This window comes from Mesorhizobium sp. RCAM 05104 (assembly GCF_059683645.1).
In genome coordinates, this window is the sequence record NZ_CM185033.1 from 5,670,513 (window position 1) to 5,781,734 (window position 111,222).

Annotated in this window: 114 protein-coding genes and 5 pseudogenes (2 of these 119 running past the window's edge); 75 read left to right on the forward strand and 44 right to left on the reverse strand. The window is 63.8% G+C overall.

Features of this window, described 5'->3' with window-relative positions; all coding sequences use genetic code 11:
• From hutC to AC56QP_RS27800, 16 genes and pseudogenes are all read left to right on the forward strand, one after another.
• Positions 1-293, forward strand: the end of a protein-coding gene (gene hutC, locus AC56QP_RS27725) for a histidine utilization transcriptional repressor HutC (protein ID WP_489862583.1). 439 nt of this gene lie to the left of the window's left edge; only the last 293 of its 732 coding nucleotides appear in the window; its start codon lies beyond the left edge, outside the window; the stop codon is at positions 291-293.
• Positions 294-401: 108 nt separating this feature from the next.
• On the forward strand, positions 402-1,694 hold the full coding sequence (locus tag AC56QP_RS27730; protein ID WP_489862582.1) for a hypothetical protein: 1,293 nt from the start codon (positions 402-404) through the stop codon (positions 1,692-1,694).
• A 250-nt stretch (positions 1,695-1,944) separates the two neighbouring features.
• Positions 1,945-2,952 carry an ABC transporter substrate-binding protein gene (locus AC56QP_RS27735; RefSeq protein WP_489863505.1) on the forward strand — a complete coding sequence of 336 codons (1,008 nt, stop codon included), beginning with the start codon at positions 1,945-1,947 and terminating at the stop codon, positions 2,950-2,952.
• A gap of 124 nt (positions 2,953-3,076) precedes the next feature.
• Positions 3,077-3,844, forward strand: a complete 768-nt coding sequence (locus tag AC56QP_RS27740) for an ABC transporter permease (RefSeq protein ID WP_489862581.1) — start codon at positions 3,077-3,079, stop codon at positions 3,842-3,844.
• 10 nt (positions 3,845-3,854) lie between these two features.
• Positions 3,855-4,646, forward strand: a complete 792-nt coding sequence (locus AC56QP_RS27745) for an ABC transporter ATP-binding protein (protein ID WP_091581990.1) — start codon at positions 3,855-3,857, stop codon at positions 4,644-4,646.
• Positions 4,647-4,755: 109 nt separating this feature from the next.
• On the forward strand, positions 4,756-5,358 hold the full coding sequence (locus tag AC56QP_RS27750) for an ANTAR domain-containing response regulator (protein ID WP_489862580.1): 603 nt from the start codon (positions 4,756-4,758) through the stop codon (positions 5,356-5,358).
• Positions 5,359-5,360: 2 nt separating this feature from the next.
• Positions 5,361-6,599, forward strand: coding sequence for a CmpA/NrtA family ABC transporter substrate-binding protein (locus AC56QP_RS27755; RefSeq protein WP_489863504.1), 1,239 nt, complete (start codon positions 5,361-5,363; stop codon positions 6,597-6,599).
• A gap of 338 nt (positions 6,600-6,937) precedes the next feature.
• Complete coding sequence (locus AC56QP_RS27760) at positions 6,938-8,254, forward strand: CmpA/NrtA family ABC transporter substrate-binding protein (RefSeq protein ID WP_489863503.1); 1,317 nt, start codon at positions 6,938-6,940, stop codon at positions 8,252-8,254.
• A 70-nt stretch (positions 8,255-8,324) separates the two neighbouring features.
• Positions 8,325-9,221 carry a nitrate ABC transporter permease gene (gene ntrB, locus AC56QP_RS27765; protein ID WP_489862579.1) on the forward strand — a complete coding sequence of 299 codons (897 nt, stop codon included), beginning with the start codon at positions 8,325-8,327 and terminating at the stop codon, positions 9,219-9,221.
• 10 nt (positions 9,222-9,231) lie between these two features.
• On the forward strand, positions 9,232-10,029 hold the full coding sequence (locus tag AC56QP_RS27770; RefSeq protein WP_489862578.1) for an ABC transporter ATP-binding protein: 798 nt from the start codon (positions 9,232-9,234) through the stop codon (positions 10,027-10,029).
• Positions 10,030-10,033: 4 nt separating this feature from the next.
• Positions 10,034-12,483: pseudogene (gene nirB / locus AC56QP_RS27775) on the forward strand (nitrite reductase large subunit NirB).
• Between the two features lie 5 nt (positions 12,484-12,488).
• The gene (gene nirD / locus AC56QP_RS27780) at positions 12,489-12,818 is read left to right on the forward strand and encodes a nitrite reductase small subunit NirD (protein WP_489862576.1); all 330 of its coding nucleotides are present in this window, start codon (positions 12,489-12,491) and stop codon (positions 12,816-12,818) included.
• Positions 12,819-12,822: 4 nt separating this feature from the next.
• Positions 12,823-15,687, forward strand: a pseudogene (locus tag AC56QP_RS27785) (nitrate reductase).
• A 130-nt stretch (positions 15,688-15,817) separates the two neighbouring features.
• Positions 15,818-16,840 (forward strand): LLM class flavin-dependent oxidoreductase, encoded by a 1,023-nt coding sequence (locus AC56QP_RS27790; RefSeq protein ID WP_489862575.1) that lies wholly within the window; start codon positions 15,818-15,820, stop codon positions 16,838-16,840.
• Positions 16,841-16,885: 45 nt separating this feature from the next.
• Positions 16,886-17,533 carry a ThuA domain-containing protein gene (locus AC56QP_RS27795; RefSeq protein WP_489862574.1) on the forward strand — a complete coding sequence of 216 codons (648 nt, stop codon included), beginning with the start codon at positions 16,886-16,888 and terminating at the stop codon, positions 17,531-17,533.
• A 125-nt stretch (positions 17,534-17,658) separates the two neighbouring features.
• Complete coding sequence (locus AC56QP_RS27800; protein WP_489862573.1) at positions 17,659-18,069, forward strand: hypothetical protein; 411 nt, start codon at positions 17,659-17,661, stop codon at positions 18,067-18,069.
• A 10-nt stretch (positions 18,070-18,079) separates the two neighbouring features.
• On the opposite strand, the gene AC56QP_RS27805 is transcribed toward AC56QP_RS27800, so the two are convergent.
• Positions 18,080-20,107, reverse strand: coding sequence for an amidase (locus AC56QP_RS27805; protein WP_497100968.1), 2,028 nt, complete (start codon positions 20,105-20,107; stop codon positions 18,080-18,082).
• Between the two features lie 213 nt (positions 20,108-20,320).
• Between AC56QP_RS27805 and AC56QP_RS27810 the strand changes: the two genes are divergently transcribed.
• Positions 20,321-20,596 (forward strand): hypothetical protein, encoded by a 276-nt coding sequence (locus tag AC56QP_RS27810; RefSeq protein ID WP_489862571.1) that lies wholly within the window; start codon positions 20,321-20,323, stop codon positions 20,594-20,596.
• A gap of 43 nt (positions 20,597-20,639) precedes the next feature.
• Here AC56QP_RS27810 and AC56QP_RS27815 read toward each other — a convergent pair whose 3' ends face one another.
• The 4 genes from AC56QP_RS27815 to AC56QP_RS27830 all read right to left on the reverse strand — a co-directional run bounded on the left by AC56QP_RS27815 (position 20,640) and on the right by AC56QP_RS27830 (position 24,550).
• A complete protein-coding gene (locus tag AC56QP_RS27815) occupies positions 20,640-21,725 on the reverse strand; it encodes a Gfo/Idh/MocA family protein (RefSeq protein ID WP_489862570.1) in 1,086 nt (361 codons plus the stop codon).
• A gap of 73 nt (positions 21,726-21,798) precedes the next feature.
• Entirely contained in the window at positions 21,799-22,551 is a 753-nt protein-coding gene (locus AC56QP_RS27820; RefSeq protein ID WP_256752211.1) for an ATP-binding cassette domain-containing protein, read from the reverse strand.
• Complete coding sequence (locus AC56QP_RS27825) at positions 22,548-23,549, reverse strand: ABC transporter permease (protein WP_489862569.1); 1,002 nt, start codon at positions 23,547-23,549, stop codon at positions 22,548-22,550. The genes AC56QP_RS27820 and AC56QP_RS27825 overlap by 4 nt, the downstream gene beginning before the upstream one ends.
• Positions 23,546-24,550: a sugar ABC transporter substrate-binding protein gene (locus tag AC56QP_RS27830; RefSeq protein WP_489862568.1), complete on the reverse strand. Its 1,005-nt coding sequence runs from the start codon at positions 24,548-24,550 to the stop codon at positions 23,546-23,548. Before AC56QP_RS27830 ends, AC56QP_RS27825 begins: the two co-directional genes overlap by 4 nt.
• Positions 24,551-24,650: 100 nt before the next feature.
• On the opposite strand from AC56QP_RS27830, the gene AC56QP_RS27835 reads away from it, so the two are divergent.
• Both AC56QP_RS27835 and AC56QP_RS27840 read left to right on the forward strand, forming a co-directional pair.
• Positions 24,651-24,938 carry a hypothetical protein gene (locus tag AC56QP_RS27835; RefSeq protein ID WP_489862567.1) on the forward strand — a complete coding sequence of 96 codons (288 nt, stop codon included), beginning with the start codon at positions 24,651-24,653 and terminating at the stop codon, positions 24,936-24,938.
• A 73-nt stretch (positions 24,939-25,011) separates the two neighbouring features.
• Positions 25,012-25,209 (forward strand): hypothetical protein, encoded by a 198-nt coding sequence (locus tag AC56QP_RS27840; RefSeq protein ID WP_489862566.1) that lies wholly within the window; start codon positions 25,012-25,014, stop codon positions 25,207-25,209.
• Between the two features lie 160 nt (positions 25,210-25,369).
• Here the strand turns inward: AC56QP_RS27840 and AC56QP_RS27845 are convergent, their stop codons facing one another.
• Entirely contained in the window at positions 25,370-26,518 is a 1,149-nt protein-coding gene (locus tag AC56QP_RS27845; RefSeq protein WP_489862565.1) for an amidohydrolase, read from the reverse strand.
• Between the two features lie 625 nt (positions 26,519-27,143).
• Between AC56QP_RS27845 and AC56QP_RS27850 the strand changes: the two genes are divergently transcribed.
• The gene (locus tag AC56QP_RS27850) at positions 27,144-30,518 is read left to right on the forward strand and encodes an autotransporter outer membrane beta-barrel domain-containing protein (protein ID WP_489862564.1); all 3,375 of its coding nucleotides are present in this window, start codon (positions 27,144-27,146) and stop codon (positions 30,516-30,518) included.
• A gap of 225 nt (positions 30,519-30,743) precedes the next feature.
• On the opposite strand, the gene AC56QP_RS27855 is transcribed toward AC56QP_RS27850, so the two are convergent.
• Positions 30,744-31,187: an SRPBCC family protein gene (locus AC56QP_RS27855; protein WP_489862563.1), complete on the reverse strand. Its 444-nt coding sequence runs from the start codon at positions 31,185-31,187 to the stop codon at positions 30,744-30,746.
• Between the two features lie 247 nt (positions 31,188-31,434).
• Here AC56QP_RS27855 and AC56QP_RS27860 point away from each other — a divergent pair, with 247 nt between their 5' ends.
• From AC56QP_RS27860 to greA, 17 genes are all read left to right on the forward strand, one after another.
• Complete coding sequence (locus AC56QP_RS27860; protein WP_489862562.1) at positions 31,435-32,295, forward strand: FAD binding domain-containing protein; 861 nt, start codon at positions 31,435-31,437, stop codon at positions 32,293-32,295.
• Positions 32,295-32,771, forward strand: a complete 477-nt coding sequence (locus AC56QP_RS27865) for a (2Fe-2S)-binding protein (protein WP_489862561.1) — start codon at positions 32,295-32,297, stop codon at positions 32,769-32,771. Before AC56QP_RS27860 ends, AC56QP_RS27865 begins: the two co-directional genes overlap by 1 nt.
• Position 32,772: 1 nt before the next feature.
• On the forward strand, positions 32,773-35,037 hold the full coding sequence (locus tag AC56QP_RS27870) for a xanthine dehydrogenase family protein molybdopterin-binding subunit (protein WP_489862560.1): 2,265 nt from the start codon (positions 32,773-32,775) through the stop codon (positions 35,035-35,037).
• Between the two features lie 14 nt (positions 35,038-35,051).
• Positions 35,052-35,297, forward strand: coding sequence for a MoaD/ThiS family protein (locus AC56QP_RS27875; RefSeq protein ID WP_489862559.1), 246 nt, complete (start codon positions 35,052-35,054; stop codon positions 35,295-35,297).
• A gap of 506 nt (positions 35,298-35,803) precedes the next feature.
• Positions 35,804-36,175, forward strand: coding sequence for a helix-turn-helix domain-containing protein (locus AC56QP_RS27880; protein WP_489862558.1), 372 nt, complete (start codon positions 35,804-35,806; stop codon positions 36,173-36,175).
• Entirely contained in the window at positions 36,168-37,193 is a 1,026-nt protein-coding gene (locus tag AC56QP_RS27885; protein WP_489862557.1) for an ImmA/IrrE family metallo-endopeptidase, read from the forward strand. Before AC56QP_RS27880 ends, AC56QP_RS27885 begins: the two co-directional genes overlap by 8 nt.
• Entirely contained in the window at positions 37,193-37,864 is a 672-nt protein-coding gene (locus tag AC56QP_RS27890; RefSeq protein WP_489862556.1) for a C1 family peptidase, read from the forward strand. Before AC56QP_RS27885 ends, AC56QP_RS27890 begins: the two co-directional genes overlap by 1 nt.
• The gene (locus AC56QP_RS27895) at positions 37,857-38,675 is read left to right on the forward strand and encodes a hypothetical protein (protein ID WP_489862555.1); all 819 of its coding nucleotides are present in this window, start codon (positions 37,857-37,859) and stop codon (positions 38,673-38,675) included. The genes AC56QP_RS27890 and AC56QP_RS27895 overlap by 8 nt, the downstream gene beginning before the upstream one ends.
• Positions 38,676-38,729: 54 nt before the next feature.
• Positions 38,730-38,999, forward strand: coding sequence for a cell division protein ZapA (zapA, locus tag AC56QP_RS27900; protein ID WP_489862554.1), 270 nt, complete (start codon positions 38,730-38,732; stop codon positions 38,997-38,999).
• Positions 38,980-39,516 (forward strand): hypothetical protein, encoded by a 537-nt coding sequence (locus AC56QP_RS27905; protein ID WP_489862553.1) that lies wholly within the window; start codon positions 38,980-38,982, stop codon positions 39,514-39,516. The genes zapA and AC56QP_RS27905 overlap by 20 nt, the downstream gene beginning before the upstream one ends.
• Positions 39,517-40,182 carry a dCTP deaminase gene (locus AC56QP_RS27910; protein ID WP_489862552.1) on the forward strand — a complete coding sequence of 222 codons (666 nt, stop codon included), beginning with the start codon at positions 39,517-39,519 and terminating at the stop codon, positions 40,180-40,182.
• Entirely contained in the window at positions 40,183-40,599 is a 417-nt protein-coding gene (locus AC56QP_RS27915) for a hypothetical protein (RefSeq protein WP_489862551.1), read from the forward strand.
• 3 nt (positions 40,600-40,602) lie between these two features.
• A complete protein-coding gene (locus tag AC56QP_RS27920; RefSeq protein ID WP_489862550.1) occupies positions 40,603-41,193 on the forward strand; it encodes an Nmad2 family putative nucleotide modification protein in 591 nt (196 codons plus the stop codon).
• Positions 41,194-41,356: 163 nt separating this feature from the next.
• Complete coding sequence (locus tag AC56QP_RS27925; protein ID WP_352887484.1) at positions 41,357-42,505, forward strand: nucleoside triphosphate pyrophosphohydrolase family protein; 1,149 nt, start codon at positions 41,357-41,359, stop codon at positions 42,503-42,505.
• Entirely contained in the window at positions 42,502-43,170 is a 669-nt protein-coding gene (locus AC56QP_RS27930) for a uracil-DNA glycosylase (protein WP_497103738.1), read from the forward strand. The genes AC56QP_RS27925 and AC56QP_RS27930 overlap by 4 nt, the downstream gene beginning before the upstream one ends.
• A gap of 377 nt (positions 43,171-43,547) precedes the next feature.
• Positions 43,548-43,946 (forward strand): hypothetical protein, encoded by a 399-nt coding sequence (locus AC56QP_RS27935; protein WP_489862549.1) that lies wholly within the window; start codon positions 43,548-43,550, stop codon positions 43,944-43,946.
• A gap of 336 nt (positions 43,947-44,282) precedes the next feature.
• A complete protein-coding gene (greA, locus tag AC56QP_RS27940; RefSeq protein ID WP_489862548.1) occupies positions 44,283-44,765 on the forward strand; it encodes a transcription elongation factor GreA in 483 nt (160 codons plus the stop codon).
• A 95-nt stretch (positions 44,766-44,860) separates the two neighbouring features.
• Here greA and AC56QP_RS27945 read toward each other — a convergent pair whose 3' ends face one another.
• On the reverse strand, positions 44,861-46,033 hold the full coding sequence (locus AC56QP_RS27945) for an NAD(P)/FAD-dependent oxidoreductase (protein ID WP_497103740.1): 1,173 nt from the start codon (positions 46,031-46,033) through the stop codon (positions 44,861-44,863).
• A complete protein-coding gene (locus AC56QP_RS27950; protein ID WP_489862546.1) occupies positions 46,030-46,734 on the reverse strand; it encodes a class I SAM-dependent methyltransferase in 705 nt (234 codons plus the stop codon). The genes AC56QP_RS27945 and AC56QP_RS27950 overlap by 4 nt, the downstream gene beginning before the upstream one ends.
• A gap of 289 nt (positions 46,735-47,023) precedes the next feature.
• Between AC56QP_RS27950 and AC56QP_RS27955 the strand changes: the two genes are divergently transcribed.
• The 6 genes from AC56QP_RS27955 to AC56QP_RS27980 all read left to right on the forward strand — a co-directional run bounded on the left by AC56QP_RS27955 (position 47,024) and on the right by AC56QP_RS27980 (position 52,396).
• Positions 47,024-48,094, forward strand: a complete 1,071-nt coding sequence (locus AC56QP_RS27955) for a type III polyketide synthase (protein ID WP_489862545.1) — start codon at positions 47,024-47,026, stop codon at positions 48,092-48,094.
• A 58-nt stretch (positions 48,095-48,152) separates the two neighbouring features.
• A complete protein-coding gene (locus tag AC56QP_RS27960) occupies positions 48,153-49,373 on the forward strand; it encodes a sulfotransferase family protein (protein ID WP_497101028.1) in 1,221 nt (406 codons plus the stop codon).
• 72 nt (positions 49,374-49,445) lie between these two features.
• Positions 49,446-49,997 (forward strand): Tgt2/MlaC family protein, encoded by a 552-nt coding sequence (locus tag AC56QP_RS27965; protein ID WP_497100965.1) that lies wholly within the window; start codon positions 49,446-49,448, stop codon positions 49,995-49,997.
• 88 nt (positions 49,998-50,085) lie between these two features.
• Positions 50,086-50,727 carry an ABC transporter ATP-binding protein gene (locus AC56QP_RS27970; RefSeq protein WP_489862542.1) on the forward strand — a complete coding sequence of 214 codons (642 nt, stop codon included), beginning with the start codon at positions 50,086-50,088 and terminating at the stop codon, positions 50,725-50,727.
• A gap of 3 nt (positions 50,728-50,730) precedes the next feature.
• Positions 50,731-51,852, forward strand: a complete 1,122-nt coding sequence (locus tag AC56QP_RS27975; protein WP_489862541.1) for an ABC transporter permease — start codon at positions 50,731-50,733, stop codon at positions 51,850-51,852.
• A 130-nt stretch (positions 51,853-51,982) separates the two neighbouring features.
• Complete coding sequence (locus AC56QP_RS27980; protein ID WP_489862540.1) at positions 51,983-52,396, forward strand: DOPA 4,5-dioxygenase family protein; 414 nt, start codon at positions 51,983-51,985, stop codon at positions 52,394-52,396.
• A gap of 197 nt (positions 52,397-52,593) precedes the next feature.
• Here the strand turns inward: AC56QP_RS27980 and AC56QP_RS27985 are convergent, their stop codons facing one another.
• Positions 52,594-53,418, reverse strand: coding sequence for a DUF1236 domain-containing protein (locus AC56QP_RS27985; RefSeq protein ID WP_489863500.1), 825 nt, complete (start codon positions 53,416-53,418; stop codon positions 52,594-52,596).
• A 204-nt stretch (positions 53,419-53,622) separates the two neighbouring features.
• Here AC56QP_RS27985 and AC56QP_RS27990 point away from each other — a divergent pair, with 204 nt between their 5' ends.
• A complete protein-coding gene (locus AC56QP_RS27990; RefSeq protein WP_489863499.1) occupies positions 53,623-53,922 on the forward strand; it encodes a DUF1236 domain-containing protein in 300 nt (99 codons plus the stop codon).
• Positions 53,923-54,055: 133 nt separating this feature from the next.
• On the opposite strand, the gene AC56QP_RS27995 is transcribed toward AC56QP_RS27990, so the two are convergent.
• The 3 genes from AC56QP_RS27995 to AC56QP_RS28005 form a co-directional block, all read right to left on the reverse strand.
• Positions 54,056-54,286: a hypothetical protein gene (locus AC56QP_RS27995; protein ID WP_489862539.1), complete on the reverse strand. Its 231-nt coding sequence runs from the start codon at positions 54,284-54,286 to the stop codon at positions 54,056-54,058.
• A gap of 341 nt (positions 54,287-54,627) precedes the next feature.
• Positions 54,628-54,996, reverse strand: coding sequence for a response regulator (locus AC56QP_RS28000; RefSeq protein ID WP_489862538.1), 369 nt, complete (start codon positions 54,994-54,996; stop codon positions 54,628-54,630).
• 16 nt (positions 54,997-55,012) lie between these two features.
• On the reverse strand, positions 55,013-57,286 hold the full coding sequence (locus tag AC56QP_RS28005; protein ID WP_489862537.1) for a PAS domain-containing sensor histidine kinase: 2,274 nt from the start codon (positions 57,284-57,286) through the stop codon (positions 55,013-55,015).
• 378 nt (positions 57,287-57,664) lie between these two features.
• On the opposite strand from AC56QP_RS28005, the gene AC56QP_RS28010 reads away from it, so the two are divergent.
• Positions 57,665-57,808 (forward strand): hypothetical protein, encoded by a 144-nt coding sequence (locus AC56QP_RS28010; protein WP_489862536.1) that lies wholly within the window; start codon positions 57,665-57,667, stop codon positions 57,806-57,808.
• Between the two features lie 48 nt (positions 57,809-57,856).
• Here the strand turns inward: AC56QP_RS28010 and AC56QP_RS28015 are convergent, their stop codons facing one another.
• The 3 genes from AC56QP_RS28015 to AC56QP_RS28025 all read right to left on the reverse strand — a co-directional run bounded on the left by AC56QP_RS28015 (position 57,857) and on the right by AC56QP_RS28025 (position 62,249).
• Positions 57,857-60,064, reverse strand: a complete 2,208-nt coding sequence (locus tag AC56QP_RS28015) for a cation:proton antiporter domain-containing protein (protein WP_489863498.1) — start codon at positions 60,062-60,064, stop codon at positions 57,857-57,859.
• A gap of 203 nt (positions 60,065-60,267) precedes the next feature.
• Positions 60,268-60,960 (reverse strand): DUF2270 domain-containing protein, encoded by a 693-nt coding sequence (locus AC56QP_RS28020; RefSeq protein ID WP_489862535.1) that lies wholly within the window; start codon positions 60,958-60,960, stop codon positions 60,268-60,270.
• 71 nt (positions 60,961-61,031) lie between these two features.
• A complete protein-coding gene (locus AC56QP_RS28025; protein WP_489862534.1) occupies positions 61,032-62,249 on the reverse strand; it encodes an MFS transporter in 1,218 nt (405 codons plus the stop codon).
• A 98-nt stretch (positions 62,250-62,347) separates the two neighbouring features.
• Between AC56QP_RS28025 and AC56QP_RS28030 the strand changes: the two genes are divergently transcribed.
• Positions 62,348-63,256, forward strand: a complete 909-nt coding sequence (locus AC56QP_RS28030) for a LysR family transcriptional regulator (RefSeq protein WP_489862533.1) — start codon at positions 62,348-62,350, stop codon at positions 63,254-63,256.
• A gap of 225 nt (positions 63,257-63,481) precedes the next feature.
• Here AC56QP_RS28030 and AC56QP_RS28035 read toward each other — a convergent pair whose 3' ends face one another.
• Positions 63,482-63,706 carry a hypothetical protein gene (locus AC56QP_RS28035; protein WP_489862532.1) on the reverse strand — a complete coding sequence of 75 codons (225 nt, stop codon included), beginning with the start codon at positions 63,704-63,706 and terminating at the stop codon, positions 63,482-63,484.
• Between AC56QP_RS28035 and AC56QP_RS28040 the strand changes: the two genes are divergently transcribed.
• From AC56QP_RS28040 to AC56QP_RS28050, 3 genes are all read left to right on the forward strand, one after another.
• Positions 63,699-64,217, forward strand: coding sequence for an Hsp20/alpha crystallin family protein (locus AC56QP_RS28040; RefSeq protein WP_489862531.1), 519 nt, complete (start codon positions 63,699-63,701; stop codon positions 64,215-64,217). The genes AC56QP_RS28035 and AC56QP_RS28040 overlap by 8 nt on opposite strands.
• Positions 64,218-64,344: 127 nt before the next feature.
• Positions 64,345-65,073, forward strand: a complete 729-nt coding sequence (locus AC56QP_RS28045) for a gamma-glutamylcyclotransferase (protein ID WP_489862530.1) — start codon at positions 64,345-64,347, stop codon at positions 65,071-65,073.
• Positions 65,074-65,420: 347 nt separating this feature from the next.
• Positions 65,421-66,497, forward strand: a complete 1,077-nt coding sequence (locus tag AC56QP_RS28050; protein WP_489862529.1) for a diguanylate cyclase domain-containing protein — start codon at positions 65,421-65,423, stop codon at positions 66,495-66,497.
• A 193-nt stretch (positions 66,498-66,690) separates the two neighbouring features.
• Here AC56QP_RS28050 and AC56QP_RS28055 read toward each other — a convergent pair whose 3' ends face one another.
• Positions 66,691-67,041, reverse strand: a complete 351-nt coding sequence (locus AC56QP_RS28055; protein ID WP_489862528.1) for a hypothetical protein — start codon at positions 67,039-67,041, stop codon at positions 66,691-66,693.
• 234 nt (positions 67,042-67,275) lie between these two features.
• On the opposite strand from AC56QP_RS28055, the gene AC56QP_RS28060 reads away from it, so the two are divergent.
• The 3 genes from AC56QP_RS28060 (at position 67,276) to AC56QP_RS28070 (ending at position 67,971) form a co-directional block, all read left to right on the forward strand.
• A complete protein-coding gene (locus AC56QP_RS28060; RefSeq protein ID WP_489862527.1) occupies positions 67,276-67,482 on the forward strand; it encodes a hypothetical protein in 207 nt (68 codons plus the stop codon).
• Between the two features lie 11 nt (positions 67,483-67,493).
• Complete coding sequence (locus tag AC56QP_RS28065; protein ID WP_256752256.1) at positions 67,494-67,685, forward strand: hypothetical protein; 192 nt, start codon at positions 67,494-67,496, stop codon at positions 67,683-67,685.
• A 64-nt stretch (positions 67,686-67,749) separates the two neighbouring features.
• The gene (locus AC56QP_RS28070) at positions 67,750-67,971 is read left to right on the forward strand and encodes a DUF6500 family protein (protein ID WP_489862526.1); all 222 of its coding nucleotides are present in this window, start codon (positions 67,750-67,752) and stop codon (positions 67,969-67,971) included.
• Between the two features lie 211 nt (positions 67,972-68,182).
• On the opposite strand, the gene AC56QP_RS28075 is transcribed toward AC56QP_RS28070, so the two are convergent.
• Both AC56QP_RS28075 and AC56QP_RS28080 read right to left on the reverse strand, forming a co-directional pair.
• Positions 68,183-68,449, reverse strand: coding sequence for a DUF1488 family protein (locus AC56QP_RS28075; protein ID WP_172349346.1), 267 nt, complete (start codon positions 68,447-68,449; stop codon positions 68,183-68,185).
• Positions 68,446-68,700, reverse strand: coding sequence for a hypothetical protein (locus AC56QP_RS28080; RefSeq protein ID WP_269907048.1), 255 nt, complete (start codon positions 68,698-68,700; stop codon positions 68,446-68,448). Before AC56QP_RS28080 ends, AC56QP_RS28075 begins: the two co-directional genes overlap by 4 nt.
• A 247-nt stretch (positions 68,701-68,947) precedes the next feature.
• Between AC56QP_RS28080 and AC56QP_RS28085 the strand changes: the two genes are divergently transcribed.
• The 3 genes from AC56QP_RS28085 to AC56QP_RS28095 all read left to right on the forward strand — a co-directional run bounded on the left by AC56QP_RS28085 (position 68,948) and on the right by AC56QP_RS28095 (position 71,281).
• Positions 68,948-69,262 carry a co-chaperone GroES gene (locus tag AC56QP_RS28085; RefSeq protein WP_091584984.1) on the forward strand — a complete coding sequence of 105 codons (315 nt, stop codon included), beginning with the start codon at positions 68,948-68,950 and terminating at the stop codon, positions 69,260-69,262.
• Positions 69,263-69,293: 31 nt separating this feature from the next.
• Positions 69,294-70,925, forward strand: a complete 1,632-nt coding sequence (groL, locus tag AC56QP_RS28090; protein WP_489862525.1) for a chaperonin GroEL — start codon at positions 69,294-69,296, stop codon at positions 70,923-70,925.
• A gap of 197 nt (positions 70,926-71,122) precedes the next feature.
• Positions 71,123-71,281: a hypothetical protein gene (locus tag AC56QP_RS28095; protein WP_167365270.1), complete on the forward strand. Its 159-nt coding sequence runs from the start codon at positions 71,123-71,125 to the stop codon at positions 71,279-71,281.
• Between the two features lie 8 nt (positions 71,282-71,289).
• Here AC56QP_RS28095 and AC56QP_RS28100 read toward each other — a convergent pair whose 3' ends face one another.
• Positions 71,290-71,718, reverse strand: coding sequence for an NUDIX hydrolase (locus AC56QP_RS28100; RefSeq protein WP_489862524.1), 429 nt, complete (start codon positions 71,716-71,718; stop codon positions 71,290-71,292).
• A gap of 90 nt (positions 71,719-71,808) precedes the next feature.
• Here AC56QP_RS28100 and AC56QP_RS28105 point away from each other — a divergent pair, with 90 nt between their 5' ends.
• Entirely contained in the window at positions 71,809-72,306 is a 498-nt protein-coding gene (locus AC56QP_RS28105) for a GAF domain-containing protein (protein WP_489862523.1), read from the forward strand.
• Positions 72,307-72,334: 28 nt separating this feature from the next.
• On the opposite strand, the gene AC56QP_RS28110 is transcribed toward AC56QP_RS28105, so the two are convergent.
• The 6 genes and pseudogenes from AC56QP_RS28110 to AC56QP_RS28135 all read right to left on the reverse strand — a co-directional run bounded on the left by AC56QP_RS28110 (position 72,335) and on the right by AC56QP_RS28135 (position 77,742).
• On the reverse strand, positions 72,335-73,384 hold the full coding sequence (locus AC56QP_RS28110; RefSeq protein WP_489862522.1) for an alpha/beta hydrolase family protein: 1,050 nt from the start codon (positions 73,382-73,384) through the stop codon (positions 72,335-72,337).
• Positions 73,385-73,585: 201 nt separating this feature from the next.
• Entirely contained in the window at positions 73,586-74,635 is a 1,050-nt protein-coding gene (locus AC56QP_RS28115) for a helix-turn-helix domain-containing protein (RefSeq protein ID WP_489862521.1), read from the reverse strand.
• Between the two features lie 85 nt (positions 74,636-74,720).
• Positions 74,721-75,794 carry a YeiH family protein gene (locus AC56QP_RS28120; RefSeq protein ID WP_489862520.1) on the reverse strand — a complete coding sequence of 358 codons (1,074 nt, stop codon included), beginning with the start codon at positions 75,792-75,794 and terminating at the stop codon, positions 74,721-74,723.
• A gap of 576 nt (positions 75,795-76,370) precedes the next feature.
• Positions 76,371-76,757, reverse strand: a complete 387-nt coding sequence (locus AC56QP_RS28125; protein WP_489862519.1) for an ester cyclase — start codon at positions 76,755-76,757, stop codon at positions 76,371-76,373.
• A 178-nt stretch (positions 76,758-76,935) separates the two neighbouring features.
• Positions 76,936-77,139, reverse strand: a pseudogene (locus AC56QP_RS28130) (LysR substrate-binding domain-containing protein); the annotation flags it as partial.
• Between the two features lie 12 nt (positions 77,140-77,151).
• Positions 77,152-77,742 (reverse strand): cation efflux transmembrane domain-containing protein, encoded by a 591-nt coding sequence (locus tag AC56QP_RS28135; protein ID WP_489862518.1) that lies wholly within the window; start codon positions 77,740-77,742, stop codon positions 77,152-77,154.
• Positions 77,743-78,072: 330 nt separating this feature from the next.
• Here AC56QP_RS28135 and AC56QP_RS28140 point away from each other — a divergent pair, with 330 nt between their 5' ends.
• The 13 genes from AC56QP_RS28140 to arsK all read left to right on the forward strand — a co-directional run bounded on the left by AC56QP_RS28140 (position 78,073) and on the right by arsK (position 89,184).
• Positions 78,073-78,540 (forward strand): GNAT family N-acetyltransferase, encoded by a 468-nt coding sequence (locus AC56QP_RS28140; RefSeq protein ID WP_489862517.1) that lies wholly within the window; start codon positions 78,073-78,075, stop codon positions 78,538-78,540.
• Positions 78,541-78,568: 28 nt separating this feature from the next.
• Positions 78,569-78,952 (forward strand): ACT domain-containing protein, encoded by a 384-nt coding sequence (locus AC56QP_RS28145; protein WP_489862516.1) that lies wholly within the window; start codon positions 78,569-78,571, stop codon positions 78,950-78,952.
• Positions 78,953-79,110: 158 nt separating this feature from the next.
• A complete protein-coding gene (locus tag AC56QP_RS28150; protein ID WP_489862515.1) occupies positions 79,111-80,544 on the forward strand; it encodes an aldehyde dehydrogenase family protein in 1,434 nt (477 codons plus the stop codon).
• 176 nt (positions 80,545-80,720) lie between these two features.
• Complete coding sequence (locus tag AC56QP_RS28155; RefSeq protein ID WP_489862514.1) at positions 80,721-81,797, forward strand: DUF4238 domain-containing protein; 1,077 nt, start codon at positions 80,721-80,723, stop codon at positions 81,795-81,797.
• A 704-nt stretch (positions 81,798-82,501) separates the two neighbouring features.
• On the forward strand, positions 82,502-82,912 hold the full coding sequence (locus AC56QP_RS28160) for an antitoxin Xre-like helix-turn-helix domain-containing protein (RefSeq protein WP_489862513.1): 411 nt from the start codon (positions 82,502-82,504) through the stop codon (positions 82,910-82,912).
• Entirely contained in the window at positions 82,906-83,604 is a 699-nt protein-coding gene (locus tag AC56QP_RS28165; RefSeq protein WP_489862512.1) for an RES family NAD+ phosphorylase, read from the forward strand. The genes AC56QP_RS28160 and AC56QP_RS28165 overlap by 7 nt, the downstream gene beginning before the upstream one ends.
• 88 nt (positions 83,605-83,692) lie before the next feature.
• Complete coding sequence (locus AC56QP_RS28170; protein ID WP_489862511.1) at positions 83,693-84,025, forward strand: ArsR/SmtB family transcription factor; 333 nt, start codon at positions 83,693-83,695, stop codon at positions 84,023-84,025.
• Between the two features lie 22 nt (positions 84,026-84,047).
• Positions 84,048-84,557 carry an arsenate reductase ArsC gene (locus AC56QP_RS28175; RefSeq protein ID WP_489862510.1) on the forward strand — a complete coding sequence of 170 codons (510 nt, stop codon included), beginning with the start codon at positions 84,048-84,050 and terminating at the stop codon, positions 84,555-84,557.
• A 17-nt stretch (positions 84,558-84,574) separates the two neighbouring features.
• A complete protein-coding gene (arsB, locus tag AC56QP_RS28180; RefSeq protein WP_489862509.1) occupies positions 84,575-85,684 on the forward strand; it encodes an ACR3 family arsenite efflux transporter in 1,110 nt (369 codons plus the stop codon).
• Complete coding sequence (gene arsC, locus AC56QP_RS28185) at positions 85,681-86,097, forward strand: arsenate reductase (glutaredoxin) (protein ID WP_489862508.1); 417 nt, start codon at positions 85,681-85,683, stop codon at positions 86,095-86,097. Before arsB ends, arsC begins: the two co-directional genes overlap by 4 nt.
• A gap of 63 nt (positions 86,098-86,160) precedes the next feature.
• Positions 86,161-86,481 (forward strand): ArsR/SmtB family transcription factor, encoded by a 321-nt coding sequence (locus AC56QP_RS28190; protein WP_256752284.1) that lies wholly within the window; start codon positions 86,161-86,163, stop codon positions 86,479-86,481.
• A gap of 44 nt (positions 86,482-86,525) precedes the next feature.
• Entirely contained in the window at positions 86,526-87,944 is a 1,419-nt protein-coding gene (locus tag AC56QP_RS28195; protein WP_489862507.1) for an NAD(P)-binding domain-containing protein, read from the forward strand.
• Entirely contained in the window at positions 87,937-89,184 is a 1,248-nt protein-coding gene (gene arsK / locus AC56QP_RS28200; RefSeq protein WP_489862506.1) for an arsenite efflux MFS transporter ArsK, read from the forward strand. The genes AC56QP_RS28195 and arsK overlap by 8 nt, the downstream gene beginning before the upstream one ends.
• 22 nt (positions 89,185-89,206) lie before the next feature.
• On the opposite strand, the pseudogene AC56QP_RS28205 reads toward arsK, so the two are convergent.
• Positions 89,207-89,299 (reverse strand): annotated as a pseudogene (locus tag AC56QP_RS28205) (polar amino acid ABC transporter ATP-binding protein); the annotation flags it as partial.
• A 77-nt stretch (positions 89,300-89,376) separates the two neighbouring features.
• Between AC56QP_RS28205 and AC56QP_RS28210 the strand changes: the two are divergent.
• Both AC56QP_RS28210 and AC56QP_RS28215 read left to right on the forward strand, forming a co-directional pair.
• The gene (locus AC56QP_RS28210) at positions 89,377-89,667 is read left to right on the forward strand and encodes an ArsR/SmtB family transcription factor (RefSeq protein WP_489863497.1); all 291 of its coding nucleotides are present in this window, start codon (positions 89,377-89,379) and stop codon (positions 89,665-89,667) included.
• Between the two features lie 38 nt (positions 89,668-89,705).
• On the forward strand, positions 89,706-90,821 hold the full coding sequence (locus tag AC56QP_RS28215) for an alkene reductase (protein ID WP_489862505.1): 1,116 nt from the start codon (positions 89,706-89,708) through the stop codon (positions 90,819-90,821).
• A gap of 202 nt (positions 90,822-91,023) precedes the next feature.
• Here AC56QP_RS28215 and AC56QP_RS28220 read toward each other — a convergent pair whose 3' ends face one another.
• The 7 genes from AC56QP_RS28220 to AC56QP_RS28250 form a co-directional block, all read right to left on the reverse strand.
• The gene (locus tag AC56QP_RS28220; RefSeq protein WP_489862504.1) at positions 91,024-91,767 is read right to left on the reverse strand and encodes an amino acid ABC transporter ATP-binding protein; all 744 of its coding nucleotides are present in this window, start codon (positions 91,765-91,767) and stop codon (positions 91,024-91,026) included.
• A 26-nt stretch (positions 91,768-91,793) separates the two neighbouring features.
• Complete coding sequence (locus AC56QP_RS28225; protein ID WP_019859628.1) at positions 91,794-92,468, reverse strand: amino acid ABC transporter permease; 675 nt, start codon at positions 92,466-92,468, stop codon at positions 91,794-91,796.
• The gene (locus tag AC56QP_RS28230) at positions 92,465-93,136 is read right to left on the reverse strand and encodes an amino acid ABC transporter permease (RefSeq protein ID WP_489862503.1); all 672 of its coding nucleotides are present in this window, start codon (positions 93,134-93,136) and stop codon (positions 92,465-92,467) included. The genes AC56QP_RS28225 and AC56QP_RS28230 overlap by 4 nt, the downstream gene beginning before the upstream one ends.
• 103 nt (positions 93,137-93,239) lie before the next feature.
• Positions 93,240-94,028, reverse strand: coding sequence for an ABC transporter substrate-binding protein (locus tag AC56QP_RS28235; RefSeq protein WP_256752291.1), 789 nt, complete (start codon positions 94,026-94,028; stop codon positions 93,240-93,242).
• Positions 94,029-94,140: 112 nt separating this feature from the next.
• The gene (locus AC56QP_RS28240) at positions 94,141-95,301 is read right to left on the reverse strand and encodes a saccharopine dehydrogenase family protein (protein ID WP_489862502.1); all 1,161 of its coding nucleotides are present in this window, start codon (positions 95,299-95,301) and stop codon (positions 94,141-94,143) included.
• Positions 95,298-95,798, reverse strand: coding sequence for an Lrp/AsnC family transcriptional regulator (locus AC56QP_RS28245; RefSeq protein WP_013530560.1), 501 nt, complete (start codon positions 95,796-95,798; stop codon positions 95,298-95,300). Before AC56QP_RS28245 ends, AC56QP_RS28240 begins: the two co-directional genes overlap by 4 nt.
• 155 nt (positions 95,799-95,953) lie before the next feature.
• Positions 95,954-96,829: a LysR substrate-binding domain-containing protein gene (locus tag AC56QP_RS28250; protein ID WP_489862501.1), complete on the reverse strand. Its 876-nt coding sequence runs from the start codon at positions 96,827-96,829 to the stop codon at positions 95,954-95,956.
• 339 nt (positions 96,830-97,168) lie between these two features.
• Here AC56QP_RS28250 and AC56QP_RS28255 point away from each other — a divergent pair, with 339 nt between their 5' ends.
• Positions 97,169-97,918: a sulfite exporter TauE/SafE family protein gene (locus tag AC56QP_RS28255; protein WP_489862500.1), complete on the forward strand. Its 750-nt coding sequence runs from the start codon at positions 97,169-97,171 to the stop codon at positions 97,916-97,918.
• Positions 97,919-97,946: 28 nt separating this feature from the next.
• Positions 97,947-98,528 (forward strand): histidine phosphatase family protein, encoded by a 582-nt coding sequence (locus AC56QP_RS28260; protein WP_489862499.1) that lies wholly within the window; start codon positions 97,947-97,949, stop codon positions 98,526-98,528.
• Positions 98,529-98,561: 33 nt separating this feature from the next.
• Here AC56QP_RS28260 and AC56QP_RS28265 read toward each other — a convergent pair whose 3' ends face one another.
• Both AC56QP_RS28265 and AC56QP_RS28270 read right to left on the reverse strand, forming a co-directional pair.
• Positions 98,562-98,963, reverse strand: a complete 402-nt coding sequence (locus AC56QP_RS28265; RefSeq protein WP_489862498.1) for a VOC family protein — start codon at positions 98,961-98,963, stop codon at positions 98,562-98,564.
• Positions 98,964-99,068: 105 nt separating this feature from the next.
• Positions 99,069-99,848: a pseudouridine synthase gene (locus tag AC56QP_RS28270; protein WP_489862497.1), complete on the reverse strand. Its 780-nt coding sequence runs from the start codon at positions 99,846-99,848 to the stop codon at positions 99,069-99,071.
• Positions 99,849-100,252: 404 nt separating this feature from the next.
• On the opposite strand from AC56QP_RS28270, the pseudogene AC56QP_RS28275 reads away from it, so the two are divergent.
• A pseudogene (locus AC56QP_RS28275) lies at positions 100,253-102,815 on the forward strand (cation-translocating P-type ATPase).
• Between the two features lie 7 nt (positions 102,816-102,822).
• Here the strand turns inward: AC56QP_RS28275 and AC56QP_RS28280 are convergent.
• From AC56QP_RS28280 to AC56QP_RS28290, 3 genes are all read right to left on the reverse strand, one after another.
• Positions 102,823-103,518, reverse strand: coding sequence for a VIT1/CCC1 transporter family protein (locus tag AC56QP_RS28280; RefSeq protein ID WP_489862495.1), 696 nt, complete (start codon positions 103,516-103,518; stop codon positions 102,823-102,825).
• Complete coding sequence (locus AC56QP_RS28285; RefSeq protein ID WP_489862494.1) at positions 103,515-103,919, reverse strand: OsmC family protein; 405 nt, start codon at positions 103,917-103,919, stop codon at positions 103,515-103,517. Before AC56QP_RS28285 ends, AC56QP_RS28280 begins: the two co-directional genes overlap by 4 nt.
• Positions 103,920-104,163: 244 nt before the next feature.
• Complete coding sequence (locus AC56QP_RS28290; protein WP_489862493.1) at positions 104,164-104,787, reverse strand: cytochrome b/b6 domain-containing protein; 624 nt, start codon at positions 104,785-104,787, stop codon at positions 104,164-104,166.
• A 324-nt stretch (positions 104,788-105,111) separates the two neighbouring features.
• Here AC56QP_RS28290 and AC56QP_RS28295 point away from each other — a divergent pair, with 324 nt between their 5' ends.
• Positions 105,112-105,543 carry a hypothetical protein gene (locus AC56QP_RS28295; RefSeq protein WP_489862492.1) on the forward strand — a complete coding sequence of 144 codons (432 nt, stop codon included), beginning with the start codon at positions 105,112-105,114 and terminating at the stop codon, positions 105,541-105,543.
• A gap of 38 nt (positions 105,544-105,581) precedes the next feature.
• Here AC56QP_RS28295 and AC56QP_RS28300 read toward each other — a convergent pair whose 3' ends face one another.
• From AC56QP_RS28300 to AC56QP_RS28315, 4 genes are all read right to left on the reverse strand, one after another.
• On the reverse strand, positions 105,582-106,769 hold the full coding sequence (locus AC56QP_RS28300; protein WP_489862491.1) for an efflux RND transporter periplasmic adaptor subunit: 1,188 nt from the start codon (positions 106,767-106,769) through the stop codon (positions 105,582-105,584).
• A gap of 2 nt (positions 106,770-106,771) precedes the next feature.
• Positions 106,772-109,114, reverse strand: a complete 2,343-nt coding sequence (locus tag AC56QP_RS28305; protein WP_489862490.1) for an ABC transporter permease — start codon at positions 109,112-109,114, stop codon at positions 106,772-106,774.
• 17 nt (positions 109,115-109,131) lie between these two features.
• On the reverse strand, positions 109,132-109,845 hold the full coding sequence (locus tag AC56QP_RS28310) for an ABC transporter ATP-binding protein (protein ID WP_489862489.1): 714 nt from the start codon (positions 109,843-109,845) through the stop codon (positions 109,132-109,134).
• 235 nt (positions 109,846-110,080) lie between these two features.
• Positions 110,081-111,222 carry the final stretch of an efflux RND transporter permease subunit gene (locus AC56QP_RS28315; protein WP_489862488.1) on the reverse strand. The gene runs 2,056 nt beyond the window's last position, so only the last 1,142 of its 3,198 coding nucleotides appear in the window; its start codon lies beyond the right edge, outside the window; the stop codon is at positions 110,081-110,083.

A 111,222-nucleotide genomic window follows, 5' to 3' on the forward strand; every position in this document is an offset into this window, starting at 1 on the left:
GCTTCGTCAATCCGAGCCTGATCCCCGACTATGACAAGCAGGACTTCACCAAGACGGCGACCTATGACTACCTGATGCAGAAAACCCCGGTGACCGAGGTCGAGCATATCATCTCGGCCATCCCGGCCGACAAGGAGACGGCGCGGCATCTGGGCATCGAGGTCGGCAGTTGCTGCCTGCTTCTGCACCGCCGGACGTGGACGGGCGCTGTCGTCGCCACGATCAGCAAGCTGACCTATGCCGGCAGCCGCTACTCGCTCGGCAGCCGCTATTCCCCCTCCAGGACCAACTGACGGCGTGGCGCGAATGCAAGCCGAGGAGGTTTTGTCAGAGATGTATATACACGTACTGATGAGAACGGACGCACCCTCGGCCGACGGAATGGCCAGAAGGAACGACAGATGACGCCGACACCGAGCCGCACGGCGCGGATCCGGGCCCTCGCGCAGCATGACGTCGCCGAGGCGCAGGGCGCACTGTCGGCATTGCTGGGCGACCTGTTTGAGATGAGCCCCTCCGATGTCCGCATCAATTTCGACAAATACAGTCTCAATTCGCTGAACGGTTTCTTCGAGGATGACGGCAAGGCCTACTTCTTCAAGTTCCATCAGGAGGAACGGGAAGAGGCGATGACGGGCGAGTACTATCGGGCCGAGATCCTGTCGCGTGCCGGCTTGCCGGTCGACCAACCCGTGCACATGTCCGCCCAGCCCGGCGAGCAGATCCTCGTCTATCGCCGCCGCACGGATCCGAGATTTTCGGATGTGCTGTTCGCACTGGATGCGCAGGACGATGCCGGCAAACGGCGCGAGGCCGTTCTTGCCGAGCGCGACCTGTCAGCCAGGCTGCTCGAGGTCTATCTCGAGACATTGCATCCCGTCACCGTCGCGCAGGTGGAGGCGGAGCCGATCCACCGGCTCTTCCACGAGCGGCTGGTCGATGCCGATACACGCTCGTCGCCGGGCGGCCGGCTGGCCGATTTCTATGTGGGCAAATCGTTTGTCTTTCCCGGCGTGGAACTGGACTGGGATCGGTTCTCCCGGCTGAATTTCGTCATCAACGGCCAGCGCTATGTCAACAGTGTCGGCGAGCTTTTCGATGCCGCGGCAGTGCGCCTGCAGCCGGACAGGCTTGCCGATGCCGGCGGCGTGGTCGCGCATGGCGACGCCCACAACGCCAATGTCTGGTACACGGCGAAGGCGGGGAGGGCGGAGCTGTCCTTCTTCGATCCCGCCTTTGCCGGCTCGCATATCCCCACGCTGCTGGCGGAGGTCAAGGCGACGTTCCACAACATCTTCGCCCATCCGTTCTGGCTCTACGATCCGGCCATCGCGACCGAGGCTTTTCGCGCGCGGGCGCGGCTGGACGGAGACCTGCTTCATGTCGACACGAACTGGGACCTGAGCCCGGTCCGTCGCGACCTGCTGGAGGTCAAGGCGACGGCGCTGTGGCGGCCATTGCTACTGGAACTCAAGCGGCGCGGGATACTTCCGGCGGATTGGCGCGCGGTGCTGCGCGCAGGGCTCTTCCTGTCGCCAACGCTGGTCATGAACCTGCGCGCCGGCGCGCGCAGCCATACCCCGGTCTCCTCGCTCATTGCCTTTTCAGTCGCGGTCATGGTCGGCAGCGAGCCCGATGCCGGGGCCGATCGGGTGACCGATTTCCTCGACCGGATCGATCCTGAAAGAGCATGAATGATCGTCGCGGAAAGGCAGGCGGACGGGCCCGATCGTGGCCGAAAATTGAGTCAATCCAACTTGTATATGCATGTATGTATTTTAGCCTTGACATCCGCTCCCGCTGACGCTGAAATATCCTCGCACTTCACCATGAAGTGGCAGGTATGACGCCGAGGCACAGTGCCGCAAGAGCAGAAACCCGCAGTCTCACCAGACCGGATGCTTGGTTGAAAAAAGCGGTCTGATCATCAAGGGGAACAAGATGATGCGTAACCTAACAGGACAATTTCGCGCGCTCGTGATGGCTGCGGCCATCGGGCTCGCCGCCGCCCCGGCAGCCCATGCCGCCGACGCGGCCATCCCCACCACGCCCGAAGCCGGAGCGTTCAAGATCGGCATCGAGCCCTGGCTTGGATATGGCCAGTGGCATGTCGCCGACGCCAAGGCGCTTTTCAAGGCAAATGGGCTGACGGACGTTCAGATCGTCAACTTCGCCGAGGACAAGGACATCAACGCGGCGCTGGCCAGCGGCCAGCTCGACGCCGCCAACATCGCCACCCATACGGCGATGGGCATGGTCGCGGCCGGCCTGCCGGTGAAGATCGTGCTGCTGCTCGACGTCTCAATGACAGCCGACGCCATGATCGCCGGCAAGGACATCACCTCGATCAAGGACCTCAAGGGCAAGGAGGTCGCCTTCGAGGAAGGCACGACGAGCGACATCCTGCTCAAATACGCGCTCGCCAAGAACGGCATGTCGATCGACGATGTGAAGCCGGTTCCGATGCCGGCCGCCGATGCCGGCGGCGCCTTGATCGCCGGCCGCGTGCCTGTCGCGGTCACCTACGAACCGTACCTCACCGTCGCCATGGCGCAGAACAAGGACGTCAAGCTGCTGTTCACCGCCGGCGAGGATCCCGGCCTGATCAGCGACGTGCTGGTGGTGCGCGACGAGGTGATCGAGTCGCGGCCCGGCCAGGTGCTGGCCATGATCAAGAGCTGGGACGCGGCGCTCAAGGATTACAAGGCAGACACGCCCGGTGGCCGCGCCATCATCGCCAAGGCCGTCGGTTCGGACGTCAAGGACCTCAACACCGCTTTCGACGGCGTGCGCTACTACTCTCTCGCCGAAAACAAGACGGCGCTCACCGGCGATTTCACCACCAAGACATTCGCCGATGTCGAAGCGGCCGCCAAGAACGCCAAGCTGCTGCAGGCCGACGTGACGCCGGAGCAGATGATCGACCCGTCCTTCGTCAAGGCGGCGGAATGACGAAGGCCTGATCGCGGTGGTAACCCAAATGTCCGGGGAGCCCCCGGCGAAAACGGTCCCGGCTCGTTCCGCACCGGGGCCGGCCACCAAACAGGCGAGACGCCGCCGATCCTCCGGGATCGGCGTGCCGATCGCCAGGTCGCGTTTCCTGATGATCGCGGTGGCTGTCTTTGTCGGGCTTGGCCTGGCCTGGTGGGCGGCGACCGGACTGGAATGGGTGAAACCCATCTTCCTGCCGTCGCCGGGCAGCGTCGCGACCCAGATCGCCAAGCTCGCTGCTGACGGCACGCTGTGGCTGGACCTCAAGGCCTCGATGTACCGGATTTCCATCGGCTTCCTCATCGCCTCGGCACTGTCCATACCGATCGGCGTGCTGATCGGCAGCTTCCGGTCCTGGGAAGCAGGTATCGAGCCGCTGGTGGATTTCATCCGCTACATGCCGGTGGTCGCCTTCGTGCCGCTCTCCATCTTGTGGGCGGGTACCGGCGATACGCAGAAGTTCCTGATCATCTTCATCGGCACCTTCTTCCAGCAGGTGCTGATGATCATGGACAATGTGAAGCGGGTTCCCACCGATTTCATCGGCCTTGGGCGCACGCTCGGCCTGTCGGATCGCAAGATCCTGACGCGCATCGTCGTTCCCAGTGCCTTGCCGGGTATCTGGGATACGCTGCGCATCAGCCTCGGCTGGGCGTGGACCTGGCTGGTGCTGGCCGAACTGGTCGCGGCGACATCGGGGCTCGGCTATCGCATCACCGTGTCGCAGCGTTATTTCCAGACAAACACCATCATCGGCTACATCCTGCTCCTGGGCGTGCTTGGTCTCATCACAGACCAGGTCATGAAGGCGCTGGAAAAGGTGCTGTTCCGGCAGGATGGCCACTCGCAATGAGGTATGGCCGATGAATCCCCCCAAATTACGGATCGCGGGTCTCCACAAGAGCTTCGGCACGGGCGAGCGGCGCACGGAAGTGCTGCGGGACATCAACCTCGATCTTGCCGACAATGAGTTCGTCTCACTCGTCGGCACGTCGGGTTGCGGCAAGAGCACGCTGCTGTCGATCGTGGCCGGACTGCAGGACTTCGACGCCGGCGATCTCAGCATCGACGGCGCGCCGATCCTGCAGCCGGGTCTCGACCGTGGCGTCGTCTTCCAGTCCTACACGCTGCTTCCCTGGCTGACGGCGCGGCAGAACATCGAGTTTGCCCTCAAGGCCGCGGGTTACGATCGCGCGACCTGCCGCAGGATCGCGCTCGAGCATCTCGACCTTGTCAAGCTGTCGCACAGCGCCGACCGCTACCCCTCCGAACTCTCGGGCGGCATGAAGCAGCGCGTGGCCATCGCGCGTGCGCTTTCCTATCGGCCCAAGATGCTGTTGATGGACGAGCCCTTTGGCGCGCTCGATGCCTTGACCCGGCATCAGATGCAGGAGCTCCTGACCCAGATCTGGGAGGAACACCGGCTCACCGTGCTGTTCGTCACGCATGACGTCGAGGAGGCCGTCTACCTGTCGGACCGCATCGTCGTCATGGGAATCGGCCCGGGACGCATCACGCAGACCTTCAACGTCGACATCGAGCGGCCGCGCCGGGAAGAGGTGATGGAAAGCCCGGCTTTCATGGACCTGCAGCGCGGCGTGCACAAGGCCATCCGCGAGGGGTCAAAACGCCCCGAAATGGCGCTGGCGGGGTGATGCATTTGGCGTCGGGCCCTGGCGCCATGTCGTCATCCAAATCACCATCCATTGCGATCAGCAGGTCATGCCGCATTGCACAAATTCTTCGCATGGGCACAATGCAAGAATGGTTCGCAGTTCACTCGCCGTCCTGGTCATCGACGAAAACCGCATCCGCGCTTCGATCATCGAGGCGGGACTGCGCGAGGCGGGCCATGAGCGGGTCACCGTCATCCACGACGTGACCGGCATCGCGCGGCGGATCGTCGAGATCCAGCCCGACGTCATCGTCATCGATCTCGAAAACCCCAACCGTGACATGCTGGAGAACATGTTCCAGCTGTCGCGCGCGGTGAAGCGGCCGATCGCCATGTTCGTCGACCGCTCCGACCAGGCCTCGATCGAGGCGGCGGTCGATGCCGGCGTTTCGGCCTATGTCGTCGACGGCCTGCGGCAGGAGCGCGTCAAGCCGATCCTCGACATGGCGGTCAGCCGCTTCAACGCCTTCTCGCGCATGGCGCGCGAACTGGAAGAGGCGCGCAGCGAGCTCGAGAGCCGCAAGGTGATCGATCGCGCCAAGGGCATCCTGATGAAGTCGCGCGGCCTCTCCGAAGAGGCTGCCTACACGCTGCTGCGCAAGACGGCGATGAACCAGAACCGCAAGATCAGCGATATCGCCCAGAGCCTGGTGACCGCCGCAGGGCTGCTGGGACCGGCGGAGGACGAATGAGCATGGGCGCCGAGCACCAGATCACCGCCGGCTTCATGCCGCTTTTCGACAGTGCCGTGCTGGTCGCCGCAAGCGAGTTGGGCTTTGCTGCGCGCGAAGGCATCGATCTCACGCTGCACCGCGAGACGTCGTGGGCCAACATCCGCGATCGCATCGCCATCGGCCACTTCCATCTCGCGCATATGCTCGGGCCGATGCCGCTGGCCTGCAATCTCGGGCTGACGCCGCTCGCCTCCGAGACCATCGTGCCGTTCTCGCTCGGGCTCGGCGGCAATTGCGTCACCATCTCCAACGCCGTCTGGGCCGGCATGACGGCGCATGGCGCCCAACCCGATCTCGATCCGGCACGCGCTGGTGCAGCACTTGGCGCGCTCATTCGCGACCGCGCTGCCGCCGGCCATGATCCGTTGCGCTTCGCCGTCGTGCACCCGCATTCCGGGCACAATTACGAACTGCGCTACTGGCTTGCCGCCTGCGGCATCGATCCGACGCGCGAGATCGAGATCGTCATCGTGCCGCCGCCCTTCATGGCCGACGCGCTGGCCACCGGGCGCATCGACGGCTACTGCGTCGGCGAGCCCTGGAACAGCGCCTCTGTCGCCGCCGGCACCGGCCATATCGTCACCGTCAAGGCACTGATATGGCGCAACAGCCCGGAGAAGGTGATCGGCGTGCGCAAGGCCTGGGCCGAGCAGTCGCCCGAGGCGCTGGCGGCGCTCTTGCGCGCGCTGCATCACTCGGCGCGCTGGTGCCAGGACCCGGCTAACCACGGCGAACTCGCGGCGATGATGGCGCAGCCGGGCTTCCTCGGCCTGCCGCCGGCCGTCCTGATGCCGATCCTGACCGGCCATCTCAAATTGGGCGGCGGCGCGGAGCTGGATATCGACGACTTCTTCCTGCCCTTCGACAAGGCGGCCAACTTTCCGTGGAAGAGCCATGCGCTGTGGTTCTATACGCAGATGGTGCGCTGGGGGCATGTGGCGCACACGCCGGATAATCTCGCCATTGCCCGCGACTGCTACCGGCCCGACCTCTACCGCTCGGCGCTGAAGCCGCTTGGCGTCGCACTTCCCGGCGCCAATTCGAAGGTCGAGGGCGCGCTGCGCGTGGCCACGGCGGTCGGCGCGACAGGGGCGGGCCTGGTGCTCGGCCCGGATGGTTTCTTCGACGGCCAGATCTTCGATCCGGACGAGATCGACGGCTACATCGCCGCCCAGAAATCAGCCCGCGCGGAAGCCTGATCATTTCCGCGCCATTCTTGTGCATTGCACAAAAATTGTGCGCGCGATTGCTCCAATGAACAATCTTTGGCCTGTTCGCAAGATCGCCCGGCGCGCCGGCAACCGGCGCGTATTGCTGATTTCATTGGAATTCTTCCTCTCGCCTCGAACTGGCACGGTTCATGCTTTGAATTAGCCAGGCCCTTCGTGGGTCACGAAACAGGCGTCCAATGGCGGGCGCCACAGGCAAAGCTGCCGCTCAGGTCAAGACGCGATCCGGATTTCCGGACGCGAAGACCTGGCCGGCGGCTTTTTTGTTTTGGAATCGCGTTCAACCGGAGACGACGATGAAGAAGACCATGAAGAAATGGATCGGGACTGGAACATCGCTTGGCGATGTGACGCGTCGCGATTTTCTTGTCAGCAGTGCGATGACGGCCGGCCTGTTCATGGCGGCCCGCAAGCTCTTCCCGTCCGGCGCCTATGCCGCCACGACCGCTCCGGAAGTCACCGGCGCCAAGCTCGGCTTCATCGCGCTGACCGATGCGGCCCCCTTGATGATCGCCAAGGAGAAGGGGCTGTTCGCCAAATTCGGCATGCCCGACGTCGAGGTGCTCAAGCAGGCCTCGTGGGGCGCGACGCGCGACAATCTGATGCTCGGCGGCGCGGCCAACGGCATCGACGGCGCCCATATACTGACGCCGATGCCCTACCTGATGCACACCGGCAAGGTGACGCAGAACAACCAGCCGATGCCGATGGCGATCGTGGCGCGGCTCAACTACGACTGCCAGGGCATCTCGGTGGCGCAGGAATATGCCGGCACCGGTGTCGGCCTCGACGCCTCCAAGCTGAAGGACGCCTTCGCCGCCAAGAAGGCGGCCGGCAAGGACATCAAGGCCGCCATGACCTTCCCAGGCGGCACGCATGATTTGTGGCTGCGCTACTGGCTGGCCGCCGGCGGCATCGATCCCGACAAGGACGTCTCGACCATCGTCGTGCCGCCGCCGCAGATGGTGGCCAACATGAAGGTCGGCAACATGGATGTGTTCTGCGTCGGCGAGCCATGGAACGAGCAGCTCGTCCACCAGGGCGTCGGCTTCACCGCCGCCAGCACGGGCGAATTGTGGAAGGGCCATCCGGAAAAGGCGCTCGGCCTGCGCGCCGAATTCATCGAGAAATACCCGAACGCCACCAAGGCGATCCTGATGGCCGTCATGGAAGCCCAGCAATGGTGCGAGGCCAAGGAAAACAAGGACGAGATGGCCGCCATCATCGGCAAGCGGCAGTGGATGAACGTGCCTGTCGCCGACATCATCGGCCGTCTCAAGGGCGACATCAACTACGGCAACGGCCGCGTCGCCACCGGCACCGATCTCTACATGAAGTTCTGGAAAGGCGGCGTCTCCTATCCCTTCAAGAGTCACGATACGTGGTTCCTCGCCGAGAACATCCGCTGGGGCAAATTCGCGCCGACCACCGACATCAAGGCGCTGGTCGACCAGGTCAACCGCGAGGATCTGTGGCGCGAGGCAGCCAAGGACCTCGGCGTGGCGGCCGTCGACATTCCGGCGTCCTCGTCGCGCGGCGTCGAGACCTTCTTCGACGGCAAGGTCTTCGATCCGGCCAACCCGTCCGCCTATCTCGACAGCCTGAAGATCAAGGCGTCGGCCTGACTTTGACCGCGGTTAGCGGCGTCACTGCCGCTGCCGCCCCAAAATTCTCCCCAAGGAGCTTTTCCAGAAGATGTCCATCCAAGCCATCGAGGACACCAAGGTGAAGGCGTTTCCAGCGCCAGCCAAGCCGGCTGAAGTGATTGCCTTCACCGCCAAGGCAAGACGCCGCTTCGACCCGATCGTCATCGCCGGCAAACTGGCGAGCACGCTTGTGCCGCCAATCATCGTCATCGCCCTGATGCTGGTCGTCTGGCAGATTGCCTGCTCGTCGCCCACGTCAAGCCTGCCGCCGCCCAGCCAGGTGTGGAACGAGGCCTACGACCTGATCGCGCATCCGTTCTTCAACAACGGCCCGCAGGATATCGGGCTGGCCTGGCGGGTGCTGATCTCGCTGCAGCGCGTCGCCATCGGCTTTGGCCTGGCGGCGATCGTGGGCGTGGCGCTCGGCGCGCTGGTCGGCCAGTCGATCTGGGCCATGCGCGGCCTCGATCCGGTGTTCCAGATTCTGCGCACCGTGCCGCCGCTCGCCTGGCTGCCGCTGTCGCTGGCGGCGTTCCGCGATTCCAGCCCGTCGGCGCTGTTCGTCATCTTCATCACCTCGATCTGGCCGATCATCATCAACACCGCTGTCGGCGTGCGCAACATCCCCGAGGACTACCGCAACGTCGCCCGCATCCTGCGGCTCAACCAGTTCGAGTTCTTCGTCAAGATCATGGTGCCGGCCGCCGCGCCCTACATCTTCACGGGCTTGAGGATCGGCATCGGCCTGTCCTGGCTCGCCATCGTCGCCGCCGAGATGCTGACCGGCGGCGTCGGCATCGGCTTCTTCATCTGGGACGCGTGGAACTCGTCGCGGCTGCCCGACATCATCGTCGCGCTCGCCTATATCGGCGTCACCGGCTTCTGCCTCGACCGTCTGGTCGCGGCGGTCGGCGCCTTCGTCACCCGCGGCACAACGGCAAAGTGAGGAGAGGGTGATGACCGCCTATCTGAAACTCGACCATATCGACAAATCCTTTGCCCGTGGCGGCCAGGTCAGCGAGGTGCTGAGGGACATAAGGCTGACCATCGACAAGGGCGAATTCGTCTCCATCATCGGCCATTCCGGCTGCGGCAAGTCGACCTTGCTCAACCTGATCGCCGGGCTGACCAAGGTGTCCGCCGGCGCCGTGCTGCTCGAGGACAAGGAGGTCGACAGCCCCGGGCCCGAACGCGCCGTGGTGTTCCAGAACCACAGCCTGCTGCCATGGCTGACCGTCTACGAAAACATCAACCTGGCGGTGTCGAAGGTCTTCGGCCGCACCAAGAGTAAGGCAGAGCGGCATGACTGGATCATGCGCAATCTCGACCTCGTGCAGATGGCGCACGCCAAGGACAAGCGTCCGGCCGAGATATCGGGCGGCATGAAGCAGCGCGTCGGCATCGCCAGGGCGCTCGCCATGCAGCCGAAGATCCTGCTGCTCGACGAGCCGTTCGGCGCGCTCGACGCGCTGACGCGCGCGCATCTGCAGGACGCGGTGATGGACATCCATTCCAGGCTCGGCTCGACGACAATCATGATCACCCACGATGTCGACGAGGCGGTGCTGCTCTCCGACCGCATCGTCATGATGACCAATGGCCCGGCGGCGACCATCGGCGAGGTGCTTCCGGTGCCGCTGGCGCGGCCGCGCCGGCGCATCGAACTCGCCTCCGACCGGACCTTCCTGCGCTGCCGCGAGGCGGTGCTGAAGTTCCTCTACGAACGCCACCGCTTCGTCGAAGCCGCGGAGTAGACCAATGACCGAGAAACTCGTCATCATCGGCAACGGCATGGCTCCCGGGCGCATGCTGGAGCACCTTTTGGAGCAGGCGCCGGGCCGCTACACCGTCACCATCTTCAACGCCGAACCGCGCGTCAATTACGACCGCATCATGCTGTCGCCGGTGCTGTCGGGCGAAAAGGCCTATGAGGAAATCATCATCCACGGTGACGGCTGGTACATCGCCAACAACATCACCCTCTACAAGGGCCACAAGATCGTCGCCATCGACCGGGAGGCGAAGACCGTCACCTCCGATCACGGCGTCACCGAACCCTACGACAAGCTCGTCATCGCCACCGGCTCGGTGCCGTTCATCATTCCGGTGCCCGGCCATGATCTTCCGGGCGTGCTCACCTATCGCGATCTCGACGACGTCCAGGCGATGATGCTCGCCGCCCAGTCGCGCGCCAAGGCCGTGGTCATCGGCGGCGGCCTGCTCGGGCTGGAGGCAGCGGCGGGACTGAATGCGCAGGGCATGGACGTCACCGTGCTGCATGTCATGCCGACGCTGATGGAGCGCCAGCTCGATCCGGCCGCCGGCTATCTCCTGCAGCGCGCCGTGGAGCAGCGCGGCATCAAGGTCATCACCAAGGCCAACACGCAGGCAATCACTGGCAACGGCAAGGTCGGCCAGGTGGAACTTGCCGACGGCACCATCATCCAGGCGACGCTGGTGGTCATGGCGGTCGGCATCCGGCCGAACTCGGCGCTGGCCAAGCAAGCGGGCATCGCTGTTAACAGAGGCATCGTCGTCGACGCCGGCATGCGCAGCAACGATCCCGACATCTATGCCCTCGGTGAATGCGCCGAGGTCAACGGCCAGGTCTATGGGCTGGTAGCGCCCCTCTACGAGATGGCGCGTGTCGCGGCAAGCCAGCTTGCCGGCAACGAGGCGGCGGCCTTCGTCCATATGGACACGCCGACCAAGCTCAAGGTCACCGGCATCGACCTGTTCTCGCTCGGCGACTTCGCAGAAGGCGAGGACCGCCAGGAGATCGTCCTGCGCGATGCCGCCGCCGGTGTCTACAAGCGGCTCGTACTGAAAGACGACCGCATCATCGGCACCGTGCTCTATGGCGAGACGGCGGATGGCGCCTGGTTCAATGACCTCAAGAAGAAGCAGACCGACATTTCCGAAATGCGCGACACGCTCATCTTCGGCCAGTCCTACCAGGGGGTGCCCCGCTGGACCCTATGGCGGCCGTTGCAGCCTTGCCGGATGATGCGGAAATCTGCGGCTGCAACGGCGTTTGCAAGGGAAAGATCACCGGCGCGATCACGGCCAAGGGCCTGACCTCGCTCGACGACGTGCGCGCGCACACCAAGGCCTCGGCCTCCTGCGGTTCCTGCACGGGACTGGTCGAGAAGCTGATGGTGCTGACCATCGGCGACAAATACAACCCGGCCGCGGTGCAACCGATGTGCGGCTGCACCACACTCGGCCATGACGAGGTGCGCCGGCTGATCATGGCTAAGCGCCTGAAGACCATTCCCGCCGTCATGCAGGAACTGGAGTGGACGACCTCCTGCGGCTGCGCCAAATGCCGGCCGGCGCTCAACTACTATCTCGTCTGCGACTGGCCGGACGACTACGCCGACGACTACCAGTCGCGCTTCATCAACGAGCGCGTCCACGCCAACATCCAGAAAGACGGCACCTATTCGGTGGTGCCGCGCATGTGGGGCGGCGTGACCAACGCCGCCGAATTGCGCGCCATCGCCGACGTCGTCGACAAGTTCGAGATCCCGATGGTCAAGGTCACCGGCGGCCAGCGCATCGACATGCTCGGCATCCGCAAGGAGGACCTGCCGGCGGTGTGGGCCGATCTCGGCCAGGCCGGCTTCGTCTCCGGCCATGCCTATGCCAAGGGCCTGCGCACGGTGAAGACCTGCGTCGGCTCCGACTGGTGCCGCTTCGGCACGCAGGATTCGACGGGGCTGGGCATCCGCATCGAGAAGTTCATGTGGGGCTCGTGGACGCCGGCCAAGGTCAAGATGGCGGTGTCGGGTTGTCCCCGGAACTGCGCCGAGGCGACCTGCAAGGATGTCGGCGTCATCTGCGTCGACTCTGGCTACGAGATCCATTTTGCCGGCGCCGCCGGTCTCGACATCAAGGGCACCGAAGTGCTCGGCCTTGTGAAGACAGAAGACGAAGCGCTGGAGCATATCGTGGCGCTGACGCAGATGTACCGCGAGCAGGGCCGCTATCTCGAGCGCATCTACAAATGGGCCAAGCGCATCGGCATCCCCGAGATCAAGCGCCAGATCATGGACGATACGAGCAAGCGCAAGGCCTATTACGACCGCTTCGTCTTCAGCCAGAAATTCGCCCAGGTCGACCCGTGGTCGGAACGCGTTTCCGGCAAGGACAAGCACGAATTCCGGCCGATGGCTTCGGTCGGGTTTGCACAGGCGGCGGAGTGACGGAGATGAACTGGGTATCAATAGGCTCGCTGTCGGACATTCCGCGCCGCGGCGCGCGCTGCGTCGACACGCCGGAAGGCAAGGTCGCGGTCTTCCGCACCCAGGACGACCAGGTCTATGCCATCGACGATCACTGCCCGCACAGAGGCGGGCCGCTCAGCCAGGGCATTGTCCACGGCACGGCGGTCACCTGTCCCTTGCACAATTGGGTGATCTCGCTGGAAACGGGCAAGGCGCTCGGCGCCGACGAGGGCGCGGTGCGCACCATTCCTGTCAGGATCGAAGGCGAGCGTCTGTTCATCGCGCTGGAAGCGCTGGCCAGCCGCGCGGCCTGAACACATGGAGACCGAAGAAGCGCGCGAGGTGAGGACCACCTGCCCCTATTGCGGGGTGGGCTGCGGCGTGCTGGCGAAGGTCGCCGCGGACGGGCAAGTGTCCGTCCGCGGCGACCCCGACCACCCGGCCAATTTCGGCCGTCTCTGCTCCAAGGGCTCGGCGCTGGCCGAGACCATCGACCTTGACGGAAGGCTGCTCTATCCCGAGATCCACGGTCGCCGTGCCGGCTGGGACGAGGCGCTCGACCTCGTCGCCTCGACCTTCTCGCAAACCATCGCCGAGCATGGCCCCGATGCTGTGGCCTTCTACGTGTCGGGTCAGCTGCTGACCGAGGATTATTATGTCGCCAACAAGCTGATGAAGGGGTTTGTCGGCTCGGCCAACATCGACACCAATTCGCGCCTGTGCATGGCCTCGTCGGTGGCTGGCCACCGACGCGCCTTCGGCTCCGACACGGTGCCGGGCACCTACGAGGACCTGGAGCTCGCCGATCTTATCGTGCTGGTCGGCTCCAACCTCGCCTGGTGCCATCCCGTGCTTTATCAGCGCATCGCGGCGGCCCGGGAAAAGCGGCCGGAGATGAAGATCGTGCTGGTCGACCCGCGCCGCACCATGACCGCCGACATCGCCGACATGCACCTGGCGATCGCGCCGGATGGCGACGTCGCTCTGTTCACCGGGCTGCTCGCCTATCTCGGCCAGCACAACGCGCTCGACCGCGCCTATATCACGGCGCGCACGACCGGCTTCGGGCAAGCGCTTTTCGCCGCCTCGGCGCTCGACCTTGCCGGTGTTGCCGCCGCCACGGGGCTGAGCGAAGACGAGCTTGGCCGCTTCTACAACCTGTTCGCGGCCACAGCGAAGACGGTGACCGTTTACAGCCAGGGCGTGAACCAGTCGTCGTCGGGCACCGACAAGGTCAACGCCATCATCAACTGCCATCTCGCCACCGGCCGTATCGGCAGACCGGGGGCGGGGCCGTTCTCGGTGACCGGCCAGCCCAACGCCATGGGCGGCCGTGAGGTCGGCGGCATGGCCAATATGCTGGCCGCCCATATGGAGATCGAAAATCCAGACCATCGCGACCGCGTGCAACGCTTCTGGAACGCGCCAGCCGTTGCGCGCAAGCCCGGCCTGAAGGCGGTCGAGATGTTCCAGGCGGTGGCCGACGGGCGCATCAAGGCGCTGTGGATCATGGCCACCAACCCGGTCGATTCGATGCCGGACGCCGATGCCGTCGAAGCGGCGATCAAGGCCTGCCCGTTCGTGGTGGTGTCGGACGTGCTGGCCAACACCGACACCGTCCGCCACGCCCATGTCCGGCTGCCTGCCGCCGCGTGGGGCGAGAAGGACGGAACCGTCACCAATTCGGAGCGCTGCATCTCGCGCCAGCGGGCGTTTCTGCCCGCGCCCGACCAGGCGCGGCCGGACTGGCGGATCATCGCCGAAGTCGGCAAGCGGATGGGTTTTGGCGAGGCGTTCGCGCATGAGACGCCGGCGGAGGTTTTCGCCGAACACGCCGCGCTCTCCGGATACGAGAATGACGGTGCGCGGGATTTCGATATCGGTACTTATGCCGGAATCGATGGAGAAGATTACGACGCGCTGGCGCCTTTCCAATGGCCAGCGCCAAGCCCAGCCACCCCCTCTGGCCTGCCGGCCATCTCCCCCGCAAGGGGGAGATCGGATGTCGCACCGGCCTTCGCCAATCGCCAGCGATGCAGGAGATATGCCGGCGTCAGAGCTGCCAATCTCCCCCCTTGCGGGGGAGATGGCCGGCAGGCCAGAGGGGGGTGTTCAGGCGGGACGTCAGCCGGATGTCGGTATTCATGAACATGGCTCATCCAGCTCACGCTTCTTCGCCGACGGCGATTTCTACACACCCGACCGCAAGGCGCGTTTCATCGCCATCCGCGCCACCGTGGAAATCCGCACCAGCCCGGACTTCCCGCTGATCCTCAACACCGGCCGCGTCCGCGACCACTGGCACACCATGACGCGGACCGGCAAAAGCCCGCGGCTGTCCCAGCACATCGCCGAGCCGTTCGTTGAAATCCATCCGGCGGATGCAGCGCAATACGGCATCGGCGACGCTGACATCGTGCGCGTTTCCAGCCTGCGCGGCGAGGTGCTGGTGCGCGCGCTGGTCACGTCTCGCCAGCGCCAGGGCAGCCTGTTTGCTCCGATGCACTGGACCGATCAGTTTGCCGCAAGGGGCCGGCTCGATGCGCTGACCGCGCCGCTGACCGATCCGGTTTCCGGCCAGCCGGCGCTGAAACATGTCGCCGCCCGCGTCGAGACGTTTGCCGCGAAAGCCTTCGGCTTTGCCGTGATGCGCCGCAAGCCAGCGTCGATTGCCGCACCCTATTGGGCCGTGGCGAAATGCAGGGGTGGCTGGCGGGTCGAACTCGCCTTTGACGATGACGATATCGACTGGACTGCCTTTGCCGGGGCCCTGTTCGGCGCGCCAGCGGGGGCGACATGCTCGCCTATCATGACCGCGACGCCGGCCAGCATCGCATCGCCGCTTTCGACGGCGCCCAATTGTCCGGCGCCTTGTTCGTCGCGCCCGGACCGGTCGCCGTATCGCGCGGCTGGGCGGCGGAACAACTCGACGAAATCCACGCCGGACAGCGCGAACGCTTCCGGATCGTCGCCGGCCGCGCCGGCGCCGATCGGCCGGACGCCGGCGCGATCGTGTGTTCCTGCTTCAGCGTCGGCGCCAACCAGATCGCGGCGGCCGTGGCGGGAGGCTGCACGAGCGTCGAAGCGATCGGCGGCACGCTGAAGGCCGGCACCAATTGCGGCTCCTGCCGGGCCGAAATCCGGGCGATCATCCAGGCAAATCGAGTTCGGGCGGCAGAGTGACGCGCCCCGAACAGGAGCCGTTCCGGACGACGGATTTCGTTGCCTGGTAACGCGGATATGACGAGGTCTCGTCAGGTCCCGCCATCGCTTTTGCATTGAAGCCTGGCCCACATCCTTATATCGCATTTCCATGAAGAAAATCGGCTTCCTCTCATTCGGGCACTGGACGCCCTCGTCACAGTCGCAGACGCGGTCGGCATCGGACGCGCTGCTGCAGTCCATCGACCTCGCCGTCGCCGCCGAGCAACTGGGTGCGGATGGCGCCTATTTCCGCGTGCATCACTTCGCCCGCCAGCTCGCTTCGCCATTCCCGCTGCTGGCGGCCGTCGGCGCGAAGACCAGCCGCATCGAAATCGGCACCGCCGTCATCGACATGCGCTACGAGAATCCGCTCTACATGGCCGAGGACGCGGGCGCGGCCGATATCATCGCCGGCGGTCGCCTGCAGCTTGGCATCAGCCGCGGCTCGCCCGAGCAGGTGATCGACGGCTGGCGTTATTTCGGCTACGCGCCACAGGAAGGGCAGAGCGACGCCGACATGGCGCGGCACCACGCCGAGGTCTTCCTCGATACGCTGCGGGGCGAGGGGTTCGCACAGCCCAATCCACGGCCGATGTTTCCCAATCCGCCGGGCCTGCTGCGGCTCGAGCCGCATTCGGAGGGCCTGCGCGAGCGGATCTGGTGGGGCGCCGCCACCAACGCCACTTCGGAATGGGCGGCAAAGCTGGGCATGAACCTGCAAAGCTCGACGCTTAAATTCGATGAGAACGGCAAGCCTTTCCACATCCAGCAGGCCGAGCAGATCCGCATCTATCGCGAAGCCTGGAAGGCGGCAGGCCACAGCCACGAGCCGCGCGTCTCGGTCAGCCGCAGCATCTTCGCGCTGGTCGACGATCGCGACCGCGCCTATTTCGGGCGCGGCAACGAGAGCCGCGACCAGATCGGCTTCATCGAGGAGAACACCAGGGCGATCTTCGGGCGCAGCTATGCCGCCGAGCCGGACGTGCTGATCAAGGAATTGGCGCAGGACGAGGCGATCGCCGAAGCCGACACGCTGCTGCTCACCGTGCCCAACCAGCTCGGTGTCGACTACAACGCGCATGTCATCGAGGCGATCCTGACCCATGTCGCGCCGGCGCTGGGCTGGCGCTGAGGCCAGCGCCCGATCGACCACGCGATAGCTCCAGGGAGGTACACCATGCCGAAGAAAGCCCTGATCGCCTGGGGCGGCTGGGAAGGCCATACGCCAGAGCGCAGTGCCAACGTCATCCGCGCGCTGCTTGAACGCAACGGGTTTGCCGTCACGCTGGGCGAAGGCACGGCGATGTTCGCAGACCCGGAGCTTGCTTCCTTCGATCTCATCGTACCCGTGATCACGATGTCGACGATCGAGAAGGCCGAACTTCAGAACCTGACGCTTGCCGTTCGCCAGGGAACCGGGCTTGTCGGCTTTCATGGCACGATGGGCGACAGCTTCCGCAACGAGCCCGACTATCAGTTCATGACCGGCGGCCAATGGGTCGCGCATCCCGGCGACATCATCGACTATCAGGTGGTGATCACCCGGCCGGACGACCCGATCACAAGAGGCATCGGCGATTTCGCCTACCGGTCGGAGCAATATTACATGCACGTCGATCCGAGCAACGAGGTGCTCGCGACGACCACTTTCACCGACGCGCATTTCCCGGGGATAGGCGGCGTTGTCATGCCGGTGGTCTGGAAGCGGCGCTATGGCTTGGGGAAGGTGTTTTACAGTTCCCTTGGACACACAGCGGATGAGTTCGCGGTGCCGGAAATGGCGCTGATTGTCGAGCGCGGGTTGGTGTGGGCGGCGCGGGGCTAGCCTCTGTCGGTCACAAATTGCAAAGGCAAGCCGGAACCGTGGGCGGTAGCGGTCCGCATTCCAGCAATGGCTGGAAAGCCGGCCGCAGGCGAACTACCATCCAGCGAATGGCGAAGGGGGGTGGAATGGATCATCAGCGAACTGTATTTTTGGTCGGAGGGGGCACGGGCGGAGACGAGGAAGCCGTGTTTACACTGCATGTTGACGGCGCTGTCTGCAGCCTTGCATGTGCCTACCGCGATAAGGTTATCAAGGCCGACGAGGAAGACTTTTTCGAGGCTCTGTTCCAGATCCGTCAGGAGCTCGAAGCCGACGGCTTGCTGCCCTTCTGTTACGGGGCAAGTGCCAATGTTTATCCCGAGAATACCGTGATGGAGAAAAGTCGCGGGTTGATAGCCTGCAAGGTGAAGACGGGCCAATTTCCCCAGGAGACCGATCTGGTCGACATATTTGATGATGGCGTCGACGTGGTTCCGGTTTTCGTCCATATGCAACAGCAGTTTTGGGAAGAATGGCTGGCTTCGCTGCCGTCTTAGCGGCTGGCACTCACCCGATCCCGCCGGTAAACACATAGGCGCCAGCGCTGCGCCCATCATCCAGCCGCACCACCCCCGTCACGATCGAGCCATACGAGCCGCGCCAGACGCTGTGGAGCCGCTTGTGCTCACTGGCCGGAACCAGCGCGCGTCCGCTGAAGCGCGCGCCGCTTCGCTGCATGGCGACAGGCTCTCCGTTGACATGCACCTTGAGGCTGGCGTTCTCGGCTTCGGCCGACCCGACAGGCAGGTCTAGCATGATGGTGATCTCGTCCTGATCGCCCAATGTGCGCGTTTCTGCTGAAAGCGCGATCGCGAGCGGCAGTGCCTTGCCATTGCCGGCTTGGCTGGGACGACCTGAAAACACGTCATCAGCCAGCTCCGGCGTGCGCGGCGGGCTCGTGCGGCGCTGTGTGGCGCGCTCGTAATCGCCAGCCATGCGCAGCAGCCTTTCGTCATCATAAGCCTTGCCGGCAAAGGTGAGGCCGACCGGCATGCCGATGTCGGCCATGGTTCCCATCGGCACGGTGACGGTCGGGATGCCGAAATGGCGCCAGACCAGATTGCCGTTGGCGACCCAGGTGCCGTTGCGCCAGGCGAGTGCGGCCGACGCCTCGTTGACATCGGCATCGGCCGGCCCGACATCGGCGGCGGCCGGCAGCACCACGGCGTCGATGCCCTGCGCATCCAGCCAGTCCTCGAAATCGATCCGCCTTGTCGCCTCCAGCCCCTTCAGGCCGTCGTCCAGCGTCGGGATTTCCCTGAAGGGCGTGACGCCGGATTGGGCCCGCTCGACATACTCCGCCAGGTCGAATCCGCCGTCATAGCGGTCGGGCAGCGTGCCTGGCGGCTGCGGGAAGATCTTCGGGCCGTCAACCGAGGCGAGATCGGGGAGGGTCGGGTCGGCATTGGCGCGCAGGAAATCGTCCCAGCCCCAGATGCAGAGATCCCAGATTTCACGGTCGGCGAATTCCTGCGGCACCAGCCCGCGCTCGACCATGGTGCGCGCGCCGGGGCGGTCGCGCTCATAGTTGGAGACGACGGGAAAATCGACTTCCACCACCTCGGCGCCAAGCCGCTCAAGGTCCGCCGCCGCCCGTTCCCACAGGGCGAGCACCGAAGCGCGGGTTTCGATCGGCCGGTCGGCTCCGGCATCGCGGCCGATGTACATCCTGGGCACGCCGAGCCGCATACCTCTGAGCGATCCCGCCAGCGCGAGATCTGTGTAGCGCTGCGGCCGCATGTCGGAACTTTTCGGCAGCTCGACCCAGGACTGCGCGCGCCAGAAATCGCCACGTGTCTGCGGATCATCGGCAACGATCACGTCGAGCAACTCCAACATGTCGGGCATGGTCCGCGTGTGCGGCACCACCACATCCATGGTCGGCACCAGCGGCCAGTTGCCGCGCACCGAGATGACGCCGCGCGACGGCGTGTAGGCGACCAGCGCGTTGTTGGTGGCCGGCGCGCGGCCGGACGACCAGGTTTCCTCGCCGAGCCCGAAGGCGCAGAAGCTGGCGGCCGTTGCGGTGCCGGAGCCATTGGAGGAGCCCGACGCGAAGGCGGCGGTCAGGTAGTCGCCATTGTAGGGGCTTTCGGCGCGGCCATAGACACCGCGCTGCATGCCGCCATTGGCCATCGGCGGCATGTTGGTGAGGCCGATCAGCACGGCGCCGCCAGCCCGCAGCCGGGCGATGGTGAAGGCGTCCTCATTGGCGACGAGATGCTCGAAGGCCGGCGAGCCGGCGGCCACCGCCAGCCCGGCGACCTTGTAGCTGTCCTTGGCGGTGTAGGGGATGCCATCGAGCGGCCCGAGCACAGCGCCGTCGCGGCGCCGCTGGTCCGAGGCGGCCGCATCCTCGAACATGTCAGGGTTGAGCACGGGGACAGCGTTGAGGCTGATGCCATGGCGGTCGAAATGCGCGATGCGCCGCAGATACGCCCCGACCAGCTCGACACTGGTGACGATGCCCCCGTCGAGCGCGCGGCGCAATTGTTCGATCGTCGCTTCGACGAGGTGGAGGCTGGCATCGGTCATTGCTGGTCCCAGGCTGTCGTTTGCAAATCATGGATGGGCGAGGCCGCCGCCGACGGCAAGAGCCAATCGCGATTTGCCGGCGGTCCTTGTTGCAAGCTGGTGTTCTTGCGGTCGCGCTGGCGCGATGCACGAACCTGCCCCGTCGGGAACTTTTGTCGGGCTGGCGATTTTGGATGTATGGTGTGATTCCGGATGGCCAGAAGGGTATTCCAGATGACGACAAAACGCTTTGCGATCCTAGCTCTCGCTTTCGTAACAGGCTCAAGCCTTTGCGCATCGGCGCTCGCCGGCGAGCGGCATCATGGCCACCGGATCCAATCCGAACGCTACGTCCCCGCCGATGGCGATCTCATCGACATCCTGTTCGGCGGCCCGCGCTACTATGATCAGCAGCTGGTCACGACGGCGGCTGGCGCGTGCTCGTACCATCGCGTTGGGCCTGACGCGAATGCGTTGAACAAGATCAACGATCACCACTGCGGGAAGTAGACCGCGGCCTCGGGCTCGCTATAGCGGCTTTCCAGGCCGGTGCTCAGCGCCGGCCGCTCTCCTTCATGCGCGCTATGATGTCAGCCATCAGGGCCAGGTCGCGGCGGGAATCGGCAAGGTCGGTCACCGGCTTCGTGCCTTCGGAGATGTGGCGGTGGAAGATCTCCAGCTCGTTGGAGAAGGCGTCGCCATAGAGCGGCCCGAAGGTTTTGGTCACCGGGCCGAGCGGACCGGCGTCGGTCACCTCGAGCCGGGTCGGCAGGCTGCGGATATAGGGCGTGTCGTAGATGATGCGCACCCGCCTGGTGTTGGAGCGCACCTCGATCATAGCGTCGAACAGGCCGAGATCATCGACCACCGCGTCATACAGACAGGCGAAATGGCCGTAGTCGAAGGTGATGCTGGTGTTGGCGCCGCCATTGGTGCGGTGCGCGGCGACCACGCCCATGGGCTCGCCGATCAGCCCGCGCATCGCCGAAATGTGATGCGAGGACAGCGCCGTCAGCCCGCGATAGGCACGCATCAGGTCGGCGGGGGCATCGGCGCCAACCACCTCGCGGATCAGCGCATCCCGCTCCTTGGCGCCACGCGCCAGAAGGGCAGGGTCGATGTCGTTGGGATAGAGGACGTTCTGGCTCTTCTTGAGGAAATGCCGGCCTTCCGAGATGAGGTCGAAGATGCGGACATGGGTGATGTCGGCGTGATCAGGCAGTTCATCCCTGGCCGCCAGATAGGCCGGGGCGTAGCGGCGCATGTAGCCGACGAAAAGGGTCTTGTCGTAGGTCGGCATCAGCGCCAGCAGATCGTCGATCTCGCGCACCGTCAGGCAAGCGGGCTTTTCCAGCAGGACATGCTTGTTGGCCTTCATGGCCGCGCGTACGAAGCGGCTATGGGTGTCGTCGGACGACAGCACGAACACCACGTCGATGTCGGGTGAATTGATCAACGCCTCGGCCGTGTCGAAGGCTTTTGCCGTCGCATATTCGGAGGTGATGAGCGACACCAGGCTTGGCGAGACATCGTACACGCCAGCGATCCGCCAGCGGTCGCGCTGGTCGGCCAGAACAGACAGATGGATCGACTGCGCGACCTCTCCAAGACCCACAAGTCCGACACGAAGTGGTGCCACTCTCAAACTCCCCTTGATTTCAAGCCTGATGCCGGCCGAGCTGGCGGCCAGCACTGATTTCACGATCGGCCGGTCACGCCGCGCCGGTGACCAGCGCGACGAGTTCGTTGCCGGTGGTTTCGGAGGCGCGCACCGTCGCCGCCATCTTGCCCGCCCGCATCACCCAGATCTGGTCGGACAGGCGCCGCACCTGATCGAAATTGTGGCTGACCAGGATGACTGAGACCGACTGTTCGCGCAGGCGCCGGATCAGCGCCTCGACATTGGCGGTCTCCTGCACGCCGAGCGCGGCCGTCGGTTCGTCCATCACCACCAGCTTGGCGCCGGAGCCGACGGCGCGGCAGATCGAGATCGCCTGCCGCTGGCCGCCCGACAGGCGGCGCACACGCTGGTTGATCGACGGCACGTTGATCGACAGGCGCGACAGCATGGCGCGCGCCTCGCGTCGCATCGCCTTGCGGTCGAGGAAAGCGAAGGGGCCGATGCGGCGCACGAGCTCGCGGTTGAGGAACAGGTTCTGCGCCACCGTCAGTTCGTCGATCAGCGCCAGGTTCTGGTGCACGGTCTCGATGCCGGCCTTGCGTGCGCCGTCGGGGTTGGAGAAGGGGTGCTGGCGGCCGTCGAAGACGATGGAACCGGTATCCGGCACATGCACGCCGACCAGGCAGCGGATCAGTGTCGACTTGCCGGCGCCGTTGTCGCCGATGACGGCGGTGACCTCGCCGCGGCGCGCCTGGAAGGCGACGTCGGTGAAGGCGCGGACACCGCCGAAATGCTTGCTCAGGCCTTCGCAGGCGATGATCGCGTCGGAGGAGGCGGCGCTCATTTCTGGTACCGCATGATCAGCGCCGCCAGCACCACGATGGCGCCCACGGCGAGCGGTTGATAGAAGGCCGACACGTTGAGCAGTGTCAGGCCGTTGACGAGAGCGGTGAGCATCAAGGCGCCGATGGCCGGACCCAGGATGCTGGCGCGGCCGCCGAACAGGCTGACGCCGCCCAGGACCACCGCCGCCACCGAATTGAGCAGCAGGCTGGTGTTGATCTGCGGCTCGGCCGAACCGATGCGCGCAACCAGAAGGATTGCCGCGATCCCGGCGCAGAAGCCCGAGATGGTGTAGGCGGCGATCTTGACCCGGTTGGTGCGGATGCCGAGCGCGCCGGCACTTTCGACCTGACCGCCGGTCGCCAGCAGATGCACGCCGAAGCGTGTGTGATAGAGCGCGATATGCGCCACGATGACGGCCGCGATCGCCACCCAGACCGGATAGCCGAACGGCCCGAAGGAGCCTGAGGCGAGCCTGAGCAGGAAGGTCGATCCGACCATGGTCGGTTCGCCGCCCGACAGGATGAGGCCAAGACCGGTGATGCCCGACAGCGTGCCGAGCGTCACCACGAAGTCAGGGATCTTGCCGGCGGTGATGATGAGGCCGTTGAGGAAACCGATGGCGCTGGTGGTCAGCACGCAAAGCACGCAGGCGATGAAGATGCCATAGCCGGCCGCATTGACGAGGCCCAGGATGATGGCGCCGAGCATGACGGCGGCCGCCAGCGACAGGTCGATGCCCGAGGTCGCGACGACGAAAGTCTGGCCGATCGACAGCACGACCAGGATCGCCGCCGCCAGCAGCAGCGCCTGCAAATTGGCGACGCTGAGAAAGACCGGCTGGGCGATGCCGAAGACGATGACCAGGCCGACCAGGCCGACGACGGATGCCCAGTCGGCCCAGAAGGACGGATCGAGGAGGAGAGCCGCCAGGGAGGGACGGCTCTCCTCCGCGCCCGCCGAATGGGCGGCGGGCGCGTTGTTCACGGAATTGCTCACTTCAGCATCTCGCGGAAGGGATCGGGATAGTCGCCGCCCGGACGCGGGAAGTTCTTCAGCGAGGCATCGGCATTGTCCTTGTTGATCAGGAGCACCGGCGCCGGCACGTTGGCGGGCAGTTCCTTGCCCTTGGCGGCCAACGCACAGGCTTCCACGCCCATGGCGCCGACGACATAGGGATATTGGGCGACGGTGGCGGTGAGTTCGCCTGCCGCGATCGACTTCAGCGCGTCGACGATGCCGTCGAGGCCGATCACCTTGACGTCCTTGCCCGAGGTCTGCACGGCGCGTTCGACGCCGAGCGCCATGATGTCGTTGGCGGCGAAGAAGCCGGCAAGATCAGGATGCGCGGCGAGGATGTCGGTGGCGGCGGTCAACGCCTTCTCGCGGTCCCAGTCGGCGCTGACCATGACCACGACTTCGAGCTTGCCTTCGACGGCCTGCTTGAAGCCCTTGATACGGGCATTGGAGCCGACATCGCCGACGATGCCGGCGACCAGCGCGACCTTGGCGCCCTTCGGCACCAGCTTCAGCATTTCCTCACCGGCCAGCGCGCCTGCGGCGACATTGTCGGTGCCGATATAGGTCGAAACAGCGAAGCCGGCGGCCTTGGCCTGCTCGGCGTCGATGGTGCTATCGATGTTGACGATCGGCTTCTTCTTCTGGGCGACCGGCACCAGCGCCTGGACGAGGTTGGAGACGCTGATCGGGTTGACCAGGTAGCAATCGAAATCCTGCATGGCCATGGCGGTCAGGCGGTCGGCCTGTCCGGTGGCGTCGCCCATGTTGGCGGCGGCCTGGACGCTGACATTGACGCCATTGGCCTTGCCCTGTTCCTCGATGCCCTTCTGCATGGTCTGGAAGAACGGGTTGTCTAGACCCTTGACGATGGCCGCGACCTTCGCCGCGTCCCCGGCGTGGGCCGGTACCGAAACGATCGCTGCAAGCATGCCTGCGCCAAGCAGACCCGTGCCGAGCTTTAGGCAATTGAACACGCGCATGTTGTTCCTCCTCCTGATTGTTTGATGTGTTGCATCAGTTGTCCAGCGAATGCCTGCCGCGGATGGTGCGGATCGCAGCTCCCGGTCCGGGCGCTTTTTCATGTCAGGCATTGCTCCTCCCAGAGCGCCGGCGGATGCCTTGCCAGCGTTTCCGCATGTTTTAGAAAAAATTGACATGCGTCAAGATTTAAAATGGTGCGCAGTGATTTTTGCTGACGATACCGAACCGCTCGACCGTGCGAATGCCGCCTTGCAGGTCCATGGATCGCAATCCCGGGTTCAGGCGCCTTCGTGTCAGGCATTTGCTCCTGCCGGAGCGCCGGTCGACGCCTTGCCAGCATTACCGCCGTCACTGGCCGGCGGGCCAATGAAGACGACGCCGCTCTGATGACCTGCTTGCGTGAACCGGCGGACGCCATACCGGGAGCAAGGGAGGATGTGGAGCGTTGGGAGGTGAGACAATGTCTGGTCATGACGACCTGATCCGCGCGGCCATCGGACGGCTGCTTGCCGAGAAAACCGGCGTCGCGGTCATATCGATGAGAGAGATTGTCACGGAGCTTCTGGCTCGGACCGGTGTCGTGCTGGACGAAAGCCTGCAAGACCTGCTGCTGGAAATGGCCGATGTTCGCGGCATGACGGTCGCTCTCGACCTTTAGGGCCAATCGACATCCATGTGAGAAATGCGCACCCGAATAGAAGGTGCGGACGAAGGCTATTTCCCAGGCCGAGGCGCGCGGGCGATGGTGGCACTCTCGCACGAGTCGCTCCGGTTAGGCAGTCGCGGGGGCAACCCAAGCGCCGCGCCTCGGCCGGGAGTCACCCCAGCAAATTGCGCGCCGTGCGCATGAAGATCTTCGACCCGATCGGGATCAGGTCGTCCGGAAAGTCGTAGTCCGGGTTGTGCAACGCGGGGTGCCGCTCGCCTGCGCCAAGGAAGAACATCGCCGACTTGGCACCGTGGCCGAACAGGCCGAAATCTTCCGAGGCGCGCATCGGCAGGGCTTCTTCTCCATGCACGACGCCCTCTTCGTGGAGCGCTTGCCGCAGATGCTCCACCGCATCCGGCGCGTTGACGCTGGCGACGAAGATCTCATGGTAGTCCCAGCGGGCGGAAAGGCGCTGCTGGCCGGCGATCTCCGTGACCAGAGCTTCGGCGGCGGCGCATAAATCCGCCATGCGGTCGTCGCGACGGGTGCGCAGCGTCGCCCAGACCTCGGCATGAGCGGGCGCGATGCCGAACACGGCTTCGCCCATCTCGGCGTGAGTGACGGTCACCATGGAGAACTCGTCGTCGGCAAAGGTTGCGCGTCCGAGAGCGGGCAGGGCCGGCATCAACTGGCTGATCGCCATCATCGGCGATGTGCCGGTCTCGGGCATCGACGAATGCGCGGTCTTGCCCTCCAGCACGATGCGCATGCCGCGCGAGGCGCAGTTGACCACGCCGGGTTTGAGCCGGACCTCGCCGAACGGCACGCCGGGCAAATTGTGCAGCGAGAAAGCGAAATCCGGCGCGATCTCGCCGAATCGGGGATCGGCGACGACGCCGGCCGCGCCATTGCCGGTTTCTTCCGCCGGCTGGAACATCAGCACGACGCGACCGCTTGCTGGCCGCTCGCGCCCCAACTGGCGGCCGAGGGCGGCCAGGATCGCGGTGTGCCCGTCATGACCGCACATATGCGATTTGCCCGGCACGCGCGAAGAATGCGGCACGCCTGAAAGTTCTTCGATCGGCAAGGCATCGAGTTCCGAACGGAACATCACCGTCGGTCCCGCCCTGCCGCTTTCGTATATGGCCGCGACGCCATGTCCACCCAGACCGGTAAGCACCTTGTCCGGTCCTGTATCGGCGAGGAAGTCGACGACCTCTTTTGCCGTATTCTCCTCCTGATTCGAGATTTCCGGCTGCTGGTGCAGCTTGCGTCGCCACTCGGTCAGCTCGACAATGTCTCGATTGGTAAGGGTCACGCTTTCCGCCTCCGCTGCATTCTTCACGACACGCCCGATCGTCCGGGCATGTCGGAACGCGATGACGAATTGCTACCGACAAACGGCAGCACCCGCCACAGTCCAATTTCCATGCTTCAGCGGGCCAGAAGCGCGGCGATGCTGTTCCTGCCGAAGGGGCTGATGCGGATTTTGGGGGCAGGGCGCGGACGGCCTGAGGGCACTTGTCAAAACTCGACCATCTGACTGTCGCCATGGTTGAGAGGGTAAGCAGGGGACGTCAGGAACGGCCAGGACCGGTCATTCCGCCCTGCGCCAGGGAAGGCGCGGACCAGGTCAGGAATCCATCATTCGAGTGCTCCGCGGGCGATCGCGCACGACGAGATGATGTGGGCGCGAGGGCGCGATTCTGGTTCGGTTCCGAAGAGCAAGCGATCCTTGTGTTGTCCCTTCCTCTTTTAAGAAGACTCTAATTTAGATTTATAAAAACAAAATAATTTTAGATGTTGTTCTGTCACGCAAACGTCACAGACTTGCCGTTACTCCCCAGTGTTAGCTTTTTAGTAGTCCTTCTGGCTATAGGTGTCTTGCGGGGCAGTAACTTTCATGCTGCGTTCGGCTCTTCGGGGAATCAGGGGACCAGGGCATGACGGGGCGGTTTTTGAGGAGCGACGGGCCTTCTACCATTACGACCCTTGCTGCCGCCCTTGCGCTGAGCGTCGCGCCCGCTTGGGCTGATGGCGGCAATGGCAGCGGTGTAGGTGCCGGACAAGGCGGCATCGACGGCGCACTCTCAACCGCCACGGGTCAGGATGCCGCCAACGGCGCGACCGCCGGTGGTGGCGGTGGCGGCGTTGACCTCACGACGGGCAACGGCGCGCCGGGAGGTTCGGGAGGAACGGCGTTGACATTCAACGCGCCGAACGGCGTTGCCGGTGCGACCGGCGCTACGGGCCAGGTCATTTCGACAAGCGGAACAATCTCAACCAGCGTCAGCGGTGGGACTGGCGGCCCGGGCTCCAATGGCGTCAGTGGCGTGGTCAGGGGCGGCGGCGGCGGTGGTGGCGGTGTCGGCGTCAGTGCCACGGCGGACACTGTCGTTACCGGCAGCGGATCGGTCACAGGCGGCACTGGCGGCCTTGGAGGCTCCAACTCCAATGGTGGCGGCGGTGGCGGTGGCGTCGGCGTGTTTTCATCGGCCAATGTTACCGTGGAAGCCGGCGGCAGCGTCACGGGTGGCGTTGGCGGTCGCGGAAGTTCGCAGAGCGGCGGCGGTGGTGGCGCAGCTGCTGTCGTCCTGACCGGCGGCGGGACAGTCCAGAATAGCGGAAATCTGGTTGGTGGAACTGGCGGAAGGACCCTCGCGGCGGCGGGCGGCGGCGACGGCGGAGCCGGCGTTCTGTTGCTTTCGGGCGGAACGGTCATCAACGGGACGGGGGCGACGATCACTGGTGGAACGGGCGGTCAGGCCGGGGCGGCCGGAACGGCCGGCGATGGCGGCGCGGGGATCAAGGGCGCCAACATCGCCATCATCAATGCGGGCACGATCAGCGGCGGCGCCGTCGGTGCGGGTGGTGGAACGCCGGTAGCCGGCAGAGCCATCGAGTTCACCGGCGGGGTCAATTCGCTGGAAATCCAGGCCGGCTCGACCATCGCGGGCAATGTGGTTGCCTTCAGCGCCGCCGATACTTTCAAGCTGGGCGGCGATACCAACGCCAGTTTCGACGTGTCCCAGATCGGCGCTGGCGCCAAATATGACGGGTTCGGGTTCTACGAGAAGACAGGGAACAGCACCTGGACGCTGACGGGGACGACGACCGCCATCACGCCCTGGACATTGACCGGCGGTATTCTGCAGATCTCGAGCGACAACAATTTGGGCGACCCTTCGGGCGGCTTGACCTTCAATGGCGGCACGCTGGAAACCACCGCCGACATCACCAGTGCCCGGACCATCGCGCTGGCGGGAGGCGGAACGTTCCTGACCGATCCGAGCACGACCCTCACGCTCACCAATGTCATCTCCGGCGCAGGCGGCCTCACGAAAGCCGGCGACGGCACGCTGGTTCTGACAGGCGCCAACACCTACGCTGGCGGCACAACGATCACCGCCGGCACGCTGATCGGCGATGCGGCTTCGATCCGTGGCGACATCGGCAATTCCGGCATCGTCGTGTTCGACCAGGCGGCGGACGCCAGCTTTGCCGGCGATATCTCCGGCACCGGCACGATGGCGAAGGACGGCGCCGGCACGCTGACGCTAACCGGCATCTCCGTGCTCGACTGGACCATCGACCAGGGTGGCCTCGTCTCGGCGGCCGAGCGCTTCGGCGGCGATGTCTCGATCGGCGCGGGCGCCTCCTTCACCTTCGACCAGGTCGCCGACGCCAGCTATGCCGGCGTGCTCTCGGGCGCCGGCACCTTCGTCAAGGACGGGCTGGGCATTCTGGTGCTAGCCTCGGACAACTCAGGCTTCACGGGCGCCACGTCGGTCAGCGGCGGCACGCTTGCCGCGGGCGCGGCGAACGCGTTCAGCTCCTCCTCGCTGTTCTCCGTCGCCTCGGGCGCCACGCTCGATCTTGCCGACACTTCCCAGACGATCGCCGGGCTGACCAACGACGGAACGGTGCGCATCGCCGGCAGCAATCTCGGCAACACGCTGACCATCAGCGGCGACTATGCCGGCAATGGCGGCACCGTCATCCTCAACACAGCGCTCGGCGGCGATGGCTCGGCGACCGACATGCTGGTGATCGCCGGCGACACATCGGGCACGGGCACGCTCCAGGTTGTGAATTTCGGTGGCGCGGGAGACCAAACGGCCGAAGGCATCAAGATCGTCGACGTGGGCGGCATCTCAAACGGCACCTTCTCGCTCAAGGGCGACTACACTTTCGAAGGCGATGCGGCGGTCGTCGGCGGCGCCTATGCCTACAGGCTCTACCAGGGCGGCACGAGCACGCCCGCCGACGGCGACTGGTATTTGCGCTCCGCCGTGATCGTTGACGGCGGACCCGAAACTCCACTCTATCAGGCCGGCGCACCGCTCTACGAGGCCTATGCGGGCGTACTGCAGACCTTCAACCAGCTGGGCACGCTGCAGCAGCGGCTCGGCAACCGATCCTGGACCGTCGAAGCGCAAGGCGCCGATGGGATCTCCGATGAGGTAAAGGCCGAGGCGGGCATCGGGCTGTGGGGCAGGATCGAAGGCACCAGCGGCTCCTACGATCCGGAAAGCTCCACCACCGCAACGACTTACGATACCTCGACCTGGAGGCTGCAGACCGGCGCCGACATGCTTCTTTCCGACAGCACGGCCGGTCAGCTCATCGGTGGCGTCGCCTTCCAGTATGGCACGGTGTCCGCCGACGTCTCGTCGGTGTTCGGCAGCGGGTCGATCGATACGACCGGCGCCGGCGTTTCCGGCTCGCTGACCTGGTACGGCGCGGAGGGCTTCTACCTCGACGGCCAGGCGCAGGTGATCTGGTACGACAGCAATCTCGACTCGGCGACCGCCGGACAGCGGCTTGTCGACGGCAATAACGGCGTCGGCTACGCGCTCGGTGTCGAAGCGGGCAAACGCATCATGCTCGACCCGAGCTGGTCGCTGACGCCGCAAGCGCAGCTTGCCTGGTCGTCCGTCGATTTCGACTCCTTCACCGACGCCTTCGGCGCAAGAGTTGCCTTGGGCAGTGGCGACAGTCTGCTCGGCCGCCTCGGCCTCGCGCTCGACCACCAGACGCAGTGGCAGGACCGGACCGGTCGCGCCGGCCGCACGGATGTCTACGGCCTCGCCAACCTTTATTACGATTTCGAGGATGGCTCGTCGGTCGACCTCGCCGGCAGTAGCCTCTCGAGCCGGAACGAGCAGCTGTGGGGCGGTCTCGGCATCGGCGGCACGATCAATTGGGCCGACGACAAGTTCTCGGTCTTTGGCGAAGCCGTCGCCCGTACCGGCCTGAAAGACTTCGGTGACAGTTACGCGCTGACCGGCACGCTCGGCTTCCGGGCCAAGTGGTGAAAACCGACAGGCTGCCGCGCACGCTTCTGCGCCAACGCCCGGGATGCGGCGGGCGCGACTTGCGTGCCGACCTGCGCTGAGGGGGACAAGAACGAGCCGGGAGCTTGCCTTTGGCGTTTACGGCAATCGACGGCCGGTCCTCCGGCCGCCGGATCCATCGCCGCAGCTATTTGTTTCGACGCAGTTCCGGACGGAAAAGCGCTACGCACTTTTCCTGGACCAGCTTTATTGATTGATCTCGGGCTCGACCAGCTTTGCCAGGTTCCGGAGCGATTCCTGCCAGCCGAGATAGCAGGCCTCGACCGGGATGACGTCCGGAATGCCGGCCTGGGTGATGTCGACTTCGGTGCCGACCGAGACTTTTTTCAGGATCACGGTCACCTGGATCTCGCCGGGCAGGTTGGGGTCGTCGAATTTGTCGGTGTAGCGCAGGCGCTCGCCGGGAATGAGTTCGAGATACTCGCCGCCGAAGGCATGGCTGCCGCCGGTCGTGAAGTTGCGGAAGGACATCTTGAACGTGCCGCCGACCTTGGCCTCGAGGTGATGGACCGTGCAGGTGAAGCCGTTCGGCGGAAGCCACTTCGCCAGCGCGTCGGCTTCGACGAAGGCGCGATAGACCTTCTCCGGGGTGGTCGTCAGAACGCGGTGCAAACGTACGGTGCCGGGCATATCCTATCCTTTCATGATGCCTGTTCGATGCCCCAAGGACGAACGAGGCTTGACCAGTCCGACACAGGCGCCCAGATTTTTCGAGGGCCCGGCCGCAAGCCTGTCCGATTGGCGTACACCGGTCCAGGCTGCTTTGGGACTCGATTTTGCGGCGCCTGGCCCAATCGTCGCAAATGACGAACCGGATAGCCATTGTGAGGAGAGTGTTTATAACGGTCGCTGAAATCGCGATAATCAAGGGGAGACGATGCGCTACATACGTCCGCTTTCAATCGAAGATGCCGTTGGCCAATTGGCCGGATCGGCTGGCACATCAGCCATTCTCGCCGGAGGCAGCGACCTGCTGGTGAGGATGAAGGGTGGTTTTGTCGAACCCGACCTGATCGTCGACATCAAGGCGATCGCCGGCCTGAGCGAGATCCGCGAAACGGCCGACGGCTTCAGCATCGGTGCGGCGGTCCCCTGCGCCGTCCTGGGGGAGAGCGCGGCCCTGAAGAAGGCATGGCCCGGCGTCGTCGAAGCCGCAAAGCTGATTGGCTCCAAGCAGGTGCAGGGACGCTGCACCATCGTCGGCAATCTCTGCAACGCCTCGCCGGCGGCCGACAGCGTGCCGGCGCTGGTCGCGGCCGGCGCCAGGGCATCGATTGTCGGGCCGGGAGGCAGGCGCACGATTCCCGTCGGGAGCGTGCCGACCGGGCCGGGCAAGACATCGCTGGCCAAGGGCGAAATCATCGAGGCGATCCTGCTCGACAAGCGCGCGCCGCGCTCGGGCGATGCGTATCTGCGTTTCATTCCCCGCACCGAGATGGACATCGCGGTGGTCAGCGCCGGCGTAAACCTGACGCTCGACGAGCACGGCGTCATCAAGGCGGCCCGCGTGACGCTGGGCGCCGCGGCGCCGACCGTGCTTCTGGTGGAGGAGGCGGCCGAGGCCCTCATCGGCAGGAAGCTGGACGAAGCAGCACTCGAGCGGCTCGCCAAGGTCTGCTTCGGGGCCTGCCGCCCCATCGACGACAAGCGGGGCACCATCGAGTTCAGAAGGAAAGTTGCGGGTGTGCTGGCCGGGCGGGCCGCCACGACCGCCTATGCACGCGCAGGAGGCAAATGATGGCTGGTGTAGCAGTCTCAACGACAATCAACGGCGACAGCGTCGAATACCTTTGCCAGCCGGACGAGACGCTGCTCGACGTGCTGCGCGATCGGCTCGGGCTGACGGGCGCCAAGGAAGGCTGCGGCACCGGCGACTGCGGCGCCTGCAGCATCATCCTCGACGACCGGCTGGTGTGCTCGTGCCTGGTGCTCGGCGCGGAAGCCGAGGGCCGGCGCGTCGAGACCATCGAGGGCATGGCGCAGGGCGACAAGCTGCATCCGCTGCAGCAGAAGTTCCTCGAGCACGCGGCGCTGCAATGCGGCATCTGCACGCCCGGCTTCCTGATCGCGGCCAAGGACCTGCTGGCCAAGAACCCCGATCCGACCGAGGAGGAGATCCGCTTCGGCCTCGCCGGGAACCTGTGCCGCTGCACCGGCTATGACAAGATCGTGCGCGCCGTCCAGGACGCGGCCATCGTTATGAAGGGAGCCTGAGATGAATTTCGATCCGCGTTTTTCGGGGCGTAAATTCACATCCGTCGGCACGCGCCCCATCCGCCCCGACGGCATCGACAAGGTGACGGGCCGCGCCCGCTACGGCGCCGACTTCAACATGGCCGGCCAGCTGGTCGGGCGTATTCTGCGCAGCCCGCACGCCCACGCCACGATCAGGAAGATCGATACCTCGAAGGCGGAGAAGCTTCCCGGCGTGAAGGCGGTGATCACCGCGGCCGACCTGCCCGACCTCACCGACGGCGATGCCGCCATGTACGACATCCTCGACAATTGCATGGCGCGCACCAAGGCGCTCTATGACGGCCATGCGGTGGCGGCGGTCGCGGCCGTCGACGCCCGCACGGCCCGGCAGGCGCTGAAGCTGATCGTGGTCGACTACGAGGTGCTGCCGCATGTCACCGATGTCGACGAGGCGATGAAGCACTCGGCGCCGCTGATCAACGATACGATCTTCACCGAGGGCCTCGAGGAAAAGCCGGTAAAACCGTCCAACGTCACCAAGCGCAGCCAATTTGGCCATGGCGATGTCCACCAGGGTTTCGGCCACGCCGATTTCATCGTCGCGCGCTCCTTCAAGACCGAGCAGACGCACCAGGGCTATATCGAGCCGCATGCCTGCGTGGCGAGCGTCTCGTCCGACGGCACCGCCGACCTCTGGGTCTGCACGCAGGGCCATTTCGTCTACCGCCAGCACTGCGCCCAGCTGCTCGGCATGGAAGCCTCGAAGCTGCGCGTCACCTCGTCGGAGATCGGCGGCGGCTTCGGCGGCAAGACCCATGTCTGGGCCGAACCGGTTGCGCTCGCCCTGTCGCGCAAGGCGGGCCGGCCGGTGAAGCTGGTGATGACCCGCGACGAGGTGTTCCGCGCCTCAGGACCAACCAGCGCCACCTCGATCGACGTCAAGATCGGCGCCCGCAAGGACGGCACCATCACCGCCGCCGAAGCGACGCTGCGCTATTCCTGCGGCCCCTATGCCGGCTCCTGGGCCGAGATCGGCGCCATGACGGCGTTTGCCTGCTACAAGCTCGATAACGTCAAGACGGTCGGCTACGAAGTGCTGGTCAACCGGCCGAAGACGGCGGCCTATCGCGCGCCCTCCGCACCCATGGCGGCGTTCGCGGTGGAAAGTGCCGTCGACGAACTGGCCAAGGAGATCGGCATGGACCCGGTCGAGTTCCGGATCAGGAACGCCGCGCAGGAAGGCACAAGGTCGTCCTACGGCCCGGTCTACGGCCCGATCGGCATCGGTCCGACGCTGGAGGCGGTGAAGAACCATCCGCACATGAAGGCCAAGCTCGGCAAGAACCAGGGCCGGGGCATGGCTTGCGGCTTCTGGTTCAACTTCGGCGGCCAGACCTGCACCGACCTCAACATCGGCATGGACGGTTCGGTCTCGCTTGCCGTCGGAACCGTGGACGTAGGCGGCTCCCGCGCGTCGCTGTCGCTGGTGGCGGCGGAGGAACTCGGCATCGCCTATGAGCATGTGAAGGCGATCGTCGCGGACACCTCCAGCCTCGGCTACAACGACATGACCGACGGCAGCCGCGGCACCTTCTCGTCCTCCATGGCAACGATCTCGGCCGCCCGCAACGCGATCAAGATCCTGCGCGAACGCGCCGCGCAGATGTGGGACATTTCCGTCGACGACGTGGTCTGGGAAAAGGGCCACGCGGTTGCCAAGGGCGAGAAGCACGGCAATCTCGGCAAGCTGTCGCTGAAGGAGATCGCCGCCGCTTCCGGCAAGACCGGCGGACCGATCGCCGGCCACAGCGAGCTCGTCGCCGATGGCGCCGGCGTCTCCTTCGCCACCCATATCTGCGATATCGAGGTCGATCCCGAGACGGGTTCGACCAGGGTCATCCGCTACACGGTGGTGCAGGATGCCGGCAAGGCCGTGCACCCGACCTATGTGGAAGGGCAGTACCAGGGCGGCGCCGCGCAAGGCATCGGCTGGGCGCTCAACGAGGAGTATATCTACGGCAAGGACGGGCGGCTGCAGAACCCCGGCTTCCTCGACTATCGCATCCCGGTCTGCTCCGACCTGCCGATGATCGACACGCAGATCCTCGAAATCCCCAACCCCAACCACCCCTACGGGGTGCGCGGCGTTGGCGAGACCTCGATCGTGCCGCCGCTGGCGGCGATCGCCAATGCGGTGTCGAACGCGGCGGGCGTGCGCATGACGCACATCCCGATGTCGCCGCCCCGCATCCTGGCGGCGATCGAGGCGGAACGGGGAGGCTAGGGCGAGGTCGAGCGATGGTCGAAGTCACGCTCTGGGGCGCGCTCGGCCAACTCGCCGGCGGCCAGAGCAAGGTCGAGGTCGAAGCCAAGGACATAAGGGAGCTGTTCAGGAAACTGGCTGAACAGTATCCCGCCTTCGAGCCGCTGATCGACCGCGGCATCGCTGTCGCCATCGACGGGACGATCTATCGCGATACGTGGTCGAAGGAATTGCCAGAAGGGGCGGAGATTTTCCTGATGCCGAGGCTGGCGGGGGGGTGAGGGGGCAGGCGTCTCGCTGCCTTCGCTTAGGATCAAGGTTGCGAACGTCTTGGTGTGGGCCGCAAGCGGTCAATCTGCTTTGAATTTCCCAAAGTAGAAAAGCTGCCATCGCCGCGCGGCTGTAGGGTCAGAGGAAACTTAGATCAGCCGCGTTATGCAGCGCCCTATTGTCTGTTTTTCAGACATGTGCTAGATTTGAGTCGGATAAATGGACATGCGAGGTATCATCATGTTCCCTGCCAGAGCGTTTGAAGACGCAATCCGAAATGAAATCAGTACGGCTATCAATGACTGTCCTGCTCCACGCGCGGCATGGGAGCCTGCGGTTGACTCGCTCGTGATGGTCCGGGTTGTTTTGCGTATCGAGGAAGAGTTCGCACTCAATCTTCCGGACGACGTAATGCCAGCTGGTGGCTTCCGTAGTGTCGAACACTGCGTAGTGACCGTCATGGAGACATGTCGTGAGGCGTGGAGAGTGAGCCAGCATGAAAGCGAGGAGGTGTAATATGGCACGGACCCCTGTTGGATTTGCCGGTCCAAACCCCGAGGCCGTTCAGCTCGGCAAGCGCCTCAAGGACGCACGTGAATATGTGGGCATCACACAAGAAGAAGCGGCGAACCATCTGAACGTCCGCCGCTCGGCAATTTCGGAAATGGAGGCAGGCAAGAGGGGTGTAGGCGCCCTTGAAATGAAAAGCCTAGCCGCTCTCTACGAGCGGCCCACGTCCTGGTTTACCGGCGAATCCGAGCAGCACGTACCCGAAGACGTCGCATTCCTGGCGCGCACCGTGAGCGATCTGTCAGAGAACGACAGGGGTGAGCTGGCAAGCTTTGCGGAATTCCTGCGCTCCCGTTCGAAGGTGGCCAAGAATGGCTAGGGCGCCCACGCGCGACGCAGTCCTGAAGGGCATGCGGGCAGCGCTTCGCCTGCAGCGCGACCTCGGCCTGGATCAAGGCGCCGCGCGAGGGCATCGTGTGGACGTATTCGGCTCGATTTACAGACAGAATGTCCCCTTGCTTTTCCGGAAGCTTGAACCGCTCTTGGGGGCTTATCTGCGCGAGGAGGGCAATCCAGGGATCATTCTGACGACGCGTCGTCCGCTTGGCCAACAGCGTTTCACCGCGGCCCACGAGCTTGGACACCATGTGCTGAACCATGATCCCCAAGCGGATGATGATAGTATTCTGCGCCGGTCGCCGGATCATGCTCGGGACTACATCAACCTTCCACCCGCCGAGCAAGAAGCCGATGCTTTCGCGTCATACTTCCTCGTGCCTGACTGGCTGATTACGGCACTCATGCAGCGTCACCATTGGACGCCGCAGCATCTTCAGAATGCTGACATCGTCTACCAAATGGCATTGCGCGTTGGCGCAAGCTATCGCGCGACACTCTACGCGCTAGTGCGCAACAGGGTTATTGCGACCGGAATCCGGAAGCAGCTTGTTAAAGCGCAACCAGCGACGATCAAGCGTGCACTCGTGCCCGACTATCCAATTGGGTCCACGCAAAACATCGATGTGTGGCACCTGACGGAGCGAGACGAGGGTACGGTGATCGAAGCCGGCCGGGATGACTTGTTCGTGGTCAAGCTGCGAGAAGACAGTAACGCCGGTTACGTCTGGAATTTCGACGAACTGGAAATGGCTGGTTTCGCGATACTCAAAGATGGTCGCGAACAGGTTGCCGAAGGGGTCGTTGGGGCTCCGACGATCCGACATGTACTCGCGCGTGCTTCCGACGCGACCGTGCACGGTGTCTATACTTTGTGGGAGCGCCGACAGTGGGCTCCGGAGGACGATCCCAAACGCTGGTCGTTCGACTACAGGCCTGTCTATTCGCACGATGCAGGACTGTTTCGCCCCTCGTTCAAACACGCGGGCGGTGCGCGCTGATGTTGAATGTCGTCGCTGATCTGAGAAAGCGGCTTGAGCCGGCCCGCGATCAAGGCCGCCGCCCAACCTGCCTTTCTTTCGCGGCGAGTGCGACCCACCGTGCGGCGCATAAGCACCCAAGCCAGTTGTCTCCTGAATGGCTCTATTACCACGCAACGCGACGTGACGGGTTGCAGCCGGACCAAGGTTCGACGATTGAAGCGACCTGTGTGGCGATCTTGAATGACGGTCAACCGGATGAGGTGTTCTGGCCTTACCAGGGTCGCGACGTTTGCCCCAATCCCTATCAGCCGCCCAGCCAACGCCCAGTCGTCGTCCGCTGCGATACCGGCCAACGCAGCAGCGATGCTGATCGCTGGCGCTCTGAGATCGATTCGGGCTCACCTGTCGTCATCACATTGTTCATTTCGCCCGCGTTTTACCGGGCGGCACGGTTCATCGGACCGGAGGCGCTGATGGCGGAGGATCATATTCCGATCGATCCTGCACTGGCGCATGCGGTCGTCCTAGCCGGACACGGTTACGTTAATGGCGTATCGCATTTTCTGGTCCGCAACTCCTGGGGACTGGGATGGGGATGGGCAGGCTACGCCTGGTTCTCCGAAACCTACCTCACCCGCCGCTTTGCCGGCGCCTTCGTCATCCAAGATGGAGCATCCGACGATGTATAATCCCATGACGCCCGCACCCACTCCCGTCTCCGCATGGGTTGGGGCTGCCCTCCGGCTCAAGGCCGACGGTGATCAACACGGGCTTATGCTCCATATCGAAGATCCGACCGGATTTTCGCCGGGGGAGGACGAGATTGTGTGTCAGGTCGACGCGTTCCTGCGCGATCAAGACAAATGCGGCGTCAGCACGGTCGCAAATACGATCTTCCCCGCCGCCCTTGATAGAGGCGACGGCATCGATGCGCTGACGAAGCGCTACATGCAGGTCTACGAGCGCCGCATGCATCGTCAGGGCGAGTGGGGTCGCTATTTTCAGCGTATGGTCGCCTGGCCGACCGGTAGTGGCAAGGGTGCGGGAACCGTCAATCAGCTTTCCGCGAATATCGATACGCTCCGGGCGATGAGAAGCGGAGAAGCGAAGTTCTTCGGCAACGTGACAGAGATCGCACTCTTCGACCCGGCTCGCGATCTGCGCAAGAAAATGAACCGGCAATGCTTGAGCTTCATCGAGCTGAAGCCCGAGCGCGAGGGACATATGTGGCGGCTCAGCATGATGGCCGTCTATCGCAACCACTACTACGTCCAGCGCACGCTTGGTAATCTCATTGGCCTCGGCCGCCTGCTGCAGTTCATCGCCAACGAAACGGGTTTTGACATTGGGACGCTGACAATCCAGTCCACGCATGCGTGCCTCGATCCAGACCTGCAACGTGGCGAGGTTTTCGATCTGATAACAGCTTGCGACGATCCAACTGCCCTGACTGCCTCGCCGAGCCGCAGCAGTGTGCAACATCGGGTTGGCGCTCGATAAATCTGCGCCGGTGGACGAAATCTGCGAGCGCTGCAATAAAAAAAGGAATGTTCTATGAACGACGCAAAGCTCCCGGCCTTTGAGGGTATCGGACAGATCGAAGTCGACTTTCTCGGCCAACGCATCGTTATCGGATGCATCGAGGGAGAAGAGGAAAAGGCTCTTCGGCTTGCCAAGCGCTTTGAAAATGACGCTGGCGAGGTGACTAAAGCGGTCTCCGCGGAAATCGAGCCGATCCAGGCCATGCTGATGGCTGGCATCCTGGCATATGAGCAACTTGAGCAGGCGGAGGCGGGCTACAACGATGGCGCCGATCACAGATAAGAATCGACAAGCAAGCCCGGAGGAACCCCGCATTTCGATGCGGACGCGACAGCGAGCACAGTATGAGCACGATTTGCACAATCATTTCGACATATTGTCGATGTCGCGCCTGGATCGGCTGAAGCATTACGGTTTGCATTTCGCGAAATACGCGGGACGGTTTGCTCGGGGTGATACCGAAGTCAAAACCAGAAGGGAAACACTTGTCGACGCGTTTCTAGTTGCGCTGAGCGCTGCAAATGCCCTGAACCAAGCGTTGCCGGACGCAGGAACAGGAGGATTGATCGGGGATGCGATCTCCGACCTCGACTTTACCGACCACGCTGGACGTTTCGCCGACGCATGCGAGAAGATCGATCATCTCGAGGAATTCCGTGCGATCGCCCTTGCCGCAAACGCCGCGCTTTCAGAGTGGATCGTGTGCAGCGCGAAAGCGGCTGGCTTTGATCTCGACGCTCTCGTAGACGATCGTCGACGACAGCTTGCGCGCAGGCAGGTTTACGCACAGGAGACGTAGATGTTTCTATCGGGTGACCTCATCGCTGAACATGGCGGCGGCTGGATTGCGCCATTCGACCCGCAGCGGGTCGATTGCGCGGCCTATACTCTGCGGATCGGTGACGAGGCTTTCATCAGCCCCGAAGGTCGAGACACCCGCAAGCCGGGCCTGGTTGAACGCTTAGAGCACAAGGCGCCTATCGTGATACCGCCCGGGCAGTTCGCCTATTTGACCACGCGAGAGTTCGTAACACTCCCGCATGATCTCCTCGGCTTCATCAACATGAAGAGTACGCTAAAAAATAGCGGTCTTGTGAATGTAAGTGGATTTCACGTCGATCCGGGCTACAAGGGAAAGCTTCTGTTCGCTATCTTCAACGCGGGGCCGCAGACAGTGACGGTGCGGTGCGACCAAGACGCCTTCCTGATCTGGTTTGCGCGTCTCGATGGTATGACAGAACAGTATGCCCGGAAAAAACCCGGATTTCGGGGGATCGACACGACTCTGATGGGGTTACTCCCGACCGAGACCGCATCGCTCAACTCGATCAACAAAAGGATGGATCAAATCGAGCGACGCATTTCCTACGCACTCGGTATACTGACACTTGCTGGCGGTGTCGTGGTTGCTGCGATATCCGGCGTCATTGCGAGCATGGCTTTTAAAGCCTTAGGAGGATCGTGAATGGCAGACGCTTACGTTTTCAACGAACACCTCAATAACGACGACCGCGCAAAAATGGAGGCGATCCTGCAAGCGGCAGGATACAATCCACGATACGATGTTCCGAACGCTGTTTCCTCGATCGACCCGCACACTGACATTGGCGTCATCGGGCTTCCGGCCGCGCCAGAAGACGGCGGCACCATTGATGCTCGGACGATGGGGTTTGCCGGCGCCGGCATTCGGGTCGTGGCAATTTGGTTGCGCGCGGACGAGGATGGTCCAGGCGGTGTCCCCGAATCGATCGGAAAATACGCCACCACAGTTGACAGCGGTTCCAAAGTCTTGACCCCGACGCTTAAGGGCGAGACGGATGTCTGGGAACAGCCAGGCGGGGAGCAAAGGCCAAAACCTCGCATCAAACGCAATAAGTGCTGAGCCGTGCCCCGAATCTACTCCTACGTCGTCGAACATGACCTTGGCTTTGCGCCGAACCCCTTCTGGGGCGTATGTACGCTAGCAAATTGCAAGCCGATGATTCGAAAATTTGCGAGCGTAGGCGACCTCATAATCGGAACAGGCTCGACTGACCTGCAGGCTACTGACCGCCTCGTCTACTGGATGCGAATATCGGAAATCACCTCCTTCGACGGCTATTGGTCAGATCCGCGCTTCGCGCGCAAAAAGCCAAACATGAACGGCAACATGATGCATCGCTATGGCGACAACATCTACCACACCGGGAACGACGGCACATTCCAGCAGATCGACTCTTTCCATAGCGAAGACGATGGCAGTCTGAGTGTCGGAAACAGGGAACGCGACACCGGTAAGACGGAAAAGGTCATGCTTGCGACCGACTTCGCTTATTTCGGGAAATCGGCTCCAATCATCCCGGAGCACGTGCGTTTTCTGATCAAAAAAGGGCCATACCACAAATGCCGATTTTCCGACGGACAGCGAGCCGCTATTGAGGGTTGGCTGGAGACGTTGCCCGAGCGTGGGTATGTCGATGAGCCTGGGCATTGGTGACGCTGAAGCGTTTGGCGCCTTCAGCGCAACTGCGGTTCTCTGATCAACCGAGCGTACCGGCTCGAACTGCCTGTTACCGACAAGCAACAGCCCACCGAAGTTCAGCCTCTGTGATTCCTTACGCTGCGATCATCTGGCAATCTGGTCTGGCGGGGGATTCGCGATGGATGGATCAACTCTATCACTAAACGAATATCAAGATTTAGCGGTCAAGACGGATCGAACAGGCCTGAAATCCAGAAATTTGAGCCTGCCAATCCTCGGACTGTTTGGTGAAACCGGCAGTCTCCTTAGCGAGGTGAAAAAGAAACAGCGAGACTCCAAGGCCTACGACTCGTACGAAAGCGGTGTCATCGAGGAGTTCGGTGATGCGCTTTGGTACCTCGCGGTCATTGCAGCTCATGCCAATATCCGGCTAGCTGATATTGCAGAGGAATTCGAATCCGGCTCCACCGAGGCGCTTCGCTTCGTCAATCTGCAACCGCAACAGACGCTTAACCTTGCAGCGCCCACGACGGAATTCGCACGAACGCTTCTGAAACTTGCTAATTCGGTAGGCAATCTTACCAATAGCGACGGTGAAGCCCTATCATACGTTGACCCAACCGCTTTTGCACAAAAGCTTAAGATCATTTTCCGCAATTTGGTGCACGCGGCCAACGAGGCAGGCGTGACCTTGGGAGACGCGGCGGTTCACAATCTGCGGAAGGCGCAGGATCGCTGGCCAACGGACCGCATTCCGCCTCCGCTGTTTGATCTGGAATTCCCCTCTGAGGAGCAGCTGCCTCGAAAGCTCGCGATTGAGATTTTCGAGCGCAATTCTGGCTCTAAACAATACGTCTATCAGCGTTGCAACGGCGTCAATATCGGGGACCGCCTGACTGATAATAGTGTCGTGGAAGACTTCTATCGCTTTCACGACGCTTTTCACTATGCCTATGCAGCCGTCCTCGGTTGGTCGCCGGTAACTCGGGCCCTATTGAAGCTCAAACGAAAGAGCAAGACCAAAGTCGATGACGGCGAGGACGGTGCCCGCGCGATTATTCTCGAAGAAGGTGTTGCGGCCTACGTTTTCGCGAGAGCCAAGGAACATCAGTTCTTCGAGGGACGCGATGAGGTTGATTTCAACCTGCTGAAGACCGTGAGGAGTTTCGTCCAAGGTTTTGAAGCGGAGCAGTGCCCGCTGTGGCTTTGGGAAGAAGCGATCCTGAAAGGAAACGCCGCCTATCGCTTTTTGCGCCAGTATCGACGTGGGCGCCTCATCCTTGATCTAGACAAACGTGATATGATGGTGGAGGAGCTTGCGCCATGAAACCAGCTGACTTTGTCGAAGAACTCGCGTCCTTCCATTTTGCCAACGCGTTCAATCCCTACGCCGACGCGTGCCCAGAGTGTGACGCCAAAGATGCGCCAGCCGTCCGCCGTCGGAACCTGGAAGCCGTCTTAAATGCGGCAATCGAGAGGGGGGTTCAGTCCTTCTGGATTGCTCGAGATCTTGGCTATCGGGGTGGCCGCCGAACGGGTCTGGCATTAACTGACGAAGCGCATCTTGATTGGCACGCAGAACTTCTCGGTACCGAACCACTCATGAGAGCGACCAAAGGCCCCCCCGTGGCCGAGCGCACCGCTACCGTTGTGTGGCAGATGCTGCGTTCAATCGAACAACCGATCTTTCTCTGGAACGTCTTTCCGTTTCATCCGCATGGCCCCAATGAGCCGATGACAAATCGGTGTCATACCCGTAGCGAGCGACTGGCGTGCAAGCCCATTTTGGAAGCGCTGATCGACACCTTACGGCCGAAACATCTTGTTGCCATTGGACGCGATGCCCAAGCAGCTTTGGCGGACCTCGGCCTTGAGGCAACTGCGGTTCGTCACCCTAGCTATGGGGGGCAGAGTGAGTTTATAGGCCGCCTTGAGGAATTCTACTGCGTCCGCTCTAAGCCCGCTCGGGAAGCCCAGTTACATCTGCTCTAACCGTTTCGTTCTCTCTACAGGGTGGGGCGCTTGCTTGTCTTCGGCATGGCTCTGCGATGCACCGGCATCTTTCTGAGCCGCATGCCGGCTGAGGAGCCTGCGTCTTCAAGCGCCTTACTGTTCGATAGATCCGAGCGTCTCCGTGCCGGGGCCGAAACAAAGTGCGGCGTCGTCACGTGGGTGTAGAACGCGCCTGGCGCAGGGCTCGCTGGTGCTTCTTTTGCCGTCCGCTTGTAAGACCTGGAAATAGCCAGCCAGGCGTCCAGTATGAGGCGCAAGGCAGCCATTCAGAATCGGTCTGCGCAGTTTCGTCACCGGTCCTAGCGCCTCACAGCAAAAACGTCTGCCGCTCGCGCAACGTTGCTGTGATCGAGCCAATGCCTTCCTCGATCTCGCGCCTGCCCGCTAGAATCGCATCGCCTGCCGTGCCTTTCAGCATCGATCGCAACAGGTCCGCCTGGCCGACGAGGACCGCATCTTTTTCGGCCAAAGCGGCCAGCGAGTTCCGCTTCCAGGCGCTGGGTCATGCGGTCGTTCTCCGGCACCGGCTGGTGGCGGATCAGGCCTTCGAGCGCCTCGCGCCACAGGCGATCGAGTGCCTGGGCGTTGGCGACGATGGCCGCGTCGGGGAACGGATTGGCCCGCGTCGGCGGCTGGATGGTGTCGCGGCGGTAGCGGGCCTCGGCCACGTCGACGGCCGCGCGGGCACGGCCGAGCAGCGAGCAGGCCATCTGGCGCTGGTCGTCCGCGCGCAGCTGGTTTTCCTGGCGTTGTAGCCATGGAAGTAGAACAGGTTGATGCCGACCCTGGCGAGCGCTCGTGGAAGCGGCTCGTCTCATCGCGCCCAAAAGGGGCGGAGATTTTCCTGATGCCGCGGTTGGCTGGGGGGTGAGGGGGGCGGCGCGATGCCATCGGCGAGCAGGGCTGTCACGTGGACTAGAGCAATTCCGGACGTAAAACCGTTTCACACTTTTCCTGGAATTGCTCTGGAGAACCGGCTCGACGACAATTGCCTGCCGGTTCCGCCGAAGCCAGCCGTCGAATTGTTGCAGCTTTCTTGTCGCCTATGGGTTATCCCATAACCAACACTATTCGACACGGAGTGCGGCCAATTGAGCGTAGCCTTTGCCAAGGAGGAAAGTGCGGAGGCAGCATCGGAAACCATCCTGCCGGCTCGCCCTGTCTCCGATCGCATCAATCTCGTCACCGAGGCGGGCCTGAAGATGCTAAGGGATGAATTGGCGCGCGCCCAGCAGGCTCTCGAGACCGCGAACGCGCTGGAGGATGTCAACGAGAGGCGACGGCAGTCGGCGGTTCCGGTTCGAGATATGCGCTACTATGCCGAACGCGTCCGTACGGCTCAGCCTATGCCGGTGCCGACGTCCAATGAAGTGATTGCCTTCGGTCACACCGTGACCTTCGAGCGTGATGATGGCCGCACCCAGACCTTCCGCATCGTCGGTGAGGACGAGGCCAACCCGTCCCAAGCTTCCATTTCGCATGGTTCACCGGTTGCCATCGCGCTGATTGGCAAATCCGTTGGCGAAATTGTCCAGCTAGGGCAGAATGAACTCGAGATCCTGTCCATTTCCTAGTTGGAGATCGGGGGTAGGACGCGCGTCGCGGTCAACCGCCATCGCCCCGTTTGGTACACCGTCAGGCGACACGCAGCGAGCAGTGCTGCTTGACATCAAAAGCCCGGAACGGGCTGGGTCTTTCCACTCAATCGCGCGCCAAGTGTCAAAGCCGCCGGAAAATTCTTGATCACGGCGCGCATGGCCGCCGCGCCGCCTGGCCCAAGCGCTATTCGGGCAATCAAGGCCGCGGCACGCAAACGGGTCGAGAATTGCCGACGCCATTGCCTTTCGTAGCGATGTCCGGCCTCGTCGTGGCCCTCGTGACCTTTGCCCAGCGCGACCAGTTCCCGCGCAAGCAGCCAGCCGGATTGCAGCGCCATCGAAATCCCTTCCGCGATTACGGGATGTGACTCACCCGCGATGTTGCCGACGCGGAAGATGCCCTGATCATAGCAAGCTCGAATACCGGGATGGATCGGTCCCGCGGCGAGCCATGGGCCATCCAATTCGGCACCGGTCAGCACAGTTCCCACGCCCCGGCACGAGGCCACGACGTGGCGCCATACCGCATCCGCCGCCGCGATGTTTCCATAGCGCTGGCGCAGGTCGGACAGAACATCCCGGCGGATACAGCAGGAAATTGAAACCCGGCCATGGTCCGCCGTTACCATTCCGCCATAGCCGCCCGGGAACACCAGCAGCGGCATCAGGTCGGGCGCCAGCGCGGCGCCGGTAAAATGCGCCTTGAACCCGAAAAGGTCGGAAGGTCGGCTTGTCCTTTCAATCTGGCTTGGGAGTTTCCCGGGTTCCCAGGATCCATGCGCGGCAATGATCACAGGCGCGCTCAAAACCTTTTCTTGCTGTCCCGCCTCCACGGTCACAAATTGCAGATCATCGTGCCGACGAATGGCGACAGCCTTGCAAGGCTGGAGAATTTCGACACCCGCGCGTTCGGCGGCCTGCAACAGGACATGGTCCAGGCGATCGCGGCCGAGAGCGCGGCCGAGCCCCGTCCTGGCGCGCGGCATGCGCGCCTCGGCCGAGACATCGCCCGAAAAGAACCCGACGCGACGTATTTCGGGGCCGGCTTCCGCGCGCCAGGTCTCGCCGACGCCCAACTGGTCGAGCAAGGCAAGGCTGGTGCCTGACATGAATTCGCCGCAGACCTTTCGGCGAGGAAACACGGCCTTCTCCACCATTGCCACCGACCAACCATGCTGGGCCAGCGCAATGGCGGTGGAACTGCCGGCGGGGCCAGCACCGATGACTATTGCGTCGTGCATCATTTGGTGCCGGGCATGCTGGCGCCGACAAAACCTTGAGTGAACAGGCCTTTGCGGGCCTCCATCACGGGCGTTCCACCCGCCAGTTGCCACAATTGCGAAAGTTCCGTGCCGCGAAAACCGGCGCGGACACTTTGCGCCGCATCGTTCAGTGTAACCGCGCAGGCGCCGATCAGCCGCAGGAACCGGGTCGCGACAAGTGGTCCCTTGGCCCTGAGCGGCTCCGTCGCGACGAGTAACGGGGCCATCGTCATGAGACGGGAAAACAGCTCCAGGAGGCGCGTGTCGTCGAAGTGATGAAGGATGAGATTGGCGCAAACAAGATCGAAGGGCCTGTCCGCTGTCCAATCGAATATATCGGCGGTTACGGGCTGCGCCCGCCAACCAAGCTCGGCGAAAGCGTCGCGCACATCCTGGCCGATCAGGTCGATCCTGTCGACCATGACGATCTCCACGTTGGGCCAACGCCGCGCCATCAGCCGCGCCACTGTCAGCATGAACTTTCCGTCACCGGCGCCCAGTTCGAGGATGCGCAGCGGCGGCGTCGGCACGTTCGTTCGCAAGAGTGATGCCATGATCCTGGCCTGGAACATCAATGCGTTGATGCGAACGAGATCACGACGGGATGCAATCGCACCAGGATCGTCGGCCGGAAGGCTGTCGAGGAGTTCTGGCTCCAGATGCCTGATGTTCATGTCGGTCATGCGATCGATCGGAAATCTAGGGCTTCAGCCGGCAATCCGGCAATAGAATTCGGTCGTACCTTATCGCCGCGCGCTGTTCATGGCGGAACTCGCATGTGAACTCAATCCGGACGGCGAAGCCGAAGGCCGGCCCCTTTCATACAAGATGGGAGGCTGGTATCACAGTTTGCCAGTGAGAAATATCGGCACCGCGCAATAAAATACCTTATGCCGACGTTTACCATAGGAAACGCTTCCCCAATTCCTAGACCTCTTATGAGACCCGATTGGGCTCATTGTTGGAGCAATTTTGTCCGCTCAAGCGCATCTGAACCGCATTGCCACGTCAGTTCCCGAACACGACGTGCATCAATTCTTCCTGCGTTACGGAGCTTCGCTGCTTGAAAACGATGCCCCGCGCCTTACGCTCTTCGAGCGAATGGTCGCTCTCGCCGGCATCGAACATCGCTATTCCTGCTTTGCGCCCGCCGACGATCCGCGCGGCGGGGCAATCGACCGCGGCGGCACCTCGGTCAGGGGTTCCTTCGCCAGTACCGCGATCCGTATGCAGATGTACGAAGCCGCAGCACCTGAGCTGGCGCAAAAGGCCGTCGACGAGCTGCTGGCCGACGACGACCGCTCGCTGATCACGCATTTGATCGTGACGAGCTGCACCGGCTTTTCGGCGCCTGGCATCGACCTCGAGCTGGTGCAGCGATGCGGCCTGCGGACATCGGTCGAGCGCACCATCGTCGGCTTCATGGGATGCTATGCCGCCATCAATGCCTTGAAGCTGTCACGCCACATCGTGCGCTCCGATCCGAAAGCCCGCGTGCTGATCGTCAACATCGAATTGTGCACGCTGCATTTCAGGGAAGCCACCGAGCTTGAGAAGCTGATCTCGTTCTGCCTGTGGGGCGACGGGTGCGCGGCCGCGCTGGTAACGGCCGAACCGCACGGCCTCCTGCTCGAAAGCTTCCACGCCATCGTGGCGGTGGAGCGCAAGGAGCTGATGAGCTGGCACATCCGCGACGACGGCTTTGACATGGTGCTGTCCGGCCAGGTTCCGGGCGCGGTCCGTGAGACGCTGCGCAGCGAGCATCCGGCCATCCTCGGCGGCAGGCCCGCCAGGGAGATCGATTTGTGGGCGGTGCATCCGGGCGGCCGCTCCGTGCTCGACGCGGTCGAGCGGGCGCTCAAACTGGAACCGGCCGCGCTCCTCCTGTCGCGCGAAGTGCTGCGGAAATACGGCAACATGTCATCGGCAACGGTGATGTTCGTGATGGCCGAAATGCTGAAGGAGCCGTCGGGCTTGCTCGGCTGCGGCATGGCGTTCGGGCCGGGATTGACCACCGAGACCATGATGTTCCGGACTGCCTGAGGAGGTCTGGTGACCTGGCCGGATTGAACCTCTGAACCCATGGATCATAAGTTCCTTGATGATGCCATCGAACAATGTCCGACACCGCATCCGCGCTTTCGCGGCCCGTTGGCTGGTGCCCTATTTGCCGTATCCGCACTTCATGTGCGTGGCGCCGCTTGACGCCGTGCTGCGGATCCTGTGGCGCGCGGAAGGCCGGATCCCTCCCGCCTATTGGCCACGCCTAGTTCTCCTGCTCCTGTTTTCCGGGATCAGCACGGTCGCCTCCCTGCCGGAGCGCGTGATCGTTGCGGCATGGCTGCGGCTGCGGCCTCCCCCTATGGAGCGGCACAACGCCCCCGTGTTCGTCCTCGGCTACTTCCGATCGGGGACGACGTTTTTGCAGAACCTGCTGGCAGCCGATCCGAGCCTGAGATCGCCGAGCTGGCCGCAGGTCCTGGCCCCCCAGACGTTCGTCGTCGGATGGGCGGTCCTGCGCTACCTTTTCGTACCCTTGCTGCCGTTGACGCGCCTCAACACAATCGTGCCGGTGGGCGCCAGGCTGCCGGCGGAGGACGACTTCGCGTTGAACAACATGGGTGGGATGTCCGTCCTCGCCGGACGCGCCATGCTTCCTCGCCGGCAGGCCTTCTTCAATCGATTTCACGATCTCGACGCGCTTTCGGCGGATGAGTTTGGCCGCTGGCGCTCCCATCAGGTCGCTTTCGTCCAGAGGCTTGCCCTCGTTGCGGGGGGGCGGCGACTTCTGCTCAAGTCGCCGAGCCATACGGCGCGCGTCCGCTACCTCCAGGACCTGTTTCCGGGCGCGAAGTTTGTCCACATCTCCCGTTCGCCGGAAGTCGTGTTCCGGTCCAACCTGCTTCTGGCGCGCGAATTGCAACGTGCATTCGCCCTGCAGCCGCCACTGCCGGAGGACGAGCAGGAGGAGATCATCACCCGCGAGTATCTCGCGACGGAGATGCACTATCTGGCGGACAGAGCGCGGATTCCGGCCGCCGACCTCGCGGAAGTGCGGCTGCAGGATCTCACCGCCGACCCCGTGGGCGAGATGAAGCGGATCTACCGTGAACTGGGCCTGCCATTTTCCCGTGGCTGCGAGGAGCGGATGCTGCAGGTCGCCGCGACATTCGGCGAGCAGGTGCGTAGCCGCCATCCCGACCTGACGGAAGGGCAGAAAGCGCGAGTAGCTCGCCTCGAACCGCTGGCTGCCGCTTTTGGGTATCCGCCCGCGCAGGCTCCCGAGACGCTCGATGTTGACAGCCAACAACGCATTGGATGACATAGGATCATGACAGCAGGCCGATGGTCGCATGCAAGCTTGGCAGCTTTGGTTCGGCTGTTGCTTGTCCCCGTGTTGCTCGCGATCTGCGCCCCATCGCTTTCGGCGGCCGCCGATGAGCAGAGTGACGCGGTCAAGTTGGTTGAGACCGTGCGCCAGGCGGCGATCGTGCTTGGGCATGGTGGGTCCGCCGAGGGGCAGCTCCGCTCGATCTCCGCGGCGTTCGATGGTAGGGGGATCGCCCAAGCCGTGCTCGGGACGTATTGGCGCCGGGCGAGCGCGGAAGACCGCGCCGCGGTGGTCGATGCGCTGCTTTACGCGATCGCACACAGGCTGGCCGACAGGCTGGAGCGGACGCAGGACAAGACGTTCACCGTGCTCGGCACAAAGGCTCTGGCCAACGGCGACATCCTGGTGCGCAGCGAATTCCGCCGGCCGCTCCACGGCCCAACATCCGTCGACTGGCGTGTCCGCCACTGCCGCGGACAACTCTGCATCGGCGATGTCTTTGTCGACGGCGGCTCCGTGACCGTGCAGCAGCGGGACCGCGTTGGCCAACGGCTCGCCGGCAACGGCGGCTCGATCCCCGCGCTTGTCGTCGATCTCAGGAAAGGCCGGGTATGACCTCTCGCTCGTGCTCATGTCCCCTCTCGTCGAATTGATCAATGTCGGCCGCGACTTCGACGGCGGCCGCATTGTCGCCGTTGACGATGTGTCGCTGGCGATCGGAGATGACGAGACCGTCGCCATTGTCGGCCGCAGCGGGAGCGGCAAGTCAACGATCCTGAACCTGGTCTGTGGGCTTGACCGGCCGACGCGCGGCGAAGTTCGGTTCGAAGGACGGGCCGTCAATGGGAGGGCTGCGTGGGCAGCCGTCCGGGCCAGCAAGATCGGCATCGTTTTCCAGAATTTCTCCCTGCTCCAGTCCTTGTCGGCGCGCGAGAACATCGAGGTGGCTTTGCTGGGAAACCTCGGCGGAGCGCGGCAGCGTCGCGCTCGCGCACTCGAACTTCTGGCACATTTCGGTCTTGCCGAGCGCGCTACGCTCCGGCCGGCCGAGCTTTCGGGCGGCGAACGCCAACGGCTTGCAATTGCGCGGGCGCTTGCAAACCGTCCGAAGCTTCTCGTGGCGGACGAGCCGACAGGAAGCCTCGACGTGCAGACGAGCCAATCCGTGATGAGCATCATTGGCAACGTGCACCGCGAGTTCGGTACCGCGGTGATCGTGGTGACCCATGACGAGGACGTGGCCGCACTGTGCGGCCGGCGCGTCGAGATTTCCGACGGCCGCATCCGTTCGGACAGCGCAATGGCGGCCATGTCGACGCCCGCGCCGGCGTCGCGGATCGGCTGACCCATGACAGAGCTGACCCTTCCCCTGCGCGGTCTCATCGCGCGTCCGCTTCGCACCCTCCTCACGGTTCTCGGCATCGCTCTGGCGGTGGCGGGGTTTGTGGCACTGACCGGCCTGACCGCTGGCGTCCAGCACTCGTTTGCATCGGGAATCGACGAGAACGGTGCGGACCTGGTGGTAAGCCAGCGCAGCGCTTTCAACCTGGTGAGCAGCACCGTACCCAAGTCCCTGGGCTCCGGGCTTTCCGCGGTGCCAAACGTCGAAGCCGTATCGGGCGTTCTCCTGAACATCACCACTGCCGACGACGCCGCGAATATCGTCATGGCCGGCTGGCCGAGCGGCAGCTTCCTGTGGAAAGACATACACCTGATAGCGGGACGGATCCCCGCGCCGGGCGACCAATGGTCCGTGATCCTTGGCCAGTCGATCGCCAGCGCATTGGACAAACGGATCGGTGATACTGTCGAGCTCCAGTTCCAGCCCTATCGGATTGTCGGCATCGCGTCGTTCTCGTCCATACTCAACCAGAACAGCGCGATCGTTCCGCTCGAAGGGCTGCAGCAACTCCTGTCGCGAGAGGACGTGTTCACCTTGTTCGAGGTGAGGTTGAAGCGACCGCTCGACAAGAACGACATCGCTGCTGCCCGAACCCGGCTCGTCGCGGCCGCACCCGGTTTCGAGGTCGGCGACACCGAGCAGTTCACCAGCAGCATTCGCGTCTTCGATCTGCTTCAGGCGATTGCCCGGACAATTTCACTGGTTGTCATGGCGATGGCCTGTGTCGCCATTGCCAATACACTTCTGATGGCCGTGAACGAACGGACGTTCGAGATTGGAGTTCTCGCGGCGCTAGGCTGGTCTCCGCGGCGGATTCTTCGGCTCATTCTCATCGAGGGCGTGATCATGAGCGCGGCCGGCGGGGTTATCGGGATCATTCTCGGCGCCCTGACCATGGAAATGGCGGCGAGGACAAAGTTCGCCGCGGGTCTGATCGTGCCTTACCTGTCAGGCTGGTCGATCGCGCAGGCGCTGATCTTCGTCTTCATTGCCGGGCCCCTCGGTGCGCTCTATCCGGCCTGGCGTGCCACGCGCCTTCTCCCCGCCGAGGCGCTCCGCAGGATCTGACGCCGGCGGGTCGAGTATTTATTGACTAAAAGTCAGTGGGAACCGGGATGCCGCACCGGCTGCAGACAAAGCGTCCGTGCTTCGGATACAGTTTTGTCGGGAGCGACACTCATCGAGGGAGGATATCGAGGTGAACGAAGCCAGTCCAAGGCCGCTCGCGGAGATTGCCAGCTATCATGCCCACATCTACTACAACGGGCAGACCGAGCGGCGACATGCCGAATGGCTGCGTCTTCGCATTGGGGAACGTTTCCGCGTGCGCCTGGGCGCCTGGCACGACCAGAAAGTCGGTCCGCATGACCAGGCCATGTACCAGGTCTCATTCGCGAACGAGATTTTCGCTTCACTCGTTCCGTGGCTGATGCTGAACCATGGGGAGCTCAGCATACTCATCCATCCTAACACGACCAACCCCCGGCGCGACCATCTGGTCGACCCGATCTGGATCGGCCGGCCGCTGGCAGTGCACGGCGATATCCTTCCGGAGGATCATGAGGCGGAAGAGGCGCTGGAGCCCAACACCGAGCCTTCGCTGACAGCATAGCGGTTCCCGGCGCGACCGCGACCTCCAATGGGCTCAGGTTTTTTGGCCCTATCCACCCACCACTCGCACCCTCTCGCGCACCGGCGCCGACGCGGAAAGGCTTTCCTGGTTCGGCTCGCCATCAGCCGATTCATCGCAGGTCTCATGGAAAGGCCCGCCACGTCGATGTGGCGAGCCTTTTCGGTGCGATGCGCACTTCAAGTCAGGATAAGGACGATCTTCAGCGTATCCGGATCGACGATGACGATGCGACCGTCGGCCAACACAAAATACTCGTAGGTTTCGTAGGCTGGTACGATCTTGACGATACGCGCCGGCAGACGATGCAGCCGAATCTTGTGCCGGGGAACCTCTATGCCGACCGAAATGTCGAAATCGACATTGGACACCGGTTCGACCCTGGTCTCCTTGATGACCTGCGTGATCTGGGTTTTCTGTTCGACAGTGACGTTGGTGATGGAAGCAGTCGACCCCTGATCAGTCTGTGTCGAGGTCTTGCCCTGAGCCTGCTGGTCCGTCTGGACCTTGGCTTTTCCCTGGGCCTGCTGATCGGTGGCCGCACCAGCCTTGCCTTGGGCCTGCTCGTCGGTCTTGACCTTGGGCTTGCCCTGCGCCTGCTGGTCAGTCTGGACCTTGGCTTTTCCCTGGGCTTGCTGATCGGTGGTCGCACCAGTCTTGCCCTTGGCTTGCTCGTCGGTCTTGAGCTTGGGCTTGCCCTGAGCCTGCTGGTCGGTCTGGACCTTGGCTTTCCCCTGGGCCTGCTGATCGGTGCTCGCACCAGCCTTGCCTTGGGCCTGCTCGTCGGTCTGGACTTTGGGCTTGCCTTGAGCCTGCTGGTCTGTCTGGACCTTGGCTTTGCCCTGCTCACCCATCTTCATCTTCGAACCCTTCTGGCAGCCTGCCGCGCCTGCCGCGCAATTGGCGTCGGCGCCCGACTGGGTTTCGGCTGGTTGGGTCTGAGCCAGTGCCGCCCCACACCCAACTCCGAGCGCGAGCATGCTGGTGATCAGGATATGTTTCATGAGAAATCTCCTCGAAAGTGTCAGTCCCTTCCGTGGGTAAACCTCATCTGAAAAACTTTGTTCCAGGCGAATTGGCAAAACCGACACGGCGGAAATTTGCAGGAACAAGCCATGGCCGATGACGTTTACGGCCAGGAGCCCCGGCTGCGAACGCCATCAAGCGGCGTGATGCCTGGGCTGCTCACAGAGGAAAGGAGACAAGTCATGAGAATGCATCTTACCACTGCCGCGGCGGGACTTTTGCTGCTTGCCGGTGTTGGCGCCGCGGCAGCTCAGGATGTGGTCATCCAGCCTGAGCAGGAGACCGTGATCAAGGAGTATGTGCACAAGCAGCCGCTGGCTTCGGTGAAGCTTCCCGGCGTGGAACTCAATATCGGCACGGCTCTGCCCGATACCGTCGAACTTCATGAAGTTCCCAACGTCAAATATCGCTACGTCGTGGTCGACAACCAGACCGTTGTCGTTGATCCTGGCACCCGTAAGATCGTCAAGATCATTCAGTGATCCAAGGTCATCCAAGCCCGCCGCTTTGCCGGTGGCGGGCTTTTGTCTTGCCGGTGCGGTGCCGACGTCCAGTTGGCAAACCGCCGGACCGGCCGAGCAACCGCGCGCTCAAGATCGCCCACGCGGGGCTCTCCTAGTCCGAAAACCTCACGCTCACGCCGCGCTGCCGGAAATAAGCCTGCATCAACTTGCGGCCCGAGCGGTTGTTCTGCGCCAACTTGGTCGGATCGAACACCGCCTGTTTTATCCCTTCTCGTGCCAGCGCTGCCTTGAGCGTCGCTATATGCGCGTCGATGTCGGCATTGTCCGCCCGCAGCGAGGCATAGATATTTTCGGTCGCCTCGGCCACGGTCGGTTCGGTCATAGGTGTCGTCCTTTGGTTGGTTGGGCGGCGGCTTAGCACAGATTCGCGGCTCCGCCGATACCGATGGATCGTCAGTGCACGGCGCCAGGGTTTTGGTAAGCGACAACAGCGTCGCTTGCGCTTGAACGCCCGCGAGAAATTCGCGCTCGAAGCTAATCCGCGGGCGACGGCGATTTCCGAGATCGAGGCTGGGGCTGGCGCCGGCGACAGCAGTTCTTGCTTAAGTCGGCGGACGAATTGCACCGGCTCTGTTTCGAGGGTAGGCGGTATTCATCCTTTGAGTCGAGTTTTGGCGCCAACTTGCTGTTCGGAAGCGTCTTTTCCGGTCTTGCCTGCTCCGTCTAGGCGAGCAGGCCGTGAATGGTGGCTGCAACAGCCGCGGGCGCATAGGGCTTGGGCAGGAAGACGCCGCCGCTCGGCATCGCGTCCCGGGGCGGCCGTTGCTTGCCCGAGGTGATGATGATCTTGACCGGCGGCCAGCGGTCGCGCACGGCGGCCGACAGGCGCAGGCCATCCATCGAGCCCGGCATGTCGATGTCGGTGAACAGGATGGCGATGTCCTGCCGGCCCTCCAATATGCGGATCGCCTGGTCGGCGTTGCTCGCCTCCAGCACGTCGAACCCCGCCTCGCGCAGATCATCGGCGATGGCGAACAGCAGAAAGGCTTCGTCTTCGACGACGAGGACGGTGACGAGACTTTGAGTGGTCATGGCACGCCCTATGTAGTCAGTAAGGTGCTGTCGGCAACTGGGGTGCCGGTGCGTCCAGTACGCATTCGACGCCGTCGGGGTGGTAGTCGATCCGGACCGCTCCGCCGAAGTCGGTGCCGAAGACGCGCTCGATCAGGAAGCGGCCGAAGCCGCGCCGGTTGGGCGGCGTCACCGGCGGGCCGCCGCTTTCGCGCCAGCGCCAGATCAGCCTGATGTCGCCTGGCCTGTCATGCGACGGCTGCAGCGACCACTCCATCGCCACCTTGCCGTCGGGCGTCGACAGCGCGCCGTATTTCAGCGCGTTGGTGGCCAGTTCGTTGACGGCGAGCGCAAGGGTCAGCGCCATCTTCGGATTGATTGGCAGCGCCGGGCCCAAAATCGAGATCTGTTCGACCGGGAAGGCGGAGATGGTGTTGTCGACCACCTCGCGGATCGAGGCACTGGTCCAGCGGGTCTTGTTCAGGATGTCATGGGCGTTGGCGAGCGCCCGCAGGCGCTCATTGAAGGTGGCGCTCGCCGTGGCGATATCGGTGTTGCGCAGCGTCTGCGAGGCGATCGCCGCGACCATCGCCAGGATGTTCTTGATGCGGTGTTCGAGCTCGTGGGTCAGCAGCTCCTGTCGCGCCTGCGCCTCGCGCCGGTCGGTGACATCCTGCATGACGCCGAACATCTTGACCGGCTTGCCAGTCTCGTCATGGACGAAATCGATGTGGCGCGACAGCCAGCGCAACTCGCCGGTGTCGGGCCGCCGGATGCGGTATTCCACGGCCGGCACGGCGGTGCCTCGCTCGCGTGTCTCGCTGTTGGAACGGACGTCCTTGTCCTCCGGAATGACGATGTTTTCCAGCACGGAGATGTGCACGCTGTCGCGCGGCGACAGCCCCCAGAGACCCCAGAAGCCCTCGGAGCCGACCACGGTTCCGGTGGCGATGTCGAGTTCGAGTGCCGCTATGCCGGCTGCATTTTGCGACAGCTGCAGGCGGCGCTCGCTTTGCAGCAGGGCCTGTGCCACCTGCTTCTGATCGTCGATATCGGTGTTGGTGCCGATCCAGCGCAGGATGACGCCGTCGGCATCGCGGATCGGGACTGCGCGCGCAATGAACCAGCGATAGATGCCGTCATGCCGACGCAGCCGCAACTCGCTCTCGTAGAATGTGCCGGCGGCCAGCACCTGTTGCCACTTTTCCGCGGCCACGACGATGTCGTCGGGGTGCACGATATCGGCCCAGGCATCACCGTCAAGCTCGCCCGGCTTCGCACCCGAATAATCGTAGACGCGCGGGTTGAACCAGTCGAGCAGCCCGTCCGGTGTCGCCGTCCAGACGTGGTTCGGCATTGCCTCGGCGAAAGTGCGGAACTGGGTCTCGCTCTGGCGCAGCGCCTGTTCGGCGATCAGCCGGTCGGTGACGTCGACGCCTTGCACGAAAATGCCGAACACCTCGCCGGCGGGGTTGCGCACCGGCTGATAGACGAGGTCGATGAAGCGATCTTCGATCGCGGCACCCGGCGTGTGCTGCAACTCTGCCCTCAGTGCGTAGCCGACGAAAGCCTCGCCGGAGGTGAACACGTGGTCGAGCAGCTCGAAAAAGCCCTGGCCCTCTATCTCGGGCAAGGCCTGCCGGATCGGCAGGCCGATGATGTCGCGATGGCCGACGAGCTGCATGTAGGCTGCATTGGTCAATTCGACGACATGCTGCGGACCGGACAGCATGGCCATGAAGCCCGGCGCCTGTTCGAACATCTGGCGCTGCCGATCGCGCTCGCTCGCCCGCCAGTGCTCGGCGGCCATTTTCTCGGTCACCTCGATGACGATGGCAATGACGCCAGCCGGTTCGCCGCTTTCGTCGAGGATCGGTGAATAGTCCAGGTCGAGCCACACCTGTTCCGGTTTTCCGGTTCGGTTGAGCGTCAGCTCCTGCTCGCGATAGGCGAGCGTGCCGCCGCCCAGACACACCTTCATGATGTTGTCGTTGAAATCGGCCACCTCGGGCCAACCTTCACGCACCTTGGAGCCGAGCAGTCGCGGATGGCGCCCGCCGGCAAATTCCGAATAGGCGTCATTATAGATCATGACGCCGTCCTCGCCCCACAGCATGACGATCGGCACGTTGGAGCGCAGGATCAGCGACACCGCCGTCTTCAGGCTCTGCGGCCAGCCCTCGATCGGTCCGATCGACGTCGAGGCCCACTCGAACGCGGCGATCAGGCGACCGACCTGTCCGCCGCCGGAGAGGAAAGCATGACGGCGATCGTCTATCTCTTCTATCGCGGTTTTACTGGTTGGTGGCATGGCGTCTCGCGGATCGGTCGGCGTTCATTCGAATTTCGATTGGTCGTCGCTAACGTGTCAGGTACCGGGAGCCGCTTGCCGTTGTCCCACCATCAGCCGTCACAGCCCATGAAGCTTCGCGCCAGCGCGCGCTGCCGGACTTTCTCGCATTCGATGAGATCATGATCATGTGCATCCCCCGAGCCAGAACCCGGAACAGGGCTGATCGGTTCCCGATGCGCGGGTACTTTCCTTCGGATGCAACAGGCTTGCCCACGCGATGGTCTGCTATTCGATCTATTTTCTTTGCCAGCCGTTAATCCGATTTCTTTGCAAGCCGTTAATCCGGGCATGTTGTTATTAAGCGGCTACTAATGAGTCGTCATGCGGGGGGTCGCAATGACCAAGAATCTCGGCAACGCACGCTATGTGCCGCCAAAGGACACAAAAGATTCCTTCTTCAGCAAGGTCGCGCCGGCGCTGTTTCCGCTGGTCGTGGTGGCGCTGGGCTACGTGATCGGCCGGCAGTTCCTGGGTATATAGCGCGCATGCGCGGCCGCTCGTTCAGGTCGCGCGCCTATTTTCGCGCGCCTATTTTTCGAACCCGCCACCCACCTCCGCCCTGGCTTCGGTGGGGCGGACACGCTCGCTGGCCAGAAGCACGACAGGACAGGCGACGGCGGCAAGCACCGCCGTGGCCGTATCGCCGAAGAACAGCTCTTCGCCCGGCCGTTGGGTGACGCCCATCACCACCATCGCGGCCCCCTTGGCGACCTCCCTGGCGATCGCCTTGTCGGGCGTGGCACGGGTGCGCAGCGCGGTGTCGACCTGCACGCCGTAGCGAGCGGCCAGATCGGCGATATCCTTCAGCATGGCTTCCTCGCGCCGGTGCGAGACGGAGGTGGCTCCTTGCCGTGCCGCCTGGGACACGTAGAGAACCTTGACCCGCGCCCGGTGCGGTCGTGCCAGCGCCAGGGCGAAATCGGCGGCGCGACGCGAGACTTCCGTGCCGTTGACGGGGACCAGGATGGCGGTTCCGGCTTTTAGAACCGGCATCTTGGCCGCCGATCTGGCGCCGTTCAGCACCAGGCATAGCGGACCGTCGAAGCCGCCGGTGATGTCGTGCAGCGCGCCGGTGAAAGATCCCTTGGCCGTCATCATGGTCTCCAGCCCGACCAGCAGCAGGCCGTAGCCCTTGCGGGCTTCCTCGGCGATCGTCTCGGCGGTGGCTTCGGACTCCGTGCGGGTGGTCAGATGCACCTTCTCGACCGATGTGTCCTCGGCCTTGCTGACGGCCCTGGCGCTTCTCGCGGCCCCCTTCCTGACCTCGTTGCGCGCCCGCTCAGGCCCCTTGTCGCCGGCCGGGCCGGCGATCCTGCCGTCCTTGAGATGGAGAAGCGTGGTCGGCATGCCGCTGCCGCCGCCGACCAGCCCCGCCAGATAGGCGGTGAACTTGCCGACCGGGCTGTCGTCGACCAGCAGCAGGAGCCGCTCCAGCTTCGAGACGAAGCCGCGCTCGTCGAGCAACTCGCGCTCGACGCGCTGCTTCTCCGCATGTCCGACCGGCAGCCGGCCGAGCGCCCAGCGCAGCATTGGCGGCATGGCGAGCGTGGTGATGATGGCCATGGTGACGATCATGGTGAACAGGTTGTGCGAGAGGATGTTCATCGACAGGCCGATGCTGGCGACGATGACCTCGGTCGAGCCGCGCGCGTTCATCGCGCTGCCGACGGCGGTGGCCTCCTTCAGCGACATGCCGGCCAGCCTGCCGCCGATGAAGGCGCCGCCAAACTTGCCGATGCTGGCGATGGCCACCAGCGCCACCGTCAGCAGCGCCAGCATCGGATCGGTGAGCACGGTGAGGTCGGCCGAAAGGCCGGCCATGCCGAAGAAGATCGGCATGAACAAAGCGGTGATGACGCCGCGCAGCTGACCCTCGATGTGGTCGGACAGGATCGGCGATTCACCGACCAGGATGCCGGCGACGAAGGCGCCGAGCACGGTGTGGACGCCGATCAGATTGGTGATCAGGGCCATCACGCCCATGATGATGAGGATGACGGTGATGACGGCGTATTCGCTGCGGAAGGAATCATTGCTCCAGCGGATCAGCGTGAACACCAGGCGGCGCCCGAGGGTGAAGGAGAACACCATGAACAGCGCCACCTCGGCCACGGTGGTGATCAGCGGCAGCACCTGCAGGCTGCCATTGGTGGCGATGCCGAAGGTGATGGCGATGATCAGCCAGCCGATCGTGTCCTCGATGATCGCCGAGGAGATGATGACCTGGCCGAGATTGCGGCGCATGAAGTTCATCTCGCGCACGACCATGGCGACGATCTTGACCGAGGAGATCGACAGCGCCGTGCCGAGGAAAAGCCCGGCGACGATGCGCTGCGTCGGTTCGGGCAACAGCGTGGCGGGCAGGAATTGCGCCAGCGCAAAGCCGCAGGCAAAGGGCACGATGATGCCGGTGATCGAGATCGAAAAACAGGCGGCCCCCACCCGGCGCACGAGGCGCAGGTCCGTCTCCATGCCGGTCAGCAGCAGGAGCAGGAGAATGCCGAGCTGCGAGACGGCGTCGATCATGCTTTTCTGCGCCGGGTCGGTCGAGAAGATCAGGTGCTGCGCGTCGGGCCACAGCCAGCCGAACAGTGACGGCCCGAGCAGTATGCCGCCGATGAGCTGGCCCATGATCGCTGGCTGGCCATAACGCTGGAATATCTCGCCCAGGCCGCGGCCGACCAGAAGCAGCAGCACGATCTCGGCGACGAACAGGCCCTCCGCCGAGCCGCCCATGCCCGAGGCGTGGCCGGCCGGCTGCGCGGCAAAGGCATGGCCTGCCGGCGCCAGGGCTAGAACGGCCAGCAGGACAGTGGCCGCAACAATGCGTGGCGTCGTTGCCGACTGACAGTTCATGGGTCCCCTCAAGCACCGCGGTGGATTGACCGTCACAACGCGCCGGCCATCATTTGCGTTGCAACTGTCGTCAGGCGCCGGTCTCAGACATGGACGTCGCCGAAGGACAGTTCGCCGTCGTCGCGCGCGGCGAAAAAGACGATGGCGAGCAGGCTAGCATAGAATGCCGCCACAATGACCACGATCACCACGCCGGGAATAGGGCCAAGGGCGGCGCTGTCGACGGCCTCGCGAAGCGAGCCGGCGAAGCCGGTTCTGACACCCGCGGCCTGAAGGCTGGGTGTCGAGATCTTCAGACCCCAGGCCAGCAGCAGGATCAGGAAGAGGTAGATATAATTCCGCCGCAGGCGACGCGCCAACGCGGCACGTTGCGACAACAGAAACTTCGGCGCGCGCAGGCCTTCGCCGACGATGAGCAGCCAATCCGAGGCGAAGTCGGGCTGCGGGGAGAAGATCTGCGCGAAATAGTGACGCTCGAACTGGCGCACGCGGGCCCGGTAGAAGTCGAAGAACCGATAGCGGCGCGCCTCGATCCACAGCAGCAGCAGGATCAGCAGCATGGCGAACAACAGCACGCCATGATGCGCGCTGGCCGTGGACAGCGACACCGAAAGCATTGCCGCCACCACGGTGATCGCCCAGTTCGTCGTCCTGTCGAGCCGATCGCGCCATCCCGCCATGCGCGCGATCTCGGCGCGGTGGAAATGCGACAGCGTGTTCACGCGCTCCGTCGATGAAAGGACGGGGCCCGCGGGCTTTGCCGACGCATCGTTCATGGCATCCTCCGGCCAAGACTAGAACAGTTTGCCGGCAACATTGTTCCCGCCGCGCGTCGCGGCGGCTTTATTCACTCCGGCCCGCCGATCCAGTCGACCAGAAGTGCCATGAGGCCAAAGGCGGCACCGATGGCACAGACCTCGGGCCAGCCGCCCAATGTCCAGGCGATGCCCGCCAGCATCGAGCCGATGGCGCCGCCGATGAAGAAGATGCCGACGAACAGGCCATTGAGGCGGCCGCGCGCTTTCGGCTGCAGCAGGTTGATGGCGCGGCGGCCAAGCGTCTGGTCGCCGGTGACGCCGATGTCGAGCAGCACGGCGCTGACGCCCATCAGCACCAGCGGCCACCACGAGGCCGAGAGATTGGTGGAGCCGGCCCAGCCGGCGAGGGCCATCGCGCCGATCAGCACGAGATGGCAGGCGATGGTGGCCGAGCGCGTCCAGCCGCGGTCGCCGGCGCGGCCGAACAGCGGCGTCACCACCGCGCCGCCGGCGCCGACCAGCGCGAACAGCGCAATGCCGCGCTGGCCGAGGTCGAAGGGCGGCTGCGCCAGGCGCAGCGCGACCGCCGTCCAGAACAGGCTGAAGGCCGCCATCACCAGCGCCGCCGTCAGCGCGCGGCGCCTCAGCACCGGCTCGTCGCGCAGCAAGTCGAACAGCGAGGCGATCAGCGCGCCATAGGACGATCTCGCCGCCGGGCGCCGTCGCGGCAAGGTGAAGGCGAGCACGCAGGCGAGCAGGACGAGGACGGCGGCGCTGAGGCCGTAAAAGGCACGCCAGCCCCAGGCATCGGCGACGAGGCTCGCCAACGGGCGCGCCAGCAGGATGCCGACCATCAGTCCGCTCATCACATCGCCGATGACGCGGCCATCCTGTCCGGGCGGCGCCATGGAGGCGGCGATCGGCACCAGGATCTGGATCGCCGAGCAGGCCGCGCCGAGGATGAACAGGACCATCAGCAGCGCGACGGCGGTGGGCGCCAGTGCGGCGCTGCCGGCCGCAAGGGCCGCCGCGATCAGCATGCGCAGGATCAGGGCGCGGTTCTCGGCAAGGTCGGCAAGCGGCACCAGGAAGAACAGGCCGGCGGCATAGCCGAGCAGGGTCGCCATGGCGACGAGGCCGACGCTCGCGGCACTCGTGCCGAGCGATGGCCCGATCAGCCCGACCAGCGTCTGCGGCGCGAACAGATTGGTGACGATGATGCCGACGGCGGTGGCAAACAACAGCGTCTGCGGGCCGGTGATGGTCACGGCCGGCGCGGCCAGTTGGCCGTCATTGGTGTCGAGCATGTGGTCCTCGATCAAACTGCATATCGTGCGAGGACTTTATGTCGACTTGTTATCATGCTACAATTCAATCAATTCAATAATGATTATGCGAGATGCGCATGAATATCCATGATCTCGAAGCTTTCATCGCCGTGGTGGAAACCGGCTCCATCGTCGGCGCCTCGGCCAGGCTCAACCTCACCCAGCCGGGCGTGACGCGCCGCATCCAGAACCTCGAGGATGGGCTGGCGACGGCGCTGCTCGATCGCCAGTCGAAGCCGCTGAAGCCGACCGCCACGGGACGCGAGGCCTATGAGCATGGCCGCCGCGTGCTGCGCTCGCTCGAGGATTTGAAGGCCGGCGTGTCTCCGCAAGGCGAGGTCAAGGGCGAGTTCCGGCTGGGCATCATGCCCTATCTCTCCGATGCCGCGCTGGCGCTGCCGCTCGACACTTTGCGCGCGGCGTTTCCGCAATTGACGCTGCGCATCTCTTCCGGCTGGTCGCCAAGGCTGGTGGAGCAGGTGGCACGCAGCGAGCTCGACGCCGTGGCGGTGTGCCTTGCCGAGGGCGTCACTCCCCCGGACGAGCTCGTGCACGACGATCTCGGCCTGCAGTCGGTGCTGCTGGTCGCGTCCCCCGGCCTTGGCGTGCCCAAGCCCGCCGACCTTGCCTCGCTGTCGCGCTTCCCCTGGGTGATGAACGAAAACGGCTGCGGCTTTCGCGCCTTCATCCGGCAAAGTTTCGAGGCCGCGAGGCTGCCGTTCCAGGTTGGGGTGGAGGCGCTCAGCGTCGATCTCAGAATGTCGCTGGTGGCGCGCGGCCACGGCATCGGCATCGTCACGCCGGGCGCCTTCGCCGACAGCCGCTGGCGCGATAGCGTGGAGGTCATCGACTGCCCGGACTTCAAGCCGCAAGTGCGCGCCTGGCTGCTGCACCGCCCGCCCGCCGGCCGGCTCAGCCGTCCCATCGCACTGTTCCGCGACGCGCTGATCGACGGGCTTCAGGTGCCGATGCCGCTGGTGTCGTAGCTGGCGACCAGCCGGCCGCCTGGCGGCGCGGCGAACTGAGTGCGACGCCGGAGCGCCGGGCGCGCCTGCAATTCAACGATCACATTGCATTACCGGGTCTTGACCCCACCGCGATGAACCCCAGATCGACCATGCCGGCGCCGGATGGGCCGGCGCAGCCGCTGGCGCCGGCTTGATGGGCGACGCCGGGCTGGCAGATGGCCTTGTGACCATCGAATCCAGGCATCACATGCCGGAGGCGATGAAGCCGCGCGAGACCCGCGACGGGGCGAGGGCGTTCCCAAAGGTGGAGCGGAGCGGATCGGACCAGAAGCAGAGCGAAAACAGCAAAGCGCGAATGGAGCCGGCAGCGATGCCTGCATCGGCGCATCTGTCCCCGGAGAGCATGGCAGCCAGAGCATACAAACGAACTGGAAACAGGAGCAAGAAAGGAGCAAGTGCAATGACCATTCGTGATCTCATGCCATGGAGCCGCGACACCAGCCAGGCTCCGACCGTCTTTCGCGACAGCGACCGGGACCCGTTCATGGGACTGCATCGCGAAATGAGCCGCCTGGTCGACGACATGTTCCGCGGCTTCGATTCGCGGCTTCCGTCCCTGGGCAGGTTCTCTTCGGCCGGCGGCTGGCCCAGCGTGGAAATCTCCGAAACGGACAAGGAGATCCGCGTGACGGCCGAGATACCCGGCATGGAGGAGAAGGACATCGAGGTGTTGCTCGATGACGGCGTCCTGACGCTGCGCGGCGAAAAACACGCCGAAACCGACGACAAGGAGCGTCAATTCTCCGAGCGGTTCTATGGCCGCTTCGAGCGTCGCATCCCGCTCGGCTTCGAAGTCGCGGAGGACAAGGTCGCGGCCGAATTCCGCAACGGCGTGCTGTCCGTCAGTCTGCCGAAGTCCGAGAAGGCGCAGAGCAAGGCAAGGCGCATCCCCATCGGCGGCAAGAGCACCAAGCACTAGGACAGACCGGCCGGGCGGGCGCGTCGCGCACGCCCGGCATCGGCCGGCTGATTTCGCGCCGGACGCACGGCGCTCTTGAGAATCCCCCAGCCTTGGGCAACATGGCGGCAAGGCTGGGAGCACAGGGATGAGCAAGGCCATTTCCGCCGCATCGCCGCGCAGGTCGGCGCCGCGCAAGGCGCCGATGGCGCTGACCGAGGCGCTGGTGGCGCGCACGCTGCGCGTGGTCGAGGATTCCGGTCCGGCGCCGGGCATGGTCGCCATGACCGACGCGGATTATGCGCGTTTCCGCGACGAGGTGCTGGGAACGGCTCCCGCCGGGCCGCTGAAACTGTTCGCCTATGGCTCGCTGCTGTGGAAGCCGGCCGGCGAGGTGAGGGGCGGCGAGCGGGCGGTGGCGACCGGCTGGCATCGGTCGTTCTGCTTCACCGTGCAGCGCTTCCGCGGCACAATCGAGCAGCCCGGCCTGATGATGGCGCTCGACCGCGGCGGCCAGTGCCAGGGCATGGTGTTCGAGATCGCCGAGCCGGTGGCAGCCAATCTCGAAGCGCTGCTGCGCCGCGAGATGACCATCCTGCCCGCCGTCAACGTGCCGCGCTGGCTGCGAGTCAGGACAGGCGACAGTGCCTCGCGGGCGCTCGGCTTCGTCGTCGACCCTGGCAATCCACGTTATGCCGGCAAGCTCGACAAAAGGGCGATCGCGGCGACGCTGGCCAGGGCGGCCGGCCATTGGGGTTCGGGCGCGGAATATCTGTTCGAGACGATCCGCCATCTCGACGCCTGCGGCATCCGCGACCGCAATCTGTGGCAATTGCAGGAACTGGTGGCCGAGGAGATCGAACAGTCGCGCCCCTGACGCTTCACCCGTCCCGCAGCCACACCAGGAACAGGCTGATCGTCCGATGCCATCGCGCCGAAAATCCTGAGTTGGGAAAAGGTTTTCTCTTACAGGCCTCAATGAGGCCCGGCCAATGGCCAAGCCCGATCGGAGATGTTTGGAAAAACCTTTTCTCAAACCAAGGCTGGGCCAGATCAAGGGGCCGTTCAAGGGGAAAAGTGTCCTGGTCAGGGATCGTTCGCTCCATCACCCATTCCGAGCACTGACTTCGACAATCAGTTTCCAGCGAAGCCGGGCCCCTGGCAGTGAAGTGTTAATGGCTTGGGCGCCATGGTAGTCGCCCGCCAGGACAGCAGAGCTCCGCAATGCCCGATACGCCCTACATCCCGAAAGGCCCGGCGCGGGCCGATGCTCCGCGCGCCGGCAAGCGGGAGGGGCACGACAGCCGTTCCGACGAGCTTCGTCGCGATGCCGCCACCATCGCCCGGCTCAAGGCCGAACTCGCGGCACAGGCGGCGCTGATCGCCAGGCAGGAAGTTTCGCTGGCCCATAGCCGCAAGATCTTCGACCGCGCCTCGGTGGCCGCGCGCCTCGGCGTGTGGGAGTGCAGTCTGCCCGATGTGCAACTGCAGTGGACCGACGTGGTCTATGACCTGTTCGACCTGCCGCGCGGCTCCGTGCTCGATCGCGCGGAGATCATCAAGTGCTACCCGGCGGAGTCGCGCAAGGCGCTGGAGACGATGCGCAGCCGGGCGATCGAGGAGCGCAGCGGCTTCACCCTCGACGCCGAGATCACCACTTTCGCCGGGCGCAGCCGCTGGATCCGCATCACCGCGACCGTCGAGTGCGAGGAGGGCGTGCCCGTGCGCATCTTTGGCATGAAGCAGGACATCACCGAGGAGAAGGGCCAGTCGGACCGTATGCGCCATCTGGCCGAGTTCGACGCCATGACCGGACTTGCCAACCGCGGTCGGTTCCAGGCGCGGCTCGCCCATACGGACGAGGACCGCCCGCTCGGCGCCCTGCTGTTGATCGACCTCGACGGGTTCAAGGCGGTCAACGACACGTTCGGCCATGTCGTCGGCGACGAGTGCCTGAAGACGGCGGCGCAGCGGCTTGCCGATGGCTGCGGCGAGGCGGATCTGGTGGCGCGCGTCGGCGGCGACGAGTTCGCGGTGCTGCTTGGAGCGCATCTCGACCGTGGCGCCGTCTCCGGACTGGCGCGCCGCATCATCGAGGCGATGGGCGAGCCGGTCGCCGCGGGCGGCCAGTCGCTCAAGCTCGGCGCCTCGGTCGGCATCGCCTTCGCCGCTACAGGCGCGCCGTGCGACCTGTTCATACAGGCCGACACCGCGCTCTATGCCGCCAAGGCGGCGGGCCGCAACACCTTCCGCATTTTCAAGACCGAAGCCGGCATGAAAGGCCGCAGCGCCGCGGCTTGAGGCTGGCTGCCGCAGCGTGCCGTTTCTGGCCGCTTACGGAATCCACTGTCTGTGAAAGCGCCAGTGCCAAGAGGTCCGATTTACTATCTGGATGTCGCCGGAATCTGCGTAAGGGTCGATGCAGCAAGGCCGGGCCGAAAATCCGCACGTGAGCATTTTCGTAGGCCTGTGGCACCCGTGTGCCGAGAGTGGTTTAGTTTCTGCCTGCGATAAGCAGGTCAAGTTCGCTAAGTATTAGCTGGTTTCCACCGTCTTGGGCCCAGAACTCCCTTATCGCCTTGGCGATCCGGGTTACACCCTCGCGATTATGCGTCAGTGTCTTTAGCTCGTTGATCGCAGCGATCTGCGCCCAATGCCCGTGCTCATGATCTTTATTGTACAGGATCCTTAGCAATTCGTAGACACGCGTCCATTCGCGCTGTTGCTGCTCTCTTCGGTAGGTAAAGGCTCGCACCAAGCCGGAAGTTGTCCAAGCAATCGCTGCGCCCGCTATGGCAAGCACAGCAACCCATTGCTCGACGGTCCAACTTGTAATCCAAGTCATAGGTTCCCCCTGACCGGAGCCTGACACAAATGATGGCCAACGCAAAGCTTGGCGAGTCTGCGAAAATGTCCATCGTATCAAGCGTTGCGTGCGATCGAGGTCGAGAAGGCGGCGTAGGCCGGCCACCAAAGGCGCCTATCTTCATTTGGCATGCGGAGCGTTCGCGAAAGGGTGCTATGGAAGGAGCCAGGACGCCCTTGCTCCGGCTTCTTCCCGACATCCGAGGTCAATTTCGTGCGTGAACCGTCGTTGCTGCCCATCTTTGGAAAACTCGGTGCCAAGGCACCCGTCGCCTTGGTGGCGGCGCCGGTCCGGTCGGCGGGCGTCGTGCCGCGCCTGCGAAAGCTGCTGGCCGAGCATGGCGGCATGCTGTTAAAGCTGTCGGTCATCGCCTGGACGGTGCTGATCCTGGGCGTGGTGTTTTTCATGATGCAGGGCTGAGGCAAGCCAGCATGGCCAATCGCTACACACTGCGCATGGAGCTTCCCCAGAGCTGGACCATTGTCGATGTCTTCACCGGCCAGCCAGCGGTGGTCAGGCAAAAAGTGATGGTCGGCATGAACCCGCGCGAGGCGGAGGACATGGTCGTGCAGATGAATGTCCGCGACGTCAGACGCCGGGAGAGGGCGGAGCGCAAGGATTGAGCGTTCCGGCCACCGCCCCAGAGCGAGGGCCAAGACCCCGCCGCACCGAAACCAGAGGATTCCCGTGAGAGCGAGCCTGAAGCAAAAGATACTGGAGGTCTGCGACCGCAAGATTTCCGAGAAAGGGCCTGCCGTCGGCGTGTCGTTCTACGCGTTTTTCGCCAACAGGAACGACGACACCGAACTGCTGATGGAAGCAGCCGAATGGTGGATCAGAACCCACCGCCTCGACCATTTCGAAAAGGCCGAGAAGATACGCACGATGGTCGAGAACATGGACCTTTAATCGTCGTTTCATGCATGTCGTTGTCTCAAAACCGAGACCACTTCTGACCGACATGCACCAGGGTGTGTTGAGATTCAGGTCAGGCCGAGCCGAGAATGGTGGTTTTCGAGAACCGGCGCGCCGCGTACTTTTGGGTACGTGAGCACCGGAAGCGCAGAAAATTGCCGTTCGCAGGCCGGCATCACCTCAATCTCAACACACCCAAGGCTGATCAGCCGAAATCGGCGGCCGTCAGCACATACATGCTCTTGCGGGTGCGGTCGTAGGCCTTGGCCGCCACGTCGCGGATGGCGCTGCTCTCGGTGTCGAATGTGGCGAGGTAACCGGCCTCGTTGGCCGCTGTCGCCGGCTGCATCCTGGTCATGGCGTCGGCGGCGACGGAAAACGAAATCTGGAACATTCCGTCATGGCCGACGAAACGGATGCGCTTGCCGGCTTCGTCATAGCTGCGGCTGCGGTTGGGGAATGTCAGGCTCATGTCTTGACCTCCGTTGCGGCCACCTTCTTGACCGCGCGCTTCTTCTTCGGCGTCGGGTTCAGGGCTTCCGCGACGCGGTCTGCCTCTTCCTTGGCCAGCCGCAATTCCCTGAGCCTTGCGGTCTTGATCTCCCGGGCCCTGGCTTCGGACATGTATTCAGCGGTTGCCTTGTTGCGCTCCGCCGTTTTCTTCTGCTTGTCGACAAAGCGGGCTTCAGCTTTTTCCATGATCGTCTGATTGCCTTCGGCCATCGAAGAAATCTCCCTTGTGCCTGAAATCGTGCAAATGAACTTGTCCGATAAATAGGTGCTCGATCGGCAAAATTCAATCTTTTGAAATATTTGACTTGGTTCCGATATCACGAAACGGCAGTCCGAAATAATACTTTTGAATATTTAATTCCGCCCGCGAATAATTTTTGGCACTCCTATCTATCGAGTGCCAAAGCGCCTATATGAGAGACGCGGCCGCCTATGCCGGCCCCAGAAAGAAGTTCTCATGAAGTTTCGGCCACTCCACGATCGCGTCGTCATCCGGCGCGCCGAAGGTGATATCAAATCCAAGGGCGGCATCATCATCCCGGACAATGCCAAGGAAAAGCCGCAGGAAGGCGAAGTCATCGCTGTTGGACCTGGCGCACGCGACGAAAATGGCGCGCTTGTTCCGCTCGACGTCAAGGCCGGCGATACCATCCTGTTCGGCAAATGGTCGGGCACCGAGGTCAAGATCGACGGCGAGGACCTTCTGATCATGAAGGAAGCCGACATCATGGGCGTCATCGAGAAGACCGTGGCCGCCAAGAAAGCCGCCTGACCTCACTCCCTCTGAACGAACTGGATAAAAAATGTCTGCCAAGGAAATCAAATTCTCCACCGATGCGCGCGACCGCATGCTGCGCGGCGTCGAGATCCTCACCAATGCGGTGAAGGTCACGCTCGGCCCCAAGGGCCGCAACGTCATCATCGACAAGGCCTATGGCGCGCCGCGCATCACCAAGGACGGCGTCACCGTCGCCAAGGAAATCGAGCTTGCCGACAAGTTCGAGAACATGGGCGCGCAGATGGTGCGCGAAGTGGCCTCGAAGACCAATGACCTCGCCGGTGACGGCACCACCACCGCCACGGTGCTGGCCGCCTCGATCCTGCGCGAAGGCGCCAAGCTGGTCGCCGCCGGCATGAACCCGATGGACCTCAAGCGCGGCATCGACCAGGCCGTCGCCGCCGTCGTCGGGGAAATCAAGGCCAAGGCCAAGAAGGTCAAGTCGTCGGCCGAGATCGCCCAGGTCGGCACCATCGCCGCCAATGGCGACGCAACCGTCGGCGAGATGATCGCCAAGGCGATGGACAAGGTCGGCAATGACGGCGTCATCACCGTCGAGGAAGCCAAGACCGCCGAAACCGAACTCGACGTCGTCGAGGGCATGCAGTTCGACCGCGGCTATCTCTCACCCTATTTCGTCACCAATGCCGACAAGATGCGCGTCGAACTGGAAGAGCCTTACGTGCTCATCCACGAGAAGAAGCTCGGCAATCTGCAGGCGATGCTGCCGATCCTTGAGGCGGTCGTCCAGAACGGCAGGCCGCTGCTCATCATTTCGGAAGACGTCGAAGGCGAGGCTCTGGCCACGCTGGTTGTCAACAAGCTGCGCGGCGGCCTCAAGGTCGCGGCGGTCAAGGCGCCGGGCTTCGGCGATCGCCGCAAGGCGATGCTGGAAGACATCGCCGTGCTCACCGCCGGCCAGATGATTTCCGAGGATCTCGGCATCAAGCTCGAAAACGTCACCATCGACATGCTCGGCCGCGCCAAGCGCGTGCTGATCGAGAAGGACACCACCACGATCATCGACGGCGCCGGCACCAAGGCGACCATCCAGGCGCGCGTCGCGCAGATCAAGGGCCAGATCGAGGAGACCACCTCCGACTACGACAAGGAAAAGCTGCAGGAGCGGCTGGCCAAGCTCTCCGGCGGTGTTGCCGTCATTCGTGTCGGCGGCGTCACCGAGTCGGAAGTCAAGGAAAAGAAGGACCGCATCGACGACGCGCTGAACGCAACGCGCGCGGCGGTTGAAGAAGGCATCGTGCCCGGCGGCGGCGTGGCTCTGCTGCGTGCCAGGTCGGCGCTTGCAGGCTTGACCGGCGCCAATGACGATGTCACTGCCGGCATCTCCATCGTGCTTCGCGCGCTGGAAGCCCCGATCCGCCAGATCGCCGAGAATTCCGGCGTCGAAGGCTCGATCGTCGTCGGCAAGCTTACCGACAGCAAGGACCACAATCAGGGCTTCGACGCCCAGAACGAGGTCTATGTCGACATGATCAAGGCGGGTATCGTCGATCCGGCGAAAGTGGTGCGCACCGCACTGCAGGACGCCGGCTCGATCGCCGCGCTTCTGATCACCGCCGAAGCCATGATCACCGACATTCCGGCCAAGGACGCAGCGCCCGCGGGCGGCAATGGCGGCGGCATGGGCGGCTACTAAGATTCAGGTGATGCCGGTCTGCAAACGGCTGATACCTTCGCTTCCGGTGCTCACGTACCCAAGTACGCTCCGCTCCGGTTCTCGGTATCAGCCGTTTTCGACTCGGCCTGACCTGAATCTACGCCGGTTCTAGGAACCGGGATTACCGCCGGGGGATTTCTCCCGGCGCGCAGGCCTCTAGCCCAGGAGACGGATCCATGATCACGTTCGTGCGGAAGCCAGAAACGGTCGTCACGACCGAAAAAACCGAGGAAAGCCGCTTCGACCGCATCCGCAGGATTGCCGCCGACAAGCATCGGAAATCCGATTCCGACACGGCCAGTCCGCCAAAGGGCGAACCCAAGCGTCCGATGTAGGGCTCGCGCTACTTTCCACTCAGCCTAAGCACCACGTCGCGCGTCAGCGGCGCGAGCTCGATGTCGTGGGTCGAGGCGGGGTCCAGCCAGATCATCTCCTCGATCTCGGCCGCCGCTGCCGGCTGGCTCTCGATCGGCTGTGCGGCAAAAGTGAGGGCGAACAACTCCGCCTCGACCGTGCTGTCAGGCTCATTGGCCGCCTTGGCCGAAAACAGGCCGAGCCGGGAAGCCATGCCCGGGTCGATCACCAGCCCGAGTTCCTCGCGCAATTCGCGCACCAGGGCATCGACCGGCTCCTCGTCCGGCTCGATCTTGCCGCCGGGCTGCATGAAGGCGCTGGTGCCGCGCTTGCGCACCAGCAGCAATCTGCCCGATGCGTCGGCGATGACGGCGGCTGCAATCCTGATCTTGCGGCTTTCGGAGTGGATGGGATTCACGCTAGTGTCGTCCGGTGGTCGTTTGGTACAGGGCATGCCGAGTTTGACAGCCTGTCGAAGCAACCGCGATTCTGAGTACGGAGACAAGCCATGTTTGCGGCCAAGGCCATCGATACCACTGACAAGGCCGCGTTCTACCGCGACCTCGCCACGCAATTGAAGGCGCTGCTCGAGGGCGAGCGCGACTCGATTGCGAACGCCGCCAACACCGCCGCGCTGATCTTCCAGATGGTGCCGGACCTCAACTGGGCCGGCTTTTATTTCCTGGCATCCGACGAGGAACTGGTGCTGGGGCCGTTCCAGGGCAAGCCGGCCTGCGTGCGCATCGCCGTCGGCAAGGGCGTGTGCGGAACCGCGGTCGAACTCGGCTCCTCGATGCTGATCAAGGATGTGCATGATTTTCCCGGCCACATCGCCTGCGATGCCGACTCGCGCTCGGAACTGGTCGTGCTGCTCGAAGACGATGAAGGCGTCTTCGGCGTGCTCGACCTCGACAGCCCGCTGCCTGGGCGCTTCGACCAGGCCGACCAGGCCGGCATAGAGACGCTGGCGGCGATCTATGTCGCGACGAGTTCCTTCGAGGACTGAACGACGCCCTGACAGCAGGCGGCAGCGCCTACGGATCGGTCTTCAGCGCGCGATTGAAAGCGGCGGTCGCCATGTCGATCAGCCGAGCGTGAATCTCACCGCGCGATCGCCCTCCGCCATCGTCGCAAATCGGGTCGCCGATCTGTTCGGATGCAATGATGCTGGGAGCGCCGGGCTTGCATTCGGCGAACATGCTGTAATGGCTCGCGCCCTCGATCGTCGCATAACTGGCATTTGCAATCGCTTTTGAGATCCCGGAGGCATCGGCGGTCACTGGGATCTTTCCCGGTCGGCCAAGATTGACGATAGCGACCGGAATTCTGATGCCGGCAAGGCTTCTGGCCTCAAGGACATCGGTTGGGGCGGGATCAATCGCCATGGCAAAATGAATCCGCGCATCCCTGTTGTCACGACCGGCCGGCCGCAAATCCATGGCATGAAGATCAACCCCGCTTTGCCGGACCCAGTCGCAAAGCGAAGCATTGAGCAGATCCGTATCACAATAGGCAGCGAGGAGTTTTGGATCGACACGCGCCCCGGCTATCGCAAGCGCTGTGTTGCCGCCCATCGAAAGACCGAGAACCCCCACTTTGGCTTGCTCAAGATGATCCCTGAAGAAGACGTTCTTCTCCGTCGTGTCCAAGGTTGCCGTGAGATCGGCGGGCCGCAGCCAAAGTTTCATCGTCTCGGCGGCGGATCTGTTTGGTCCCGTATTTCCCGGATGCGTGGGGGCGGCGACGATGAATCCCTGCCTGGCCAAAGGCGTCGCGATCCAGCTCAGCGCCTGCGGGGTTCCCGCAAGACCGGCGCCGTGTGAAAGCAGGATGAGCGGGAACTTGCCGCTGGAGATTGGCGCATCGCGCATGGCGGACGTTCCGACGAAAAGCGCGGTGTCGCCGAGCGTGACCGTGTCGCCGCCTGGCTGGGCCGGGTACCAGACCGTCACGTCGAGGTCGATGCCGCGCTCCTTGGAAGGGGCCGAAAACCGACGAACGCCGACGCTGTCGCTGGCGCCGGCCGAGGGTTGCATCAGCATCGCGGAAGCCATGATGGTGCAAAGCGTGATCCAGAATTTCATTGAGATCTCCATTGCCGAACGCTCGCGCCATCGGCTGGAGCCCAATGGCTTCAGCTTCTGTGTCAGTTGGCGGTCGTGTTCGGTCGCTGTGTTGACGCCGCGATATCAGCGGATCGGAGCGAAGCCCGCGACCTCGATCGCGATCGAGAACGTCCACCATCGCGATTTAGTACCGCTCGACGCGAACGGTGCCGCCGGATTTCATCCGCCCACAGGGCTCGCAAGCGAGGGCGATTGCGTGTTCCGTTCCCGCCAGGCGAGCGGCGTTATATCCGTCACGCGGCGAAACTCGCGGTTGAAGTTTGATTTGGTCTGGAACCCGACCGCAAGCATGATTTCGGTCACCGGCTGGCCGGTCTCGCTCAACAGCCGGCAGGCCTCGGCGATGCGATGTTCGTTGACATATTGCGAGACGTTCCTGGCCTTGATCCGGTTGATCGCCGCCGAAATCTGTCGTGCCGGAATGCCGGCTCGACGGGCAAGGCGATTCAAGTTCAAGTTGGCGTCCCGATAGAGCTTCTTCTCCTGCATCAGTTCGTTGACCCTACGAAGAGTGTCGGCGTCTTCACCGGTGTCGATCGGGGAGAAGGTCTCGGCGGGCTCGGCCGCGTTGAGTGGGACATGGCTTTGGCTGGCCGCTGCCGCCGCCACGCCGACAATGACGAGGATGAAAAGGTTGGCGATGCCGATCACCGTCGCCGCGCGGTCGCTGTGGCCGGATGCCACCTCGAAGGACACCAGCAAGTCGACCATTCCCGACAGGCACAGCGTCACAGCCGCGAAAAGAATGGCGCGGTAGGCCGGGACCGCGCCGTCGAACGGCGCCAGGCGCAGCCCATCGGCGCCGGAGCGCAACAACCAGAGGATGGCGGCGGCATAGATGAAATCGATTAATATCAGTGCCATGTCGACCGCATTGCGCCAGACAATCACCAGCACGAAGACGATGGCGGCGGGCGTTGCATGGAGTGCCAGCGAGGCCGGCCATTGGCGGTCGCTGGTGCGCACGAGCTTGGAGACGCCGGCATAGAGTAACGATGGCATGATCGCGGCCGATACGGGCGCGATGTAGCCCACGGCGCTGATGCCATAGCCCCAACGCAGTCCTGTGAGCACCGATTGCAGCGCGGCGAGCAGGATCAGTGCCAGAAAAGGCAGGTTGGGTGCGGCCTCGTCCTCACGCCTGGCGACCACCCAAAGCAGGATGAACAGCAACAGAGCGACGACGAAGGGCAGGGGAACGAACGGCATGGATTGGTTGGGCTCGCGTGCTGATGCAAGGAGCCTAGCCGATATGGTTTCGATTCCCAATCGCGCCGATCGAAGGGGCTGCTACCTAGGCGAACTTCACCAGCATCAGGCTGAAGCCGCCGATGAACAGGAAGGCCGAGAAGGCGAGCGCCAGCGGGCGCAGGCCACGCGAGCGCAGCTGCGAAATATCGGCCTGCAGGCCCATGGCGGCCAGCCCCATGGTCAGCATGATGGTGGTGGCTATCGCCATCGCCGATTTCACTTCGGCCGGCACCGCGACCAGGCTGTTCAGCGCCACGACGGCGACGAAAGCGGCGACGAACCACGGCATGGGCGGCCGCGCCCCGGATTGATCGCTTGCCTGATCGCTGCTCTTGCGGCGCGCCATCAGGCCGAGCGCGATGACCATAGGCGCCAGCATGGCGACGCGGGTGAGCTTGGCGACGGTGGCGATCTCGCCGGACTGGGTGCCGTTCTGGAAGCCGGCGCCGATAACCTGCGCCACCTCATGGATCGAGGCGCCAGCCCACAGGCCGAAAGCGTGCTGGTCGAGCCCCAGCACCGGCGCCAGCAGCGGGAAGCCGAGCATGGCGACGGTGCCGAACAGCGTGATAGAGGCGACGGCGTAGGTGACGTCCTCGTCGCGTGCATCGGTGACGATGTTGGTGGCGACGATGGCCGAGGCGCCGCAGATCGAGGTGCCGGCGGCGATCAGCTGCGCCAGCCTGGCGTCGACGCCGATCAGCCAGCCGAGCGTGACGGTGAAGACGAAGGTGGTGCCGAGCGTCAGTGCAACAATGCCGACGCCGCCGGCGCCGATCGACACCACCTGGCCAAGCGTCAGCTGGAAGCCGAGCAGCACGATGGCGAAGCGCAACAGCCGGCGCTGCGAAAAGGCGATGCCGGCCCTGGCGTGGGCGGGCGTGCCGAGCACATTGGAGTAGATCATGCCGGCGACGACGGCGAGGATCATCGGGCTGAACAAAGCGAAGCCGGAGACATTGCGGGCCGAGAAGGCGACGCCCGTGATCATGGCGACAAGGACGATGCCGGGGATGATCCCATTCCACACCGAATTGAGGCGGTTCCGGCGCTCGGCCAAATCGGCGGAAATCAGGCTGTTGGGAATATCGTTCGCGATGTGGGTAAGGAAAGACAATGCAATGCTCCAGGCGAGTAGGCCGGAGGAATGCCATTCCTACACCAATCTTTCCAACGAATTGTTATGGTTAGAATGATCGATTTTTACGAACGGTTTCTTTCATCGCCGGAGCCGGTGCCGCTCATTCGCCTGCAGCGCAATAAGGGGAAACGCCCGACCCATGGGCGACTCAATCTGACCGCACAGGGGATGACGGCGCGCGCTGGATGATGGCGGACCGTTGCACTCTTCGATTGCCGTAACGGCATGGATCCTAGGGTCTGCGCCGCGTCGCTTCGCTCCTTGCTCCGCCCTAGGATGACGAAGAGAAGGTGCCTCAGCTATTCTCGAAAGTCAGCGGTTGGCATGATGCCAGGCTCTGATGTTTGTGATTGGCCAAAGGCCACAGTGCCTTCGTCATCCTAGGGCGTAGCAGTCGCGAAGCGACGTCGCGGAGACCCTAGGATCCATGCCGTGACCTTTGAGCGATGCTGCGTTGAACAACAGGGCAGCATTTTGCTTGTCCTCCGCGAGATGGTCTTGCCGGGCAAGATTCGCGACCTGGATCAACCGACCTTTGCAGGCCGTCCGCACCTAGAGCTGCGCTTCGATGGCCGCCTTGTCGATGACCGACCAGACATGCCTGATCCTGCCGTCGAGAAATTCATAGAAAACGTTCTCGCTGAAGGAGACTTTCCTGCCGTTGACGGGCAGGCCAAGGAAATTTGCCGTTGGCGTGCAGTTGAACTGAAGCCGGCTGGCTATGAACGGCGTATCGGAGACCAGCAGCTGGATGTCGAAATAGAGGTCGGGAATTTCGGAAAAGTCCCGTTCCAGCATCTTGCGGTATCCGGCCAGTCCGATCCGGTCGCCATTGTAGTGCACCTCGTCATGAACGAACCGGTGGAGGTTTCGCCAGTCCTGATTGTTGAGGCAGGTGATGTAGCCGAGATAGGTGTCGGTAAGATCGGGGTCGGTCACGGCGATTGCTCCGGTGCTTCCGTCAGATCACGTTCAGCCTGGAAGATAGAACACTCCCAGATGCAGTCCAGATGGACTACGCTCTGGCGACTGTTCCATCCGGAAGGAAATCGGGATGGGACTCTATCCGTTTGTTTGAGCACAATCTTTTCCGTAAACCGGGTTCCGTTTTTCGGCCCTAGCCGCGATAGCGCAGCGCGTCGACCAGCAACGAGAAGGCGGGCGTCGCCTGGCGGCGGCTGGGGTAATAGAGGTGGTAGCCGGCGAAGGGCGCGCACCAGTCGGCAAGCACCCGCACCAGCCGGCCGTCGGCCAGGCAGGGCGTCACCTGGTCCTCGGGCAGATAGGCGAGACCCAATCCGGCAAGGGGCGTGCCCGAGCGGGCGGTCGTGTCTCAGCTTGGGATTTGGCTTTCCGCGAACTCGCGTCTCGCGGCGGTGAAAACCTCGCGGGCGGCGTCCGCGTTCATGGCGGCGATTGCAAGGCCAATGACAATGTCCGGCCAGGCCGAGTTCCACACAAATGCCGTGACCAGGCCGGCGGCGATGATTGCCACATTCGCCAGGACATCGTTGCGCGCCGACAGGAATGCCGCGTGAGTGAGGCTGCCGCTGTGATGGCGATAGCGAGCGAGCATGAGCGCGCATGTCAGGTTGACGAGGATCGCGCCAGCGGCGGTCAGCGTCAGCGGAACGGGCGCCGGCGGAATTGGAATGTTGAACTTCTCCCAGGCCGTCCAAAGGGTCGCCAAAGCCGGAACCAGAAGTACCCCCGCCAGCGCCATTCCGAGCCGCGCTCGATTGCGGATGGTCCAGCCCAGCGCGACCATGATCAGCAGGTTGACGGATGCATCCTCGAGAAAATCGATGCTGTCGGCGAACAGCGATACCGATCCGATCCAGACAGCCACGGCAAACTCGATTCCGAAATAGCCAAGGTTCAGGATGGCGACCATCCGCACCGTCTTGTTCAGCGTTCCGGTCATATCTTGTCCATCGATCAATTGCCGTTACGGCCGTTACGGCAAAGCATATATAGCGATTCCCTGCTCGGCGGACCTGAAGGCCAGAACCGCGTCGCCGATATGGGACATTACCGATCGAGCGGCCGTCTTGACAGCGCCGCTGCTCCTGTTCCAGCTTGACGCCATGTTCGTCCTTGCGCCCGCCAACACCAAGCGACGCCGCTCCCGCACAATGCGGAGCGGCAAGCTGATCGCGCGACGACAAAGACCGGCACGATAGATCCGGTTCGTTCGTTTCCCAGCCCCGCCCGCGAAACCGCCGGCGGGGTTTTCCATGTCTGGAGCATTGTGATGACCATCGTTACTTCCATCCGGCTTCGGCCGGCCGAACCCGCTGATACCACAGCCATCAGGGATATCGTGCGCGCCGCCTATGCCAAATGGGTGCCGCTGATCGGCCGCGAGCCGCTGCCCATGCGCGCCGACTACGACAAGGCCGTTGCCGAGCATTCGTTCGATCTCGCCATCGAGGAGGGCCGCATGGTGGGGATGATCGAAACCATGCTGGCCGAGGATCATCTCTGGATCGAGAATGTCTGCGTCGCGCCGCTGGCGCAGGGCAGGGGGATCGGCCGGCTGCTGCTGGAACAGGCCGAGCGCAGGGCGGGTGAAGCCGGCCGGCGCGAGCTTCGGCTGCTGACCAATGGCGCCTTCGAGGCCAATGTGTCGCTGTACAAACGGCACGGCTATGTAATCGACCGCGAAGAGCCGTTCATGGGCGGCATGACGGTCTATATGAGCAAGAAACTGGCGCGATAGCCGGCAATCGGAAGAGCGGGACTCGACAATGACTGCCAGGATCAGATTGAAGCAACTTCCCAGGCTTTACGCGATTTCGCGGCTCGAGCCGGGCGACGCCATTCCCGGTTGGGCGGACGGGCCCGGCTTTGTCAGCATCACCAGGACCGACGACGAACTTTCGATCGTCTGCCTGCAGGATCGCGTTCCGGATGCCGTCAGGCAGGACAGCGACTGGGTCGCCTTCAAATTCGAAGGGCCGTTTGCCTTCGGCGAGACCGGTATCGTGCTGTCGGTCATCAGGCCGTTGTCGGAAAACGGGTTGGGCATCTTCGTGGTGTCCACCTTCGATGGCGACCATCTCCTGGTGAAAGCGACGGATCAGGCCGCCGCGAGGCGGCTTCTGGTCGAGGCTGGACATACGTTGCTGTAGTCATCCTCACCAGGCAGGTGCTGGCCCCTGGCTCAACGACTGGCGCGCTGGCTCAACCATTTCGGGGGTTGCGTTTGACAGCGCTGTTTGTGCATCGTTATTTCTAGCCAGATATGACGGTCGGCACGGCCACGCGGCACACCCCCTAGGAGCAAACCATGTCACACAATCTGCAGTTCTATATCGATGGCGCGTGGGTCGATCCTGTCGTGCCCAACACGCTCGATGTCATCGATCCGTCGAACGAGGACGCCTTCGCGCAGATCTCGCTTGGCTCCAAGGCCGATGTCGACAAGGCGGTGGCCGCCGCCAAGCGCGCCTTCAACACGTTCGGTTTCACGTCGGTCGAAGAGCGGCTCGATATCCTGTACCGCGTCATCGAGGTCTACAAGAAGCGCAGCGCCGATCTGGCGCTGGCCGTGTCACGCGAGATGGGCGCGCCGCGCCAGTTCGCGCTCGACAGCCAGGTCGGTGTCGGGCTGGCGCATCTGCAGAAGATGGCGGAGGTGCTGAAGTCGTTCCAGTTCCGTCACGTCAAGGGCTCTTCGCTGATCGTCAAGGAGCCGATCGGCGTCGTCGGCCTGATCACGCCGTGGAACTGGCCGCTGAACCAGATCACCTGCAAGGTGGGTCCGGCGCTTGCCGCCGGCTGCACCATGGTGCTGAAGCCGTCCGAGATCGCGCCGCTCGATGCCATCATCTTCGCCGAGATCATCGATGAGGCCGGCGTGCCCAAGGGCGTCTTCAACCTCGTCAACGGCGACGGCCCGGGTGTCGGGCAGGCGCTGTCCAGCCATCCCGACATCGACATGATGTCGTTCACCGGCTCGACGCGGGCCGGCATCCTGGTGGCCAAGGCCGCCGCCGACACGGTCAAGCGCGTGCACCAGGAGCTTGGCGGCAAGTCGGCCAACATCCTGTTCCCGGATGTCGATCTCGCCACCGCCGTCACCAAGGGCGTCGCCGGCTGCTTCGGCAACAGCGGCCAGTCCTGCAACGCGCCGACGCGGATGTTCGTGCCGCGCGACCGCCATGACGAGGCGGCGGGCTATGCCAAGGCCGCGGCGGAAAAGTTCACCGTCGGTCCCGCTGACGCCGCTGGCACCAGGCTTGGCCCGGTGGTCAGCCAGGTCCAGTTCGACAAGATCCAGGACCTCATCCAGAGCGGCATCGACGAAGGCGCGACGCTGGTCGCGGGCGGCCCCGGTCGGCCGGCTGAACTCAACCGCGGCTACTACATCCGGCCGACGGTGTTCGCCGACGTCACGCACGACATGCGCATCGCGCGCGAGGAGATCTTCGGGCCGGTGCTGGCGATCCTGCCCTATGACACCGTCGAACAGGCGGTCGAGCAGGCCAACGACACCGTCTACGGCCTGGCCTCCTACATCCAGGCCAAGGACATCAAGAAGGCGCGCGACGTGGCGGCGCGCATGCGCTCCGGCAACGTCTACATCAACTATCCGACCTGGGACGCCGGCCTGCCGTTCGGCGGCTACAAGCAGTCCGGTAACGGCCGCGAATATGCCGAATACGGGCTCGAGGATTTCCTCGAGATCAAGGGCATCGCGGGGTATGAGGCGGCGGAGTAAGGCCTCAGCTATTTGCAGCTGGCAAGCGTCGGCGCTGACGGACAAGAAAGGGCGCGGTCTCGGCCGCGCTCTTGTTCCGGGTGCCCGCAGTCCGGCGGTGGCGCTGAGTTGTCCACAGCTCCCGATATTGCGCAACGACTTCGTCAGCATTCGTCGGCCGTGGTAGATGAACGGCTATGGCTCAGAACAAGAATCAGCATTATGTCCCAAGGTGTCATCTCAGGCCCTTCACGCTAAATGGCGAGGGCACATGCCTGAATTTGTATAACATTCGGTCAGGTAAAATAATTGAGGGGGCATCAGCTTCGGGGCAGTGTTCAAAAGATTACTTCTATGGGCACGACCTTGAGGTCGAGAAGGCATTCCAAGCAATAGAAGGTTTGTATGCCTCGACTATACGCAATATTGAGGCGCGAAATGGCGCAAAAGAAGATGCAGAATTATTCTCATTGCTAAATTTCGCCTTCCTGCAGCGTCTTCGCACAGACAATGCTGTACGCCGTGTCGATCAAATGCAACAGATGAATGAGGACGTTATCTTTCGTCGTGAAGAGCAGCAGGCTCAGCGATGGAAGCCAATGTCGCGTTTGGAGCTAGTCCAGCTAACTATGGGTGCCTACCGAGACCGTAGAGATGTGCTGGATGACCTCAAAACAGTGGTTGTCAGAAATGAGACAGAGTTGGAATTTGTTACCTCAGATGACCCGTCTATAAGCACCAATCGATATTATATACAGAAGTTAGGCGCGACGAACTTCGGTCTTTCAAACGCTGGGGCAATCATTGCCTTACCTATATCTCCTAGACTGCTTTTTCTGGCGTACGACGGTGGTTGCTATACGATCCCTGAAAAAAGCGGGGACGTTGTGCGTTTGAAAAAAACCGCAGATGTCGTGCACGTCAACAGGTTTCAGATTCTCAATTGCTCAGCCAATTTGTACTTCAGTGACATGGCGATGGCCTCCAAAATAGCGGCTCAGTTTGAAGAAGATGAAGCGAGCCGCATCGCTGTCTGGTCAGTCGTAGAGGAGTTGATTGAGGTGGCCGAGAATACGTTTCGTCGGGCCAGGACGGCCGAAGAGGCTCGGGGCGCAACACACACCATCGTTCACTCATCAAGCCGGCATCCTATCCCGGCCGGTTGGCCGTCCTTCCTTAAATTCCGTGATCCTGTACGTGTGGTCGAAACAGGGACGGGTGCGGGAGTAGTCAGGCGGGGCGGGACTCGTCCAAATTATGCAGAGGGTAGCTGAATGCATTTTCGACTATGGATAGACGAGCCGATCAAGCCTCGCAAACAGGCATCTCTAGTTGAGATTCACGCTTTGCGTAGGCATGTCCACCCCCAGATGAAGCGGCTATGGGACCAGTTCCCTTTATCGGGCCACAAAGAATGGATCAGGACAACGCCCCCTGTGCAGGGAGAAATCGCTGTTCTTGAGCAACGGGGCTCAAAGGAATTCGTCCCGCTCGTAACTAGCAAAGCTGCACTATATTGCTCGCTTGATATCCTGTTTATGCGAACTGAGCCCCCCGGACATCTTATAGGGCACGGCGGTGATATAGATAACCGTCTGAAGACGTTGTTTGATGCCCTCCGAGTGCCTCCCTTAGACCAGATCAATTCACTTGGCTCCGAAACTGAAGGTGACGAAAGCCCACTTTATTGTCTGCTAGAGGACGATGCCCTGATTGCAAACGTCAATGTGACAACGGATCGCTTGCTGATTTCCGATAAGCCACACGACATAAGGGCAGTAATCAAGGTTACGCTTCATGGCTCCAAGCTCACTTGGGGTAACATGGATCTGCTCGGGACTTGAATCAGTGTAACGAGTACAGCGCGTAAACCGCCCACGAGCGTTCAACACGACGCTTCCGGTCTGCGGCGGCTGGGCCCTCTCCTTGCCATTTGGCAAATACATGCTATATCTCTGCCAATAGCGAGGGAGCGAAAATGCAGCTTCAGCCCATAGTCACCACGCCGTCCACGGTTGGCAGCGTCATTACCGACGACGAGGCGGGCGCGTTGGCGCGCACCACGGTCAACCTGTTCAAGGCCTGGAATCTCACCGATAGCGAGGCCTGCATCCTGCTCGGCGGCATGTCGGCGCGCACCTGGGCACGATGGAAGGAAGGCGGCATCGGCCGGATCGACCGCGACCTGCGCACCCGCATGGCGCATCTGATGGGCATCCACAAAGGCCTGCGCTATCTCTTCACCGAGCCGGCGCGCGGCTACGCCTGGATCCGCAAGCCCAATGCCACCTTCGGCGGCCAGTCGGCCCTCGACCTGATGCTGCGCGGAGAAATCGCCGATCTCGCCGCGATGCGCGAATGGCTCGATGCGGAGCGTGGTGCATGGTGAGTGGGCTTGCGGTCCGTCGCCGCGTCGACTGGCACCAGACCTTCCGCATCATCCGCTCCATTCATCCCCCGATCGACCTCTTCGAGGACATTGCCGACCCGCGCGACTGGGAGGCGCTGGCCGCCGTCGAGGAGAAGACGAACCCGCGCATCCGGCTCGAACTCGGCGATCTCGGCAAGGTGCCGGCCGCAAGGCGGGTTTCCGGCCCCGGCGCCAGCTTCGTGATGGCGCCCTTCGTGCATTGTTCGACGCTGCGGCCGGGCCGGTTCTCGGATGGCAGCTACGGAATCTACTATGCCGGCGACAGCGAGGAGGTGGCGCTGGCCGAAACCATCCACCACCATCAGAAATTCATGCGCGCCACCGACGAGGATGCGGGCTGGACGGCGGATTTCCGCGTGCTGATCGGCAGTGTCGACCGCGACCTCGACGACGTGAACGCGGTGCCCGGCGTGCTCGACCCGGACGACTACACCGCCTCGCAGGCGGAAGGGCGCGCCCTGCGGGCCGCCGGCAGCGACGGGCTGGTGTGGAACAGCGTGCGCAGACGGGGCGGGGGCTGCATCGGTATCTTCTGGCCGGACGCGATCACCGTTCCGGTCCAGGGCCGGCATTACAGCTACCACTGGGACGGCGCCCGCGTGGATTTCGTGCGCCAGCACGATACGGGAAAGGTGATGGCGGTCGTATAGTGGCAGGCGAAGGCGCTGCCTCCAGATCGCTTTACAGATCGCAGGGAAGGCGGTATCTAGAAATCCATAAATCCAAGGATTCGGATATATGGATAAAAAAGGCACGTTGAACGCGCTGGCCGCGCTTGGCCAGGAGACGCGGCTGGATGTCTTCCGGCTGCTGGTGCGCGCCGGTCCGGAAGGCATTGCGGCGGGCGAGATCGCCACAAGGCTGAATACGGTCCAGAACACCATGTCGGCGCATTTGAAGGTGCTGGCCCATGCGGGGCTGATCCGCCCCGAACGCGACGGCCGCATCGTGCGCTATGTCGCCGACATGACCGGCTTCCGCGACCTTTTGGCCTATCTGATGGAAGATTGCTGCAACGGGGCGCCGGAGCTCTGCCGTCCCGTCATCAATGCCGTGGCGTGCGGCTGTTAATCTTGTGTGGGAGCAATCGCCAATGAGCAATCCGACATTCAACGTGCTGTTTCTGTGCACCGGCAATTCGGCCCGGTCGATCCTTGCCGAAGCGATCCTGAACCGTGTCGGCGCCGGAAAGTTCAAGGCCTATTCGGCCGGATCGCAGCCGAAAGGCGAGGTGCATCCCTACGCGCTGCAATTGCTGAAAAGCCTCAACTACGACACGTCTTTCGCCCGCTCGAAGAGCTGGGAAGAGTTCGCGGTTCCCAGCGCGCCGGAGATGAACTTCGTGTTCACGGTCTGCGACAACGCCGCCAATGAGTCCTGTCCGATCTGGCCGGGGCAGCCGATGACGGCACATTGGGGCATTCCCGATCCCGCTGCCGTCGAAGGCACGGACGCCGAAAAGCATCTCGCCTTCGCCGAAGCCTACCGCATGCTCAACAACCGGATCTCGACCTTCGTCAGTCTGCCGGTGAACATGGTCGACAAGCTCGCCTTGCAGAAGCGGCTGGACGAGATCGGCCGCAACCTGCCGAAGGCCGGCTGAGCCAAGGAACCCCCATCATGACCGATCACGTTCTGAACGCTGGCGAGGCACCGAGGCCCGGCATCGGCTTCGTCGAGAAATACCTGACGGTGTGGGTGGCGCTGTGCATCGTCGCCGGTGTGGCGCTCGGCCATTTGCTGCCGGGCGTGTTCGGCGCCATCGCGGCGGCCGAAATCGCCAGGGTCAACATTCCCGTCGCCGTGCTGATCTGGCTGATGATCGTGCCAATGCTGTTGCGCGTCGATTTCGCCTCGCTGGCCAGCGTCGGCACCTATTGGCGCGGCATCGGCGTGACGCTGTTCATCAACTGGGCGGTGAAGCCGTTCTCGATGGCGCTGCTGGGCTGGCTCTTCATCGGCTGGCTGCTGCGGCCCTGGCTGCCCGCCGCGCAGATCGATTCCTACATCGCCGGGCTGATCATCCTGGCCGCGGCCCCTTGCACGGCAATGGTGTTCGTGTGGTCGAACCTGACGCGCGGCGAGCCGAATTTCACGCTGTCGCAAGTGGCGCTGAACGACGCGATCATGATCGTCGCCTTCGCGCCCATCGTCGGGCTGCTGCTCGGCCTGTCGGCGATCACCGTGCCATGGGGCACGCTGGTGCTGTCGGTGGCGCTCTACATCATCCTGCCGGTGATCGTCGCGCAGCTGGTCCGCGCCCGGCTGCTGGCGGCGAAGGGGCAGGGCGGGCTCGATGCGCTGCTGGCCGCGCTGCAGCCCTTGTCGCTGGTTGCGCTGCTGGCGACGCTGGTGCTGCTGTTCGGCTTCCAGGGCGAGCAGATCATCGCCCAGCCGCTGGTGATCGCGCTGCTGGCGGTGCCGATCCTGATTCAGGTCTACTTCAACTCCGGCCTTGCCTATCTGCTCAACCGCATCACAGGCGAGCGGCACTGCGTGGCCGGGCCCTCGGCGCTGATCGGCGCGTCGAACTTCTTCGAACTGGCGGTGGCGGCGGCGATTGCGCTGTTCGGGCTGGATTCGGGTGCGGCGCTGGCGACCGTGGTCGGCGTCCTCATCGAGGTTCCGGTCATGCTGTCGGTGGTGTGGATCGTCAACCGCAGCAAGGGCTGGTACGAACAGGGCGCCGCCGTCAGCAACACCATGTCGACAGAGAGGGCCGCGAAATGACCGTCACCATCTATCACAATCCGGCCTGCGGCACGTCGCGCAACACGCTGGCGATTATCCGACAGTCCGGCGAGGAGCCGGAGGTGATCGAATATCTGAAGACGCCGCCGTCACGGCAAAGACTGGTCGAGCTGATCGCGGCGATGGGCATGACACCGCGCGAGTTGCTGCGCGAGAAGGGCACGCCCTATGCCGAACTCGGCCTTGCCGATCCGAAATGGTCCGATGACGAGCTGCTCGATTTCATGCTGGCGCATCCGATCCTGATCAACCGGCCGATCGTCGTCAGCCCGCTCGGCGTCGTCCTGGCACGGCCGTCGGAAAGGGTGCTGGATATCCTGCCCAACCCGGAGATCGGCGCGTTCACCAAGGAGGATGGCGAGGTGGTCATCGCGGGCAAGCGCGCCGGCTGATCATATTTCCATATTTTTCGAAATAGTCTTGACGGCTCGAGAAGTGCCGTGTAGATTATTTCGATGAAACTCGAAAAAGCAGCCTCCCAGCTCGAAGCGCTCGGCAACCCGACGCGGCTTCAGCTTTACCGCATCCTGGTGCGCGCCGGCGAGGGCGGGCTGCCCGTGGGCAGCGTCCAGGGCAAGCTCGACATTCCGTCCTCGACGCTGTCGCATCACCTCAAGCGGCTGGTCGACACCGGTCTGGTGACGCAGGAGCGGCAAGCGACGACGCTGATCTGCCGCGCCAACTATCCCGGCATGAACGCGCTGATCGGCTATCTTGCCGACGAGTGCTGCGCCGATGCCAGTTGCGCGCCCGCCGTCGGCAAGGCGCTGGCTTGATTTTTTTGCCTCAATAATTCGAAGATACCAGAAGGATCGAACCAATGGACATGATGGCAAACCTTCCCGTCGCGGTGATCGGCGCTGGCCCGGTCGGCCTCGCCGCCGCCGCGCATCTCGTCGAGCGCGGCATCCGTCCGCTCATCCTCGAACGCGGTGAAAGCGTTGGCGCGGCGCTGCTCGAATGGGGCCATGTGAGGGTGTTCTCGCCTTGGGAATACAATATCGACGCGGCGGCGCGGGCGCTGCTCGACAGCTCCGGCTGGACGGCGCCGGCCCTGCGCGGCCTGCCGACCGGCGGCGAGATCGTGCGCGATTATCTGGCGCCGCTCGCCGCACTTCCCGCGATCGCCGCCAATCTGAAGCTCGGCACCGAGGTCACCGCGATCACCCGCCAGGGACATGACAAGGTCGCCAATGAGGGACGCAAGGACGCCCCCTTCGTCATCCGCTATCGCGATTCCGGCGGCGAGCACCGCGTTCTCGCACGCGCCGTCATCGACGCCTCCGGAACATGGTGGCGGCCGAACCCGATCGGCGTCGACGGGTTGCCGGTTGCCGGCGAAGGCGCGGCCGCGGCGCGCATCGCCTACGGCATTCCCGACGTGGTCGGCAAGGCGAGAAAAGACTATGCGGGCAAGCGCGTCCTCGTCATCGGCGGCGGGCATTCGGCCATCAACGTCGCGCTGGCGCTGATGGAGCTGCAGGACGCGGCACCGGGCACCGAGATCTTCTGGGCGCTGCGCCACGGCAGCGTCGAAAGATTGCTTGGCGGCGGGCTGAACGACCAGTTGCCCGAACGCGGCGCGCTTGGCCTGGCCGCCAAGCAGGCGATGGCGGACGGCAGGCTGAACATGCTGGCTCCCTTCGCCGTCAACCGCATCGCAATGCGGGGCGAGGAGCTCGCCGTCGACGCCAGCCTGGCCGGCAAGCCGTTCAGCCTTGCCGTCGACCGTATCGTCGTGGCCACCGGCTTCCGGCCCGACCTGTCGTTCCTCAGCGAAATCCGCATCGCGCTCGATCCCGTTGTCGAAGCGCCGCCGGCGCTGGCGCCGCTGATCGATCCGAACTTTCACTCCTGCGGCACGGTTCCGGCGCATGGCATCCGCGAACTCGCTCATCCCGAACCCGGTTTCACCATCGTCGGCTCGAAATCCTACGGCCGCGCCCCGACCTTCCTGATGGCGACCGGCTACGAGCAGGTCCGTTCCGTGGTCGCCGATATTGCCGGAGATCACGCAGCGGCCCGCGAGGTGCGGCTGGTGCTGCCGGAGACCGGCGTGTGCAGCGCCGATGTCGTGACCGGACCGGAAAGCGCGGGTTGCTGCGGCGGGCCTCCTCCCGCCACTGTCGATGCCTGCTGTGTCAGGGATGCCGACGCCAAGGCAAGTGGCGCGTCGGGCTGCGGCTGCGGAACCGATGCCAAGGCCAGGAAAGTCGTGGCGGCCGGCGTCGATGCCTGACCGGTCCGCCCTGCGCAAGGCGATCTGGGGGCTCGGGCTGACCCAGATCATCGGCTATGGCACGCTCTATTACAGCTTCTCGATCCTGGCGCCGGCGATGGCCAGGGAATTCGGCCTCACGCAAGGCTGGGTGTTCGGCGCCCTCTCAGCCTCGCTGTTCGCCGGCAGCCTGTTCGCGCCGACGGCGGGGCGCTGGGCCGACCGCTTCGGCGCCGGGCGCATCATGACCATCGGCTCGGTCGCCGCCGCCATGGCGCTGGCGCTGTGCGCCGTGTCGCCCGGCCGGGTGACGTTCGTTCTCGCGCTGCTGGCGATGGAGCTGGCTTCCAGCTTCGTCCTCTACAGCGCCGCCTTCGTGGCGATCGTGCAGATCGGAGTCCCCAGGCCGCAACGCAGCATCACCCACCTGACGCTCATCGCGGGATTCGCCTCGACCCTGTTCTGGCCGCTGACCTCGGCGCTGCATGCCCATCTGACATGGCGCGAGGTCTACCTGCTGTTCGCGGTGCTGAACCTCGGGCTCTGCCTGCCGATCCACGCCCGGCTGATGCGCCTGTCGCGCCGCCACGCGACGGCCGCGCCGCAAGGCGAGGGACGAGCCCTGGCGCATGAAGCGGGCGCGCCGCTCGATCCGCGCCGCGGACGGGTGGCGTTTCTCCTCATGCTGGCGGGTTTCGCCACCGAGGGTTTCGTGCTGTCGGCAATCCTCATCCACATGGTGCCGCTGACGGCGGCACTTGGGCTGGGCACCGCCGGCCTCTTCGTTTCGACCCTGTTCGGGCCGGCGCAGGTCGCCAGCCGGCTGGTCAACATGCTGTTTGGCGGACGCCTTCAGCAAACGCATCTCGCCGTCATCGCCGCGTCGCTGCTCACAGCCGGGCTGTGTGCGCTGCTGCTGACCACGCCATGGCTGCCCGGCGCCTTCCTGTTCGTGTTCCTGTTCGGCCTCGGTTCCGGCCTCACCAGCATCGTCGGCGGCACCTTGCCGCTGGAGCTCTTCGGCCGCGAAGGCTATGGCGCGCGGCTGGGCTGGGCGAGTGCGGCCCGCCAGTTCACATCGTCCTTCGCGCCGTTCGCGCTCGCCTTCATGATGGCGCGCACATCCGTCGCCAATTCGCTGTGGGTGCTGGTGGCCGCCGCCGCGACCGGCGTGATCGCCTTCCTCGCCATCGCGCTTTTGAGAGGGCCCGCCGGCCGGGTCGCGTTCGCGATTGGGGGCAATCCGGAAGAGGCGACCTAAAGCGCGGCGGGATGCCGTGCCTTCAATGCCTGAGTATCTTGCTGAGGAAGGCGCACGTGCGGTCGGTCTTGGGGTACGAGAAGAACTCGTCCGGGGTGCCGCTTTCTCCGATCGCCGGCAAGAATGGAATGGTATTCCTGCCATATCGTCTCTAGCCGATCTATATATCGGTTAAGATCGATGCAGGTGAAGATGGACAACGACATCATATTGAAGGCGCTGGCGCATCCGTTTCGGCGGGACGTGCTGGCGTGGCTGAAGGAGCCCGAACGGCACTTCGCCGCCCAGGCGCATCCGCTCGAGATGGGTGTCTGCGCCAGCCAGTTCGACCGTCGCGGCCTGGCGCAGTCCAGCGTCTCGGCGCATCTGGCGACGCTGGCCTCGGCCGACCTCGTCACGACACGGCGGGTCGGCCAATGGGTCTTCTACAAGCGCAATGAAGAAACCATCGCCGCCTTCCAGGCCGCCCTGTCCGATCTCTGACAATCCTCCCCCCGTCCCCCATGAAAGGCTTTTTTCTCATGACTACACTCTTTGATCCGCTGCAGGCCGGCGACCTGGCGCTGGCGAACCGCATCGTCATGGCGCCGCTGACGCGCAATCGTTCACCCAATGCGGTCCCCGGCGACCTCTCGGTCACCTATTATGGTCAGCGCGCCACGGCCGGGCTGATCGTGACGGAGGCCACCGCTATCAGCCATCAGGGCCAGGGCTATGCCGACGTGCCAGGTCTCTATGGGGCGGACCAGCTTGCCGGCTGGAAGCGTGTCACGGACGCGGTCCATAGAGCCGGCGGCAAGATCGTGGTCCAGCTCTGGCATGTCGGACGCATCTCACATGTTTCGTTGCAGCCCGGCGGCGGCAAGCCGGTGGCGCCGTCGGCGATCAGGGCAAACTCCAAGACCTTCCTGGTCAAGCCGGATGGCAGCGGCGAGTTCGCCGAGACCTCCGAGCCGCGCGCGCTCGATGCGGCCGAAATCCCCGGCATCGTCGACGATTTCCGCCGCGCCGCCAAGGCGGCGATCGAGGTAGCGGGTTTCGACGGCGTCGAGATCCATGGTGCCAATGGCTATCTCGTCGACCAGTTCCTGCGCTCGGGCACCAACCATCGCACCGATGACTATGGCGGCTCCATCGAGAACCGGACGCGCTTCCTGTTCGAGGTGGTCGACGCGGTCACGGGCGCTGTCGGTGCCGGCAGAACCGGAATCCGGCTGTCGCCGGTGACGCCCGCCAACGACACTTCGGATGCCAATCCGCAGCCGTTGTTCAACCATGTGGTGGCGGGCCTGGGCAGCCGGGGCCTGGCCTATATCCATATCGTGGAAGGCGCGACCGGCGGCGCGCGCGACTTCAGCCAAGGCGACAAGCCGTTCGACTACGCGGAACTCAAGGCCACCTATCACAAGGCTGGCGGACGCGGTGCCTGGCTGGTGAACAATGGCTACGACAAGGAACTGGCCGAAAAGGCCGTTGCCGACGGCAAGGCGGACCTTGTCGCGTTCGGGAAGCTGTTCATCGCCAATCCCGACCTCGTCAGCCGGTTGAAGCGGAATGCTGAACTCAACGCCCCCGACAAGGCGACGTTCTATGGCGGCGACGCCAGGGGCTATACGGATTATCCGACGGCAGCCTGAGCCACCCATCCGGACGGTTTGCCCTTTCGCGCGCAGCAGAAGGGCAGCCGGTCGGCCTGTCACGACGACCGATGACTGGACTGAACAATTCGGCCCGGACGGCGTACAGATCCGTTGCAAGGCAACGCGATTCTTCGATTGATACAACGGTCGCCGGACAGATTGACGGGAAGCGCCGAGAAGGCGCTCCCTGTCGCCGCCTTCAATGCCTGAGTATCTTGCTCAGGAAGGCGCGGCTGCGCTCGGTCTTGGGATGCGAGAAGAACTCGTCCGGCGTGCCGCTTTCGACAATGGCGCCGGCGTCCATGAAGACCACGCGCTGGGCGACCTTGCGGGCAAAGCCCATCTCATGCGTCACCACCATCATGGTCATGCCTTCCTCGGCGACCGCCACCATGACGTCGAGCACTTCGGAGATCATCTCGGGGTCGAGCGCCGAAGTCGGCTCGTCGAACAGCATGATCTTGGGCCGCATGCCGAGGCAGCGCGCGATCGCCACGCGCTGCTGCTGGCCGCCGGAAAGCTGCGCCGGATAGGCGTCGACCTTGTCGGCGAGACCGACCTTGGCCAGCAATTCGCGCCCGGCCTGTTCGGCCTCGGCGCGCGGGATCTTGCGGACATGGATGGGGGCGAGTGTGACGTTCTCGAGCGCGGTCTTGTGCGGGTAGAGGTTGAACGACTGGAAGACGAAGCCGATCTCGGTGCGCAACTGCGTCATGTTGGTGGCGGGGTCGCCGAGGCGCTGGCCGTCGACGATGAGATCGCCGTCCTTGATCGTCTCCAGGCCGTTGATGCAGCGGATCAGCGTGCTCTTGCCCGAGCCGCTCGGGCCGCAGACGACGACCACTTCGCGCGGCTCGACGCTGAGCGTGATGTCCTTCAGCACGTTGAGCGCGCCGAACCATTTGTTGACGCGGCGAAAGTCGATCATGCCGGTTTTGGTCATGGTTGCCGGACCTTTGGGGTTCGATGTCACAACTGTACCTCGCCATGGGCGGCGCCCATGCGGCGTTCGAGCCGGCGGGCCAGCATGATCAGCGGATAGCAGACGATGAAATAGCCGACGCCGACGAGGAAGAACACCAGCAGGCCGTTGGGCACGCGCTGCACCACCAGCCAGCCGACGCGGGTGAGGTCGGTGAGCCCGATCGCCGAGACGACCGAGGAATCCTTGATCAGCAGCACATATTGCCCGACCAGCGGCGGCAACACGATGCGCATCGCCTGCGGCAGCACCACCTGGCGCATGCGCTGCCAGCGCGACAGGCCCGATGCCAGTGCCGCCTCGACCTGGCCGGTCGGCACCGAGCGGATGCCGGCGGCGACGATCTCGCAGATGAAGCAGGCAGCCAGATTGGTCAGCGCGATGATGCCGGCGGTGAAGGCGTCGAGCTCGATGCCGAACTCCGGCAGGATGAAGAAGATCAGGAAGATCTGCACCAGGAACGGCGTGCCGCGGATCAGGTCGACCCAGGCGCCGATCACGGAGCTGATCAGCCGGTTGCCGCCGGTCCGCAAGATGCCGAGGCCGAAGCCGAGCAGGGTGCCGAGCACCAGGCTGATCAGCGACAGCACCACTGTCATGCCGAGGCCGCGCAAGGCGAGGGGATAGGAGCCGGCGAGGCTGAGGAACTGTTGCCAGATCATGTCCGCGCCCCCGCCGTGCCGAGCCAGCGGCTGGACAGAGCAGCCAGTCCCTTCAGGCAGTAATAGAGCAAGAGGTAGAAGGCGGCGATGGTGAGAAAACCTTCCGCCGGCATGAAGCGGTCGGAGGCGAGCAACTGGCCGGCGCGCGTCAGCTCGGCGACCGAGATCAGCGACAGCAGCGCCGAATCCTTGACCAGCACGATCGCCTGGCCGAGCAGCGGCGGGATCGTCACCTTGAAGGCTTGCGGCAGGATGACGAGGCGCATGCGCTGGACGTAGGTCATGCCCGAGGCGACGCTGGCTTCGACCTGGCCGCGCGAGATCGACAGGATGCCGGCGCGAATGATTTCAGCGACATAGGCGCCGCTGTTCAGCGACAGCGCGAGGATGCCGACGACCAATTCCGGCAAGACGAAGCCGAGCCGCGGCAGGCCGAAATAGAGGAAATAGAGCTGCGCCAGCAGGGGCGTGGCGCGCACGGCGTCGATATAGGCCTTGGCCGGCGCGCGAAACAGCCAGCCGCGCTGCAGGTTCATGGCGCACAGCACGATGCCGACGGCGAGCGCGCCGACAAAGGACAGCGCCGACAGCCAGACGGTCGTGATCAGGCCCTGCCCGAACAGGGGCAGGTATTCCACGATGGTGCGAAAGCTGAAGTTCTCGAGCATCGTTGGGTGAATTCCCCAGAGCGAAGTCTATCCGTGATGGCAGAGTGTTGGACGGAACCGCGCCGATCCAGTCTGGCGCGGTTCCGTCCGAACGAAGAGCTGCTTAGTGGTCCTTCTTCCAGGCGTCGGAATTGACCCAGTAGTCGAGGTTCTTCTGCAGGCGGCCGTCGATGCTGACCTGGTTGAGGAACAGGTTCATCCAGATCAACAGGTCCGGCTCGTCATAGCGCGTGGCGAAGGCAAGCGGCTCCTTCGACAAGAGGTCCGGCATGATGGTGAAGGTGCCGGCCGGATAAGCGGTCGACTGGCCTTTCACCGCCGAAACGTCATTGACGCCGCAATCGGCCTGGCCGTTGTTGACGGCGTCGAGCAGCAGCGGACCGCCGCCCTTGTAGCTCTTGATGTCGGCATCGGGGAAGGCGGTCTTGGCTTCCTTCTCGCCGGTGGCGCCGAGCAGCACGGCGATCTTGGTGCCCTTGGCCTTGCAGTCCTCGGTGGTCTTGAACTTGCTGTCGGCCTTGGTGAAGACGGTGCTGCCCGTATACATGTAGGGCGTGGTGAAGGCGACCTTCATGCCGCGCGCCAGCGTCGGTGTCATGTCGGCGACCAGAAGGTCGGCCTTGCCCGACAGCAGCGCCGGGATCAGGCCGTCCCAGTCGAAGTCGAGGAAGGTGATCTTGACGCCCATCTCCTTGGCCATCAGTTCGGCGAGTTCAACCGAACTGCCGGTGCGTTCGCCATTGGCGCCGACCAGCGAGAAGGGGGGGCCTTGAGTCTGGACGGCGACGCGCAGTTCGCCGCGCTTGGTGATGTCGTCGAGTGCTCCGGCACTGGCTGCAGTGGTCAAGCCCGCAAGCGCAAGTCCGGCGATGAAAAGTCTGGCAATCTTCATGTGGCATTCCTCCCTGTTGTGGTTGTTGTTTTGCCCGCGGATTCCCTTGGGCTCCTTTTTGAACGGCGGGCGCCATTGCCGGCGGCGGCCACCGTTCGAAAATCTCTTGTCCTCAGTCCCAGGCCACCGTCTCGGCAACCTTGATGCCGCGCTTGGCCAACTCGTCGAAGAACGGTCCGTCGGGCACATGCAGCAGCGGGTTCAAAAGGCCCGGTGCGGTGATCTCGCGCCGCGCCAGCATCTGCGCCACGATGCTGGCGGGATAGCCGACGCCGAGGCTCATGCCGAACAGGCCCGAAGCCAGGTCGCGCTCGATGATCAGGTCCGACGTCACCGTCTTGGCGCGGCCGCCTTCGAGGCCGGAGAAGACATTGCGCATCACGCACAGGTCCTTCTCGCCGGGGCCATATTGCAATTGCGGTCCAAGCAGCCGGCCGAGGAATTCGCGCGGGCTGACGGCGGTGCCGGAAACCTTGTCCTCGGAGAGGAAGCCGAGCTCCTTCAGCGGCGCCCAGAACGCCGACCATCCGGGCCAGCGCAGCGTGTAGCGGCCCGAGCGGCGCAGCCCCTTGGCGGCGGAAAGCATCTCGACATAGTGCAGCGCATCGCCATTGGGGAAGGCTTCCAGCCTGCCCAGGCCGGCGACCTCGATCTCGTGGATGAAATGGCTGTCGTGCTGGCGGGCGGCCGGCACGGCGACGCGTTTCCCGTCCTCGATCATCACGCTGTCGCGGTTCTGGCTGACCAGGACCATGTCGAAGTTCCAGCTCACCTTGTAGCAAAGCGGCTTGGCCATCGCCTTCGGCTCGGGGATGCCGCCGCAATAGGAATCGATCGCGGTGATGGAGTCGAACTGCTTCGCGGCGCGCGCGTAGAGCACAAGGTCGATGCCGGGGTCGAGCCCGCATTCGGTCATGATCGAGACGCCGGCCTGTTCGGCGGCGGGCGCCAGGTCGGCGATGGCCTTGCCGTAATTGGTGGTGACCAGCGGCGTGCGCGTGGCGATCGCGGCCTGGACAGCCTCGCGCATCAGCGGCTGCGGCAACAGGTCGATGACGGCGTCGACATCCGCCAGCACGCCGGCCACGGCCGGCCCGATGGCGCCCTCGGGCACGACGAAGCGCACGCGGGAAAGGTCGGTCAGGCCGCCAAGCCGGGCCGCACCATCAGGTGCCGTGTCGACGCAAACCACTTCATCGACACCGCTGGCGACGAGATCGGCGATCGCCGCCCGGCCTTGCAGGCCGAGGCCTCCGAGAACCGCGATCTTCATGCCGGCTCCTTGCGGTCGTCCGACCAGCAGCCTTCTGGCAGGCTGACCCATTTGTTGCAGGACGCCATGACGACGAAGGTCTCGCTGCGCACGACTTCGCCCGGCTCGCCGGCGCCCGGGATCAGCTCGCTGGTGACGCGGTAGAGATCGGCGACGTCACCGGCCACGGTCACGTCGACGATGATGTCGAAGCGCCCGGTGACCACCGAAGCCGAGTTGACGAAGGGCAGTTCGGAAATGCGCTGCGCCAGCTCGCGGGCCCGGCCACGCCCCTGGGCATTGATGCCGACAATGGCCGAGATCAGCTCGGGGCGCTCGGTCAGGTTTAGCAGGCCGACGATCTTGAGCAGGTTGCGGTCGAGCAAATTGCGCAGCCGCGAGCGCACCGTCGGCACCGAAATCGCCAATATCTCGGCGATGCGGTTGATGCCCGGCTGCGCGTCCTGCGACAGCTGTTTGACCAGCCGCCGGTCAGTCAGATCGAGATGTTCCCGCAAAGGTCAGTCTTTCACAAAGAGAAAAAACATCGGCAATTTCTTTGCCTATATGCAAACAAGCTACGTCACGGATTTTCGAAAAGCAAGGCAATGATTCCACGCTGATGGGGATATGTCGGCGCCGCCCGCGCGCGGTTGCGGGCGCTGGCTCGGCTTCAGGCCAGCGCGGCAGCGAGCAATTTCGCCTGCGGCGTCAGCTCGTCGAAGCGGCGGGCGCAGAGATTGAGCTGACGCGTCGCCCAGTCGTCGGTGAGCCGCAGGCCGCGCAGCGTGCGGGCCGAGCGGCGCGCGGCACTTTCCGGCACGATGGCGATGCCGGCGCCTTGCGCGACGAGCCGGCAGACATTGTCGAGGCCGGGCACGCGGATGCGAACATGCAGATGGCCGCCGAGGCGGGCGGCCTGGCGCGTGATGTGCTCCTGCAGCGCATGGCCGGTGCTGAGACCGACGAAGGGCTCGCCGAGGATGTCGGCGAGTCCGGCGGCACGCAGGCCGGGCAGCCCTGGCCAGTTCCTCGCGGCGATCACCACCAGCCGATCGACGAAGAACGGTTTCTGCTCGAGATGCGCAAGGCCGGCCCAGGTCGCGGCGATGCCGAGGTCGGCGGCGCCGCTGGCCACCATTTCGGCGATCTCGTGGCTGGGGCGCTCGTCGAGGTCGATGTCGATGCGGGGATGCGCGGCAAGGAAGGCCGGCAGGGTGTCGCGCAGGAGTTCCGCCGTGGCGGCGGTGTTGGCGGCGAGCCGCACACGGGCGCGCAGGCCTTCGGCATAGGCGCCGAGGTCGCCGGCCATCGCCTCGATCTGGTTCTGCACCGCCCTGGCATGGTGCAGCAGCGCCTGTCCGGCCGCCGTCGGCACCACGCCACGGCGGCGCCGTTCCAGGAGCGGCGCACCGAGGCGCTCCTCCATGCCCTTGATGCGGGCGCTGGCCGAGGCCAGCGCGAGCCCGGCAAGTTCGGCGCCATGGGTAATGCTGCCGCGCTCGGCCACCAGAAGGAACAGCCGGAGATCGACCAGATCGAAGCGCATCTCTTTTGCTCCTGCTATCTCCATCAGCCTTCGTCCACGCCGAAGGCTGACACCGCAACTTCCACATTGTGGCCGGCCGGCATCTTCGTCAAACCATTTGCGATGGAGGTGTGCGATGCGCGAACGAGCATCAGGCCGATCCGGCATTCTTGAAGGCACGGCGATCGTGCTGGCCGTCGCCGTGGCCTGCCTTGCGGCGGCGCGGGCGGAGCTCGACCCGCGAGGATGCGCGACGGCGGTTGCTGCCGTCAGCCGCGATGCCGACCGGCAAACCCCAGCCCGGAGTCTGAAGCCACGGACATGCTGCTGCATGACTGATCCTGTCCTCAGGGTGCGATCATGCTGAGCGCCGGCGTCATCGCCTGGATCGGCGTCGTCTTCCTCGCCGCCGGCTTCGTCAAGGGCGTCGTCGGAATGGGCCTGCCGACCGTGGCGATGGGGCTGCTGGCGGTGACGATGCCGCCGGTCGAGGCCGCCGCCCTGCTGCTGATCCCGTCGGCGGTCACCAACCTGTGGCAATTGCTGAACGGTCCGTCCTTCGGCGGCCTCTGTAAACGTCTGTGGACGATGATGGCTGGTGTCGTGATCGGCACCGTCGCCGGCGCGGGCCTGCTCACCGGCACGCATACGGGCGTGGCTTCGGCGGGGCTCGGCGTGGCGCTGGTGCTTTATGCCATCATCGGCCTCGCCAGGGCCGGCTTTACCACGCCGGCGCGCCATGAGGCCTGGCTGTCGCCGCTGGTCGGCGTGGCGACCGGCCTGGTCACCGGCGCCACCGGCGTCTTCGTCATCCCGGCGGTGCCCTATCTGCAATCGCTGCGGCTGGACAGGGAAGACCTGATCCAGGCGCTCGGCCTGTCCTTCACCGTCTCAACGGCGGCCCTTGCCATCGGGTTGTTCTGGGAAGGCGCGCTGGCGTCGCCGACGGCGCAATTGGCGGGGTCGCTCGCGGCATTGGCGCCGGCGCTGGCCGGCATGTTCATCGGCCAGGCGCTGCGCCAGAGGATGGGCGTCGAAACCTTCCGCATGGTGTTCCTTGCCGGGCTGCTGGCGCTGGGCCTCTATCTTTCGCTGGAGGCGCTGCGCTAAAGCTGGAAACAGCAACGAAAGGCATCGCATGAGCAGCGCGTTTCCGCAGATCCACCTTGTCCGGCATGGCGAGACGGCGTGGAGCCTTTCGGGCCAGCACACCGGCCGTACCGACATACCGCTGACGCCGGCCGGCGAGGCAGCGGCGCGGGGCGTCGCGGAACGCCTGAAAGGCCTGTCGTTCTCGGCCGTGTGGTCGAGCCCGTCGCAGCGCGCCTACACCACCAGCGTGCTCGCCGGCTTCGGCGCGGAAAGCGTCAGGAAGGACGATCTGCAGGAGTGGGACTACGGTGCCTATGAGGGGCTGACGACCAGGCAGATCCTGGCCGAGCGGCCGGGCTGGACCGTGTTCCGCGATGGCTGTCCGCAAGGCGAGATGGCGGCCGATGTTGGCGCCCGGGCGGACAGGATCATCGCGGAATTGCGCAAGGCGAATGCCGACATACTGGTGTTTTCCAGCGCGCATTTCCTGCGCGTGCTGGCGGCGCGCTGGGTCGGCCTGCCGCCCGAAGGCGGCGCCCTGTTCGTGCTCGATACGGCCAGCATCAGTGTGCTCGGCTACGAGCATGATCTGGCGGAGCCGGTCATTCGCAAGTGGAACCAGAAATAGGGCCGGCTCTGCCCGGGGCTGGCCAGTTCAATTCTATTTGTCGAACTTCCTGATCGCCTCGGCGGTGACGGGCGTGAAGAAGTTGACCAGATTGCCGTCCGGGTCGCGGAACAAAAGCGAGCGATTGCCCCAGGGCATGGTGGTCGGCCTCTGCACGGTTGCGTCCTTGATGGTGTCGGACAGCCTTGCGAATTCCGCATCGACGTCGCCGACGCGGAATTCGATGATGGCGGTGTGGTTGTCGGCGGGGCGGGCGATGTCGCCGCCGAACAGCATCAAGGTTCGCGTGCTGGCGATCGCCAGCGTGCAGGCTGGCGTGACCAGTTCCGCGAAGTCCTCCGTGTACATCGTCACGGGCATGCCCGTGATCTCACCGTAGAAGCGCACGAGGCGCTGGACATCTGACGTGATGATGCGGACGGAGACGAAATTCATCGCATTGTTCCCTGATTGCCGGAGCCGCTGCCGGGCCCATCAGCGATCTATAAACGAGCCCTCCTGACAGCTTCCCGTCAGGATGCGGGCCAGATAGGCGGCAGGTTACCCACCCACCAACACCAGCTCCTCCGGCGTCAAATGCCGCGCGGTGCCCTTGGCGAGGTCTCCGAGACGCAGGCGACCAATGGCGATGCGGATCAGGCGCTTGACCTCGATGTCCTGGGCGGCAAGCAGGCGGCGGATGTGGCGGTTGCGGCCCTCGTCGAGCGCGATCTCCAGCCATGCGGTGCGGCCGCCCCTGCGCAAAAGCTCGATCGAGTTTGCCGTCAGGGTCTCGCCATCGACGGTCACGCCGGCGCGCAGCCTCTCCAGCGTCGCCGCGTCGGGCACGGTGTCGATCTGCACGTGATAGGTCTTGGGCAGATGCGAGGCCGGGTCCATCAGCCGGTTGGCGAAGCGGGTGTCGTTGGTCATCAGAAGCAGGCCCTCGCTCGCCTTGTCGAGGCGGCCTACCGGCGAGACGAAGGGCAGGTCGAGCCCTTCGAGGCAGGCATAGACGGTGTCGCGCTGCTGCGGGTCGTCGCGGGTGGTGACCAACCCGCGCGGCTTGTTGAGCATCAGGTAGACCTTGCGCTCGGCAACGACCTGCCCGCCGTCGACGACGATGCGGTCGCGGTTGAGGTCGACGCGCTGCGAGGCGTCGCGCACCACCTTGCCGCCGACGCGCACGCGGCCCTCCGCGATCAGCACCTCGGCCTGCGTGCGCGAGCACAGGCCAAGCTTCGACAGCGCGCGGTTGAGGCTGACGCCGGCCACGGGCTTGCCGCTGAGCGGCTTGCTGGTGGGCGGCCTGCCTCCGGGCTGGTTCTGGCGTGGTGCCATCTTTTTTCGGATCGGTCCTTTGACGCCGACAGATGCCATGGGTGGCGCGGGTATCGCAAGCGGCCGATGGCGCGAGCGCGAACGACGGCACAAGGGATCATCCGGCATAAGATTGCCCGTCACTCGCGGCGGTTCGTCCTTGTTCTTGATCAAGGTTTCGGCCCAGCCGCCCGGCTATCGTCGAGCCGGACGTCCGCCGGTGGGGCTCGTCGGGCATCGATTGGAATTCAAGTTCCGGGATTTGCACGTTGATATTGTTGGTTTTCCTGGCGATCTCCGGCTTGCGGTCCTGTTATCACACTGAAACATAGTCGCGGCATGGATGCTGTGCATCGGTGCCGCGAAGCATGCGGGTGCTGAACCGGCCATGACTTCGGTCGAACCGGCCGCCAGGGGAAATAGACATGGCCGAGGTGCCGACAGATCCCTTTCCCGGCCTCTCAGAGGCCGAGGCGCAAGCCAGGCTTGCCGCCGAAGGCTACAACGAACTGCCGAGGTCCAACCAGCGCACGCCGTTGCGGATTGCCTTCGAGGTCATCCGCGAGCCGATGCTGGCGCTCCTGCTTGGCGGCGGCGTTGTCTATCTCATTCTGGGCAATCTGGAGGAGGCGCTGATCCTGCTGGCCTTTGCCACGATGTCGATCGGCATAACCATCATACAAGAGACACGCACCGAGCGTGTCCTGGAAGCGCTGCGTGATCTCACCAGCCCTCGCGCCCTGGTCATTCGCAGTGGTGAACGCAAGCGCATTGCCGGTCGCGAGGTTGTCCGGGGGGATCTCGTCGTGCTCGGCGAGGGTGACCGGGTGCCGGCCGATGCCAGGCTTGTCCAGAGCCAGGACCTGCAGAGCGACGAGATCCCTGCTGACCGGCGAATCCGTGCCGGTCCGAAAGATCGCCGCCGACGGCGCCTCGCCACTGAGCGAACGCCGGCCAGGCGGCGACGACCTGCCTTTCATATTCTCGGGTTCGCTGATCGTTCGCGGCTCAGGCATTGGCGAAGTCCTGGCGACGGGTCCGCGAAGTGAAATCGGCAAGATAGGACACTCGCTGAGTTCAATGGAGACCGAACCGCCTCGACTGCAGGCGCAGATGCGGCGCGTCGTACGCATTTTCGCACTGGTCGGCGGCGCGGTCAGCGTCGTCGCGGTCCTGCTTTACGGGCTTCTGCGAGGCGGATGGCTTGACGCCGTGCTCGCGGGTATAGCGCTCGGCATGTCGATGCTGCCGGAAGAGTTTCCCGTCGTGCTGACGATCTTCATGGCCATGGGTGCGTGGCGCATATCGCAGGCGCGCGTCCTGACCCGCAGGGCCGCCGCGATCGAAACGCTCGGCTCGGCGACGATCCTGTGCACCGACAAGACAGGCACGCTCACCGAGAACCGGATGACGATCGCCGAACTTCGGACGGCGGATGGAAAGTCGTTTCGGATGGCGGACAGGCCGGGCACCGACCTGCCGGCGGCATTCGCCGATCTGGTCGAGACGGGTGTGCTTGCCAGCGCTCAGATACCTTTCGACCCCATGGAGATCGCTTTTCACAAACTCGGCAAGGAACGGCTGTCCGAGCACAAGGTTCTGGACAAACCGGATTGGGGACTGGTCCACGCATATCCGCTTCGACCCGGACTGCTGGCGATGTCGAATGTCTGGCAATCGATAAATGACGATGGCAATTCGCTGGTTGCGGCAAAAGGCGCGCCTGAGGCGATCGGGGCGCTATGCCATCTGAACGCAAAGGATTTCAAGGCCTTGAAGGGCTCGGTCGAAGCCATGGCGGCCGAGGGGTTGCGTGTGCTCGGCATTGCCCGCGGGTCTCATCGCGGCACCGACTTGCCCGAGACGCAACACGATTTCGAATTCGAATTTCTCGGGCTGGTCGGCCTGACGGATCCGCTGCGCGCGCGCGTTCCCGAAGCCGTGAGCGACTGCCGGTCCGCCGGCATCAGGGTGATGATGATCACCGGCGACTACCCGGCAACCGCCAAAATGATCGCGCGCGAGGCCGGCCTCGATGCCGAAAGCGTCGTGACCGGAAGCGAGATGCAAGCGCTCGGTGACGACGAACTGGCGCGGCGCGTGAAAACCGCGACCGTGTTCGCGCGCATCATGCCTGAACAGAAACTTCGCATCGTCAACGCGCTGAAGTCGAGCGGTGAAATCGTCGCCATGACGGGCGACGGGGTCAATGACGCGCCGTCGCTCAAGGCAGCCAATATCGGGATTGCCATGGGTGGCCGTGGCACCGACGTCGCGCGCGAGGCGTCGTCGATCGTCCTGCTCGACGACGATTTCGGTTCAATCGTCAAGGCAATTCGGCTTGGCCGCCGCATCTTCGACAATCTGCGCAAGGCCATGGGGTTCATCTTCGCGGTCCACGTGCCGATCGCGGGCCTCTCGCTGTTGCCGTTGCTGTTTGGCCTGCCGATCCTGTTCGGGCCGATCCACATCGCCTTTCTGGAGATGGTGATCGATCCCGTGTGCTCGCTGGTCTTCGAGGCTGAAAGCGAAGAAGACGACGTCATGCGCCGTCCGCCCCGCAATCCGGACTCGCCATTGTTCTCCGGAGCGTTGATCAGGTGGGGGCTGGTCCAGGGGACGCTCGCCTTCGCGCTTCTCGCGGGCATTTACCTTGCCGCCCTGAAACAGGGTATGGCCGAGAACGAAATCCGGGCGCTGACGTTCTTCTCGCTGGTGCTGACAATCGTGGGACTGATCTTTGTCAACCGCTCCTTCAGCGCATCGCTTCTGACCGCGCTCATCAGGCCGAACCGATCGCTCATGATCGTTGTCGTGGCCGTCGCTTCAATGCTGGGCGGGACGCTCCTGTGGCCATCCGCCACCAATCTGTTCCGCTTCGGACCTCTGCATCTCGACGATCTGGCTGTGACGCTCGCGGCGGGGTTTGCTGTGCTGGCATGCCTGGAGTTGCTGAAGCCATTCTGGCGGGCGCAGCTAAAGGCCTGACATTGGTTCAGACCGCCGTGCCGACCAGCGCGCCGATGCCGGCGGTGAGCGCCATGGCGAAGGCGCCCCAGAAGGTGACGCGCAGCGTGGCGCGAAGAATGTTGGCGCCGCCCGCTTTGGCGCCGATGGCGCCCAGCAGAGCAAGGAAAAGCAGGGACGCCACCGAGACCGTCAGCACCAGCATGGAGGCCGGCGACACCAGCACCATGAGCAGCGGCATCGCAGCACCCACGCTGAAGGTCGCCGCCGAGGTCAGCGCCGCCTGGATCGGCCGCGCCGTGGTCATTTCGGAGATGCCGAGTTCGTCATGGGCGTGCGCGGCCAGCGCATCCTTGGCCATGAGCTGATCGGCGACCTGGTGCGCCAGGCCCGTCTCCAGCCCGCGCTTGACGTAGATCTGCGCCAGTTCCTCGCGCTCGAATTCGGGCTGGGTCCTGAGTTCCTCGCGTTCGCGGGTAAGGTCGGCGTTCTCGGTGTCCGACTGGGAGCTGACCGAGACATATTCGCCGGCCGCCATCGACATGGCGCCCGCCACCAGGCCGGCTATGCCGGCGACCAGGACCTGCGACGTCGGCGCGGCGGCCGACGCCACGCCGACGATCAGGCTCGCGGTCGAGACGATGCCGTCATTGGCCCCCAGCACGGCGGCGCGCAGCCAGCCGATGCGCGACACCAGGTGGTTTTCGACATGCAGGCGGCTCATGCTTTTCTCCTGATCGTGCCTTCGAGTTTCGTGGCGGCCGCGACTGTATTGGAAATCGTGCCGTATTTGCGGACGTTCTTGTGCAGCAGCTCCAGCCGCTGGTCGGTTTCATCGGTGTCGACGACAAGCTCGTAGTCGATGGAGGCAATCCCGGGCGGGGTGTCGCGCCGAACCGCATGCAACGCGACCTTGACGCCGCGCAGCTTGAAACCGAGCATCGGGGTGACGCGCTCTATGCCCTTGATCATGCAGGCGGCGACGGCCGCCAGAAGCAGTTCGGCCGGATTGAAGGCATCGGCCCGGCCCTCGAGGCAGGTGTCGAGAACGAGCGTGGCGTTCTTGGTGGTGGCCACGCTGCCTCGTGCATCGGTCCGTCTGGCTTCAACGCTGTATTCGAACATGATGCACCCGCTTCGCCGCCTGGCAGGCGGCGTTTTGGCGTTTCTAGCCTCTTTTCAGGAGCCCGGTGTTGATCCAGGTCAGAATCTGATCGGCATCTTGAAATGTCGGGTCGGCTTGGCCGCAGTCCATATCGAACAATCAGCATGGGGCATGGTGCTGAAGGACAGCACCTTGGTCGCCTGGCCGACAGCAGCATCCTTGCGAGCCCCCATGACATCCGCGGCACTTGGCAGTTGCTGTTTGTCAGTCAGGTCGTTTGCGTCCGGTAACCATTGCCCTCGCGAGGTTCTCGTGATGCACGAAGCTTGCCAGGATTACGCCGAGAACGTGGAAGACAATCAAGCCAAGCGTTATGCTGGCAATCACTTCGTGGGACTCACTGAAGGCACTCCTGCCTCCGCGTTCTCCGACTTGATTCTCGTCGTCTTCGACTGTCTGCGCTCCCCCGATGGAGGATGTCTGCGCATACAGTGGAGCCAACGGCCCGGCAGCGTCTTCTTCAGCGTACCGGACAAGCCCGGTCACCACCGTCGCAGCCAGGAAAGCCAAAAGCGCGATCACCATTGCGCCGCCGGCCGGGCTGTGCCCGACGTAGCGCTTTGCACGCGCACGCACGAGGTCCCAGAGGTAGTGGGTGGCCGCTACCGGACCGGTGATGAAGTCAGAAAACCGCGCATGGCGCGGCCCGACAAATCCCCACACGATACGGGCGAAGACCAGCGCTCCGACAATGTAGCCCGCCCACACGTGGACGATCTTTGCGTCTTCCGTAAGGTATGCAACGAAAAATCCGACGGCGACCGTCCAGTGAGCTATGCGAACAAAAGGATCCCAGACCTGTACGTCGGAGGAAGCTCGAGCGTCCATACCATCAACTCCTTGCTGAGGGTCCATCAGAAACAGGCAAGTCGGCTTCCCGTGCCTTGACCTGGATCAAAGCGCTGCAGCTGTTCACCCGATGGACCAATGATCCTGACGCTTACCGCAGCAGGCTGACGATGTTGGGCATTTGGGGTATCGAGGCCGATCTGCAGCACCGCATTGCCATGGCAAGCCGCTCAGGGCGATTTCACAGGTTCCTGTAATCTTCGCCCGCTCTCGCTGCGCACCGACAGACCACGCTTTCATTGACACAGGTCAAGTTCGCAACCGGTGCCCGTGCTAAAAGTCCAAAATTTGGAGGAGAAATCAATGCTCTCGCGTCGTCGTGCTCTCATCGCGTTGCTGGGCGTCTCCGTGGGATGGGCGTCGGCGATCGGTTTGACTCAGTCCCAGGCAGCGCCTGCTGTGTCCGATGTTGAAATCAGGCAATCGATCATATCGGCGACTGGCCATGCCGGGAACGCCATCGAGGTCGCAACCAACGCGATCCAGGTCGCTGTGGCTGTTGTGAACAGCGACCTGAATGGCCCACTGATTACGCATCGCGATCGAGAGGCGGACGCGGCGAAGATCGTCGAAGCAATAATTGCTGTTCTCAAGGGCAGCCCTGCCTATGACAAATTGCTGGCAATTCACATCGACTACGTCTCGCGTGAGCCGCAGGCAGATCATTCACACGTGGTAGACGGTGTCGACTATCGCCGAAATCTGAGCGGAAGCTTCGATTTACATAAAACATAGAGATGGACGGCACATCGGTTGACCGTCGAACAGCACGTTTACTGGAGCTTGACCTCGCTCCCCTCGGCAAGGCTGGCAGGTGGATAGACGACGACGATCTCGCCAGGGCGCACGCCCTGCGCCACGGCTGCAACGCGTGCTGAAAGCCGCGCAACCTCAATCTCTCGGAGATGAACGCGGCCTTCCTCGACAACGAAGACGCTCCAGGCATCGCCGCGCCGGAACAGGGCTCCGATCGGCACGACGATTGCCTGGTCGTTCTCGTCAACCACGATCTTGACCTCGACGCGGTAGCCATCCCCCAAGCTGGTCCACGTCTCTCGTGGCGAGGTTATGTCGACGACCACCCAGACGCGCTGCTCCTCGACGCCGAGCGCGGAGACCTTGGTGAAGCCTGAGGGCTCGACGCGCCGCACGGCCCCATGCAAATCCGTGGGGCCGCCCCAGCGCTCGATGATCACCTCGTCGCCCTCCCTTATCCGGGCGGCATCGGTCGTCAAAACGTCGACGGCAATTTCGAGATCGCCAGGATCGCCCAATTCGAGCAGCGGAGCTGCCTGAGCGACAATGGTCTCGCTCTCCTGCATGACCCTGAGAACGCGGCCGTCTATGGGGGAGGCTACCGGGAAACTCTCGCCGGCCTCGGAATTGTCGGCGGACTTCAGTGCCGCGCGCGCCTGTTCCAAAAGATGCGTGGCGGCGTGCCAGCGCCGCTCGGCGGCATCGGTTTGTCGCTGCGTGGAGCGGAACAGGAATTCCTCACGCTCGAGCTGAGCCGCGGCCGCCACGTTGCGCTTGACGAGCTCCCTGGTGCGTTCGAGATCCGCACTGGCTTGAGCCAGCAGCACCTTGGCCTGCTCGTGAAGCGATGCCGTCTCCTCGACTGCCGCCTCGGCGGCGCCGACCTGGGCCTCGAGCTCCAGCCGCACGCGGGGGTCGAGAAGCGGCGAAACTGGCGGCGTAATGGTCGCCAGCTTCTGTCCCGTCCGCACGGTATCGCCGGCCTTGAGTGTCAACCTCTGGATCCGCCCTGACAAAGGCGCCGACACCAGGTAGCGATCCCGAACGCGCGTGCGGCCGTCCTCTTCAACCGTGTCCTGGAAGCGCGAGGTCGCCACCTCGGCGGTTTCGACAAGGGTCGGCTGCGGCATCAGGAGCCAGTAGAAACCCAGTGCCGCAAGTGCCAGCACCAGTGCGCCCGCGATCGAAGTTGTTCGACGCTTCATGTTCAGTCCCTCGTCTTCAGGACAGCCACGAGATCGAGCCTGTCGATCCTGCGGCGGATTGTGATGAAACTGGCAATGGCCGCGCCGATGACCAGGAGCGCGGCGATGGCATAACTGCTCCGATCGATCACAGCGGGGATCTGAAACGACTCGCTCGCACGCGCCGACGCGATCAACTCGATCAGGTACCGACCGATCAGGAGCCCGGCGGGGATAGCCACAATCAGCTCCACGACAAGCTCGCTGATAATGACGGCGGATACCTCACGCCGCGTCAGTCCGATGATGCGCAGGCTGGCCAATTCCCAGGCGCGCTCCTGCAGGGCGATGCGGGCACTGTTGTAGACCACGCCTAAGGCGATCAGCATTCCAAACCCTGAGAGGACCAGCGCGCCGATAACCACCATTCCGCCGATCGTTTCGTTGAACAACGCAAACCACAGGGCCTTGACCGAGCTTCCCTCGATCTTCGGCATCGACCTTATCCTCGACCAGAGCCGTTCAGATTGACCCGGATCGATCCTGAAGGTCGCGACATTCGCAACGGAACCCTCCCGCATCAGACGATTGAGTGCGGTGCGCTCCATCGTCACCGACGCCCCCAGAATATCGTCCGAAATCCTGCGGACGGTGACTTCTCTCACGGCTCGGCTGCCTTCGAGCACCTCGATCATGACACTGTCACCGGCCTCGAGGTCGAGTTGCCTCGCGATCGTCCGGCTAAGCATGATGCCATCGGAGGGTACGGCAATCGGCCGTAGCGCGCTGTCTCTCAGCACCTTGAGCTCGGAACCGGAATCCAAACCAGTCGCCGAGGTGCGATAGGCGCGATGCCCAGCTCGCAACGTGATCGGCACGACACGCTGGACTTCAGCTTCGAGCACGCCAGGTATCGCCCGCAATTCGTAGAGCGCATCCGCCGAGACCGGTTCCGTGAAGGTAACAAAGGCGTCGCCGCGCTCGATGCGTCCAAAACTTACATCGATCATGTAGTCGATGGCGTCGAACCAGTAGAGCCCGAACAGAATGAGCGGAATGGCCAGCGCGATTCCGACGGTCGTCAACAGCGTCCTCACGGGCCGTCCGAGGATCGTGCGCGCCGCTATCACGTACTGGAGCGGAATTCGCTGGCTTCCAATCGTCTGCAGCCAGCTGAAAGTGTGCAACGCGGGCGGCGTCTCGGGACGCATGGCTTCGGCGGGAGCAAGCATGGCAATCCGGTATACCGCCGATGCCGCGGCAAGGTTCGCCGCGCCGACACTGACAAGGGTCGCCGCAACAAGCAGCCATGGCTCCAGTTGCGCCTCCAGCGATGGAAACCGGAAGAAAGCGGCATAGCTCCCGACGACCCCAATCGCGAACCAGCGCCCCACGACCAGACCTATCGCCGATCCCAGCAATGCGATGGCGGTGACCGGCTTGAAGTAGTGGAAGGCGATGATCCGGTTCGCAAACCCCAACGCCTTCAGCGAAGCGATCTGACCCCGTTGTGCTTCCACCATCCTGCCGATGACGATGTTGAGCAGGAACGCCGCGATGCCGAAGAAGACCGACGGCATGACGATGCTCAGTGTCTCCTGCTCCGCCAGTTCATCCTTGAGAAAGCGGTGCGACGGCTGATCGCTCCGGCCATAGGCTCCGGTGCCGCCGTATGGCGCCAGCAAACGATCGACCTCTTCCAGGACATGCTGCGGTCCTGCGCCGGGCGCCAGAGTCATCAGCGCGTCGTTGAAGGCGCCTTTCATGTCGAATGCGCTTGCCACCGCATCCTCGCTTGCCCACACCACCACGAAATTCCGATCGTCCGGAAGCGGCACCGCGGCGCGGGTGGCAAAGATGAATTCGGGTGACAGGGCGGTGCCCACGACGCGGAAGCCTTGCAGCCGGCCGTTGAGCACCACCTCCATGGTTTCTCCGCTCCTCACGGCGCGCGCCTCGGCATACGCCGCGTTGATGATGACTTCTTCCGGATGCAGCGGATCAGGCCAGCGTCCCTGCACGAGATGCAAGCGGTTGAGCAATGGCTGACCCGCGGCCGGGAGCGAGATGACGCGCCCCGAGATCGGGAGGTTGGTGTCCTCGCGGATCACGCGCACCGGCTCGGCGACGCGCGGCTCCACGATGCCGATGCCGTTGATTTCGCGCAGCCGATCGACGATCGAGAGCGGCGCGCGCGTCATGCCCACGAAGATGTCGGCGAAACGTTCGTTGCGGTAGTGCGCCTCCATGGCGCCGATCAGCGCCTGGTAGTTCGACACCGACATCACGAAGACGGCCACGCCGGCCGCGACGAGCAGCGCGATGCTGAGGACCTGAAGCCGCATAGACCAGAGGTCGCGCGCCACCTTGATGTCCAGGACGTTCACCATGTCACATCCTCGGCCCGGATGCGCCGCGGATTCGCTTCCTCCTTGACGATGCGCCCGCCGCTCAGCCGCAACACGCGATGAGCCATCCCCGCGATTGCCGAGTTGTGAGTGATCACGGCGGTCGTCGTGTTCAGCTCCGCATTGACCTTGGCGATTGCCGCCAGAACCAGCCTGCCGGTGTCGACGTCGAGCGCGCCGGTCGGCTCGTCGCAGAGCAAGATATCCGGCCGTTTCACGATTGCGCGCGCCACCGCGACGCGCTGCTGTTCTCCACCGGACAGTTGTGAAGGAAAGTGACCGGCGCGATGTGACAGTCCGACAAGTTCGAGCGCTTCGGCTGGTCTCATCGGATTGCTGGCGATCTGCGCGACCAGCCGCACGTTCTCCTCGACGGTGAGGCTCGGTATCAGGTTGTAGAATTGAAACACGAAGCCGACATGCTCGCGCCTGTATGTGGTGAGCTGCTCGTCGCTGGCCCCGGTCAGTTCGTGATCTCGCCAGGTCGCCGTGCCTGACGTTGGAGCGTCCAATCCGCCGAGGATGTTGAGCAGGGTCGATTTGCCTGACCCGGAAGGGCCGAGAAGTACGATGAATTCGCCTTGTCGGATATCGAGGTCGACGTCCTTCAGCGCCACGACACGTGAATCGCCCGCGCCATAGACCTTGGTCAATCCCCGGGCCACGAATACCGGGGCCAGAGGCTGCATGACTGAACTCTCCACGTCTCGTCCCTGGACTCTCATGCGGACTCCGGTTCCGGCCCACGCCGGACAGGTCCTACAGCCTGGACGGCCTGATCACCTTGACTCTTGTCAAAATCGGAACGGTGGTAAGCAAACGCAGTCCCCGGAGCCAGGCACGATATCCCGGTTCCGCGTCAACCAGCCTCCGTTCGAGAGCCCGGTGTTGATCCAGGTCAGAATCCGGCCGCGCTGTTCGCGTTCACGTGCGCAGCACCCTGTAGATCGCGGGGATGACCAGCACCGTCAGCAGCGTTGAGGAGGCCAGGCCGAACAGCAGCGAGATCGCCAGCCCCTGGAAGATCGGATCGGTCAGGATCACCGCCGCGCCGATCATGGCGGCGAGCGCGGTCAGCAGGATCGGCTTGAACCGGATCGCGCCGGCCTCGATCAGAACCTCGCGCAACGGCCTGTCGGGCCACGCCGCGTGGCGGATGAAGTCGACCAGCAGGATCGAATTGCGCACGATGATGCCGGCCAGCGCGATGAAGCCGATCATCGAGGTGGCGGTGAACGGCGCGCCGAACAGCCAGTGTCCGCCGAGGATGCCGATGAAGGTCAGCGGGATCGGCGTCAGGATCACCAGCGGCACCTTGAACGAGCCGAACTGGGCGACGACCAGGATGTAGATGCCGAGCAGCGCGACGCCGAAGGCCGCGCCCATGTCGCGGAAGGTCACCCAGGTGACTTCCCATTCGCCGTCCCACAGAAGCGTCGGCCGGCTTTCATCCTCCGGCTGGCCATGCAGCGAGATCGCGGGTTTCTGCAGTCCGGTCCAATCCTGCGCGTCGATGGCCTTGCTGACGGCGAGCATGCCGTAAAGCGGCGCCTCGAAGCTGCCGGCAAGCTCTGCCGTCACCGTTTCGGCTGCGCGGCCATTGTGCCTGAACACCGGGAACGAAGCGCGCTCCGGCGTCACCCGCACGACATCGCCGAGCTCGACCACGCCGCGGTCACCGGGCAGGACATTCGCCGGAATGGGCGTGGTCAGGAAGCGCTCGTCGAGCGTCCTTTCGCCCTTCGGCCGCTCGATGCGGATCGGGATCGGCTGGCGGCCGCCGCCGCGATGCGAATAGCCGACGGTCTTCCCACCGTTGAGGATGGCGAGCGTGTCAAAGACGTCGCTTTCCTCGACATGGAAGAACTCCACATCGTCGGTGGAAATCGTGGCGCGCAGCCGGCGTGCCGGCTGTCCCCAGGAATTGTCGACGTCGACGATGAAGGGAACGGAGCGGAACGCCGTCTCGATCTTGCCGGCGACCTTGCGGCGCGTCTCGCCGTCGGGTCCGTAGATCTCGGCCAGCAGGGTTGCCAGCACCGGCGGACCGGGCGGCGGCTCGACGA

Bases quoted from the DNA above. Each gene is read 5' to 3' on its own strand.
- AC56QP_RS27730 (WP_489862582.1), top strand. From the start codon at position 402: ATGACGCCGACACCGAGCCGCACGGCGCGGATCCGGGCCCTCGCGCAG.
- AC56QP_RS27735 (WP_489863505.1), top strand. From the start codon at position 1,945: ATGCGTAACCTAACAGGACAATTTCGCGCGCTCGTGATGGCTGCGGCC.
- AC56QP_RS27745 (WP_091581990.1), top strand. From the start codon at position 3,855: ATGAATCCCCCCAAATTACGGATCGCGGGTCTCCACAAGAGCTTCGGC.
- AC56QP_RS27750 (WP_489862580.1), top strand. From the start codon at position 4,756: ATGGTTCGCAGTTCACTCGCCGTCCTGGTCATCGACGAAAACCGCATC.
- AC56QP_RS27755 (WP_489863504.1), top strand. From the start codon at position 5,361: ATGGGCGCCGAGCACCAGATCACCGCCGGCTTCATGCCGCTTTTCGAC.
- AC56QP_RS27760 (WP_489863503.1), top strand. From the start codon at position 6,938: ATGAAGAAATGGATCGGGACTGGAACATCGCTTGGCGATGTGACGCGT.
- ntrB (WP_489862579.1), top strand. From the start codon at position 8,325: ATGTCCATCCAAGCCATCGAGGACACCAAGGTGAAGGCGTTTCCAGCG.
- AC56QP_RS27770 (WP_489862578.1), top strand. From the start codon at position 9,232: ATGACCGCCTATCTGAAACTCGACCATATCGACAAATCCTTTGCCCGT.
- nirD (WP_489862576.1), top strand. From the start codon at position 12,489: ATGAACTGGGTATCAATAGGCTCGCTGTCGGACATTCCGCGCCGCGGC.
- AC56QP_RS27790 (WP_489862575.1), top strand. From the start codon at position 15,818: ATGAAGAAAATCGGCTTCCTCTCATTCGGGCACTGGACGCCCTCGTCA.
- AC56QP_RS27795 (WP_489862574.1), top strand. From the start codon at position 16,886: ATGCCGAAGAAAGCCCTGATCGCCTGGGGCGGCTGGGAAGGCCATACG.
- AC56QP_RS27800 (WP_489862573.1), top strand. From the start codon at position 17,659: ATGGATCATCAGCGAACTGTATTTTTGGTCGGAGGGGGCACGGGCGGA.
- AC56QP_RS27805 (WP_497100968.1), bottom strand. From the start codon at position 20,107: ATGACCGATGCCAGCCTCCACCTCGTCGAAGCGACGATCGAACAATTG.
- AC56QP_RS27810 (WP_489862571.1), top strand. From the start codon at position 20,321: ATGACGACAAAACGCTTTGCGATCCTAGCTCTCGCTTTCGTAACAGGC.
- AC56QP_RS27820 (WP_256752211.1), bottom strand. From the start codon at position 22,551: ATGAGCGCCGCCTCCTCCGACGCGATCATCGCCTGCGAAGGCCTGAGC.
- AC56QP_RS27830 (WP_489862568.1), bottom strand. From the start codon at position 24,550: ATGCGCGTGTTCAATTGCCTAAAGCTCGGCACGGGTCTGCTTGGCGCA.
- AC56QP_RS27835 (WP_489862567.1), top strand. From the start codon at position 24,651: ATGTCAGGCATTGCTCCTCCCAGAGCGCCGGCGGATGCCTTGCCAGCG.
- AC56QP_RS27840 (WP_489862566.1), top strand. From the start codon at position 25,012: ATGTCTGGTCATGACGACCTGATCCGCGCGGCCATCGGACGGCTGCTT.
- AC56QP_RS27850 (WP_489862564.1), top strand. From the start codon at position 27,144: ATGACGGGGCGGTTTTTGAGGAGCGACGGGCCTTCTACCATTACGACC.
- AC56QP_RS27855 (WP_489862563.1), bottom strand. From the start codon at position 31,187: ATGCCCGGCACCGTACGTTTGCACCGCGTTCTGACGACCACCCCGGAG.
- AC56QP_RS27860 (WP_489862562.1), top strand. From the start codon at position 31,435: ATGCGCTACATACGTCCGCTTTCAATCGAAGATGCCGTTGGCCAATTG.
- AC56QP_RS27865 (WP_489862561.1), top strand. From the start codon at position 32,295: ATGGCTGGTGTAGCAGTCTCAACGACAATCAACGGCGACAGCGTCGAA.
- AC56QP_RS27870 (WP_489862560.1), top strand. From the start codon at position 32,773: ATGAATTTCGATCCGCGTTTTTCGGGGCGTAAATTCACATCCGTCGGC.
- AC56QP_RS27875 (WP_489862559.1), top strand. From the start codon at position 35,052: ATGGTCGAAGTCACGCTCTGGGGCGCGCTCGGCCAACTCGCCGGCGGC.
- AC56QP_RS27880 (WP_489862558.1), top strand. From the start codon at position 35,804: ATGGCACGGACCCCTGTTGGATTTGCCGGTCCAAACCCCGAGGCCGTT.
- AC56QP_RS27885 (WP_489862557.1), top strand. From the start codon at position 36,168: ATGGCTAGGGCGCCCACGCGCGACGCAGTCCTGAAGGGCATGCGGGCA.
- AC56QP_RS27890 (WP_489862556.1), top strand. From the start codon at position 37,193: ATGTTGAATGTCGTCGCTGATCTGAGAAAGCGGCTTGAGCCGGCCCGC.
- AC56QP_RS27895 (WP_489862555.1), top strand. From the start codon at position 37,857: ATGTATAATCCCATGACGCCCGCACCCACTCCCGTCTCCGCATGGGTT.
- zapA (WP_489862554.1), top strand. From the start codon at position 38,730: ATGAACGACGCAAAGCTCCCGGCCTTTGAGGGTATCGGACAGATCGAA.
- AC56QP_RS27905 (WP_489862553.1), top strand. From the start codon at position 38,980: ATGGCGCCGATCACAGATAAGAATCGACAAGCAAGCCCGGAGGAACCC.
- AC56QP_RS27910 (WP_489862552.1), top strand. From the start codon at position 39,517: ATGTTTCTATCGGGTGACCTCATCGCTGAACATGGCGGCGGCTGGATT.
- AC56QP_RS27915 (WP_489862551.1), top strand. From the start codon at position 40,183: ATGGCAGACGCTTACGTTTTCAACGAACACCTCAATAACGACGACCGC.
- AC56QP_RS27925 (WP_352887484.1), top strand. From the start codon at position 41,357: ATGGATGGATCAACTCTATCACTAAACGAATATCAAGATTTAGCGGTC.
- AC56QP_RS27930 (WP_497103738.1), top strand. From the start codon at position 42,502: ATGAAACCAGCTGACTTTGTCGAAGAACTCGCGTCCTTCCATTTTGCC.
- AC56QP_RS27935 (WP_489862549.1), top strand. From the start codon at position 43,548: ATGCCTTCCTCGATCTCGCGCCTGCCCGCTAGAATCGCATCGCCTGCC.
- AC56QP_RS27945 (WP_497103740.1), bottom strand. From the start codon at position 46,033: ATGATGCACGACGCAATAGTCATCGGTGCTGGCCCCGCCGGCAGTTCC.
- AC56QP_RS27950 (WP_489862546.1), bottom strand. From the start codon at position 46,734: ATGACCGACATGAACATCAGGCATCTGGAGCCAGAACTCCTCGACAGC.
- AC56QP_RS27960 (WP_497101028.1), top strand. From the start codon at position 48,153: ATGATGCCATCGAACAATGTCCGACACCGCATCCGCGCTTTCGCGGCC.
- AC56QP_RS27975 (WP_489862541.1), top strand. From the start codon at position 50,731: ATGACAGAGCTGACCCTTCCCCTGCGCGGTCTCATCGCGCGTCCGCTT.
- AC56QP_RS27985 (WP_489863500.1), bottom strand. From the start codon at position 53,418: ATGAAACATATCCTGATCACCAGCATGCTCGCGCTCGGAGTTGGGTGT.
- AC56QP_RS27990 (WP_489863499.1), top strand. From the start codon at position 53,623: ATGAGAATGCATCTTACCACTGCCGCGGCGGGACTTTTGCTGCTTGCC.
- AC56QP_RS27995 (WP_489862539.1), bottom strand. From the start codon at position 54,286: ATGACCGAACCGACCGTGGCCGAGGCGACCGAAAATATCTATGCCTCG.
- AC56QP_RS28000 (WP_489862538.1), bottom strand. From the start codon at position 54,996: ATGACCACTCAAAGTCTCGTCACCGTCCTCGTCGTCGAAGACGAAGCC.
- AC56QP_RS28005 (WP_489862537.1), bottom strand. From the start codon at position 57,286: ATGCCACCAACCAGTAAAACCGCGATAGAAGAGATAGACGATCGCCGT.
- AC56QP_RS28010 (WP_489862536.1), top strand. From the start codon at position 57,665: ATGACCAAGAATCTCGGCAACGCACGCTATGTGCCGCCAAAGGACACA.
- AC56QP_RS28015 (WP_489863498.1), bottom strand. From the start codon at position 60,064: ATGGGCGGCTCGGCGGAGGGCCTGTTCGTCGCCGAGATCGTGCTGCTG.
- AC56QP_RS28020 (WP_489862535.1), bottom strand. From the start codon at position 60,960: ATGAACGATGCGTCGGCAAAGCCCGCGGGCCCCGTCCTTTCATCGACG.
- AC56QP_RS28025 (WP_489862534.1), bottom strand. From the start codon at position 62,249: ATGCTCGACACCAATGACGGCCAACTGGCCGCGCCGGCCGTGACCATC.
- AC56QP_RS28030 (WP_489862533.1), top strand. From the start codon at position 62,348: ATGAATATCCATGATCTCGAAGCTTTCATCGCCGTGGTGGAAACCGGC.
- AC56QP_RS28040 (WP_489862531.1), top strand. From the start codon at position 63,699: ATGACCATTCGTGATCTCATGCCATGGAGCCGCGACACCAGCCAGGCT.
- AC56QP_RS28035 (WP_489862532.1), bottom strand. From the start codon at position 63,706: ATGGTCATTGCACTTGCTCCTTTCTTGCTCCTGTTTCCAGTTCGTTTG.
- AC56QP_RS28045 (WP_489862530.1), top strand. From the start codon at position 64,345: ATGAGCAAGGCCATTTCCGCCGCATCGCCGCGCAGGTCGGCGCCGCGC.
- AC56QP_RS28050 (WP_489862529.1), top strand. From the start codon at position 65,421: ATGCCCGATACGCCCTACATCCCGAAAGGCCCGGCGCGGGCCGATGCT.
- AC56QP_RS28055 (WP_489862528.1), bottom strand. From the start codon at position 67,041: ATGACTTGGATTACAAGTTGGACCGTCGAGCAATGGGTTGCTGTGCTT.
- AC56QP_RS28065 (WP_256752256.1), top strand. From the start codon at position 67,494: ATGGCCAATCGCTACACACTGCGCATGGAGCTTCCCCAGAGCTGGACC.
- AC56QP_RS28075 (WP_172349346.1), bottom strand. From the start codon at position 68,449: ATGAGCCTGACATTCCCCAACCGCAGCCGCAGCTATGACGAAGCCGGC.
- AC56QP_RS28080 (WP_269907048.1), bottom strand. From the start codon at position 68,700: ATGGCCGAAGGCAATCAGACGATCATGGAAAAAGCTGAAGCCCGCTTT.
- AC56QP_RS28085 (WP_091584984.1), top strand. From the start codon at position 68,948: ATGAAGTTTCGGCCACTCCACGATCGCGTCGTCATCCGGCGCGCCGAA.
- groL (WP_489862525.1), top strand. From the start codon at position 69,294: ATGTCTGCCAAGGAAATCAAATTCTCCACCGATGCGCGCGACCGCATG.
- AC56QP_RS28095 (WP_167365270.1), top strand. From the start codon at position 71,123: ATGATCACGTTCGTGCGGAAGCCAGAAACGGTCGTCACGACCGAAAAA.
- AC56QP_RS28105 (WP_489862523.1), top strand. From the start codon at position 71,809: ATGTTTGCGGCCAAGGCCATCGATACCACTGACAAGGCCGCGTTCTAC.
- AC56QP_RS28110 (WP_489862522.1), bottom strand. From the start codon at position 73,384: ATGAAATTCTGGATCACGCTTTGCACCATCATGGCTTCCGCGATGCTG.
- AC56QP_RS28115 (WP_489862521.1), bottom strand. From the start codon at position 74,635: ATGCCGTTCGTTCCCCTGCCCTTCGTCGTCGCTCTGTTGCTGTTCATC.
- AC56QP_RS28135 (WP_489862518.1), bottom strand. From the start codon at position 77,742: ATGACCGGAACGCTGAACAAGACGGTGCGGATGGTCGCCATCCTGAAC.
- AC56QP_RS28140 (WP_489862517.1), top strand. From the start codon at position 78,073: ATGACCATCGTTACTTCCATCCGGCTTCGGCCGGCCGAACCCGCTGAT.
- AC56QP_RS28145 (WP_489862516.1), top strand. From the start codon at position 78,569: ATGACTGCCAGGATCAGATTGAAGCAACTTCCCAGGCTTTACGCGATT.
- AC56QP_RS28150 (WP_489862515.1), top strand. From the start codon at position 79,111: ATGTCACACAATCTGCAGTTCTATATCGATGGCGCGTGGGTCGATCCT.
- AC56QP_RS28155 (WP_489862514.1), top strand. From the start codon at position 80,721: ATGGCTCAGAACAAGAATCAGCATTATGTCCCAAGGTGTCATCTCAGG.
- AC56QP_RS28160 (WP_489862513.1), top strand. From the start codon at position 82,502: ATGCAGCTTCAGCCCATAGTCACCACGCCGTCCACGGTTGGCAGCGTC.
- AC56QP_RS28165 (WP_489862512.1), top strand. From the start codon at position 82,906: ATGGTGAGTGGGCTTGCGGTCCGTCGCCGCGTCGACTGGCACCAGACC.
- AC56QP_RS28170 (WP_489862511.1), top strand. From the start codon at position 83,693: ATGGATAAAAAAGGCACGTTGAACGCGCTGGCCGCGCTTGGCCAGGAG.
- AC56QP_RS28175 (WP_489862510.1), top strand. From the start codon at position 84,048: ATGAGCAATCCGACATTCAACGTGCTGTTTCTGTGCACCGGCAATTCG.
- arsB (WP_489862509.1), top strand. From the start codon at position 84,575: ATGACCGATCACGTTCTGAACGCTGGCGAGGCACCGAGGCCCGGCATC.
- arsC (WP_489862508.1), top strand. From the start codon at position 85,681: ATGACCGTCACCATCTATCACAATCCGGCCTGCGGCACGTCGCGCAAC.
- AC56QP_RS28190 (WP_256752284.1), top strand. From the start codon at position 86,161: ATGAAACTCGAAAAAGCAGCCTCCCAGCTCGAAGCGCTCGGCAACCCG.
- AC56QP_RS28195 (WP_489862507.1), top strand. From the start codon at position 86,526: ATGGACATGATGGCAAACCTTCCCGTCGCGGTGATCGGCGCTGGCCCG.
- arsK (WP_489862506.1), top strand. From the start codon at position 87,937: ATGCCTGACCGGTCCGCCCTGCGCAAGGCGATCTGGGGGCTCGGGCTG.
- AC56QP_RS28210 (WP_489863497.1), top strand. From the start codon at position 89,377: ATGGACAACGACATCATATTGAAGGCGCTGGCGCATCCGTTTCGGCGG.
- AC56QP_RS28215 (WP_489862505.1), top strand. From the start codon at position 89,706: ATGACTACACTCTTTGATCCGCTGCAGGCCGGCGACCTGGCGCTGGCG.
- AC56QP_RS28220 (WP_489862504.1), bottom strand. From the start codon at position 91,767: ATGACCAAAACCGGCATGATCGACTTTCGCCGCGTCAACAAATGGTTC.
- AC56QP_RS28225 (WP_019859628.1), bottom strand. From the start codon at position 92,468: ATGATCTGGCAACAGTTCCTCAGCCTCGCCGGCTCCTATCCCCTCGCC.
- AC56QP_RS28230 (WP_489862503.1), bottom strand. From the start codon at position 93,136: ATGCTCGAGAACTTCAGCTTTCGCACCATCGTGGAATACCTGCCCCTG.
- AC56QP_RS28235 (WP_256752291.1), bottom strand. From the start codon at position 94,028: ATGAAGATTGCCAGACTTTTCATCGCCGGACTTGCGCTTGCGGGCTTG.
- AC56QP_RS28240 (WP_489862502.1), bottom strand. From the start codon at position 95,301: ATGAAGATCGCGGTTCTCGGAGGCCTCGGCCTGCAAGGCCGGGCGGCG.
- AC56QP_RS28250 (WP_489862501.1), bottom strand. From the start codon at position 96,829: ATGCGCTTCGATCTGGTCGATCTCCGGCTGTTCCTTCTGGTGGCCGAG.
- AC56QP_RS28255 (WP_489862500.1), top strand. From the start codon at position 97,169: ATGCTGAGCGCCGGCGTCATCGCCTGGATCGGCGTCGTCTTCCTCGCC.
- AC56QP_RS28260 (WP_489862499.1), top strand. From the start codon at position 97,947: ATGAGCAGCGCGTTTCCGCAGATCCACCTTGTCCGGCATGGCGAGACG.
- AC56QP_RS28265 (WP_489862498.1), bottom strand. From the start codon at position 98,963: ATGAATTTCGTCTCCGTCCGCATCATCACGTCAGATGTCCAGCGCCTC.
- AC56QP_RS28270 (WP_489862497.1), bottom strand. From the start codon at position 99,848: ATGGCACCACGCCAGAACCAGCCCGGAGGCAGGCCGCCCACCAGCAAG.
- AC56QP_RS28280 (WP_489862495.1), bottom strand. From the start codon at position 103,518: ATGAGCCGCCTGCATGTCGAAAACCACCTGGTGTCGCGCATCGGCTGG.
- AC56QP_RS28285 (WP_489862494.1), bottom strand. From the start codon at position 103,919: ATGTTCGAATACAGCGTTGAAGCCAGACGGACCGATGCACGAGGCAGC.
- AC56QP_RS28290 (WP_489862493.1), bottom strand. From the start codon at position 104,787: ATGGACGCTCGAGCTTCCTCCGACGTACAGGTCTGGGATCCTTTTGTT.
- AC56QP_RS28295 (WP_489862492.1), top strand. From the start codon at position 105,112: ATGCTCTCGCGTCGTCGTGCTCTCATCGCGTTGCTGGGCGTCTCCGTG.
- AC56QP_RS28300 (WP_489862491.1), bottom strand. From the start codon at position 106,769: ATGAAGCGTCGAACAACTTCGATCGCGGGCGCACTGGTGCTGGCACTT.
- AC56QP_RS28310 (WP_489862489.1), bottom strand. From the start codon at position 109,845: ATGCAGCCTCTGGCCCCGGTATTCGTGGCCCGGGGATTGACCAAGGTC.